The 113998-nt window shown below is 68.1% G+C and carries 102 protein-coding genes and 1 pseudogene (1 of these 103 cut by a window edge); 38 read left to right on the top strand and 65 right to left on the bottom strand.

The window, feature by feature from the left end:
- On the top strand, positions 1 to 335 hold the 3' portion of the coding sequence (locus ABZ863_RS16220; RefSeq protein WP_358535927.1) for a TetR/AcrR family transcriptional regulator. Its footprint begins 331 nt before the window's first position; the window shows 335 of its 666 coding nt (coding positions 332–666); the start codon falls outside the window, past its left edge; it ends in the stop codon at positions 333 to 335.
- Position 336: 1 nt separating this feature from the next.
- On the opposite strand, the gene ABZ863_RS16215 is transcribed toward ABZ863_RS16220, so the two are convergent.
- Complete coding sequence (locus ABZ863_RS16215) at positions 337 to 876, bottom strand: MarR family transcriptional regulator (RefSeq protein ID WP_358535925.1); 540 nt, start codon at positions 874 to 876, stop codon at positions 337 to 339.
- 154 nt (positions 877 to 1030) lie between these two features.
- On the opposite strand from ABZ863_RS16215, the gene ABZ863_RS16210 reads away from it, so the two are divergent.
- Positions 1031 to 1795: an N-acyl homoserine lactonase family protein gene (locus ABZ863_RS16210; RefSeq protein ID WP_358535923.1), complete on the top strand. Its 765-nt coding sequence runs from the start codon at positions 1031 to 1033 to the stop codon at positions 1793 to 1795.
- 13 nt (positions 1796 to 1808) lie between these two features.
- On the opposite strand, the gene ABZ863_RS16205 is transcribed toward ABZ863_RS16210, so the two are convergent.
- From ABZ863_RS16205 to ABZ863_RS16195, 3 genes are all read right to left on the bottom strand, one after another.
- Complete coding sequence (locus ABZ863_RS16205; protein ID WP_358535921.1) at positions 1809 to 2849, bottom strand: NAD(P)-dependent alcohol dehydrogenase; 1041 nt, start codon at positions 2847 to 2849, stop codon at positions 1809 to 1811.
- A gap of 76 nt (positions 2850 to 2925) precedes the next feature.
- A complete protein-coding gene (locus ABZ863_RS16200) occupies positions 2926 to 4110 on the bottom strand; it encodes a thiolase family protein (RefSeq protein ID WP_358535919.1) in 1185 nt (394 codons plus the stop codon).
- Positions 4111 to 4132: 22 nt separating this feature from the next.
- Entirely contained in the window at positions 4133 to 4882 is a 750-nt protein-coding gene (locus tag ABZ863_RS16195) for an enoyl-CoA hydratase-related protein (RefSeq protein WP_358535917.1), read from the bottom strand.
- Positions 4883 to 4987: 105 nt separating this feature from the next.
- Here ABZ863_RS16195 and ABZ863_RS16190 point away from each other — a divergent pair, with 105 nt between their 5' ends.
- The gene (locus ABZ863_RS16190; protein ID WP_358535915.1) at positions 4988 to 5839 is read left to right on the top strand and encodes an enoyl-CoA hydratase/isomerase family protein; all 852 of its coding nucleotides are present in this window, start codon (positions 4988 to 4990) and stop codon (positions 5837 to 5839) included.
- Between the two features lie 39 nt (positions 5840 to 5878).
- On the opposite strand, the gene ABZ863_RS16185 is transcribed toward ABZ863_RS16190, so the two are convergent.
- Positions 5879 to 6847: a zinc-binding dehydrogenase gene (locus ABZ863_RS16185; protein WP_358535913.1), complete on the bottom strand. Its 969-nt coding sequence runs from the start codon at positions 6845 to 6847 to the stop codon at positions 5879 to 5881.
- A 168-nt stretch (positions 6848 to 7015) separates the two neighbouring features.
- Here ABZ863_RS16185 and ABZ863_RS16180 point away from each other — a divergent pair, with 168 nt between their 5' ends.
- Genes ABZ863_RS16180 through ABZ863_RS16155 form a run of 6 tightly spaced genes read left to right on the top strand, consistent with a single transcriptional unit; the run spans position 7016 to position 13704 of the window.
- Positions 7016 to 8212: an acyl-CoA dehydrogenase family protein gene (locus tag ABZ863_RS16180; protein WP_358535911.1), complete on the top strand. Its 1197-nt coding sequence runs from the start codon at positions 7016 to 7018 to the stop codon at positions 8210 to 8212.
- Between the two features lie 3 nt (positions 8213 to 8215).
- Entirely contained in the window at positions 8216 to 8992 is a 777-nt protein-coding gene (locus ABZ863_RS16175; protein WP_358535909.1) for an enoyl-CoA hydratase-related protein, read from the top strand.
- A 5-nt stretch (positions 8993 to 8997) separates the two neighbouring features.
- Positions 8998 to 10203, top strand: coding sequence for a CoA transferase (locus ABZ863_RS16170; protein WP_358535907.1), 1206 nt, complete (start codon positions 8998 to 9000; stop codon positions 10201 to 10203).
- Entirely contained in the window at positions 10203 to 11324 is a 1122-nt protein-coding gene (locus ABZ863_RS16165) for a thiolase family protein (RefSeq protein WP_358535905.1), read from the top strand. Before ABZ863_RS16170 ends, ABZ863_RS16165 begins: the two co-directional genes overlap by 1 nt.
- 5 nt (positions 11325 to 11329) lie before the next feature.
- Entirely contained in the window at positions 11330 to 11740 is a 411-nt protein-coding gene (locus ABZ863_RS16160; RefSeq protein WP_358535903.1) for an OB-fold domain-containing protein, read from the top strand.
- Positions 11740 to 13704, top strand: a complete 1965-nt coding sequence (locus ABZ863_RS16155) for an acetoacetate--CoA ligase (RefSeq protein WP_358535901.1) — start codon at positions 11740 to 11742, stop codon at positions 13702 to 13704. Before ABZ863_RS16160 ends, ABZ863_RS16155 begins: the two co-directional genes overlap by 1 nt.
- 58 nt (positions 13705 to 13762) lie before the next feature.
- On the opposite strand, the gene ABZ863_RS16150 is transcribed toward ABZ863_RS16155, so the two are convergent.
- From ABZ863_RS16150 to ABZ863_RS16140, 3 genes are read right to left on the bottom strand one after another with little or no spacing between them, the layout of a single operon-like run.
- Positions 13763 to 14656, bottom strand: a complete 894-nt coding sequence (locus tag ABZ863_RS16150) for an NAD(P)-dependent oxidoreductase (RefSeq protein WP_358535899.1) — start codon at positions 14654 to 14656, stop codon at positions 13763 to 13765.
- Between the two features lie 29 nt (positions 14657 to 14685).
- Positions 14686 to 15471, bottom strand: coding sequence for an SDR family NAD(P)-dependent oxidoreductase (locus ABZ863_RS16145; RefSeq protein ID WP_358535897.1), 786 nt, complete (start codon positions 15469 to 15471; stop codon positions 14686 to 14688).
- A gap of 29 nt (positions 15472 to 15500) precedes the next feature.
- On the bottom strand, positions 15501 to 16847 hold the full coding sequence (locus tag ABZ863_RS16140; protein WP_358535895.1) for an MFS transporter: 1347 nt from the start codon (positions 16845 to 16847) through the stop codon (positions 15501 to 15503).
- A gap of 153 nt (positions 16848 to 17000) precedes the next feature.
- On the opposite strand from ABZ863_RS16140, the gene ABZ863_RS16135 reads away from it, so the two are divergent.
- Both ABZ863_RS16135 and ABZ863_RS16130 read left to right on the top strand, forming a co-directional pair.
- Positions 17001 to 17453, top strand: a complete 453-nt coding sequence (locus tag ABZ863_RS16135) for a cupin domain-containing protein (RefSeq protein WP_358535893.1) — start codon at positions 17001 to 17003, stop codon at positions 17451 to 17453.
- Positions 17454 to 17601: 148 nt separating this feature from the next.
- A complete protein-coding gene (locus ABZ863_RS16130) occupies positions 17602 to 18624 on the top strand; it encodes a zinc-dependent alcohol dehydrogenase family protein (protein ID WP_358535891.1) in 1023 nt (340 codons plus the stop codon).
- Positions 18625 to 18678: 54 nt separating this feature from the next.
- Here the strand turns inward: ABZ863_RS16130 and ABZ863_RS16125 are convergent, their stop codons facing one another.
- Positions 18679 to 19572 carry a helix-turn-helix transcriptional regulator gene (locus tag ABZ863_RS16125; protein ID WP_358535889.1) on the bottom strand — a complete coding sequence of 298 codons (894 nt, stop codon included), beginning with the start codon at positions 19570 to 19572 and terminating at the stop codon, positions 18679 to 18681.
- A gap of 124 nt (positions 19573 to 19696) precedes the next feature.
- Here ABZ863_RS16125 and ABZ863_RS16120 point away from each other — a divergent pair, with 124 nt between their 5' ends.
- Complete coding sequence (locus tag ABZ863_RS16120; protein WP_358535887.1) at positions 19697 to 21121, top strand: MFS transporter; 1425 nt, start codon at positions 19697 to 19699, stop codon at positions 21119 to 21121.
- 43 nt (positions 21122 to 21164) lie between these two features.
- Positions 21165 to 21758: a flavodoxin gene (locus ABZ863_RS16115; RefSeq protein WP_358535885.1), complete on the top strand. Its 594-nt coding sequence runs from the start codon at positions 21165 to 21167 to the stop codon at positions 21756 to 21758.
- 15 nt (positions 21759 to 21773) lie between these two features.
- Here ABZ863_RS16115 and ABZ863_RS16110 read toward each other — a convergent pair whose 3' ends face one another.
- Both ABZ863_RS16110 and ABZ863_RS16105 read right to left on the bottom strand, forming a co-directional pair.
- On the bottom strand, positions 21774 to 22655 hold the full coding sequence (locus tag ABZ863_RS16110; protein ID WP_358535883.1) for an aldo/keto reductase: 882 nt from the start codon (positions 22653 to 22655) through the stop codon (positions 21774 to 21776).
- Between the two features lie 67 nt (positions 22656 to 22722).
- Positions 22723 to 23463 carry a DUF4118 domain-containing protein gene (locus tag ABZ863_RS16105; RefSeq protein WP_358535881.1) on the bottom strand — a complete coding sequence of 247 codons (741 nt, stop codon included), beginning with the start codon at positions 23461 to 23463 and terminating at the stop codon, positions 22723 to 22725.
- 163 nt (positions 23464 to 23626) lie between these two features.
- Between ABZ863_RS16105 and ABZ863_RS16100 the strand changes: the two genes are divergently transcribed.
- A complete protein-coding gene (locus ABZ863_RS16100) occupies positions 23627 to 24028 on the top strand; it encodes a VOC family protein (RefSeq protein ID WP_358535879.1) in 402 nt (133 codons plus the stop codon).
- On the opposite strand, the gene ABZ863_RS16095 is transcribed toward ABZ863_RS16100, so the two are convergent.
- Positions 24025 to 25383, bottom strand: a complete 1359-nt coding sequence (locus ABZ863_RS16095) for an MFS transporter (RefSeq protein WP_358535877.1) — start codon at positions 25381 to 25383, stop codon at positions 24025 to 24027. The two genes, ABZ863_RS16100 and ABZ863_RS16095, sit on opposite strands and share 4 nt — an antisense overlap.
- A 183-nt stretch (positions 25384 to 25566) precedes the next feature.
- Between ABZ863_RS16095 and ABZ863_RS16090 the strand changes: the two genes are divergently transcribed.
- From ABZ863_RS16090 to ABZ863_RS16080, 3 genes are all read left to right on the top strand, one after another.
- The gene (locus tag ABZ863_RS16090; protein WP_358535875.1) at positions 25567 to 27486 is read left to right on the top strand and encodes a GAF domain-containing protein; all 1920 of its coding nucleotides are present in this window, start codon (positions 25567 to 25569) and stop codon (positions 27484 to 27486) included.
- A 126-nt stretch (positions 27487 to 27612) separates the two neighbouring features.
- Complete coding sequence (locus ABZ863_RS16085; protein ID WP_358535873.1) at positions 27613 to 28857, top strand: CoA transferase; 1245 nt, start codon at positions 27613 to 27615, stop codon at positions 28855 to 28857.
- Positions 28858 to 29670 carry a hypothetical protein gene (locus ABZ863_RS16080; protein WP_358535871.1) on the top strand — a complete coding sequence of 271 codons (813 nt, stop codon included), beginning with the start codon at positions 28858 to 28860 and terminating at the stop codon, positions 29668 to 29670.
- Here ABZ863_RS16080 and ABZ863_RS16075 read toward each other — a convergent pair.
- From ABZ863_RS16075 to ABZ863_RS16045, 7 genes are all read right to left on the bottom strand, one after another.
- Positions 29648 to 31165 (bottom strand): FAD-binding oxidoreductase, encoded by a 1518-nt coding sequence (locus ABZ863_RS16075; RefSeq protein ID WP_358535869.1) that lies wholly within the window; start codon positions 31163 to 31165, stop codon positions 29648 to 29650. The genes ABZ863_RS16080 and ABZ863_RS16075 overlap by 23 nt on opposite strands.
- Positions 31158 to 32582 carry an aminobutyraldehyde dehydrogenase gene (locus ABZ863_RS16070; protein WP_358535867.1) on the bottom strand — a complete coding sequence of 475 codons (1425 nt, stop codon included), beginning with the start codon at positions 32580 to 32582 and terminating at the stop codon, positions 31158 to 31160. The genes ABZ863_RS16075 and ABZ863_RS16070 overlap by 8 nt, the downstream gene beginning before the upstream one ends.
- 28 nt (positions 32583 to 32610) lie before the next feature.
- Positions 32611 to 33882 carry a cytochrome P450 gene (locus ABZ863_RS16065; protein WP_358535865.1) on the bottom strand — a complete coding sequence of 424 codons (1272 nt, stop codon included), beginning with the start codon at positions 33880 to 33882 and terminating at the stop codon, positions 32611 to 32613.
- Positions 33883 to 34054: 172 nt separating this feature from the next.
- Positions 34055 to 34684: a response regulator transcription factor gene (locus ABZ863_RS16060; RefSeq protein ID WP_358535863.1), complete on the bottom strand. Its 630-nt coding sequence runs from the start codon at positions 34682 to 34684 to the stop codon at positions 34055 to 34057.
- A complete protein-coding gene (locus ABZ863_RS16055; RefSeq protein ID WP_358535861.1) occupies positions 34681 to 35964 on the bottom strand; it encodes a sensor histidine kinase in 1284 nt (427 codons plus the stop codon). Before ABZ863_RS16055 ends, ABZ863_RS16060 begins: the two co-directional genes overlap by 4 nt.
- A 3-nt stretch (positions 35965 to 35967) precedes the next feature.
- Entirely contained in the window at positions 35968 to 36708 is a 741-nt protein-coding gene (locus tag ABZ863_RS16050; RefSeq protein ID WP_358535859.1) for an ABC transporter permease, read from the bottom strand.
- Positions 36709 to 36718: 10 nt separating this feature from the next.
- Positions 36719 to 37627 carry an ABC transporter ATP-binding protein gene (locus tag ABZ863_RS16045; protein WP_358535857.1) on the bottom strand — a complete coding sequence of 303 codons (909 nt, stop codon included), beginning with the start codon at positions 37625 to 37627 and terminating at the stop codon, positions 36719 to 36721.
- 163 nt (positions 37628 to 37790) lie between these two features.
- On the opposite strand from ABZ863_RS16045, the gene ABZ863_RS16040 reads away from it, so the two are divergent.
- Positions 37791 to 38027: a hypothetical protein gene (locus ABZ863_RS16040; RefSeq protein ID WP_358535855.1), complete on the top strand. Its 237-nt coding sequence runs from the start codon at positions 37791 to 37793 to the stop codon at positions 38025 to 38027.
- Between the two features lie 13 nt (positions 38028 to 38040).
- Here ABZ863_RS16040 and ABZ863_RS16035 read toward each other — a convergent pair whose 3' ends face one another.
- Positions 38041 to 38631: a TetR family transcriptional regulator gene (locus ABZ863_RS16035; protein WP_358535853.1), complete on the bottom strand. Its 591-nt coding sequence runs from the start codon at positions 38629 to 38631 to the stop codon at positions 38041 to 38043.
- Positions 38632 to 38721: 90 nt separating this feature from the next.
- Between ABZ863_RS16035 and ABZ863_RS16030 the strand changes: the two genes are divergently transcribed.
- Positions 38722 to 40122, top strand: a complete 1401-nt coding sequence (locus tag ABZ863_RS16030; RefSeq protein ID WP_358535851.1) for an MFS transporter — start codon at positions 38722 to 38724, stop codon at positions 40120 to 40122.
- Positions 40123 to 40234: 112 nt separating this feature from the next.
- The gene (locus ABZ863_RS16025) at positions 40235 to 41059 is read left to right on the top strand and encodes an SAM-dependent methyltransferase (protein WP_358535849.1); all 825 of its coding nucleotides are present in this window, start codon (positions 40235 to 40237) and stop codon (positions 41057 to 41059) included.
- Between the two features lie 112 nt (positions 41060 to 41171).
- Here the strand turns inward: ABZ863_RS16025 and acnA are convergent, their stop codons facing one another.
- The 9 genes from acnA to ABZ863_RS15980 are packed head-to-tail and all read right to left on the bottom strand — an operon-like array spanning position 41172 to position 52242.
- Positions 41172 to 43799, bottom strand: a complete 2628-nt coding sequence (acnA, locus tag ABZ863_RS16020; RefSeq protein WP_358535847.1) for an aconitate hydratase AcnA — start codon at positions 43797 to 43799, stop codon at positions 41172 to 41174.
- A complete protein-coding gene (locus ABZ863_RS16015; RefSeq protein WP_358535845.1) occupies positions 43796 to 44125 on the bottom strand; it encodes a putative quinol monooxygenase in 330 nt (109 codons plus the stop codon). Before ABZ863_RS16015 ends, acnA begins: the two co-directional genes overlap by 4 nt.
- On the bottom strand, positions 44113 to 45189 hold the full coding sequence (locus tag ABZ863_RS16010; protein ID WP_358535843.1) for an Ldh family oxidoreductase: 1077 nt from the start codon (positions 45187 to 45189) through the stop codon (positions 44113 to 44115). Before ABZ863_RS16010 ends, ABZ863_RS16015 begins: the two co-directional genes overlap by 13 nt.
- Positions 45186 to 45818 carry a 3-oxo-tetronate 4-phosphate decarboxylase gene (gene otnC, locus ABZ863_RS16005; RefSeq protein WP_358535841.1) on the bottom strand — a complete coding sequence of 211 codons (633 nt, stop codon included), beginning with the start codon at positions 45816 to 45818 and terminating at the stop codon, positions 45186 to 45188. Before otnC ends, ABZ863_RS16010 begins: the two co-directional genes overlap by 4 nt.
- On the bottom strand, positions 45815 to 47044 hold the full coding sequence (gene otnK / locus ABZ863_RS16000; protein WP_358535839.1) for a 3-oxo-tetronate kinase: 1230 nt from the start codon (positions 47042 to 47044) through the stop codon (positions 45815 to 45817). The genes otnC and otnK overlap by 4 nt, the downstream gene beginning before the upstream one ends.
- Positions 47041 to 48126, bottom strand: coding sequence for an isocitrate/isopropylmalate dehydrogenase family protein (locus tag ABZ863_RS15995; RefSeq protein ID WP_358535837.1), 1086 nt, complete (start codon positions 48124 to 48126; stop codon positions 47041 to 47043). The genes otnK and ABZ863_RS15995 overlap by 4 nt, the downstream gene beginning before the upstream one ends.
- A gap of 9 nt (positions 48127 to 48135) precedes the next feature.
- Entirely contained in the window at positions 48136 to 49284 is a 1149-nt protein-coding gene (locus ABZ863_RS15990; protein ID WP_358535835.1) for an ABC transporter ATP-binding protein, read from the bottom strand.
- Positions 49277 to 51034, bottom strand: coding sequence for an iron ABC transporter permease (locus tag ABZ863_RS15985; RefSeq protein ID WP_358535833.1), 1758 nt, complete (start codon positions 51032 to 51034; stop codon positions 49277 to 49279). Before ABZ863_RS15985 ends, ABZ863_RS15990 begins: the two co-directional genes overlap by 8 nt.
- Positions 51035 to 51054: 20 nt before the next feature.
- Positions 51055 to 52242, bottom strand: coding sequence for an ABC transporter substrate-binding protein (locus ABZ863_RS15980; RefSeq protein WP_358535831.1), 1188 nt, complete (start codon positions 52240 to 52242; stop codon positions 51055 to 51057).
- A gap of 166 nt (positions 52243 to 52408) precedes the next feature.
- Between ABZ863_RS15980 and ABZ863_RS15975 the strand changes: the two genes are divergently transcribed.
- The 8 genes from ABZ863_RS15975 to ABZ863_RS15940 all read left to right on the top strand — a co-directional run bounded on the left by ABZ863_RS15975 (position 52409) and on the right by ABZ863_RS15940 (position 59153).
- Positions 52409 to 53089: a GntR family transcriptional regulator gene (locus ABZ863_RS15975; RefSeq protein WP_358535829.1), complete on the top strand. Its 681-nt coding sequence runs from the start codon at positions 52409 to 52411 to the stop codon at positions 53087 to 53089.
- A 192-nt stretch (positions 53090 to 53281) separates the two neighbouring features.
- Complete coding sequence (locus tag ABZ863_RS15970) at positions 53282 to 54346, top strand: ABC transporter substrate-binding protein (protein ID WP_358535827.1); 1065 nt, start codon at positions 53282 to 53284, stop codon at positions 54344 to 54346.
- Between the two features lie 9 nt (positions 54347 to 54355).
- The gene (locus ABZ863_RS15965) at positions 54356 to 55150 is read left to right on the top strand and encodes an ABC transporter ATP-binding protein (RefSeq protein WP_358535825.1); all 795 of its coding nucleotides are present in this window, start codon (positions 54356 to 54358) and stop codon (positions 55148 to 55150) included.
- Positions 55131 to 56009, top strand: a complete 879-nt coding sequence (locus tag ABZ863_RS15960) for an ABC transporter permease (RefSeq protein WP_358535824.1) — start codon at positions 55131 to 55133, stop codon at positions 56007 to 56009. Before ABZ863_RS15965 ends, ABZ863_RS15960 begins: the two co-directional genes overlap by 20 nt.
- Positions 56010 to 56130: 121 nt before the next feature.
- Complete coding sequence (locus ABZ863_RS15955) at positions 56131 to 57237, top strand: LLM class flavin-dependent oxidoreductase (RefSeq protein ID WP_358535822.1); 1107 nt, start codon at positions 56131 to 56133, stop codon at positions 57235 to 57237.
- A complete protein-coding gene (locus tag ABZ863_RS15950) occupies positions 57234 to 58406 on the top strand; it encodes an acyl-CoA dehydrogenase family protein (RefSeq protein WP_358535820.1) in 1173 nt (390 codons plus the stop codon). Before ABZ863_RS15955 ends, ABZ863_RS15950 begins: the two co-directional genes overlap by 4 nt.
- A 61-nt stretch (positions 58407 to 58467) precedes the next feature.
- Positions 58468 to 58728 carry a CopG family transcriptional regulator gene (locus ABZ863_RS15945; protein ID WP_358535818.1) on the top strand — a complete coding sequence of 87 codons (261 nt, stop codon included), beginning with the start codon at positions 58468 to 58470 and terminating at the stop codon, positions 58726 to 58728.
- The gene (locus tag ABZ863_RS15940; RefSeq protein ID WP_358535816.1) at positions 58725 to 59153 is read left to right on the top strand and encodes a type II toxin-antitoxin system VapC family toxin; all 429 of its coding nucleotides are present in this window, start codon (positions 58725 to 58727) and stop codon (positions 59151 to 59153) included. The genes ABZ863_RS15945 and ABZ863_RS15940 overlap by 4 nt, the downstream gene beginning before the upstream one ends.
- Here the strand turns inward: ABZ863_RS15940 and ABZ863_RS15935 are convergent.
- The gene (locus tag ABZ863_RS15935; protein ID WP_358535814.1) at positions 59137 to 61446 is read right to left on the bottom strand and encodes a molybdopterin-dependent oxidoreductase; all 2310 of its coding nucleotides are present in this window, start codon (positions 61444 to 61446) and stop codon (positions 59137 to 59139) included. The genes ABZ863_RS15940 and ABZ863_RS15935 overlap by 17 nt on opposite strands.
- A gap of 185 nt (positions 61447 to 61631) precedes the next feature.
- Here ABZ863_RS15935 and ABZ863_RS15930 point away from each other — a divergent pair, with 185 nt between their 5' ends.
- Genes ABZ863_RS15930 through ABZ863_RS15915 form a run of 4 tightly spaced genes read left to right on the top strand, consistent with a single transcriptional unit; the run spans position 61632 to position 66788 of the window.
- Complete coding sequence (locus ABZ863_RS15930) at positions 61632 to 63296, top strand: ABC transporter substrate-binding protein (RefSeq protein WP_358535812.1); 1665 nt, start codon at positions 61632 to 61634, stop codon at positions 63294 to 63296.
- Positions 63293 to 64267, top strand: a complete 975-nt coding sequence (locus tag ABZ863_RS15925; protein WP_358535810.1) for an ABC transporter permease — start codon at positions 63293 to 63295, stop codon at positions 64265 to 64267. Before ABZ863_RS15930 ends, ABZ863_RS15925 begins: the two co-directional genes overlap by 4 nt.
- Entirely contained in the window at positions 64264 to 65076 is an 813-nt protein-coding gene (locus ABZ863_RS15920; RefSeq protein ID WP_358535808.1) for an ABC transporter permease, read from the top strand. Before ABZ863_RS15925 ends, ABZ863_RS15920 begins: the two co-directional genes overlap by 4 nt.
- The gene (locus ABZ863_RS15915) at positions 65055 to 66788 is read left to right on the top strand and encodes an ABC transporter ATP-binding protein (protein WP_358535806.1); all 1734 of its coding nucleotides are present in this window, start codon (positions 65055 to 65057) and stop codon (positions 66786 to 66788) included. Before ABZ863_RS15920 ends, ABZ863_RS15915 begins: the two co-directional genes overlap by 22 nt.
- Here ABZ863_RS15915 and ABZ863_RS15910 read toward each other — a convergent pair.
- Entirely contained in the window at positions 66700 to 67512 is an 813-nt protein-coding gene (locus tag ABZ863_RS15910) for a class I SAM-dependent methyltransferase (protein WP_358535804.1), read from the bottom strand. The two genes, ABZ863_RS15915 and ABZ863_RS15910, sit on opposite strands and share 89 nt — an antisense overlap.
- 151 nt (positions 67513 to 67663) lie before the next feature.
- On the opposite strand from ABZ863_RS15910, the gene ABZ863_RS15905 reads away from it, so the two are divergent.
- Complete coding sequence (locus tag ABZ863_RS15905; RefSeq protein ID WP_358535802.1) at positions 67664 to 68347, top strand: class I SAM-dependent methyltransferase; 684 nt, start codon at positions 67664 to 67666, stop codon at positions 68345 to 68347.
- On the opposite strand, the gene ABZ863_RS15900 is transcribed toward ABZ863_RS15905, so the two are convergent.
- The 4 genes from ABZ863_RS15900 to ABZ863_RS15885 all read right to left on the bottom strand — a co-directional run bounded on the left by ABZ863_RS15900 (position 68341) and on the right by ABZ863_RS15885 (position 74788).
- On the bottom strand, positions 68341 to 69123 hold the full coding sequence (locus ABZ863_RS15900; RefSeq protein ID WP_358535800.1) for an enoyl-CoA hydratase/isomerase family protein: 783 nt from the start codon (positions 69121 to 69123) through the stop codon (positions 68341 to 68343). The genes ABZ863_RS15905 and ABZ863_RS15900 overlap by 7 nt on opposite strands.
- Positions 69123 to 70319 carry a CoA transferase gene (locus ABZ863_RS15895; protein WP_358535798.1) on the bottom strand — a complete coding sequence of 399 codons (1197 nt, stop codon included), beginning with the start codon at positions 70317 to 70319 and terminating at the stop codon, positions 69123 to 69125. Before ABZ863_RS15895 ends, ABZ863_RS15900 begins: the two co-directional genes overlap by 1 nt.
- Positions 70320 to 70551: 232 nt before the next feature.
- Positions 70552 to 72702, bottom strand: coding sequence for a hydantoinase B/oxoprolinase family protein (locus tag ABZ863_RS15890; protein ID WP_358535796.1), 2151 nt, complete (start codon positions 72700 to 72702; stop codon positions 70552 to 70554).
- 28 nt (positions 72703 to 72730) lie between these two features.
- The gene (locus tag ABZ863_RS15885) at positions 72731 to 74788 is read right to left on the bottom strand and encodes a hydantoinase/oxoprolinase family protein (protein WP_358535794.1); all 2058 of its coding nucleotides are present in this window, start codon (positions 74786 to 74788) and stop codon (positions 72731 to 72733) included.
- A gap of 192 nt (positions 74789 to 74980) precedes the next feature.
- Here ABZ863_RS15885 and ABZ863_RS15880 point away from each other — a divergent pair, with 192 nt between their 5' ends.
- Positions 74981 to 76816 (top strand): helix-turn-helix domain-containing protein, encoded by a 1836-nt coding sequence (locus tag ABZ863_RS15880; RefSeq protein WP_358535792.1) that lies wholly within the window; start codon positions 74981 to 74983, stop codon positions 76814 to 76816.
- Between the two features lie 19 nt (positions 76817 to 76835).
- On the opposite strand, the gene ABZ863_RS15875 is transcribed toward ABZ863_RS15880, so the two are convergent.
- The 15 genes and pseudogenes from ABZ863_RS15875 to ABZ863_RS15805 all read right to left on the bottom strand — a co-directional run bounded on the left by ABZ863_RS15875 (position 76836) and on the right by ABZ863_RS15805 (position 94727).
- The gene (locus ABZ863_RS15875; RefSeq protein WP_358536039.1) at positions 76836 to 78194 is read right to left on the bottom strand and encodes a tryptophanase; all 1359 of its coding nucleotides are present in this window, start codon (positions 78192 to 78194) and stop codon (positions 76836 to 76838) included.
- Positions 78195 to 78225: 31 nt separating this feature from the next.
- A pseudogene (locus tag ABZ863_RS15870) lies at positions 78226 to 78599 on the bottom strand (transposase); the annotation flags it as partial.
- 27 nt (positions 78600 to 78626) lie between these two features.
- Positions 78627 to 79457 carry a CoA ester lyase gene (locus tag ABZ863_RS15865; protein WP_358535790.1) on the bottom strand — a complete coding sequence of 277 codons (831 nt, stop codon included), beginning with the start codon at positions 79455 to 79457 and terminating at the stop codon, positions 78627 to 78629.
- A gap of 98 nt (positions 79458 to 79555) precedes the next feature.
- Positions 79556 to 80362 carry a dipeptide/oligopeptide/nickel ABC transporter ATP-binding protein gene (locus ABZ863_RS15860; protein WP_358535788.1) on the bottom strand — a complete coding sequence of 269 codons (807 nt, stop codon included), beginning with the start codon at positions 80360 to 80362 and terminating at the stop codon, positions 79556 to 79558.
- A complete protein-coding gene (locus ABZ863_RS15855; protein WP_358535786.1) occupies positions 80359 to 81330 on the bottom strand; it encodes an ABC transporter ATP-binding protein in 972 nt (323 codons plus the stop codon). The genes ABZ863_RS15860 and ABZ863_RS15855 overlap by 4 nt, the downstream gene beginning before the upstream one ends.
- A complete protein-coding gene (locus ABZ863_RS15850) occupies positions 81327 to 82181 on the bottom strand; it encodes an ABC transporter permease (protein WP_358535784.1) in 855 nt (284 codons plus the stop codon). Before ABZ863_RS15850 ends, ABZ863_RS15855 begins: the two co-directional genes overlap by 4 nt.
- Positions 82178 to 83104 (bottom strand): ABC transporter permease, encoded by a 927-nt coding sequence (locus tag ABZ863_RS15845; RefSeq protein WP_358535782.1) that lies wholly within the window; start codon positions 83102 to 83104, stop codon positions 82178 to 82180. The genes ABZ863_RS15850 and ABZ863_RS15845 overlap by 4 nt, the downstream gene beginning before the upstream one ends.
- 54 nt (positions 83105 to 83158) lie before the next feature.
- Positions 83159 to 84796: an ABC transporter substrate-binding protein gene (locus ABZ863_RS15840; protein WP_358535780.1), complete on the bottom strand. Its 1638-nt coding sequence runs from the start codon at positions 84794 to 84796 to the stop codon at positions 83159 to 83161.
- Positions 84797 to 84824: 28 nt separating this feature from the next.
- Positions 84825 to 86780, bottom strand: a complete 1956-nt coding sequence (locus tag ABZ863_RS15835) for a CocE/NonD family hydrolase (RefSeq protein ID WP_358535778.1) — start codon at positions 86778 to 86780, stop codon at positions 84825 to 84827.
- A gap of 8 nt (positions 86781 to 86788) precedes the next feature.
- A complete protein-coding gene (locus tag ABZ863_RS15830; protein ID WP_358535776.1) occupies positions 86789 to 87988 on the bottom strand; it encodes a CoA transferase in 1200 nt (399 codons plus the stop codon).
- Between the two features lie 106 nt (positions 87989 to 88094).
- Positions 88095 to 88877 carry an IclR family transcriptional regulator gene (locus ABZ863_RS15825; RefSeq protein WP_358535774.1) on the bottom strand — a complete coding sequence of 261 codons (783 nt, stop codon included), beginning with the start codon at positions 88875 to 88877 and terminating at the stop codon, positions 88095 to 88097.
- 153 nt (positions 88878 to 89030) lie between these two features.
- Positions 89031 to 90251, bottom strand: a complete 1221-nt coding sequence (locus ABZ863_RS15820; protein ID WP_358535772.1) for a condensation domain-containing protein — start codon at positions 90249 to 90251, stop codon at positions 89031 to 89033.
- Positions 90252 to 90275: 24 nt separating this feature from the next.
- Positions 90276 to 91733, bottom strand: coding sequence for an MDR family MFS transporter (locus ABZ863_RS15815; protein ID WP_358535770.1), 1458 nt, complete (start codon positions 91731 to 91733; stop codon positions 90276 to 90278).
- Positions 91734 to 91937: 204 nt separating this feature from the next.
- Complete coding sequence (tsrT, locus tag ABZ863_RS15810) at positions 91938 to 93620, bottom strand: tryptophan 2-C-methyltransferase (RefSeq protein ID WP_358535768.1); 1683 nt, start codon at positions 93618 to 93620, stop codon at positions 91938 to 91940.
- A gap of 111 nt (positions 93621 to 93731) precedes the next feature.
- Complete coding sequence (locus ABZ863_RS15805) at positions 93732 to 94727, bottom strand: AraC family transcriptional regulator (RefSeq protein WP_358535766.1); 996 nt, start codon at positions 94725 to 94727, stop codon at positions 93732 to 93734.
- Between the two features lie 243 nt (positions 94728 to 94970).
- Here ABZ863_RS15805 and ABZ863_RS15800 point away from each other — a divergent pair, with 243 nt between their 5' ends.
- Entirely contained in the window at positions 94971 to 95384 is a 414-nt protein-coding gene (locus ABZ863_RS15800) for an OsmC family protein (RefSeq protein ID WP_358535764.1), read from the top strand.
- 3 nt (positions 95385 to 95387) lie between these two features.
- On the opposite strand, the gene ABZ863_RS15795 is transcribed toward ABZ863_RS15800, so the two are convergent.
- From ABZ863_RS15795 to ABZ863_RS15780, 4 genes are read right to left on the bottom strand one after another with little or no spacing between them, the layout of a single operon-like run.
- Positions 95388 to 96935 (bottom strand): DUF3239 domain-containing protein, encoded by a 1548-nt coding sequence (locus tag ABZ863_RS15795; RefSeq protein ID WP_358535762.1) that lies wholly within the window; start codon positions 96933 to 96935, stop codon positions 95388 to 95390.
- A gap of 11 nt (positions 96936 to 96946) precedes the next feature.
- Positions 96947 to 97384 (bottom strand): hypothetical protein, encoded by a 438-nt coding sequence (locus ABZ863_RS15790; protein ID WP_358535760.1) that lies wholly within the window; start codon positions 97382 to 97384, stop codon positions 96947 to 96949.
- Positions 97378 to 97521 (bottom strand): hypothetical protein, encoded by a 144-nt coding sequence (locus tag ABZ863_RS15785; RefSeq protein WP_358535759.1) that lies wholly within the window; start codon positions 97519 to 97521, stop codon positions 97378 to 97380. The genes ABZ863_RS15790 and ABZ863_RS15785 overlap by 7 nt, the downstream gene beginning before the upstream one ends.
- Before the next feature lie 9 nt (positions 97522 to 97530).
- Entirely contained in the window at positions 97531 to 98250 is a 720-nt protein-coding gene (locus ABZ863_RS15780; protein ID WP_358535757.1) for a hypothetical protein, read from the bottom strand.
- A gap of 140 nt (positions 98251 to 98390) precedes the next feature.
- Between ABZ863_RS15780 and ABZ863_RS15775 the strand changes: the two genes are divergently transcribed.
- Entirely contained in the window at positions 98391 to 101981 is a 3591-nt protein-coding gene (locus ABZ863_RS15775) for a hydantoinase B/oxoprolinase family protein (RefSeq protein ID WP_358535755.1), read from the top strand.
- Between the two features lie 51 nt (positions 101982 to 102032).
- Here the strand turns inward: ABZ863_RS15775 and ABZ863_RS15770 are convergent, their stop codons facing one another.
- The 5 genes from ABZ863_RS15770 to ABZ863_RS15750 form a co-directional block, all read right to left on the bottom strand.
- A complete protein-coding gene (locus ABZ863_RS15770) occupies positions 102033 to 102536 on the bottom strand; it encodes a gamma carbonic anhydrase family protein (RefSeq protein ID WP_358535753.1) in 504 nt (167 codons plus the stop codon).
- Positions 102537 to 102578: 42 nt separating this feature from the next.
- Positions 102579 to 102743 (bottom strand): hypothetical protein, encoded by a 165-nt coding sequence (locus ABZ863_RS15765; RefSeq protein WP_358535751.1) that lies wholly within the window; start codon positions 102741 to 102743, stop codon positions 102579 to 102581.
- 41 nt (positions 102744 to 102784) lie between these two features.
- Positions 102785 to 104059, bottom strand: a complete 1275-nt coding sequence (locus ABZ863_RS15760; RefSeq protein WP_358535749.1) for a DUF222 domain-containing protein — start codon at positions 104057 to 104059, stop codon at positions 102785 to 102787.
- 139 nt (positions 104060 to 104198) lie between these two features.
- A complete protein-coding gene (locus ABZ863_RS15755) occupies positions 104199 to 105527 on the bottom strand; it encodes an FAD-linked oxidase C-terminal domain-containing protein (RefSeq protein WP_358535747.1) in 1329 nt (442 codons plus the stop codon).
- Positions 105524 to 106231: an alpha/beta hydrolase gene (locus tag ABZ863_RS15750; RefSeq protein WP_358535745.1), complete on the bottom strand. Its 708-nt coding sequence runs from the start codon at positions 106229 to 106231 to the stop codon at positions 105524 to 105526. The genes ABZ863_RS15755 and ABZ863_RS15750 overlap by 4 nt, the downstream gene beginning before the upstream one ends.
- Before the next feature lie 138 nt (positions 106232 to 106369).
- Between ABZ863_RS15750 and ABZ863_RS15745 the strand changes: the two genes are divergently transcribed.
- Complete coding sequence (locus tag ABZ863_RS15745) at positions 106370 to 107263, top strand: LysR substrate-binding domain-containing protein (protein ID WP_358535743.1); 894 nt, start codon at positions 106370 to 106372, stop codon at positions 107261 to 107263.
- Positions 107264 to 107310: 47 nt separating this feature from the next.
- On the top strand, positions 107311 to 108144 hold the full coding sequence (locus ABZ863_RS15740) for a sulfurtransferase (RefSeq protein ID WP_358535741.1): 834 nt from the start codon (positions 107311 to 107313) through the stop codon (positions 108142 to 108144).
- 13 nt (positions 108145 to 108157) lie between these two features.
- Here the strand turns inward: ABZ863_RS15740 and ABZ863_RS15735 are convergent, their stop codons facing one another.
- The 6 genes from ABZ863_RS15735 to ABZ863_RS15710 form a co-directional block, all read right to left on the bottom strand.
- Complete coding sequence (locus ABZ863_RS15735) at positions 108158 to 109345, bottom strand: LLM class flavin-dependent oxidoreductase (RefSeq protein WP_358535739.1); 1188 nt, start codon at positions 109343 to 109345, stop codon at positions 108158 to 108160.
- On the bottom strand, positions 109342 to 110397 hold the full coding sequence (locus tag ABZ863_RS15730; protein WP_358535737.1) for a 2-dehydropantoate 2-reductase N-terminal domain-containing protein: 1056 nt from the start codon (positions 110395 to 110397) through the stop codon (positions 109342 to 109344). The genes ABZ863_RS15735 and ABZ863_RS15730 overlap by 4 nt, the downstream gene beginning before the upstream one ends.
- The gene (locus ABZ863_RS15725) at positions 110394 to 111122 is read right to left on the bottom strand and encodes a class II aldolase/adducin family protein (RefSeq protein ID WP_358535735.1); all 729 of its coding nucleotides are present in this window, start codon (positions 111120 to 111122) and stop codon (positions 110394 to 110396) included. The genes ABZ863_RS15730 and ABZ863_RS15725 overlap by 4 nt, the downstream gene beginning before the upstream one ends.
- Positions 111123 to 111133: 11 nt before the next feature.
- The gene (locus ABZ863_RS15720) at positions 111134 to 112426 is read right to left on the bottom strand and encodes an NtaA/DmoA family FMN-dependent monooxygenase (protein ID WP_358535733.1); all 1293 of its coding nucleotides are present in this window, start codon (positions 112424 to 112426) and stop codon (positions 111134 to 111136) included.
- Complete coding sequence (locus ABZ863_RS15715) at positions 112423 to 113238, bottom strand: ABC transporter ATP-binding protein (RefSeq protein ID WP_358535731.1); 816 nt, start codon at positions 113236 to 113238, stop codon at positions 112423 to 112425. The genes ABZ863_RS15720 and ABZ863_RS15715 overlap by 4 nt, the downstream gene beginning before the upstream one ends.
- A partial coding sequence (locus ABZ863_RS15710) for an iron ABC transporter permease (protein ID WP_358535729.1) occupies positions 113235 to 113998 on the bottom strand: 764 nt, incomplete at its 5' end. The genes ABZ863_RS15715 and ABZ863_RS15710, both read right to left, overlap by 4 nt.

The following is a 113998-nucleotide window of genomic DNA, read 5'->3' as shown; positions in this document are numbered from 1 at the left end:
CCGGCCCGGCGACGTTGCGTCACCACGATGCTGTCCTGGGCGTCCTGCGAGCGGGAGGTTTCTCCGTCGCGATGGCCGCGCATGCCTTCTCGGTGATCGACAGCTATCTCTACGGGTTCGTCCTTCAGGAGCTCAGCCTGCCGTTCACGAGCCGAGCGGAACTCGACGAGGTCGCAGACGGCATCCTGCGCGATGTGCCGACCGACGCCTACCCGCACCTCATGGAGCTCATGACCGACCACGCCCTGCGGCCCGACTACGCCTACGCCGACGAGTTCGAGTTCGGCCTCTCCCTGATCCTCGACGCACTTGAACCCGACGAGGTTCAGGTCTAGCTCACTCGTAGTCGTGCGCGGCGACGATGATCCGCGAGAGCAGCTGGATGAGCGTGCGTACCTCATCGGGTGAGAGGGCCTCGAAGAACTTCTGCTGCACCTCGTGCTGGGGGAGCAGGTTCGCCTCGACGAGCTCGGCTCCGTCCTGTGTGATCGTCACCGGGACGAGCCGCTTGTCGGCCTTGGTGGCGCGCTCGCGGCTGACCAGGCCGTCCCGCTCCAGTGTCGCGAGCACGCCGGACACGGCCTGGCGGGAGACGCCGGAGAGCCGGGAGACGTCCTTGGCTTCGATGGGGCCGAACGCCCAGATCATGACCAGGACCCGGAACGCTGCCGGGGTGCGCCGGTTCGCGCCGTGCACGTGGCGGATCTCGAGCTGGTCGAGCACGGTCGCGGCGCGCTTGAGGTTGGTCGCCGCGCGCAGCACCTCCTGATCGAGGTCACGCACCTGGGCCGATACGGTCTCCGCGAGCAAACCGTCCAGGTCTTTGGCCGAGATCGACGATGGTGGCTGCCGGGTATCGTGCTTCTTCGGCGCCATACGTCGATTCCTCCGTTTCGCCGACTGTGGTCCGATCCTGTCGTGACCCTAGTCGACCCGGCGCTTTTTAGTCAAGAACCGTTCTGTTCTGTCCTTGACAAAATGCGGCACGGAACTTTAGCGTTCCCGCCAAGCGACGCGGCTAGGAGGTCTCGTGACGACGCAGTGGGTCATCGACGCTGTCAAGCTCGGAGAGGCGAGGAACCTACCCGCCAGCGACTTCTACTTCCGGGATCGTTCGCAGCGGATGATGAGTATTCCCCTGACCATGTTCGTGTTGAGATCCGATTCGCGCACGGTTGTGGTGGACACCGGTGGTCCGGCGGACGAGGAGCAGATCCGGCGGCATCACGCGTTCGAGTACGAGGTGTCCGAGGCGATGCGGCCGGAGAACGCGTTGGCGCGCCTCGGCGTGAACCCCGACGACGTCGACATCGTGGTCAACACGCACCTGCACTGGGATCACTGTTCGAACAACCACCTTTTCCGCAACGCGGAGATTCTCGTCCAGCGCGCCGAACTCGGTTACGCGGTCGCGCCGTGCCCGGCCAACCGTGGCTCCTACGGCATTCACGAGGACACGGTGCCGCCGTTCGCCCAGTGCCTCGACCGGGTCCGGGCCCTCGACGGAGCGGAGGAGATCGCGCCAGGGCTCGGCATCGTGCCGCTACCCGGCCATTCGCCGGGGTCGCAGGGCGTCCGCGTCGATGCCGGCGACGGCACCTACATCATCCCCGGTGACTGCGTGGACACCTTCGAGAACTGGGACAACGGCGGGGCCGACCTGCCGCTGCCGTCGGGGCGCTTCACCGACCTGCCTGCCCTGTACTCGAGCATGACCTACCTGAAAGGCACCGGCTGGCTTCCGCTGCCGGCGCACGATCACTCCGTGGTCGACAAGGGCCGGTTCGGCTACTGAGAGCAAACCCCGGCTACAGGGTGGTGGCGTCGAGGACGAACCGGTAGCGGACGTCGCCGCGCAGAACCCGCTCGTATGCCTCGTCTATCCGGTCGCCGTCGATCACCTCGACCTCGGCCCCGATACCGTGTTCGGCGCAGAAGTCCAGCATCTCCTGCGTCTCGGTGACTCCCCCGATGAGCGAGGCCGCCATGGAGCGGCGGTTGCGCAGGAGCGTGAACGGACTGATCGTGAACGGCTTCTCCGGCACGCCGATATTGACCCAGGTGCCGTTCGCCGCGAGCAGTCCCAGGTAGCGGTCGAGGTCGAGGTTCACCGGAACCGTGCACAGGATCAGGTCGAACGACGACGCGAGGTCCGTGAACAGGCTGTCGTTCGTCGTCGCGACGTAGTCGTCGGCGCCGAGCCGCAGACCGTCGTCCCGCTTGTCGAGCGAGAGGTCGAGAACCGTGGTGTGCGCGCCGAGTGCCGAGGAGAGCTGCACCCCGATGTGCCCGAGGCCGCCGAACCCGAGGAGGGCGATCCGCTTGCCCGGCCCCGCCTGCCAGTGTCGTAGCGGCGAGTACAGCGTGATTCCCGCACACAGCAACGGAGCGGCGTTGCGCAGGGGCAGCGCGTCGGGGATACGCAGGACGAAGGTCTCATCGACCACAATGGACCGGCTGTAGCCGCCCTGGGTGATCCGGCCCGCCCGGTCGACGCCCGCCGCGGTCGGGGTGTATCCCTCGACGCAGAACTGCTGCCGGCCGGCACGGCAGTGGTCGCACCGTCCGCAGGACTCGATCATGCAACCAACCCCGGCCCGGTCGCCGACCGCGAACGCGGTGACGTCCGCTCCGACGCCCGCCACGGTCCCGGCGATCTCGTGCCCCGGCACCAGCGGAAACCGGGTTTTGCCGTAGTCGTTGTGCGCGTGGTGGATGTCGGAGTGGCAGATGCCGGCGTAGGCGATGTCGATGACCACGTCGCGGGGGCCGGGTTCGCGGCGGTCGATCGTCGCAGGCTCGAAGGGCTGGTGGGGACCGGCGGTGGCGCGTGCACGGACGGTGGGCAACGGTTCCTCCGGGATAGGGATGGGGTGGAGACCGGGGCGAGGCCGCAGCAGGGTGAGCAACCCCGCCCCGGCCGGTTCAGACGCGGCGGAACAGCGCGGCCAGTGCCTGCCCGCCGCCGATGCACATCGTGACGATCCCGAACTCCTGGTCGTGGCGGACCAGATGCCTGGCCACGCGCAGGGTGAGGTTGGCCCCTGTCGCGCCGACGGGGTGGCCGAGAGCGATCGCGCCGCCGTAGGGGTTGGTGGTGGCCGGGTCGAGCTTGGCGTCGCGGATCACCGCGACGGCCTGTGCGGCGAAGGCCTCGTTGACCTCGGCGATGGCGATGTCGCTGGGGGACAGGCCGGTCTTCTCGAAGAGCGCGTTCAGCGCCAGGACCGGCGTGTAGCCCATCAGTTCGGGCTCCATCGCGGCCGTCGTGATGGCGTCGAGTGAGACGAGCGGCTTCAGCCCGTGCTCGCGGGCGTAGGACTCGCGCGTCAGCACGAGTGCTGCCGCGCCGTCGTTGATGCCGGAGGAGTTGCCGGCGGTGACGGTGCCGTCGTCGGCGAAGGCGGGCGACAGGCCGGACAGCATCTCCATGGTGGTGTCGGGCCTCGGGTGCTCGTCCGTCTCGACGGTCCTCGGCCTGCGGCCGCCGATCTCGAAGGGCACGATCTCCTCGGTGAAAGCGGCCTTCGCTGCGTCGCTCGCGGCGCGCCGCTGGGACTCCAGCGCGAACTCGTCCTGCGCCTGCCGGGAGACGTCGTACTTGGTCGCCACGTTCTCCGCGGTGATGCCCATGTGGATGCGGCTCCACGGGTCGGTGAGCATCATCAGCGTGCCATCGTGCAGCGTGACGTCGCCGAGGCGGCGCTTCGAGCGGTCGCTGTAGTCGTAGAACGGCATCCGGGTCATGGACTCGTCGCCACCGGCGACGACGGCGTCCACACCGCCCCAGCGCAGCTCCATCGCCCCGGTCCAGATCGCCTGCAGTCCGCTGCCGCACAGCCGGTTCACGTTGACGGCCGGGGTGTTCTTCGCCAGGCCCGCCGCGAGCGCGACGCGGCGAGCGTTGAACGCATCGGGGCCTACCTGGCCGACCTGTCCCATGACGACCTCGCCGACCCGCTCGGGCGGCAGCCCGGAACGGCGAAGCGCCTCGGTGACGACCTTGCCGCCCAGTTCGTGTGCAGGGACGTCCTTGAACACGCCCTGGAACCTGCCGATCGGGGTCCGTGCGCCGTCGAGTACGACGATCTTCTCGGTGTTTCTGTCCATCGTTCTCCTTGCCATCGAACGGTTAGCGGCCGGTCCACTGTGGAGCTCGCTTGGCCAGGAACGCCGCGACGCCCTCGGCCGAGTCGGCGGATGCGCGGGCGTGGTCCTTGGCGACGGCGGTCTCGGCCCAGCGGTCCTCGTCGTCGGCGGGGTAGACGGCTTCGATGGCACGCAACGTCTCCCGGACCGCGATCGGGGCCAGTCCGGCGATGCGCTCGGCCATGGACAGGGCTTCCTCGAGCGCGCCGCCCGGCTCGGTGAGCCGGTTGACCAGGCCCAGGTCGTACGCCCGCTGGGCGGAAAGCCGTTCGCCGGTCAGCAGCAGTTCCCTGGCTACGTTCAGTGGCAGGGCCCGTGGCCCCCGGAAGAGGCCGCCGCACTCGGCGATCAGACCCAGGCCGACCTCGGGGAACGAGAACGTCGCCGTGCGCGATGCGACGATCATCGTGGTGGACAACGCGATCTCGAACCCGCCGCCCGCGGCGACCCCTTCGACCGCGGCGATCACGGGTTTGCGCAGGCGACGTCCTGCGATGCCGTACGGGCCGCCGCGTTCGGTGGGATCGCCGGCCCAGGCGCGGATGTCGGTGCCTGCGGAGAAGAAGTCCTGGCCGCCGGTGAGGACGGCGACGAGAGCCGAGTCATCGTCCTCGAACTCGTTCAGGGCCGCGTCCAGCGCTTCGGTCATCTCGCCGTCGAAGGCGTTGCGGCGCGCGGGCCGGTCGAGGATCAGGACATGGACGGCGCCCCGCCGTTCCACTCGCACCGTCATGGTGTCGCTCCTTTGCTCATCTGGCACTGTCGCGCATCGAATCCGATTACGTCAAGCCCAGGACTGTCCTATGCTTGACAAAAATTCCGACCACGAGGAGGGGCAATGGCGCACCCCGATTTCCGGACTCTACGGATCGAGACCGAGGGCAGGGTGGTGGTGGCGACCGTGTCCGTCCCACCGCTCAACATGATCACCCGTGAGCTGATCGAGGACCTCGAACGGTTCACCGAGGAGGTCGCGGCCGATCCCGGGCCGCTCATCGTCGTCCTCAGGAGTGCCGATCCGGACATCTTCATCACGCACAACGAGTTCGCGAACCTCTACGCCATGCAGCCGCCGGAGCCCCCGGCCTCCGTCGACGAGGTTCCGCTCAACGCCATGCACCGGATCTGTGAGCGCCTGCGCACGATGGACAAGATCACCATCGCGCAGGTGGAGGGTCGTGCGGCCGGTGGTGGTGCCGCGATGGTGATGGCCTGCGACCTGCGTTTCGGCGCGCTCGGCAAGGCGGTGTTCAACACGATGTCGGTACCGCTGGGTGCGGTTCCCGGTGGTGGGGCTTCCCAGTACATGCCGCGGCTGATCGGCCGTTCGCGGGCGCTGGAGCTGATCCTCGGCGGGCTGGACCTCGACGCCGGGACGGCCGAACGCTGGGGCTACCTGAACCGCGCTCTGCCGCCGGCCGAGATCAATGCCTTCGTGACGGCCACCGCCCGGCGGATCGCCGCCTGCCCCGCGGAGGCCGTGCGGCTGACCAAGGAGGTCGTCGGGCTGTCGGACGGGCCGGTGGAGCAGGGCCTGCGGGAGGAGGCGTACCGCTTCCGGCTGCTCATGGCCTCACCGGAGTCGCTGGCGAACATCGAGCGTTTTCTCGCTCTCGGGGGCGAGACCCGCGAGGGCGAGCAGCGCATCGAGCAACTACTGGGTGACGTCCTCGACCGCTCCGCCGACTGAGTGGGTGGGCCGGTGGGGTCACCGGCCCACCCACGGCGGTCACTTCGCCGTCAGCACGATCTTGCCCGCGGTGTCGCCGTTCTGCATTGCCGCGAATGCCTCCTGCGCGCGGTCCATCGGGATCTCCTGGCCGATCTGCGGCTGGATGCCGGCGGCCGCGACGAATGCGAGCAGGTCGACGAGCTCCTGCCGGGTGCCCATGGTCGAGCCCTCGACGCGGATCTGCAGGAAGAACAGCCGCTGCAGGTCCGCTCCCGGGTTGGGGCCGCTGGTGGAGCCGCAGCAGATGATGGCGCCGCCAGGGCGCACGGCACGCATGGAGTGCTTCCAGGTCGCTTCGCCGACGGACTCGAACACGGCGTCGACCTTGCCGGGGAGCCTGGCACCGGACTCGAAGGTGGCGTGGGCGCCCAGCTTCTCGGCGAGGTTGCGTTTCTCCTCGCTGCGTCCGGTCACCCACACCGTCATCCCGGCGGCCCGGCCGAGCTGGATCAGTGCGGTCGACACCCCGCCGGAAGCGCCCTGCACGAGCATCGTCTGGCCCGGCCGCAGCCCGGACTTGGTGAACAGCATGCGGTAGGCGGTCAGCCAGGCCGTGCCCAGCACCGACGCCGCGACGGGAGAGAAGCCGGCGGGCAGCGGAATCACGTTGTGTGCCGGGACGATGACCTGGTCGGCGAAGGTGCCCTGGTGCTTCTCGGTGAGCAGGGTCCGCTTCGGGTCGAGCGTCTCGTCGCCTGCCCACGCCGGGTCGCCCACGATGGGGTACACGACGACAGGGGTGCCGTCGGCGAGCGTGCCTGCCGCGTCGCTGCCCAGGATCATCGGGTACTGCTCGGGCTTCAGTCCGACGCCGCGCAGGGTCCACAGGTCGTGCATGTTGAGGCTCGCGGCCGTGGGATGCACCGACACCCACCCCTCGGGCACCTCGGGCTCGGGGCGCTCGCCGACCACGAGTGCGTCGAGCGGGGCCTCGGGATTGGGTTTGGCCGCGTAAACAGCGAACATTGAGTCTCCTCTTGCCGAACCGGGTCCGTGATTGACAAGACGAAGCGTGTCTGTCAAGGCAGGCACTGTCAAGCACTTGACAAAATACCTCGGCCGGTCCGACGATCGGTTCACGCAAGAGAGCGAGGTGCCTGGCGCCTCGCCGCACGGCGATGTGAGGAGACAGCGGTGTCCACAGCAATCACCCGATCCGACGCCGACAGTTTCGGCGCCTGGGAGCTCCCGGAACCGCTGCGCGACCTGCAGGCCACGGTCGCGTCGTTCATGGCGAACGAAGTCCGCCCCGCCGAGGAGGAGCTCGACCCCGACGCCTGGGAGCTCCCGGCGAATGTGCTGGAGCCGCTGCAGAAGCGCGCCAAGCAGGCAGGCCTGTGGTGCATCGAGTCACCTGCCGAGTACGGCGGGGCAGGGCTGAACCTGCTGTCCCAGGTCATCGTGGCCGAGCAGGCGTCGCAATGCCGGATGGGTGCCTATGTCCCGGCCGCGGGCGCGTTCGGCTGGGACCCGCCGAACGTGATCTACGACGGCACCGAGGAGCAGATCACGCGGTGGGCTGTGCCGACCGTCGAGTCCGGTTGTCACACGTTCGTCGCCATCTCCGAGCCCTCCGGGGGCGCCGACCCCGCGCGGGCCATCCGTACCCGCGCCAGGCGGGACGGCACGGACTGGGTGATCAACGGGTCGAAGACCTGGATCTCCAAGGCCGCCGAGTCGGAGTGGGGCATCGTGTTCGCCCGCACCGGGGACGAGCCGGGTGGCAGCGCGATCAGCTGCTTCATCGTCGAGGCGGATGCGCCAGGACTGACCCGCAGCAAGATCCCGGTGATCCGGTCCTGGTCACCGTGTGAGCTGACGTTCGAGGACGTGCGGGTGCCGCAGGAGAACCTGCTCGGCGAGGTCGGCCGTGGCTTCGCACTCGCGCAGCGCTGGCTGGTCAACAACCGGGTCACCTACGCCGCGGCCGTCATCGGCGTCGCACAGGCGGCGATCAACCTGGCGATCAAGCACGCGAAGAACCGGGAGTCCTTCGGCGGCAGGCTGGCCGACAAGCAGGCGATCCAGTGGATGATCGCCGACTCCGAGATCGACCTGCGTGCCGCGCGGCTGCTCACCTACCAGGCCGCGTGGAAGGCCGACCTCGGCAAGGACTTCAAGGTCGACGCCTCCATCGCGAAGGTGCACGCCACCGAGGCGGCGGGCCGGGTCGTCGACCGTGCCGTCCAGATCCTGGGCGGTCTCGGGGTCGCCAAGGAGATGCCCACCGAGCGCTGGTACCGCGAGATGCGCATCAAGCGGATCGGCGAGGGGCCGTCCGAGGTGCATCGCATGGTCATCGCCCGCGACATCATCAAGGGGAGCCGCTGAACAGTGAGCATCGACATGGAGGTCGACGCCGACGGCGTCGCGACGATCGTCATGAACCGCCCCGAGCGGCTCAACGCTATGGACCAGGCCGCCTACGAGGCGCTGTCCGAGGCCTGGATCCGGGTACGGGACGACAACGACATCCGGGTGGCCGTGGTGACGGGTGCGGGGGAGAAGTCCTTCTCCGTCGGCGCGGACATCAAGAGCTTCCTGACCACCGGTCCCCAGCCGGAGGAGTTCTTCAAGACCCAGCAGGGGCAGATTCTCAACCGGGGCCTCGAGGTCTGGAAGCCGATCATCGCCGCCGTGAACGGCTACTGCCTCGGCGGCGGGATGACCCTGCTGTTCGCCACCGACATCCGCGTCGCCGCCGAGCATGCGACGTTCGGGCTGTCCGAGGTCAAGCGCGGCATCTTCGCAGGCAACGGCGGCACCCAGCGCCTGCTGGAGAACCTGCCCAAGGCGGTCGCGATGGAGCTGATCCTCACCGGTGACCCGATCACCGCGAGCGAGGCGGAGCGCTGGGGCCTGGTGAACAAGGTCGTCCCTGCGGACAAACTGATGGACAGCGCCTACGACTACGCGGCCAGGATCGCGCGCAACGGCCCGCTCGCCGTGCAGGCGTCCAAGGAGCTGGTGGTGCGGTCGCGGGATGTCGACCTGGCCACCGGCCTGCGCATGGAGCAGGCGATGACGACCGTGCTCAAGACCAGCCGGGACTCGGCGGAAGGGCCGCGGGCCTTCACCGAGAAACGGCCACCCCGCTTCGAAGGACGGTGACGGCTGTGACGGCGGAGCAACGTGGCCCGCTGACCGGTGTCCGGGTACTGGACCTCGGCCAGATCTACGCGGGTGGCTACGCGGGTTTCCTGCTCGCGGCCGCGGGTGCGGACGTGATCAAGGTCGAGCCGCCGGGCGGGGAGAACCTGCGCCGCCGCGGCGCGGTCGGCGGCGGGGCGTACCCGTTCGCGGCGCTGAACGCGCACAAGCGGGGCGTGCGGCTGGACCTCAAAACCGAACGCGGGCGCGAGGTCTTCCGCGAGCTGGTGTCCACTTCGGACGTGGTGCTGGAGAACTTCGCGCCCGGGGTGATGGACCGCCTCGGCCTCGGGCCCGACACCCTGCGGGAGATCAACCCGCGGCTGGTCTACGGCAGCGTGTCCGGCTACGGCAAGGAGGGGCCGTACCAGAACTACCCGGCCATGGACCTCACGGTGCAGGCCATCGTCGGCGTGATGAGCACAACCGGCCACCCCGACCGCGCGCCGGTGAAGGCGGGCCCGGCGATCTGCGACTTCATGGCCGGAGTCCACCTGTACGCGGCGATCACCACGGCCCTGTACGCGCGAGGTGTCACCGGGCGCGGCGACGTCGTGGAGGTCACGATGCAGGAGGCCACCTATCCGGCACTGATGTCGAGCCTCGGCCTGCTCTACGCCGGCACCAACGACAGCGGTGTCTGGCGCACCGGCAACCGGCACTCCGGCAACGCGGAGGCCCCGTACAACGTGTACGAGGCCGCCGACGGCTACATCGCGATCCTCTGCGTGACCGACAACCACTGGCAGTCGCTGGCGGCCCTCATCGGCGGCCCCGAACTGGCCGCCGACGAGCGTTACGTCGTATTGGCAGGCCGGGTGCAACGGATGGACGAGCTCGACGCGCTGGTTACCGGATGGACGTCGTCCCGCAAGCGGACGGACGTCGTTTCGGCGCTCCAGGCCGTCCGGGTGCCGTGCGCCCCGGTCAAGGAACTGCCCGAGGTGATGGCGGACGAGAACCTGCGCAAGCGCGGAATGCTCCGGGAGATCGAGCACCCCGAGCTCGGGACCCTCACCGTCAACCACAGTCCACTGCTGTTCGGCGACGGCACACGGGCGGACCTCGCGCCCAGCCCCCGGCTGGGACAGCACACCGACGAGGTTCTCACCGAGGTGCTCGGCTACAGCCAGCCGCAACTCGACGAGCTGAGGCGAGGAGAAGTCATTTGATGCGCGGAAAAACCGTGATCGCGGGCGTCGGGCACACGACGTTCGACAAGCAGCCGGGCCGGTCCACGATCTCGATGAACATCGAGGCGTGCCGCAGCGCCCTGGACGACGCGTCGATCGAGAAGGACATGGTCGACGCGCTGTATGTGAAGTACCCGACCTCGCGGCCAGAGTCGTTCTACGGGCAGAAGCTCGCCGAAGCCATGGGTGTGGTGCCCAAGGTCGGCGGGGCGTGGGACCAGGGCGGCGCGGCGAACGCGAGCATGATCGGAATGGCCGCGATGGCCATCGAGTCCGGCCTGTGCGAGGTCGCGCTGGTGTCCTTTGCGGACAATCCGCGCTCAGGGACCCGCCAGGCATACGAGTCGGCAGGCGCGAACGGTATCTATGGCTGGTTCGGGGTACCCGCGCAGTACGCGATGGTCGCGCAGCGACACATGGCCGAGTACGGCACGACATCCGAACAGCTCGGTGCGATCGCGGTGGCCGCGCGCAAGCACGGTGCGGCCAATCCCCGTGCGCAGCTGCGGAAACCGCTCACGATCGCCGACCACCAGGAGTCCCGCTGGATCGTCGAGCCGCTGCACCGGGCCGACTGCTGCCTGGTCTCCGATGGCGGCGCGGCCGTGGTCGTGACGAGCGAGAAGCGGGCCAGGCAGCTCGGGATCGACCATGCCGTGCCGATTCTCGGCTTCGGCCAGGGCCAGAGCTCCTGGGACATCGAGCACCGCCCGGTGCTGACGCGCACCGCGGCGAAGGCGTCGGCGGAGACCGCGTTCCGGATGGCGGGGCTGTCTCCCAAGGACATCGACGTGGCGCAGCTCTACGACTGCTTCACCATCACGGTGCTGATGATGTTGGAGGACTACGGTTTCTGCGGTCCCGGCGAGGGCGGGAAGTTCGTGGAGGGCGGTGCGCTCGAAGTCGGTGGTGTGCTCCCGGCCAACACCAGCGGCGGTCTGCTGTCCGAGACCGGAATGCCCGGTATGCAGCTGGTGATCGAAGCTGTCCGGCAGGTACGTGGTGAGTCGACCTCGCAGGTCGCCGGTGCGAGCACCGCGATCGTCGGCAACCAGGGCGGCACGATGCACACCCACTCGACCCTGATTCTCGGGCGGTGAACGATATGAGCGAAAGGACCCTGACCCGGCCGGTCGCCGAGCGGACCGAGCTGGAGCAGCATTTTCACGACGAACTGGCGGGAGGAAGGCTCGTCTTCCAGCGGACCCCCGCGAACGCCTGGCTGCCGCCGCGTAGCGAGGACCCGGTGACGCTGTCCGGTGACTGGGAGTGGGCGGAGGCATCCGGGGCGGCGACCCTCGTGTCGTGGGTGACCTACCACATCGCCTACCACCCGTACTTCGAGGACAAGCTGCCCTACCAGGTCGCGATCGTCGAGCTCACGGAAGGTCCCCGGATGATCGCACCCCTCGAACTGGGCGGCCGGAGCCCGGTGCTCGACATGCCACTGCGGCTGGACATCCGGCGCGACGGTGGCGAATGGATTCCGGTGTTCGTGCCCGGGGACGGTTCCTGATGGCCCCTACATTGTGGACACCGCCGTCGGACGTCCGCACGACCACCCAGATGGGCCGCCTGGCCACACTGGCCGAGGAGCGCACGGGCCGGAGCTTCGCCGGCTACGAGGACCTCTGGCAGTGGTCGGTCGACGACCTCGACGGGTTCTGGTCGGCGGTATGGGACTTCTACGACATCCCTTGCTCCGGCTCCCGCGAGCGGGTGCTCGTCGAGCCGACGATGCCGTTCGCCCACTGGTTCCCGGACGTGCGGCTCAACTACGCCGAGGCCATGCTCCGGCTGGCCGGGCGCGCCGACGGCGACGTCGTCGTGCGCGCCAGGTCGCAGAGCCGTCCTGACTCCAGTGTGACCGTCGCCGAGCTGCGCGACCAGGTGGCGCGGGCCCGCGCCGGGCTGGTCGCGATGGGCGTCGGTAAGGGCGACCGGGTCGCCGCATACCTGCCCAACATTCCCGAAGCTCTGGTGCTCATGCTCGCCACGACGAGCCTGGGCGCCATCTGGTCGGCGTGCCCGCCGGAGTTCGGCGTGACCAATGTGCTCGACCGGTGGTCGCAGATCGCGCCATCGGTGGTGTTCGCTGTGGACGGTTACCGGTATCGCGCGCGGGACATCGACCGGCGCGACGAGGTGGCGGACATCGCGAACGCTCTCGGGCTACGCGAGCGGACGGTCGTGATCCCGTACCTGCGGCCCCGGGCCGCCGTGCAGGGGATCGCGTGGGCGGACTTCCTGCCGAAGACCGGTGAGCTGGATTTCGAACGGGTCCCGTTCGACCATCCATTGTGGATCCTGTTCTCCTCGGGCACCACCGGCCCACCCAAGCCGATCGTCCACGGCCACGGCGGCGTGACCCTCGAACTGCACAAGCTGCAGGGCATCCAGCACGACCTCAGCCCCGCCGACACCTACTTCTGGTTCACCACCACCGGCTGGGTCATGTGGAACCTGCAGGTGTCCGGGCTGCTGGTCGGCGCCGCGATCGTGCTGTTCGACGGTGATCCCGGCGGCCATGACCTGGGAGAGCTGTGGAAGCTCGCCGCCGACACCGGCGTGACCTACTTCGGGGTCAGTGCGCCGTTCATCATGCAGTGCCGCAAGGCCGGAGTCGTGCCGGGGGACTGGGGTGACCTGTCCACGATCCGCGAGGTCGGTTCCACGGGCGCCCCATTGCCGGAGGAAGGCTTCGACTGGCTCTACGAGCAGCTCGGCCCGCGGATCCGGGTGAACTCCACATCGGGCGGAACGGACCCCTGCACATCGTTCGTCGGTGGTGCGCCACTGTTGCCGGTGCGCGCCGGCGAGATCGCGGGCCGGCAGCTCGGGTGCCGGGTCGAGGCCTGGGACGAAGAAGGGCGCGCCCTGATCGGCGAGGTCGGCGAGATGGTCGTGACCGCGCCCATGCCGTCCATGCCCATCGGGTTCTGGGGTGACACGACTGGTGAGCGCTACCGGTCGGCGTACTTCGAGCAGTACCCGGGCGTGTGGCGCCACGGAGACTGGATCACGATCCATCCGGACGGGCATTGCGTGATCAACGGCCGCAGCGACGCGACGCTCAACCGTGGCGGAGTCCGGCTCGGCACGGCCGAGTTCTACCGCGTCGTGGAGGATCTCGACGGTGTTGCCGACAGCCTGGTCGTGCACCTGGACTCCCAGGACGGCGACGCGGGAGAGCTGGTCCTGTTCGTCGTCCCGGCCCGGGGCCGCACCCTCGACGATGGTCTCGAGGACGAGATCAGGACGGTGCTGCGCACCCGGCTGTCCCCGCGTCACGTGCCGGACACCGTCCATGCCGTGCCCGCCGTGCCCCGCACGTTGTCGGGTAAGAAGCTCGAGGTGCCGGTGAAGAAGATCCTCGGTGGCGCCGCTCCCGGTGACGTGGCGGATCCGGGCGCGCTGGCCGATCCGCGTTCGCTGGACACCTACGCAGAGCTGGCCCGTGCCATGTCCGGACGCCGCTGATCGCACGAGAATTCGGGCCCGGAAGCGAAAGGTGCTTCCGGGCCCGAATCGTTACCCGTTACCGCAGGGCGTCGAGGATCGTGACCACACAGTCGCGCGCGGAGCGTGGCGTGAGACCGAACTCGGACGTCAACCGGCTGTTGTCGATGAGGTAGTTGGTGCAGTCGGCCTTACCGCCGGTCTCGTGCTCGAACGAGATGTCGGCCTCGGGGACGTACTCCCGGACGAGCTCGGCGAGCTCTCCCAGACTGACGGCGGTGCCCCCGGTGTTGTATTCGGTGTGCTGCGGCTTGTCCGCGAGAGTGATCCTGGCGACGGCCTCGGCGACATCGTCCACATGGACCGGACACCGCATGGCGTCGCGATAGGGGAAGGACACCGCCTCACCGCGCGCCGGACCGGTGATGCACCGGACGTGGTCGACCGAACCGAACACCTTGTCGTGTCCGGTCACGTTGGCCGGGCGCACGGCCGTGATGCGCATGCCGTGCTTCTCCCGGTAGTCCTGTGCCTGGCGCTCGTTGAAGACCTTGTGGACGGCGTACTGGTAGTCCACACCGAACAGTTCGTCGTCCTCGGTGACCAGGCGCTGTCCGAACCGGGTCTGCTTGCCGTTGACCGCCAGCGAGCTGCCGAACACGACGTGCTCGACCTCCGCCAGCCGGGATGCCTCGAAGAAGTTGTCCATCCCGACGACGTTCAGTTGCAACGCCACGTGCGGAGCGTGGTGACTGCCCAGCATGTAGGCCAGGTTGATCGTCCGCATCGGACGGACGGACAGCATCGCGGCCATCACGTCGTCGAACCGTCGTAGATCGCAGCGGACGAATCCCGCGGTGCCGTCCGGGGGCGGGGCGATGTCCGCGTTGACGACCTCCTCACCACGGGCCCGCAACAGGTCGATGAGCCGGCGGCCGATGAACCCGCTGCCGCCGAAGATCATGGTGGTCATGCACGTACTCCTGTCGTGAACGGGACGGATCAGTCGTCGACGGCGACCGTGTAGCTCAGCGCCAGGCGTCCCCCGTCCGGGTAAATCACCTGGCCGGTGATGTAGGAGGCGTCGTCGCTGGCCAGGAAGGCGACGACGGAGGCGACCTCCGCGGGTTCGCCGAGGCGCCGCAACGGGGTCCGGGAGAGCACCTGCCTGCGCAGCTCGGTCTCCCGGCTGTAAATCTCGGCGACCGCCTCGGTGGTGATGGTGCCCGGTGCCACGGCGTTGACGCGGATGCCGTGCTCCGCGAGGGCCACCGCCATCGATCGCGTCAGCGCCGACACAGCGCCCTTCGACGCCGAGTAGGCGGCCATGCCGGGCGATCCCTGCGCGGCCGTGATCGACGACATGTTCACGATGGCACCACCGTTACCGGCGTTGATCATAGCCCTGGCCGCCGTCCTGCCGACGATGAGTCCACCTCGGACGTTCACCGCGAGGATGTCGTCGATCTCCTCGGGTGGCGCGGCGAAGAAGTCCGTAGTGCGGACCAGGGCGGCGTTGTTCACCACGACCGCCGGCGGACCGAGCTCGCCGGTGATGCGCTCGATGGTCGCCTCGACCTGTCCGGTGTCGGCGATGTCGGCCTGCAGGAAGGTGACATCCAGCCCCGCGGCCTGTAGCTCCTGCTCCACCCGCGCGCCGAGTTCGGCGTCGCGGTCGAGAGCCGCCACCCGTGCGCCCTCACGTGCCAGTCGCTCGGTCACCGCCCGGCCGATTCCCCGGCCCGCGCCGGTCACGATCGCGGCGCGGCCTTCGAAGCGTCTGTCCACTGTGGTACCAGCCTTTCCGTTCTGCGCTGTCACCGCTTGCCTGCGGTGATCTCCGCGAGGTCCTCGTCGGCCGTCTCGCGCAGCCGCGCGACACTGACCAGGCTGATCGCGCAGAGCGCCATCACGAAGAGGCTGAACACGAACGTCCCCGCCGAGGCGATGATCGGTGCCGCGATCAGTGGGGGAATGGCCCCGCCGATGATCTGCGCGACGTTGTAGCTGAAGCCGGAAGCCGTGTAGCGGTACCGCGTGCGGAACAGCTCCGACAGCACGGCGCCAACAGGCCCGAGCGCGATGCCCGCGATCAGCAGGGTGACGCAGAGGCCGAGGGTGAAGGCCGCCATCGTGCCGATGTTCATCACCGGGAACAACACCAGTGCCCACACGATGGCGATACTGCTCGCGGAGAGGAGTGTCCGTCGACGGCCGAGCCGGTCGGCCAGTACACCGCCGAGCAGGATGCCCAGTGCGTAGATGACTCCCGCGACGATCCCGGCGACCAGCACCGGCGTGCGGCCCAGTTCCAGCACCGTCGTGCCGTAGTTCGGCAGGTAGGACGCTCCAAGGTAGGAGAACGTGGGAACGGTGACCACGAGGCCGATGCCGAGCACGATCTCGCGAGGCTGGCTCCTCAGCGCTTCGGCGAAGGGCATGCGGGCGGTGCCGGACTTGGCGGCCTCGGCCTTGAACACCGGCGTCTCGTCGATCTTCAGCCGCACGTAGAGCCCGACGGCGACCAGCAGGATGCTGATCAGGAACGGGATGCGCCAGCCGTAGCTCAGGAACGCCTCGTCGCTCATGGAGGCGCTCGTGATCGCGAACACCGCAGGGGCAACGGCGAGTGCGCACCCACCGCCGAGCGGCGGGATCATCGTCCAGAACCCACGTTTGCCCTGTGGTGCGTGCTCGGCCGCGAACATGACCGCGCCTGCCCATTCGCCGCCTGCCGCGATCCCCTGCATGATGCGCAGGATCACGATCAGGATGGGCGCCCAGACGCCGATCTGGTTCGCGGTCGGCATCAGGCCGACGAGCACCGTCGCGGCACCCATCAGCACTAACGCCGTCACGAGCGTTTTCTTGCGCCCCAAGCGGTCCCCGAAATGTCCGAACAGGACACTGCCGAGCGGCCTCGCGACCAGTGCCACGCCGAGCGTGGCGAAGGAGGCCACGGTGCCGGCGGCCTGACCGAGGGCGGGAAAGAACACGTCGCTGAACACGAGCGCGGCCGCGAATCCATAGATCAGGAAGTCGTAGAACTCGATCAGTGTCCCGACGAAGCTCGCGACCGCGACCCGGCGCATCGACCGGGGGGCCGCGGTCGCCGTGCTGGGCTCCGGGTCCGTGCTGAGCGGAGGTGGTTGGTTCTGCGTCATCGGAGCTCCTTCACGGTCCGGCTTCGGTGTCGGTCGTGCTCAGGGCCCTCAGCTGGGGCCCGTCCGAGTTGTATATGGCCACCTCGCCATGATTGTCAAGTACAAGACAGACTTGTGCTTGACAAGATGATGTCACCGGGGGAGCGTGAGCCCATGACAGGAAACCGGCGAGTGATCACCGGCGTGGGGCCTGACGGCCGATCTACTGTGGTGTCCGACGGCGTCGCGATGGCAGGCACGACGCGGCTGGACGGTGCGTCGGTCGAGGAGATCTGGTGGCAGGACAGCGTTCCGGCTCACGCCGACGACCGTGGTGCCCGGGAAGGCGACGTCTCCACCGCACCGCCTCCGTCCGGCGCTGCTGTTCGTCTGTTCGTCCTGCCGCCGGACGAAGAACCCGGTGAGTGGCGCCCGAACCTGCACCGCAACGAGGCGCTCCACGTCATCACGGTGCTGTCGGGCGAGATCGCCGTATACCTCGAATCCGATGAGGTACTGCTCCGCGCCAGGGACAGCATCGTCGTCCCGGGTACCATGCACGATCTCCGTAACCCCGGTCGTGAACCGGCCACGCTGGTGTACACGGTCTTCCCGTTGTGCCAATAGAACTGGGGGGTTCTGTCAGTACCGGTCTCAGCAGGCACTGCCGGCTCCGCGACCGAGCAGGTTGACTGGAATCCGGGCCGATCGGCACGCAGGCTCTCGTGCGTACCGAGGGCACAGTCCCACTGACGAGAAGTACGGAAGAGATCTGATGCGAGCAACTCTGATGTTCGGTGCCGGCGACGTGCGCGTGGAGAACGTGCCCGATCCGGAGCTCCGGCAGCCGACCGACGCCATCGTGCGGGTCGTGCGCACCTGCATCTGTGGCAGCGACCTGCACCCTTACCACACCCAGCCCGCCTCCGCGGACGGTGTTCGCATGGGTCATGAGTTCCTCGGCGTGGTCGAGGACCTCGGCTCTGAGGTCTCCGGCCTCAAGCGCGGTGACCTCGTCGTCGCGCCGTTCGCGTTCTCGGACAACACCTGCGAGTTCTGCCGCGAGGGCCTGCACACCTCGTGCACCAGCGGCGGCTTCTTCAGCGAGGCACAGTCGGAGGCTCTCCGCGTTCCGCAGGCACAGGGCACCCTGGTGAAGCTCCCCGTCGCCGAGGACTCCGAGCTGCTGCCGTCGTTGCTGACACTGGCCGACGTCTACGGCACCGGCTACCACGCCGCGGTCAAGGCCGGCGTCAACGAGCGCACGACGGTCACCGTGATCGGTGACGGTGCGGTCGGCCTGCTCGCCGTGTTGTCCGCGAAGCAGCTCGGTGCCGAGCGGATCATCCTGATGGGGCGGCACCAGACCCGCACCGATCTGGGCCGCGAGTTCGGCGCGACCGACGTGGTCGCCGAGCGCGGCGAGGAGGGCATCGCGAAGGTACGTGAGCTCACGGGCGGGTTCGGCACGCACACCGTGCTGGAGGCCGTCGGCTATCGGGCGGCCTACGACCAGGCCGTCGGCGTGGTCCGTCCCGGCGGTGTGATCAGCCGGGTGGGCGTGCCGCAGTACGAGGAGGCGCCGGTCGGATTCGGGAGCCTGTTCGGCCCCAACATCACGCTGAACGGTGGCCCCGCTCCAGTGCGCGCCTACATCGACGCGCTGCTGCCGGACGTGCTCGATGGCAGGGTTGAGCCGGGCAAGGTGTTCGACCGCACCGTCACCTTGGACGAGGTTCCGGACGGCTACCGTGCGATGGACGACCGCGAGTCGCTCAAGGTCCTGGTCCGGCCCTGACCCGCAGCAGTAGCGAACAGCCGTCGAGCCGCACCGGCTCGGCGGCTGTTCGCGTCAGGGCTTCTCGCTGATAACCGGCGACTCCTCCGCAAGGTCCTGCGTGGCTGCCCAGCTCGCGAGCATCTTGAGCCCGTCCGCGGTGGGAGAGTCCGGCGCGGCGGTGTAGACGTTGAGTGACAGGCCCGGTTCGGACGGCAGCTCCATCGACTCGAAGTTGAGGTCGAGCTGGCCCACGACGGGGTGACGCAGGCGTTTCCGGCCGCTGCGGTGGAACTGCACGTCGTGGGAGGCCCAGCGTTGCCGGAAGAGCTCGCTTCGGGTCGACAGCTCACCGACCAGCTCGATGAGCGCGCGGTCGCAGGGATTGTGGCCTGCTTCGAGCCGGAGCATGGCCGCGGCGTCATTGGCGATACGGTCCCAGTCCACAAAGAACTCCCGCGCCGCCGGGTCGAGATAGACGAAGCGGGTCGTGTTCGCCGGCCGATGGGGGTCGGCGAGGACGGGGGCGTAGAGGGCGCGGCCGAGCCGGTTCATGGCGAGGATGTCGTGACGGCCGTTGCGGACCCACGCCGGCGCGTCGCTGATCGCGTCGAGAACCTGTTGGACAGCGGGGCGCACCGTGGTCGCCTCCGCGCGGCGGCGACCGCCCCGTCCGGGTTCGGCGGCACGGGCGAGCGCGAAGAGATGGTCGCGTTCGGCCTCGTCGAGCTGCAGGGCCCGGCCGAGTGCGTCGAGGACGGACTCCGAGGCGCCGGAGAGGTTCCCGCGCTCCATGCGGACGTAGTAGTCGACAGAGACGCCGGCGAGCATCGCGACCTCCTCCCGCCGGAGTCCCTTCACACGCCTCTTGCCGCCGTAGGAAGGCAGCCCGGCCTGTTCGGGGGTGATGCGTGCCCGCCGCGAGCTGAGGAACTCGCGGACCTCGGCGCGGTGGTCGATCTGGCCCATCACCCCAGGGTAAAAGGCTCACAAGACTGCGAGGGAGGCACTGCGGTTACCTGGAACGACCGTCACTGTTGCGGCCTCCCGGTTCGTCGTTGGCTGGAAGCAGCCGACCACGAAGAGAGACCGCATGCGATCCCCGGCCAAACCCAGCGCGATCCTCGCGATCATATTGATCAGCTACTTCATGATCCTGCTGGACAACTCGGTCATCTTCACCGGGCTGCCCAGCATCCGGACCGGCCTCGACCTTGGCCCGGCCACGCTGTCGTGGGTGCAGGACGGCTACACACTCGTCTTCGGCGGACTGCTCCTGCTCGGAGCGCGCGCCGGTGATCTCATCGGCAGGCGACGGCTGTTCGTGGCCGGGCTGGCGATCTTCGGTACCGCGTCGCTGCTGATCGGGATCGCACCGACCGGCTGGTGGGTCGTGGCCGCCAGGGCACTGCAGGGCATCGGCGCCGCTATCGTGGCTCCGACCTCGCTGTCCCTGATCACCGCTCACTTCGAGGGCGAGGCCCGCGGCAGGGCAGTGGCCTGGTACGGCGCCACCGCGGGCATCGGCGCCAGTCTCGGTCTGCTGGTCGGCGGCGCATTGGCGGACTGGGTGTCCTGGCGGGCGGCGTTCCTGGTCAACGTTCCGATCGCCGCGGTGATGATCGTGGCCGCCCGTCGCGTTCTCACCGAGACCGAGCGCCGCCGCGGCCGGTTCGACGCCGTCGGTGCCCTGTGCGCGACCCTCGGTATGGGCGCGCTCGTGTTCGCGATCATCGAATCCGCCGAGCGCGGCTGGTCCGGCCCGGTCACACTGACCGGGTTGGTGGTCGGCGTGGTCCTGCTGGCGGCGCTGGTATTCCACGAGTCGCGCGCCGGACAGCCGATCATGCCGCTGAGGCTCTTCGCCAGCCGTGAACGCAGTGGCGCCTACGCCGCGCGCCTGCTCTACATGGGCGCCATGATCGGGTTCTTCTACTTCACCACCCAGTACCTCCAGGACTCGCTCGGTTTCAGCCCGCTGGAGGCCGGTCTCGGGTTCCTGCCGATGACGGTCGTCAACTTCGCCGTGGCGATGATGATCCCGCGCCTGGGAGCCCGGCTTCCCGGCGCCGTGCTGCTGTCGGCCGGGGTCACGCTCACGCTCGCCGGGATGGCCTGGCTGAGCCGTCTGGACGCCGGCGACACGTATCTGGCCGCGGTCGCGCTGCCGATGCTGCTCATCGGCGCCGGTCAAGGGCTGGCGTTCGCCCCGCTGACCAACTCCGGGATCGCGCGGGTCGCCGCCGAGGACGCCGGAGCCGCCTCCGGGCTGGTCAACACCGCACACCAGCTGGGCATGGCGCTCGGCCTCGGCATCCTCGTCGCCATCTCTGCGCGCGCCGGCGCGGGCGCTCTCGACGGCGCCGCGCAGGTGAGCGCCGCGCTCACCGGAGCGTCCGTCCTGCTGGCGCTGGCGTTGCTGGTCGTACTGGCCGTCATCGTCCCGGCGAGGCACAAGCCCGCGCCGGTCCACACCGAACCCGTCACCGACACCCTCGCCACGGAGCCTGCTCGATGACCACCCACACCTGGACCACCGACGAGCTGCGACCGCGCTGGGGATGGTGGGCGGCGGCCGGCTGACGGGCTGCGGCACCGAGGCCGCGGAGGTGCGGCGGTCCCGTCCTGTTAGGACGCTGCTGGCGTATTTCTCCCGTGCCGGCGAGAACTACCACTACGGCGGGCGAAGGTACCTGCGGGTCGGCAACACAGAGGTGCTCGCCGGCATGATCGCCGATCGCATCGACTGCGACGTCTACCGCATCGAGGCCGCGGAACCGTACTCCGATGACTACGACGACACAGTGGAACGCAACGTGCGGGAGCAGGACGCCGACGCCCGCCCAGCTCTGGACCTCACGGCGAACCCGCTGCCTGCCGTCGACGGCTACGACGTCGTGCTGCTGGCCAGCGGCATCTGGAACGTCCGGCCGCCGATGATCATGCGAACCTTCGCCGAAGGCGTGGACTTCGCCGGGAAGACCGTCCTGCCGGTCGTCACCTATGCGGTGAGCGGGCTGGGCGGGACGCCGGAGCAGTACGAGCAGGCCTGCACTGGCGCGACCATCGGGGAGGGGCTCGCCGTGCGCGGCGAGGAGGTCCGGCAGGCGGGTGACGCCGTCTCGTCCTGGCTCCGGCGTGTGGACCTACGGTAGGGCCGCCGCCGGCGGTCAGGCCTCCGGGATCTCCATTCCGAAGGTCTCCAACGTGATCGCGTCCGGCTCCGGGCCACCCCGGACGCCTGTGTCGAGCGCGTCGATCGCGGCGAGCTCGCGGTCGGTGAGCTCGAAGTCGAACACGTCGAAGTTCTCGGCGATTCGTTTCGGGCGGACCGACTTCGGGATCGCGGAGCGCCCCCGCTGCAGGTGCCAGCGCAGCATCACCTGGGCAGGCGTTTTGCCATGGGCTTGCCCGATGCGAGCGATGGTCGCGTCATCGAGCGTGCTGCCGGTCCCGCCGTCCCGGTAGAAGGTGATGCCGCCGATCGGCGACCACGCCTGCGAGACGATGCCGTGCGCGGCGTCGGCGTCGAGCACGTCCCGCTGCAGGAAGTAGGGGTGTACCTCGATCTGGTTGACGGCGGGCACGACCGCCGTTTCCCTCAGCAGTTTTTCGAGGTGGTCGGGCATGAAGTTGCTGACCCCGATCGCCCGCACTCGCCCGTCGCCGAGCAGCTTCTCCAGCGCACGGTAGGCATCGAGCGTCAGATCGAACCTGCTGGGCAGCGCCTGGTGCAGGATGAACAGGTCGAGCTGGTCGACACCGAGCTTGCCTGCACTCTTGTCGAAGGCGTGCAGGGTCGCGTCGTAGCCGTAGTCGGTGATCCAGACCTTGGTCTCGATGAACACCTCGGACCGGTCGAGCCCACTGCTGCGGATGGCCTCGCCGACCTCGCGCTCATTCCTGTAGGCGGCCGCCGTGTCGATGTGCCGGTAGCCGGTGCGCAACGCGGTGTCGACCGCCGCGACGGTGTCCTCCGGTGGGGTCTGGAAGACGCCGAAACCCAGCGCCGGCATCTCGACCCCGTTGTTCAGTGTCAGGTTCTTACTCATACCCCCACGTTAGGAACGCCGTCCCCGCGCGGGGAGGGTCTGCCGTTACTCCTGTCCTACGGTTCTGTCACCAGCGCCCTCCACGACCGGTCGCTGCGTAAGAGCGGCCCACCAGGTCGGCGAGGGCGACCGCCACCAGACGGGCTTGGCGGGAGGGAGCCGCACCTGGAACGGGGTCGAGCAGAAACCGTCCGTAGAAGCGGCCGTCGCCGTACGCGCGCAGCTCGATGCTCCGCTGGGGTAAGGGTTCGTCGGCCTCCCATCGCCTGACGCCCGCCACGACTGATCCGTCCTGCTCCAGCCGCGGCAGGTGGCCGACCAGGCGACCGAGCTCGAATCGGCACTCGCGCAGGTTCAGCAGATCGATGAGCTGCTGCCGGACGTGGGTGACGACCTGGTTCGGCGATCCCGCCGATCGCGCCTGGTCAAGCGCGTCGTGAATTCGCTGTAGATAGTCGGCCCCGGTGATGGCGATGACCCGTTGCTTCCTGGCGTGGGCGGCCAACTGCGAAACCGCGACACCCACCACCAGCAACAGCACCGCGGTCTGCGCATCAACCGGGTCCGTGATTTCGAAGTGCAGGTACGGCGCGGCGAAGAAGAAGTCGAAGCAGGCGGCCGCCACCAGCGCTGCCAGCGCTCCGGCGACCCGGTTGCCCAACGCGGCAACCGCGACGACCACCACGACCAGCACGAGGGTGGTGGTCGTGGTCATGAGACTGGCCCGCAGCGGCAGCAGTACGGCCGACACCGCGACCGGGGCCACTACCGCGGACGCGATGGCGATCCAGTCACGGGACACGTGCACGCTGTGCCTCCCCGCGCGCTCTCGTCGTACTCCGGCAATTATCTGCCTGTCCACGACTTCCCAACCAGGCACTCGGGCTCACCGAACACTATAGTTGTCTTGACAAGCGATGTTGTCGGTGAAACCCTACGAGTACCGATCGACACAGTGGAAAGGATGACGAATGACCGAGTTGGTGCCGTTCCTCATGTTTCAGAAGGGCGAGGCTGCCGACGCCATGACCTTCTATCTCTCCGTCTTCCCCGACGGCGAGGTGCTGACGGACAAGCGTTACGGTCCGGAGGGACCGGGTGCCGAAGGTTCTGTGTGGATGGCCGAGTTCACGTTGGCAGGCCAGAAAATACGCTGCAGCGACAGCCCGGTGCCACACGACTTCGAGTTCACGCCGTCATTGTCGATCTTCGTCACGTTCGACTCTCGCGACGAACTGGAGAAGGCGTACGCGGCGTTGTTCGACGGCGGCACGGCGCTCATGCCACTGGACGACTACGGTTTCGGCCCCTTCGGCTGGGTCAATGACCGCTTCGGTGTGTCGTGGCAGCTGGGCGTGGCAATTGCGGCCTAGCTCATCGGGCCGGCGTCGATTCGCACCTCGTCGGCGGTCGTAGCCGGTTCGCTCCTGCGGTTGAGCGTCTCGGGCAGGTACGCGATCCCGACCAGACCGATCACGCTCAGCACCAGGAGGTAACCGCCGACGAGCCATGGTGTGCCACCGCTGAGCGACACCAGCCAGGTCGCCACGAGCGGTGCTGTACCGCCGACCAGCGCCGCGGGAATCTCACGCGAGATCGCGATACCGCTCCAGCGAGCGTTGGTCGGGAACAGTTCCGCGAGCAGTGCTGCCGACACCCCGATGGTCGCACCCTGGACCACGGCGAGGCCGAGGATGAGTCCCAGGCCGACGAACACCGAGTTCTCCGTGAGATAGAGCCAGAACATCGGGAACGCGAACAGGATGGCGAACACCGCGGCGCCGAGCAGCACCGGCTTGCGTCCGATGCGATCCGCGAGGAGGCCGAACAGGAGCACGGCCGGGATCGTCAGCACCTCGGCGACGATGAGGCCGACCAGTGCTGCGGTCGGATCCACGGAGAGCGTGCCCGTCGTGTACGAGATCGAGAACGTCTGCACGACGTACACCCACGGGAGGACGAAGACGAACAGCGCCATTCCCGGGATCAGTACGCGCCAATGTGCACGGACGGCTTCGACGAGCGGGGCACGACTGACGTTTCCGTCGTGCTCCGCCGCCTCGAACGCCGCGGTCTCCTTGACGCGTAGGCGGAAGTAGAGCGCGAAGGCGACGATGACCGCGCTCGCGACGAACGGGAGCCGCCAACCCCACGCGAGGAACGCCTCCGACGGCAGCGCGGCGGTCAGGATCGCGAAGGTCGCCGTCGCGAGCGCCATCCCGAGATACACGGCCGCTCCGGGGAAACCGGCGGTGAGCGCACGGTTGCGGGTGCCGGACGATTCGCTCGCCATCGTCATCGCGCCGGCGAACTCCGCCCCCGCACCGGCCCCCTGGAAGATGCGGAGCACGATCAGCATCGCGGGTGCCCAGACGCCGATGGACTCGGCCGTGGGCAACAGCCCGATGAGGGTGGTGGCGATGCCCATCATCAGCAGCGTCGCCAGGAGCGTCACCTTCCGCCCGAGGCGGTCACCGTAGTGGGCGAAGATGAGGCCACCGATCGGGCGTGCGCCGAACCCGACAGCGAAGGTGGCGAACGCGCCGAGCACGCCGCCAACGCCGCTGTCGCCGAAGAAGAGCGGCGCGAACACCAGCGCCGAGGCGAGCCCGTAGAGCGTGAAGTCGTACCACTCGATGACGGTCCCGACACTGCTGCCGATGATGGCGCTGCGCCGCTGCTGACGTGAGTCGAGACCGCTGCGGTCGATGTCGATAGGCGACGCCATGACACTCCTTCGTGTGGGGGCCGGTACAAGCGGAACGTCCGACCACGCGGCGATCAGGCTATGGTTGGGTCCCTCCGCCAACACATGTGGCACTGTCACACGTCTTCGGCGACTTCCTGAACGAATTGCACATGCTGCGGGGTTCGGCGTCGCCGGTGGCCACGCCGCGAAAGGTGACGCCAGATGCCGGATGACCCACAAGCCGCCGCCACGACGCTCGTCGGTGCGGCGTTCTCCGACGCGGAGCTCGGTCCCGCCGAGGTGACCGCCGCGCTGGAACGACTCGGCGTGTCCGGCGATGCCGGAATCCGGCTCGCCGGGCAGGTGCATCTCGCTCAGCGGGAGCATGCGCGGCTGCGCCGCCGCGAACGTGAGCTCGCGGCCCTGTTCTCCAGCGCACGCGAGCTCGCCGAACTGCGTGACGGCGCCGCCGTTCTGGAGCGTCTCGTCCACCGCGCGCACGAGATGATGGGCAGTGACGTCACCTACCTTTCGGAGCTCGATGCCCCGACCAGGGTGCTCCACGTCCGCACGACGAGCGGCACGGTGAGCCCCGAGTTCCAGCGCCTGCGCGTCCCGCCAGGGCGGGGTCTCGCGAGCGTGATCGTCGAGACACGCGCCGCGCAGTGGGTCACCCGGTACGACAGCTACCGCCGGGACCGCCATGAGCCGACCATCGACGACGCCGTCGCGGCCGAGGGGCTCGTCTCGATACTCGGCGTGCCGATGCTCACCGGCGACAAGGTACTCGGCGTGCTGTTCGTCGCGAACCGTCGCGAGCACACGTTCACGCCCGAGGAGATCGCGCTGCTGTCAGCGCTGGCCGACCACGCCTCGGTGGTGCTGCAGACGGCACAGACCCTGCGCAACCTGCAGAAATCCGAGGACGAGGCACGCCAAGCGCTGGAACGCCTCACCGAGCACCTGGCCGAACGGGACCGCGCGAACACGGTGCACCAACAGCTGGTGCAGGCCGTGCTCGCGGGCGGCGGGTTCGCCCCGGTCGCCGTGACGCTCGCGTCGGCGCTGGGCCGCGCGGTCGCGATCGTCGACGAGCAGGGTCACGTGATCGCGACCTCAGGGCACCCCCTTCCGGCGGCGATGCTCGATCTCGACGGCGCGACACGGGCAGCGATCGAGGAGAGCCGTCGCTCGGGCTACTGCATCCCGCTCGATGGTGTGGCCGGTCTGTGCGCGGTGTCCGCGATGACGGCGGGCAAGCAGTACTTCGGTGTGCTGCTGCTCGGCGACGGCGAGTTCGAGCTCAGCCCTGTCGACAACCGGACGATCGAGCGCGCGGCGCAGGTGGGTGCGCTCCTCGCGCTGCAGCAGGAGGCAGTCGCCGCGGCCCAGCATCACGTGCAGAACGAGGTGCTGGCCGACCTGCTCGAAGCCGTTCCGGAACGGCAGGCCGATGTCGCGCGGCGAGCACGGCGTCTCGGTGTCACGGTCGACGCGCTCGACAGCCTGCTGCTCTTCGCCGTGCCGGGCGAACATCGCGCCGCGGCGGCCCGCACGCTCGGCCAGCTGGTGGGGGAGCGGGCCCTCGTCGGCGAGTATCGCGGGTTCGTCGTCGTCACCCATCCCAGCGAGAAGCTTCCTCACGACGCGGAGGAGCTGCGCGGCCGGGTCGCGCGCGCCGTCTCGGCGCCCGTGCTCGCCGTGCTGCCGCCCCGCTCACCCGGGTCGCTGCCGGGCGCGTTCACCCTCGCGATGCGCACCGCGCGGCTTCTCGCCGCGCTCGGTGTCGACGACATCAGCACCTCGACCGACACCTACGTGCCCTACTCGGCCGTGCTCGACACCGACCCGCGGACACTCGAGGCGTTCCTCGACGACGCGATCGGCGCCGTGCGCCGCTACGACACCGAGCGCGGCACCGACCTGCTGGGCACACTCCGTGCGTTCGTGCACAACGGCGCGAGTCCCACGCGCACGGCGCGGGCGCTCAACTTCCACACCAACACGATCCTGCAGCGGCTGGAACGGCTCGACCGCGTGCTCGGCGGCGACTGGCGCGAGGACGAACGACTGTTCCGCATCAGCATCGCCGTCCGCCTCGACGGGTTGCGGGAGCGTCTCCAGCATGCTTCCGCTCCGTGAACCGGATGGTCCATTCACCCATGAATGCGGAGCGCCTGTGGGCAACTCCTCCATACAGCGGAGGTGGATGGGTCCGTAGGGTGAGGCCGACGCACGCCGTCATCACAACCTTGGGAGCGTCCTCGTATGACACCTGGCCCGATCGCTCATCCGCTGCTCGCCGCGACCGCGGGGTCGCTCGGCGGTGTCGTCGTGCTGGACCTGTCACGCGTGCTCGCCGGACCCTACGCCGCGCAGTTCCTGGCCGACCTCGGCGCGACCGTGATCAAGATCGAGAACCCGTCCGATCCGGACGTCGCGCGTGGCTTCCCGCCGTATCTCCGTCATGGCGACGAGGAGGTCAGCGGCTACTACGGGCAGTACAACCGCGGCAAGCTCGGTCTCGCGCTCGATCTCGCCGGCGAGGACGGCAAGCAGGTACTCAAGGACCTGGTGGCGCGTGCCGACGTGCTGGTCGAGAACTTCCGCCCCGGCACCATGGACAAGCTCGGCCTCGGCTACGAGGTGCTCGCCGAGGTCAACCCGCGCCTGGTGTACACCGCGATCTCCGGGTACGGGCAGACCGGCTCCAGGAGCAGGCGGCCCGCCTTCGACAACACCGCTCAGGCGGCGGGTGGGCTGTGGTCGATGAACGGGTACGCCGACCAGCCTCCGGTTCGAGTCGGTGTGACCATCGGGGACCTGTCCGCCACACTGTTCGGCGTCGTCGGCACGCTCGCCGCTCTCCGGCACGCCGAACGCACCGGGCAGGGGCAACTGGTGGACGTGGCGCAGGTCGACAGCATCATGGCCATGACCGAGACGGCGGTCGTCGAGTACACCGTCGACGGGAAGGTCGCGGCGCCCGCTGGGAACGAACACGCGTGGGTGCGGCCGTACCAGCTGTTCCCGTGCGCCGACGGTCAGGTGTTCTTCGGTGGCTACACCGACAAGCTGTGGCGTGCGAGCTGCGAGCTCTTCGGCACCCCGGAAGCGGCCACCGACCCCGAGATCGACACGATGCGGAAGCGCTTCGACATCGAGGTCTACGAGCGGCGGGTGCGCCCGCTCATCCTCGGCTGGTTCGCCGACCGCACACGGGCCGAGCTCGAGAAGCTCGCGGGCGACGTCATCCCGCTGACGGCGGTGAAGAACATCGGCGAGGCCGTCGATGATCCCGGCACGGCCGAGCGCGAGATGATCGTCGAGGCCGACTACGGCGAGTTCGGCACGCTGCGCATGTTCGGGCAGCCCATCAAGCTGAGCGCGACACCCGCGACCCCCGCCCGCATCGCGAACCGACTCGGTGAGCACGCGGACGCCGTGCTTGCCGGACTCGCGGGTTACGACGCACAGCGCATCGCCGGGCTGCGCGAGCGCGGGGTGATCTGAGTGACGGTCACTCGCAGGGAGACGCTCGCGACCTTTGCCGCGGCCGCCTTCCGCGGCACGTTCACGAACGCGGCCGCTGAGCCGTCACTCGGCGGTGAGCTGCCGCCGGGCTGGGAAGGCCTCTACTTCCCGTTCGACGCACCCGTCGCCGACCTGCGTCCCGACGGATCGCCCGCCCGCGACGGCGTGCTGCCCGAGTTCGACCTGCCTCGCCGCATGTACGCGGGCGAGGACACGGTCTTCCATCGGCCACTGCGTTACGGCGAGGTCGTGGAGCAGGTCGCGCGGAGAGGTGACGTCGTGGAGAAGCAGGGCCGCGGCGGGCGGCTCGTCTTCGCCGACGTCGTGCGCGAGTACCGCGTGGCCGGTGAGCTCGCGATCGAGAGCACCTGGCACGACGTGTTCCTCGAGACCACGCCGCCGTCGCGCGCCGGCGCGCCCGTACCGGCGGAAAGTCCTGATTGGACGGAAGAGGTCAGGCTGGACTCGCGCCAGCTCTTCCGTTTCTCGGCACTCACGTTCAACACCCACCGGGTGCACTTCGACCGGGACTGGGCTCGCGGTGCCGAGGGTCTTACGGATCTGCTGGTGCACGGCCCGCTCACCCGTGTGCTGCTCCTCGACGCGGCCGTCCGGCACGACCCCGGCTCACGCGTGCACGCTTTCACCTTCCGCGCGCAGGCACCCATTTTCGTCGACACGACCGTCTCGATCGGCGGACGCAGGAACGGCGACACGACCGACGTCCACGCGGTCGATGCGACCGGGAACCTGCTCGCGCGCGGACGCGTCATGTGGGGGCCGTCTCACTGAGCGGGTGCTCGCCCGCGTAGCGGTTCGCGATGACGTTCTGCGGGTCGAGGGCTTGCTTGATGGTGGTGGCACAGCGCCAGAAGCCGTCGTCGGTGCGCTCGATGAACGGGCCGGCCGAGTCCACGTCCATCCGTACCGGGTAGATCCCGATGGCTTCGAGCCGCTGCCGCAGCAGTTCCTTGTGCGCATGTGCCGCGGTCACCGCCGCCGCGTCACGGCGGTCGAAGTAGCAGGGGAACAAGCCGAACAACGCCGTCCTGCCTGCGATCTCGTAGAGCTGCGAGGTCGGCATTCCCGTCTCCTCGGCGGTCGCCCGCACCACGCTGCCGCACGAGGCGAGCCGGTCACCGGCGAACGGGATCGTCACATTGACGCACACCATGCCGGGCAGGTCGGGATCGCGATCCAGGTCGATCGTTCCCGGTGGCAGCGCCTTCCCGGCGAGGCCGGCGAATCGGCCGAGTAGCCGGTCCGAGGGGGTACCGTTCATCAGCCGCAGCCGAGCCGCGAGCAGTGGTTCCTGTTCTGCCGCGTGCGCTGGCTGGTCACCGTCGGTGTCCGCGGCCGCGATCCGTTCCACGGTCCCGTCGAAGCGCCGCCGGAGCTCTCGAACGGCTTCGGCCCGCATCGCAGGGGTTCCTCCGAGCATGATCTGCGCGTGCCAGATGGACGGATCAGTGTCGCCGAAGTACTGGATGACCGGGTCGGTACCGTCGGTGATGCGCGCGTGTCCGGTGACGACACCGTCTTCGCGAGCAAGCCACAGTTCGTCGACGACCTCCGCAAGCCGGCTCTCGGCAACGTCGACCGTCAGCTCGGTCAGTGGTGCGATCGGATGCAGCCGGAGCACGATCTTGGTGACGATGCCGAAGCCGGACTGCGCGAACAGTCCACGAAGGTCCGGTCCGAGACCGGGTGGGTAGTGGTGGACCGAGGTCTCGCCGTCGGGCAGGTGCCACAGTCCGGTTCGGACAGTGCTGCCGTTTCCCAGCACCACCTCGATGCCCAGCAGGTCATCGATCCGGGGGCCGAGGTTGCCGCAGCCCCGGTCCAGGACGTTACCGACAATGCTGGTGCCCGTACCCGCGCCGGTCACGTTCAGCTTCAGGCCGGTTCCCTGTTCCGCGAGATAGCGGGACAGCTGCCCCTGTGTCACCCCTGGTTCGATGACGGCGTACCGGAAGCGGGAGTTGACCTCCATGATGCGGTTCATGCGTCCCAGGTCGACCAGAGCGACCGGGCCCTGGCCGGGCAACGCCGAGCCGAAACCCCAGTTACGTCCGGTGCTCACCGGGTGCACCTGCACCGAGGCCGCGCGGGCGACTGTGATCAGGCTTTGCACGTCCTCGAGTGAGGACGGCCGGAGTACGGCGTGAAGTTCGCGAGGAACGAACTCCGAGATGTTCATCCCGTAGTGCGCGAGCTCGTGTGCGTCGGTGGACACCGCGGCCGCACCGAGGGCGGCGCGCCAGCCGCGAACTGCCCGCTCAGGCATGGTCGTCGCCAATGCGATGCACCACGTGTTTGATCCGGGTGTAGTTGTCCATTGAGTACGTTGACAGGTCCTTGCCGTATCCGGAGTGCTTGAAGCCGCCGTGTGGCATCTCGGACGGGTAGGCGAGATGCGTGTTGATGCGCACGGTGCCGTAGTCGAGCTGCCGGCTGAGCCGTAGTGCGCGGGCGTCGTCGCGCGTCCAGACGCCGGCGGCCAGTCCATAGTCGACACCGTTGGCGTAGCGGACGGCGTCGGCTTCGGTGTCGAACGGTTGGACGGTGATGACGGGGCCGAAGATCTCCTTCTGCGTGATCTCGTCGTCCTGGCGCACGTCGGCAACCACGGTCGGCTGGAAGAAGTAGCCGCGCTCGTGGGTCACTTCACCGCCGGTGAGCACCCGTGCGTGTGCCGGCAGCCGGTCGAGGAAACCGGACACTCGCTGGAGCTGACGGGCGTTGTTGACGGGTCCGAACAGCACCGCGGGGTCCGAGGGCGGGCCGGTGCGGCACTTCCCGGCGGCAACGGTCAGGCCGTCCACCAGCTCGTCGTAGATCGCGCGGTGAGCGAGAATCCGCGTCGCCGCTGTGCAGTCCTGCCCGGCATTGGCGAAACCCGCCTCGATGATGGTGTCCGTGGCGGCGGTGACATCGGCGTCCGGAAACACGATGACGGGTGCCTTTCCGCCCAGTTCCAGGTGCGACTGCTTGAGGTGGGTCGCCGCTGCTCTGGCGACCTCGATCCCCGTCTCGACGGAACCGGTCAGCGACACCAGGCTGGGCGTCGGATGCTCGACCATGCGACGGCCGGTGTCGTCCCCACCGCAGATGACGTTCACAACACCGGCGGGCAGGTACTCGGCCGCGAGCTGGGCGAACATGAGCGCGGTGACCGGTGTCGTCTCCGCGGGCTTGAGGACCACGGTGTTGCCCGCGGCGACAGCGGGCGCGACCTTGAGCACCGCCATCATCAGCGGGTAGTTCCACGGCGCGAGCTGCACGCACACACCGATCGGCTCGCGCCGCACATACGATGTGTGCTGCTCGAGGTACTCCCCGGCGGCCCTGCCCTCGAGTATCCGTGCGGCACCGGCGAAGAAGCGGAGCTGATCGACGACGAGGGAAACCTCGGACGCTGCCCGGTTGCCGGTGTTGCGGATCTCGGCCGTGGTGAACTCGTCGGCACGTCGTTCCAGCTCATCGGCGATCTGCAGCAGTGCCAGCTGCCGGGTGGTGGGAGTCGTCGAGCGCCAGGTCTCGAAGCCGGTCGCCGCGGCTCTCACCGCGATGTCGACTTCCGCTGCGCCGGAGATCGGCGCGTGGAGATAGGGCTGCGCTGTACAGGGGTCGATGATCTCCGAAAAGACATCACTATGTGACAGCACGAACTCGCCGTTGACGAAGTTCTTCAGAGTCTCCATGGAGATTGGGCCAATCCTCGCGTCCGTGTCACACACCGGCTGTCACGCTCAATGACTGAAATCCGTGGAATCCCAAATTGTTGTTCCAGTCGAGTTCCTGTTGGTCCACTCGCAGTTGGGGAATGCGACGATAGAGCGTGGCCAAGGCGATCCGGGTCGTGGCGCGCACCAGTGGATCCCCGAAACACAAGTGCCGGCCTGCGCCGAAGGTCAGATGCTCGTTCGGGCTCGGCCGGGTGAGGACGAGCTCGTCCGCGTGGAAGAACTTGTCGGAGTCCCGGTTGGCGGAGCCGATGTAGAGCAGGAGCGGTTGTCCCTGCCGGATATGGGCTTCACTGCCGTTCTGGCATGTATAGGTGAAGTCGTGTCGCGCGACACGGCCGACGAACTGAACCGGGTTGCAGAAACGGAGAAGTTCCTCGACGGCATCGGCTGCGGTGTTCGTGTCGACCAGCAGTTGCCGCTCGCTGTGGTCTCGCTGGTCCACTGTGTACACGCTGTTTCCGATGAGGTAGCGGATCGAGGCGGTACCTGCGAAGAGAAGCAAGGCCGACTGCGCGAGAACCTCGTCCTCGTCGAACCGGTAGCCGTGGATGTCGGTCGTCAGCATCTGGTGCATCAGACCGGCCCGCTGTTCGGACAGCGTCATGGATTCCCGTGACGAGAGGAACTGCATCAGCTCCCGGGTGCTGTTCTGCGTCCGGTAGACATGTTCCGCGGACACATGGGTGGAGCCGAAGAGGTGCCCGATGTCGTCCGTCCACCGCGTCAGATCCGCATGGGCTTCACTCGACACACCCAGCAGATCCGCGATGACGATGGCGGACAGTGGGAAGGCGAAGTCGGCCATCAGGTCGAACTCATCGTGATCGACACTGTCGAGCAACCGGTCGACCGCGCGCTGGATCAGGGTGTCGACTCGCTCGCCCCGGAACGGGGCATAGCTACGGTTGGCCTGCCGTCTGAGCCGGGTATGGCTGGTGCTGTCGTGAAAGGCCAGCCAGCGTTCGAACACGGCCAGCATGTCGCCGAAACCGGCTCGCTGGTCGGGTGGCAGGAACCGCAACGGCACTGCGGCTCGCTCATTGGACAGCCGCTCCTCGAGGATCAGTGCCCTGCAGTCCGCATAGCCGAAGAACAACCAGGTGCCGCCGAAAATGTTCTCAGAAAAGAAAACCGGTTGTTCGCGCCGCATCTTCGCGTAGAAAGGAAACGGATCGGGAATATATCCGCTCTCATTGTGTGAGAAGGTGGCCGCCGAAAAGTCTTGCAACATGCTGGATTCTTCCTTCGCTGTCATCCGGCGCGCCGATTATGTGAAGCGAGTTGATTCTAGGTATGCCTACCTGGCAAGTTGCTGACCGGTTTGCGCTTGAGGTTCGTTGCTCTTTTACGTGCGCCAGGATGCCCGTCGCGATGATCACTACTGATGCGGTGCGGATTGGCTATGGAGTAGCCGGAGGAAGCGTCCGTCAGCTTCGTGGCGTCAGGTATCCGCGGGAGAACGCGGTGGCCACGGCTGCCGCCCGGTCGTTGACGCCGAGCTTCGCGTACACGTGCAGCAGGTGCGTCTTGACCGTCGCCTCGCTGATGAACAGCAGCTTGGCCGCCTCGCGGTTCGTCGAGCCGCGGGCGATCAGCTCCAGCACCTCCAGCTCACGTTGCGACAGCGGCTCGGACGCAGGCTGCCGCATCTGCCCCATGAGCCGGGTCGCGACGGCGGGGGAGAGCACCGCCTGCCCCTGCGCGGCCGCCTCCACCGCACGGAACAGCTCCTCCCGCGGCGCGTCTTTCAGCAGGTAGCCGGTGGCGCCCGCTTCGATCGCGGGCAGCACGTCGCTGTCGGTGTCGTACGTGGTGAGTACCAGCACCCGCGCGGTCACGCCCCGCTTCGCCAGCTCCTTGATGGCGGTGACGCCGTCGGTTTTCGGCATCCGCAGATCCATGAGGATCACGTCGGGCCGGAGCTGCTCCCCGGCAGCGATGGCCTCGGCGCCGTCACCGGCCTGGCCGAGTACCTCGAAGCGCGGGTCGGCACTGAACATGCCCTGCAACCCGTCCCGCACCACCGGGTGGTCGTCGACGATCAGAACCGTTATCACCGCACACCCCCGGCCGGAATCGCCGGGAGAGAAGCCGAGATCGCGGTACCGCCACCGGGCTCCGACTCGATGTCGAGCCGGCCCGCGAGGCGCTGCACCCGCTGCCGCATGCCGGCGAGCCCGAACCCGCCGTTCGTGGAACCGTTGGCACGCTTGACGTTGGGCTCGAAACCCACCCCGTCGTCCCGCACGTCGAGCGTCACCAGGTCCTCCATGTACGACAGGGTCAGGCCCACGCGGCTGGCCTTCGCATGCTTGGCCACGTTGGCGAGCGCCTCCTGCGCGGCCCGCAGCAGCGTCACCTCGATGTCAGTATGCATCGGCCGGGGGTCGCCGGTGGTGGTCAGCACCGCGTCGATGCGGCTCATCTCCGACCAGCGCCTGGTGACCTCGCTGATCGCGTCCGGGAGCCTGGCCTCGGCGAGCACCGCCGGCTCGACCGCGTGGACGGTCCGGCGGGCCTCGGTGAGGCTGTCGCGAGCCAGGTTCATCGCGTTGGCGAGGTACCGGCGCAGTGTCGATGGCTTTTCCATCGTCTGCTCGGCTGCCTGGAGCTGGGTGAGGACGCCGGCCAGTCCCTGGGCCAGGGTGTCGTGGATCTCCCGCGCCATCCGCTGCCGCTCGTCCAGCACCCCGGCCTCGCGGGCCTGGACCAGCAGCTGGGCGTGCAAGGCGGCGTTGTCCTCCAGCGCCGCCTCCAGTTTCAGGTTGGCCTCGTGCAGCTCGGCGAGGGCCTGCTTCTGCTTGTCGTTGCGTCGGTCCGCCATCTCGGCGAAGTAGGAGAACGCCCCGGCCAGCAGCGTGACGATCACGCCGAGGAGCAACCAACCCCACCACAGGTCGTCGGCCACGATGTTGGACAAGCCGCCCAGGTACGACATCGTTGAGACCATCGCCGTGGCGGCGACGCCGGCGTACCGCCAGCGGCCCTTCAGGCACTGGAACGCCTGTGGGTAACCGACGAAAGCGAAGAAGCCGTACCAGGGCGCGAGCGCCACCAGGCCGAAGGCCAGGAGGATGACACCCGTGAAGTACAGGACCATCAGCGGGCCGTTCTGGTGCCACTCCGGGTGGAGTGTGTGGAACCAGAGCAGCCAGATCGTGGCCGCGAGCGTGAGGCCGAGCACCGCCGGATAGGCCACCGGCATCTGCCAGATCGGCTGCAGCAGCGTGATGAGGGTGCTGACCGCCAGGAGGAAATAGGGAAGGACCTCGAAAACCCTGGCCTCCCGCCGTTCCAGACGGTCGAACTCCGCACGCAGCTCGGCCTCGATGCTCATGACTCACTCCCAGCGGAAGTACCGCGCGGCCAGCCCGCCAGCCACGATCGTCCACCCCAGCATGACGGCCACGTGCAGCAGGTCCGGCCAGTGACCGGTTGCGGCGTCCTGCAATGCCTGCACGCCGGCGCCCAGCGGGGTGAAGTCGCTGATCGTCCGCAGGACGTCGTTCATCGTCTCACGGGGCGCCCACAGACCGGCGAAGAACAGGACAGGGAAGAACAGCACAGACCCGATCGCTCCAGCGCTCTTGCCGCTGGGCGCCAGCGAGGCCACAAGCAGTCCGATCGCGAACATCGCCAGCGCACTCAGCAGATACGCGACGAGATAGGCGGGCACCTGGCTCGGCAGGCTCACGTCGAACGCCAGCCGCCCGATGGCCAGCACGACCAGCATCGTGACCACGGACATGATCGTGGACATCAGCAGCTGCGCGCCGAGCATGACCGGCGGCTTGACCGGGGTGGTCCGCAAGCGTCGCAGGATGCCCTTCTCCCGGTAGGTGGCGAACTGCTGTGGCAGGCCGTTCATCGCGAACATGGCGATGGCCATCGCGACGATGATGGGTGCGTACAGGTCGATGACCCGCAGCCCGCCGAGTGTCTCGTCAGGCTCCCGGAACGCCGGGATCGCGCCGAGGATGACCAGCAGGATCGGCGGGAACGCGAGCGCGAAGAACACGCTCATCGGCTCGCGGAAGAACAGTGTGGTCTCGGTTGCGGTGAGTCGGGACAGCGCGGACATCGTGGTCTCCTCAGGCGTCGATCTTGCGGCCGGTGAGTGCGACGAACGCGTCGTCGAGTGAGGTCTGTTCGACCCGCAGGTCACCGGCGACGACCTCGTTGCGGGCGAGCTCCGTGGTCACGGCGAGCAGCAGGTTCCCGGTGCCGGTCACGATGAGCTGGCCGCCTGCCCGCTCGACGGCCGTGACCTCGGGCAGCGCCGCCAGCAGCGCGTGGTCGATGGGTGCGGACGGCCGGAAGCGGATCCGCTGCCGGTCGTCGACCGTCGCGACCAGCCCTGCCGGGGTGTCGAGTGCGACGAGCCTGCCGGAGTCGATCACGGCGAGCCGGTCGCAGAGCCGTTCCGCCTCCTCCATGAAGTGCGTGACCAGCACGATCGTGACGCCGCGGTCGCGGATGTCCTCGATGAGGTCCCACGCGTCGCGGCGGGCCTGCGGGTCGAGGCCGGTGGTGAGCTCGTCGAGCACCGCCACCTTCGGGTTGCCGACCAGCGCGAGCGCGATCGACAGCCGCTGCTTCTGCCCGCCGGACAGTCGCCGGAACTGGGTGCCCAGCTTGTCGGTGAGCCCCAGGGCGTCGATCAGCTCCCGCCAATCGACAGGGGCACGGTAGAAGGAGCTGTACAGCTCCATCGCCTCGCCGACCTTCAGCTTGTCGGGCAGCTCGCTTTCCTGGAGCTGCGCGCCGAGCAGCTGCCGCAGCTCATCGGTGTCACGTCGTGGATCGATGCCGCAGACGCGGATCGCCCCGCCGTCCGGTGTGCGCAGCCCCTCGACGCACTCGACGGTGGTGGTCTTACCTGCCCCGTTGGGACCCAGGATGCCGAAGATCTCGCCCTGCTCGACGGCGAAGCTGACCCCGTTCACCGCAGTGTGGTCGCCGTAGCGTTTGACGAGGTCGTCTACCTCGATGATTGCCATGACTCCAAGCGTGCCGTCCGGCGGGGTTCGCCGAATCGACCGCGCGGCCAGGGCTGGTGCCGAACCCGGTGGGTTCCTCGATCAACCAATCGGTTGATGCGGCGGGGTACTCACCGGACAGTGGTCTGCAGGGGTCGGCGGTGCGAGGTAGAGGTCGGCTGCCGTGGCGTGCAGCTTCGGAACACAGCTCGCGTCGCGCCTGGATGGGCCAGATGCCGCGCTGCGGGGAGAGCTTCTCGCCGCGCTGCTCTCGGGCATCGGCCTCCTGTGCAAGAAGATCGGCACGTCCGCCATGACGAACGCCGACCGCGAGACGCTCACCGCCTACGTCGACCGCATGGTGGAACCATTGCACACCCCCGCCGGTGATCGGGAGCCGGTGCCGATGTCAGACGTGTAGTGGGGGAGCGCAGTCAACGTCCAGTAGGGACGGCCACAATGGACTGTGCGGTTGCGACGATCGTGCGGGCGACGTCCTTGCTCCGCAGGCGCCCGGCGCGTAGCTCCTCGGCGGCACCGTGCACGACGTAGTGCACGACACCGACGAGCCAGTTCATCGGCAGGTCGTCGCGGAACACGCCGTCGGCCTGACCACGGCGAATCAGGTCTTCGACCCGCTGGGCCGGTGCGGCGTGGAGCTCGCGAATGCGCCCCGCGGGCAGCGTTCCCTCGGCTGCTGCCAGCAGTGCCTTGGACTCGGCGACCAGTCTCCAGCTGGATTCGAGTAACCGGGCCAGCGCGTCGCGTGCGTCCCCGGTGAGGTCGACGGCGGACAGTGTCTCCTCGCCGACGCGCAGTGCCTCGGTCAGTGCCGCTTCGACCAGCTCTGCGCGGTTACGGAAGTGACCGTAGAGCGTCATCCGTCCCACGCCGGCCGCCTTGGCGATGTCATCGATGGTCGCCTCCGGGTTGGCGGTCAGAGCTTCGCGTGCCGCGGAGACGATGCGGGCGATGTTGCGCTCGGCGTCGGAGCGCCGGCGTGCTCCGGCAGTGGGAGTAGGCATGCCTCCAGCATAACTCGTACGGGCATGTACGGGTTATGCTCGTCGTTGAAACTCGTACTCGGATGTACGACTTAACCTGGGAGGCTTCCGATGACACACGACGAGACCACCGACGCGGCCGCGCAGCACAGCGCGGCTCACCCGCGGCGCTGGCGCATTCTGGGTTTCCTCGGTGTGGCCCAGCTGATGTTGATCCTCGATGTGACGGTCGTGGCGATCGCGCTGCCGGACATCGAGACCGATCTCGGCCTGAGCCGCGCGACGCTGACCTGGACCGTCAGCGCGTACACGTTGACCTTCGGCGGACTGATGCTGCTCGGCGGGCGGATCGCCGATCTGATCGGCGCCAAGCGGGTGGTGCTCGCCGGTCTGCTGCTGTTCACCGTGGCGTCGCTGGTGACCGGTCTCGCCGGGTCCTCGGCCATGTTGCTGGGTGGCCGGGTCGCGCAGGGGGTGGGCGCGGCGCTGTTGTCACCGGCGGCGCTGTCGCTGGTCGTCACGCTGTTCGAGGGGAACGAGCGGAGCAGGGCGCTTGGGGTCTGGTCAGCGCTCGGCGGTGGTGGAGCGGCGCTCGGCGTGCTCGTGGGTGGCCTGCTGACGGCAGGCCCTGGCTGGCCGTGGGTGTTCTTCGTCAATGTGCCCGTTGGTCTGGTGATCCTCGCCGCCCTGGCCCGGATGTTGCCGCGCCAGAGCGCGGTCGTGCCCAACGCCCGGTTGGACGTGCTGGGCGCGCTGCTGGTCACCGCATCGTCCGGCGCCGTGATCTACCTGCTGGTCAACGCCGGGGACCAGGGGTGGGTCACCAGCGGCAACGCCTGGCTGCTGGTGCTGGCCGTAGCCGGTTACGCGGCATTCGTGGTGTGGCAGAAGACTGCCCGCTCACCCCTGATGGACGTGTCGCTGCTGATCCGGCGTCCGGTGGCGACCGGCACGTTCCTCATCCTCATGGCGACCGCGTTGATGATCGCCGTGTTCTTCCTCGGCACCTTCTACTTCCAGCACGCGAACGGATACGGAGCCCTGCACACCGGGTTGCTGTTCCTCCCTGTTGCGCTGGCGACGATGTTCGGCGCTCAGCTGACCGGCCGCGTACTCGGCCGCTGGGGTGCGCGCCGGCTCGCCGTCGCCGGACTGCTCGTCGCCGCGATCGGGATGGCCGTGCCCGCCCTGTGGACGTACCCCGCGGCCGTGGTGGCCGGCGTGGCCATCGCCGCCGCGGGGACCGGTGTCCTGTTCGTCGTGGCGTCGGCGACCGCGCTCGGCCAGGTGGCTCCCCACGAGAGTGGAATCGCGTCCGGCATCGTCAGCACCTTCCACGAGTTCGGTGCCTCGCTCGGAGCCGCCGTCGTCTCCAGCGTCGCGGCCGCGAGCTTCGCGGGTGCCACGCTCACCGGGTTCACCGACGGTTTCGTCGTCACCGCCGTCGCCGCGGGGGTGGCAGCACTCGTGGCCGGTTTCCTGGCACCAGGACGAGCCGCCAGGACCGCGTGATCTCCACGGAGGTAACGGGGTGACCCGAACAGGGGCGTCGCTGTTCACCCGGTGGGCATGAACCCCTACTCTATGTGCGACAAACTTCACCACGATCCTGCGAGGTCGCAGCATGACAGCGTCCGAACGTCTCCCGTCCACCGCGATCGACACCACCACGCCGAGTATCGCGCGTGCTTATGACTACGCGATCGGCGGAAAAGACAACTACGAGGTCGACCGCGAGCTGCTCAGGCAGCTCAACCAGGCCGTCCCCGAGGTCAACGTCATCGCCGTCACCAACCGTTCGTTCCTGATCAGGGCGGTCCGGTTCCTCGCGACCCAGGGCCGGATCGACCAGTACCTCGACTGCGGATCCGGCTTGCCGACAGCGGAGAACACCCACCAGGTCGCGCAGCGCCTCAACCGGGAGGCGCGAGTGGTCTACGTCGACAACGACCCGGTTGTCGTCGCGCACGGCCGCGCCTTGCTCGAGGAGAACGAGAACACGCATTTCCTCGATGCGAACATCTTCGAGCCGCAGGAGGTGCTGGAGAGCGACCTCGTCCGGGAGAAGCTCGACTTCACGCGGCCGCTCGCGCTGTTGCAGGTGGCCACACTGCACCACCACAGCGCGGACTTCGGTCTCCCGCCTGCCGAGGTCATGCGTGGCTACATCGACGCGCTCCCGTCGGGCTCGTTCGTCGCGTTCAGCCACTTCCTCGACCCGGAGAACGAGCACAGCGAAATGGCCCACCGGGTGCAGTCGATCCTCAACGCCAGCACCAGCAAGGGTTTCTTCCGCACGCGCACCGAGATCATGGAGATGCTCGACGGTCTGGACCTCATCGAGCCGGGTCTGGTGATCAACGACGAGTGGTGGCCGGACGGACCGAACCTGCAGGAACTGCCGCCCGCTGGGCACTGCATCGTGGCGGCCGTCGGCCGCAAGCCGTAGCGTCCATCATGGACACAGCTGGAGGCCCTTGCGCGAACGTTGCGCAAGGGCCTCAGGCTTTTGTGCGGGCGGGTTCAGCGGCGCCCGCGTGGGACCTGCCCGAGTTCGGGAATCAGATAGGCCGGAGCATGCGGCGCAGAACGTATTTCATGATGCCGCCGTGGCGGTAGTACTCGGCTTCGCGCATGGTATCCAGCCGCACGCGGGCACGGAACTCGATGTCGTCGGCGCGGACGGTCACGTGCTGGGGAACGCGGCCGTCGTCGAGCGCGGTGAGGCCGGTGATGGTGAACGTCTCCGCACCGGTGAGGCCGAGCGTGCCCGCCGTGTGATCGTCGGCGAACTCCAGCGGCAGCACGCCCATGCCGATGAGGTTCGAACGGTGGATACGTTCGAACGACTCGGCCAGCACCGCGCGCACACCCAGCAACGCTGGGCCTTTCGCGGCCCAGTCGCGGGAGGAACCGGTGCCGTACTCCTTGCCGGCCACCACAACGAGCGGTGTCGCGCTGTCGCGATAGGACATCGCCGCGGCGTAGATCGTGGCGACCTCGCCGGTGACGTCGCGGGTGAACCCGCCTTCGACGCCGGGCACGAGCTGGTTGCGCAGTCGGACGTTCGCGAAGGTGCCGCGCATCATGGCCTCGTGGTTGCCGCGCCGCGAGGCGTAGGTGTTGAGCTCGCGTGATCCGACGCCGCGCTCGCTGAGGTAGCGGCCCGCGGCCGACTGCGGGGTGATGGCACCCGCGGGTGAGATGTGGTCGGTGGTCACGGAGTCGCCGAGCTTGACCAGCACCCTGGCGCCGTGGACGTCGGTGACCGGCGCGGGTTCGAGGTCCATGCCGTCGAGGTAGGGCGGCCTGCGCAGGTAGGTCGACGCGTCGTCCCACGCGTAGGCCTGCGTGTCCGGCGCGTCGAGAGCGCGCCAGCGCTCGTCCCCGCCGAACACGTCGGCATAGGCGTCGGTGAACATCACCGGGTCCAGTGTGGACTCGATGATCTCGGCCACCTCGCGGGAGGACGGCCAGATGTCGCGCAGGAACACGGGTTCACCGTCCGTGCCCGCGCCCAGCGGCTCGGTGGTGAGGTCGAGGTCCATCGTCCCGGCCAGCGCGTAGGCGACGACGAGCGGTGGCGAGGCCAGGTAGTTGAGCCGCACGTCGGGGTTGATGCGGCCGTCGAAGTTGCGGTTGCCCGACAGTACGGCCGCTACCGAAAGGCCGTCGTCGTGCACCGCCGCCGACACGGCGTCGACGAGCGGGCCGGACGCGCCGATGCAGGTCATGCAGCCGTAACCGGTGAGGTGGAAGCCGAGCTGTTCGAGATACTCGACGAGCCCGGCCTTGGTGTAGTAGTCCATGACCACGCGGGAGCCGGGGGAGAGCGTGGTCTTGACCCACGGCTTGGTGCGCAGGCCGCGCGCGGCGGCGTTACGGGCCAGCAGGGCCGCGGCGACCATCACCGACGGGTTGGAGGTGTTGGTACACGACGTGATGGCGGCGATCGCGACGGCGCCGTCGGCGATCTCGTGGCGGCGCCCCTCCAGCACGATCGTGGCTCGGGCAGGCGGGTCCGCGAGCTCCGCCCGCAGCCCCGCCTTGGCCTCGGTGAGCCGCACCCGGTCCTGCGGCCGGCGCGGACCGGCCAGCGACGGGACCACAGTGGACAGATCCAGATCCACGTGCTCGGAGTAGCGCGCGGTGCTGGCCGGGTCCGCCCAGAGCCCGAGCTCCTTGGCGTAGGCCTCGACGAGCGCGACCCGCGCGGCGGGCCGTCCAGTGAACTTCAGGTAGCGCACGGTCTCGGCGTCGATCGGGAAGATCGCACACGTCGAGCCGAACTCCGGGCTCATGTTGGCGATCGTCACGCGGTCCGCGACACCGATCTGCGCCACACCGGGGCCGTGGAACTCCACGAACTTGCCCACGACCCCGTGCTGTCGCAGCAGCTGGGTGAGGGTGAGCACCAGGTCGGTGGCGGTGGCTCCCTCAGGTAGCGCACCGTGCAGGCGGACGCCGACGACGCGGGGCACGAGCATCGTCAACGACTGGCCCAGCATCGCTGCCTCGGCCTCGATACCGCCGATGCCCCAGCCCAGCACGCCGAGACCGTTGACCATCGTGGTGTGCGAGTCGGTGCCGAGGCACAGGTCGGGAAACGCCGCGCCGTCCCGTTCGATGACCACGCGCGCCAGGTACTCGACGTTCACCTGGTGCATGATGCCGGTGCCAGGGGGAACGACGGCGAAGTCGCGCAGTGCCGACTGGCCCCACTTGAGGAACCGGTAGCGTTCGTGGTTGCGCCGGTACTCCAGCTCGACATTGCGCACGGCGGCATCCGGGGTACCGAAGACGTCCGCGATGACGGAGTGATCGGCGACGAGCTCGGTCGGGATGTGCGGGTTCACCCGGGCGGGGTCGCCGCCGAGCGCGACCATCGCCTCCCGCATCGCGGCCAGGTCGGTGAGCGCGGGGACACCATTGGTGTCGTGCAGGAAGGCTCTTGCCGGGAAGAGGCTGATCTCGTGTGCGGGTTCGGCGCCGGGGTCCCACTCGGCGACCGCGCGGATCTGCTCCGCCGTCACCGTCTCGCCGTCCTCGTGCCGGAGCAGGTTCTCCAGCACGATCTTGAGGCTGTACGGCAGATCGGGTGGCGCGATGCGGTCGATCCGCCGCACAGCGTACGTGCGGTCTCCGACCGAGAGCGTGCCTCCGGTACCGAAAGTGTCCATTGTGGTCATCGCGAGCCGGTTCCCTCGGGCAGGTCGGCAGGAAAGGCGGGCGTGCAGAACGTGTTGACGTGCTCGCCTTCCTCGACGCAGTCGGCGGCGACCGCCCGCCAGGCAGCGTAGTGCGGTGCGGCCCGATGGGCGGTGTAGAACGCCTGCTCGTCGGTGTAGATCTCGTACAGGACGAACCGCAGTGGATCGTCGACGCGGCGGTGGACGTCGAAGCGCAGACAACCCGGCTCGTCACGCAGCGACGCGTGCGCATTGTCGCGGATCCCGCGCAGGAAGGTGTCCACCTTCTCCGGCTTCACCTTCAGGGACACGATCACGGTGAACACGGCGCTCCTTCGGTGTCGCCGAGTCCGAACGGGACGCCGCACGAGTCGGCGAGGCGGCGGAGGTCGTCGACGGTCTTGGCAGGCAACGCGATGCCGTCGGTGGCCGCGGCGGCCTCGGCGCGGTCCTCGAGCTCGCCGGGGTAGCAGATCTCGCTGGAGCCCTCGGCGAGCGGTACGGCCTTGGTGGTGGAGATGAGGTCGTCGAGCCTGGCCGCGAACTCGGCGGGTGGCCCGAAGGCGTCCAGTCGCAGGGCCAGCACCAGATGCCCGCAGCCGGAACGCCGGTCGGGCACGTAGGGCCCGGTGACGCCGGTGGCGTACGACGACCCGGTGAGCACGCCGGCAAGGATGTCCATCATGAACGAGATGCCGTACCCCTTGTGCCCGCCCAGCGGGAGGATGACGCCGTCGAGTGCGGTCCGCGGGTCGGTGGTCGGGGCGCCGTCGCGGTCGATGGCCCAGCCCTCGGGGATGGGCTTGCCACGTTCGAGCGCGGCGTAGATCTTGCCGCGTGCCACCGTGGTGTTGGCGATGTCGAGCACCACCGTGCCGCGACCGCCGGCCGGCACGGCGATCGACCACGGGTTGGCGCCGACGGTCTTCTCCCGCCCGCCCCACGGCGCCATCGCGGGGCTGCCGTTGGTGAAGAGGATGCCGACGTGCCCCTCGGCGGCGAGGCGACGCGTGAAGTACGCCGCCGTGCCGAAGTGGTTGCTGTTGCGGACCCCGACGACACCGGCGCCGTGTGCCGCCGCCCGCGCGGCCGCCTCGTCGCAGGCGTGCGCGGTGACGATCTGGCCGATGCCGTCCCGCCCGTCGAGCACTGCCACAGCGCCGGCGTCGACGACCGTGATGGGCTCGGTGACCGGCTGGACCACGCCGGCGCGGATGCGGTCGACGTACCAGGAGAGCCGGAGCATGCCGTGCGATGGATGCCCCCACGCGTCCGCGACGGCGAGGCTGTCACTGACGAGCCTGGCGTCGTCTTCGGGAACCCCGACGGCGGTGAGGATACGGGTGCCGAGTGCGGTGAGCTCGGCGCGGGTGACGTGTGATTCGCTCAAGACGTGAGCCCTTTCGCGTGCAGTTCCGCGACCTGGTCCTGCCCAAGCGGTCTGGTCGGCAGGTCCCGCACCAGCAGGAAGATCCGGGCGGTCTCCTCCAGTTCCTCGACGGCGTCCGTTGCAACGGCGAGGTCGCGGCCCGCGACGATGGGGCCGTGGTTGGCCAGCAGGAGCGCGTGGTGCTCGCCGGCCACCTTCTCGGCGAGCGGGCCGAGGCGCGCGTCGCCGGGGGCGTGGTACGGCAGGAGGGGGAGCGCGCCCACGCGCATCGCGTAGTACGCGGTGAGCGGCGGAAGCGCGTTCGACTCGTCGAGCCCGGCGAGGCACGACACCGCGACGGAGTAGGTGCTGTGCAGGTGCACGACGGCCGTTTCGGCCGGCCGCGCCCGGTACATCGCCAGGTGCAGGAACGCCTCCTTCGACGGTTTCCGCCCGTCCAGGTGCGTGCCCTCGAGGTCGAGTACCGACAGCTCCGCGGGGTCCAGCGCGCCGAGTGACGCGCCGGTCGGGGTGAGCAGCACGTGGTCGCCGGTACGGACGCTGATGTTGCCGGTGCGGCCGAAGGTGAGCCTGCGCGCGAACAGGGACGCGCCGAGGTCGGCGATTCGCTGCCGGAGGTCCACGGTCATGCGGTCACCGTCGCGTTCTCGGTCGCCGCGCGCACGAGCAGGTCCGGGCCGCCGAAGTTGCCGGATTTGAGCAGCAGCGCCAGCCGCGGCTCGCCGGTGCTGAAGCACCACGGGACTCCCGGGTGGGCCTCGGCGCCGACCTCGACCGCCGTCACACCGACGGCGTTGACCACGGCACCGGACGTTTCGCCGCCCGCGACGACGAGGCGCCGGTAACCCAGCCCGACCGCGGCGGCACCGACGGCCGCGAGCGTGCGCTCGAACAACTCGGCGGCGTCGGGTCCGGCGCGCAGCTCGGGCGGCGCGGACGAGTACACCAGTACAGGGCCGCCTGCGTGGTCACGCAGCCAGCGCAGTACATTGTCCCGCAAAACATCCGGGTCCCCGGCCTGGTCGAGGCGGTACGAGGGCAGCTCCGCACGGGCCCGCTCGACCTGCGCCAGCGTGGCCGCCGAGCAGCTGCCCGCGAGCACGATCGCCGGTCCGGCAGGCAACTCGGGGAGCTCCTGTGTGGACACTGGTTCGGGGACGGCCGCCTCGCCGACGGCGCGGCCCAGCCCGGCCGCGCCGGTGAGCACGGCGAGATCCGTGGTCGCCGCCGCGATGGCGGCGAGGTCGTCGTCGGTGACCGCATCCGTCACGGCGTACCGGATTTCCTTGTTCCGCAAGGTGTTCAGGTGTGCCCGCACTGCCGTGGCACCGGCGCGGACCACGTCGAGCGGCACCAGGCCGACGGCATGCCGCGTCTGCCGCCCTAGGACGCGGACCAGGTCCGCGTCGGTCATCGGCGTCAGCGGGTGGTGCCGCATCGACGACTCGGACAGCAGGCGGTCACCGACGAACAGATGTCCTTGGTACACCGTGCGGCCGTGCTCGGGGGCGGCCGGGCACACGACCGTGAGGTCGGCTCCCGCCGCGTCGAGCAAGGCGTCGGCCACGGGCCCGATGTTTCCGGCGTCGGTCGAGTCGAACGTCGAACAGTACTTGAAGAACACCCTGCCGACACCGTGCCCGGCGAGCCACCGCTGCACGCCCAGCGTCTCGTCAACGGCCGCGGCCGGCGCGACCGCGCGGGTCTTCAGCGCGACGACGACGGCGTCGCACTGCGGCAGCGCCGCGTCGTCGGCGGGGCTGCCGAAGAAGAGTACGGTTCGCAGCCCCGCTCTGCGCAATGCGGCGGCGACATCGGTGCCGCCGGTGTAGTCGTCGGCGATACAGCCGATCACTTCTCTGCTCCGGTGATCGCCGTGGCGATCGCGGTGGCGAACTCGCTGGTGCCCGCCGTTCCTCCCATATCCACAGTGGACGTCCCGGCGCGGACGGCGCTGGTGACGCCGGACTCCACCAGTTCCGCGGCGCGGCGCAGGCGGTCGTCGCCGTGACGCGCGCCGAGCCAGTCCAGCAGCATCGCGCTGGAAAGGATCATGGCGACCGGGTTGGCCAGGTTCCTGCCCGCGATGTCGGGTGCGGACCCGTGCGCTGCCTGCGCCATGGCTTGGTCATGCGAGGCGTTGATGGACGGCGCGATGCCGAGCGACCCGGCGATCTCGCCGGTGAGGTCGGAGAGGATGTCGCCGAACATGTTCTCGGTGACGATCACGTCGAAGGAGTCCGCGCGCCGCAACAGGTGCACCGTCATGGCGTCGATGTGGTAGTCGTCGACCTCCACCTCGGGGTACTGGGTGGCGACTTCCTGGCAGACGTCCCGGAACAGTCCGGTGGTCAGGCGCAGCACGTTCGCCTTATGGACGATGGTGACCTTGTTGCGGCGACGGCGCGCGAGGTCGAACGCCGTGTGCGCGATGCGCTCGACGGCGTCCCGGGTGATGATGCCGTGTGCGATGGCGACGTCCGGCGTCGGCATGATCTCGCCCGTACCGGCGAAGGTGTTCCGGTCGGCGTAGAAGCCTTGCGTGTTCTCGCGGACGATGACCAGGTCGGTGCCCGCGACGATGGCGTTGGCGCCCTCGATGGCCTTCGCCGGACGGATGTTGGCGAACAGGTCGAACCGCTTGCGGATGGTGCCGCTCGGGTTGAGCCGGGAGCGGTGCGGCTCGGGGTAGGCGGCGCTGTCGTGCGGGCCGAGCAGCCAGGCGTCCAGTTCGGACAGTGTCTTCAGCGTGACGTCGGGCACCGGAGTGCCGTGGTCGTCGATCGCCGAGCGGCCCAGAGGCAGCGGCATCCAGTCGATGGCCGGTACGCCGGCCGCCTCGATCGCCGCGTCGACCACCTGGACGGCGGCAGGCACGATCTCCGCCCCGATGCCGTCGCCTTCGAGCAGGCCGAGCCGGTAGTTCTGCTTCGTCATGGTGTCCCTTCAGGAGGTGATGGTGGCGAGTTCGGCGGCCTCGTCTGGCAGCGCGGTCTCACCGGGATAGATCAGGCACGTGGCCGGGTCGAGGAGGAGGCCGACCTCGTCGGTGGTGCCGGGTGTGTCGCTGTCGGCGTGCAGCACGAGGTCGCCGACGGCGATCTCGTGCTCGAACCGCGCACCGATGTAGGCCGTACGCAGGATGCGGCCGTGCACCACACTGTGCGGGTGGCGGGGTTGCTCGTCGTCCGCCCGCAGGATCCGGAGCTTCTCGGGCCGGACCGCGACCGTCGCCTTCGCGCCATGGGGCAGGTCCAGTCCGGACTGAACGGTGACGTTCTCGCCGTTGCAGTCCAGCTTCACCGCGAGCAGGCCCTTGGCGGGCGCGCCCTGGACCACGCCGGGCAGGAAGTTGCAGCGCCCGATGAAGCTGGCGACCTCGGGAGCGGCCGGCTTCTCGTAGATCTCGGTCGGCGTGCCGACCTGTGCCATGTTCCCCTCGCTCATCACGGCAATGCGGTCGCTCAGCGCGAGGGCCTCGTGCTGGTCATGGGTGACGTAGATCGTGGTGATGCCGGTTTCGGCCTGCAGCCGTTTGAGCCAGGCTCGCGCCTGCTCACGCAGTTTGGCGTCCAGGTTGGACAGTGGTTCGTCGAGCAGCAGCACGGAAGGGGAGTAGGCCAGTGCGCGGGCCAGCGCGACGCGCTGCTGCTGCCCGCCCGAGAGCTGGTGCGGGTAGCGGTCGCGCAGGTGCACAAGCCCCACCTTGTCGAGTGCGCTGTCGATCCGCTCCCGCTGCTGTGCCTTGCCGAGCTGGCGCAGCTTGAGCGGAAGGGCGAGGTTACCTGCCACCGTCATGTGCGGCCACAGCGCGTAGGACTGGAACACCATGCCCAGGTTGCGTCCTTCGGGTGGGATGAACGTGCCCGCCTCGGCGTCGGCGAAGACGGCGTCGCCCACCGCGACGCTCCCGCCGTCGGGCCGCTCGAGCCCGGCGACGCACGCGAGCGTGGTCGACTTGCCGCAGCCGCTGGGGCCGAGCAGAGTGAAGAACTCGCCGTCGGCGACGGTGAAGCTCACGTCGTTCAGTACCGTGGTGACCTTGTTGTCGCTGCTGAACTTCTTGACGAGATGTCGCACGGCGACCTCAGGCATGGGAGCGCCCCTTCAGTAGACGGTTGGCGATGCCGACGAAGACGGCGGTGATCGCGATCTGGAGGGTGGCGAGCGCCGCCACCGAGCCGGTGTTGCCCTGGACCCACAGTTCCAGCGCGGTCGTGCCGATGACGTTGGACTCCGCGCCGGCGAGGAAGACGGCAGGGGAGTACTCCTTGATCATCGTGACGAACACGAGGATCATCGAGCCGGCCAGCGCGGGGGTGAGCAGGCGGCCGAGCACCCTGGTGAAGGTCTTGAACCAGTCCGCGCCGCTGACCCGCGCGGCGTTGTCGAGTTCCTGCCCGAGTTGCATCACCACGGGCGCGATCGAGCCGAACGCTCCGGGCAGCGCACGGAGTCCGAACGCGATGACCAGTGCCCAGATCGTGCCCTGGATCAGCCCGCCGATCGACGCGGGCGCGTAGGCCAGCGCCCAGAAGTAGCCGATACCGACGATGATGCCCGGCATAGCCTGTGGCGCGAGCGAGAGGTACTCGACGAGCCGGCCGAACCGGAACGGCGAGCGCCTCGCCACCACCACCGCGAACATCGCGAGCAGGCTCACCAGCACGGCGCCGATGAGCGCGATCAGGATGCTGTTCCAGATGGACTGGATGTAGGCGGGATAGGTGAAGATCCGCTCGTAGTTCGCCATCGACAACGTGTCGAACGGCGACTGCAGTGGTGTGAACACCTGCGTGAACGACCGGAAGATCAGCCCGCCGATCGGGATGAGCGCGCCGACCACGAGGTAGATCGCGACGAAGGCGATGCCCGCCCAGCGCAGCCGGCCGAGGTCGAACTGGCGAGGCCGGGTGGCCTTGCCACGCACCGAGACGAACCGCTGGGCGTTGCGCAGGAGCTTGACCTGCACCCACACCAGCAGCACCGTCACGAGCAGGATGATCACCGACGCCGCGCCGAGTACGCCGTAGTCGGGGTCGATCGCCTGCAAACCGTTGGTGTAGAGGAAGGTCGAGAACACGTCGATGCCGACGGGCTGGCCGTAGAGCAGTGGCACGCTCAGTGTCTCGATCGACATGCTGGCGATGAGCACCGAGCTGTAGACGATCGGCGGGCGCAGCATCGGCAGCACCACCGAGCGCAGGATCCGCAATGGACCGGCGCCGCAGACCTGGGCCGCGCTCTCCAGTGACGCGTCGCTCTGCCGCAATGCGTTGCTGCAGAAGACGAACGCGATCGGGGCGAGCGCGACGGCCTCGGTGATGGCCATGCCGGGGATCGAGTAGAGGTTCCACGGAACCGTGCCGACGAGGTCGCGCACCCACACGCTCACGAAGCCCGCGGGACCGTACATCGTGATCCAGCCGAAGCCCAGGATGAGCGACGAGATGAAGAACGGCCACTGCATGCCGCCCGCGGCGAGCCTGCCCAGCGGCAGCCGCGTCCGCACGACCAGCACCGCCATCGGCACGGCGATCAGCTGCGCCAGCACGGTGGTCAGGCCGGCGAAGAGCACCGTGTTGAGCGCGACCTGGCCGAAGTTCGCTTCGGTGAACAGCCGGACGTAGGTGTCGAGTGTGAAGACCCCACCCGCCTCGTACAGCGGGCGGTCCAGAAAGGACTGGTACAGCGTCGGCACGACCGGCGCGAGCACGAGCAGGGCCACGACGCCGAGCACGGCGTACTGGATCCACGTGCCCCGGCCGGCACCGGCGATGGTCCGGTAGCGAGGGGGCTTCAGCTCGTCCCGCTGCGGCGGCGGGGAGGTGACGGTTGCGGTCATGATGTGCGGCGATCTCCTCGTCAGCGGTTCAGCAGCCCGTTCCAGCGGTCGACGAACTTCGTGACCTCCGCCTCCGGGACCGCCTCGTAGCGGGCGAAGATCACGTTGTCCTCACCGACCTCCTTGACCAGGTCGGCGTAGGTGCGGCTGCCTTCCGCGGTGGCGACGCCGTCGCGGAACGACGTCAGGCCGCCCTTGGCGATGGCTGCCTGCCCGTCGGCGGAGAGCAGGAAGTCGACGAACAGCTTGGCGGTGTTCGGGTGCGGGGCCTGCGCGGCGATGCCGGCGGCGCGGGGCAGTACGACCGTGCCGTCGTCGAGGAACGTCGTCACGAAAAGACCACCGCTGCGGTCCTCGACCGGGAAGGCAGGTGCGCCCGAGATGAAGAAGCCTGCCACGTACTCGCCGGAGGTGATCTTCTCGATCTGCGTTCCCGACGACGTCTCCGGCCGCGCCAGCGGCAGCAGCGTTTCGAGCGCGCGCCAGGCGGCCTCGGGGTCCTTCTGCCCGTACACGTAGTCGTAGGAGACGGTGAAGCCGAACGCGCCGCCCACGTCCCGGATCATGATCTTGTCGCGGAAGGTGTCGGGGTGCTGCTCGGCGATCCGCGCGAGGCTCGTCAGGCCAGTGGGGCGCTGGTCCTCGGGCAGCAGCGCGGTGTTGTACGAGATCGTCATCGGGTCCAGCGACATCGCGTACACGCTGGGCAGCACCTGCGCGAAGTCGGGCACGTGGGTCAGCTCGGGCGAGCGGTAGTCGGCCAGCACACCGGGGCGCTCTGCAAACCCGGCCCATGCCTGTGCCGCGTTGGAGACGATGAGGTCGGCGGGGGAGCCGTTGGTCGCCTGCTCGCTGAGCACGCGCTGGAACACCTCGTCGCTGTCGAGGTTGCTCGCGTTGATCTTGGTGACCCACGGGAACTTCGCCTGGAAGGCCTCGAACACCGGGGCCCAGTTCTCCTGGTCGGTGTTGGAGTAGATGGTGAGGGCGCCACCCTCGGTCTTCGAGCCTTCGACGATCGAGTTATAACCTGCCGGATAGTAGTCCGGTAGCGCGCCGGCCTCCTCGCCGGCGCCGGCGGCGCCGGTCTTCGGCCCGCAGCCCGCCACCGCGGCGACGGAAACGGCGGTGGCAACGATGCCGGTCAGACGTAGGAAACCACGACGGGAACGGCTGGCGGAGAACGACGGCTTCGTCGTTGTGGTCATCGAACTCTCCTCGGACTGAGGGGCAGCTCTGCCTCCTCTGGGGTGTGCGCCACATCCTGAAGGTTATAACCTCGGAAAGTCAAGAGCGGTTCTCGGTCGGACATGCCAGCCCTGAGATGGGTTTCCCGGTTTTGCTAGGCTATAGCCGTTGAGAGGAGTTGGGGGTATGGCGGAACCTGCCTCGGCCTTGGTGACGAAGAGCGAGCTCGCGTACAACCGGGTGCGGGAGAAGATCCTGTCCGGCGAGTTCCTTCCCGGGTCGGTGATCAACCAGGCGACGCTGGCTCGCACGATCGGGATCAGCACCACGCCCCTGCGTGAGGCGCTGCGCAGGCTCAAAGCCGAAGGCCTCGTCGAGCTCGATGCCCACCGCGACGCCCGCGTCGCCGGGCTGAGGGCCGAGGAGGCGCGCGACCTCTACGAGGTGCGCCGGTCGCTCGACCCACTCGCCGCGGCGCTCGCCGCGCAGCGCAGGACGAAGGCGGACATCGCCGAGATCCGCGAGGCGGCGCAGGGCCTCGCGGCGCTGCCGAGCAACCCGGAATACGGCCAGTTGCTGCACCACCGCGGGTTCCATGCCGCGATCTACCGTGCCTCGCACAACGACCTTCTCATCGAGACCCTCGAAAGCCTGTGGGACAAGGCCGACCGCTATCGCAGGCTCGCACTCGAGGTGGAGCGCGGGCCCGAGGAGCGCGCCAGGAAGGACAAGGAGCACGAGGTGCTACTGGAGAGCGTGATCGTGGGGGACAGCGACACGGCTGAAGCCGTGATGCGCGAGCACATCGACACCAGCCTCGGCGCGAAAGCCGCGTGGCGGCTGCTGAAACCGCACGCCGGATCGTGACTTTCCCAGCTGGTTTTTGTTTCTTTCAAAAAGAATCTAAATAGTCGCTGGTCGGCTGGTTTCTTTTGAAATCATTGCCGGCTAACCTTTTCTGCGCACGGTGTCAAGGCGTGTCCCACCAATCGGATGACGTTGGAATGCAGTGAAAACAAATGCGAAGCTGCCGCTGAACCCTCCCGAAAGGCATGAGAAGTGAGCGTTTCGCGTAAGTACCGTTTCGCATCCGCTGCAGTCGCGGTGCTGTCCACCGCCGCGGTGCTGGCCGGCTGCTCCCGCGCCGAAGAGAACACCGGGGCGCCCGCGGCGGATCAGGGGCCCGCCGCGGAGGTGCGGCTCGGCTATTTTCCCAACGTGACCCACGCTCCGGCGATCATCGGAGTGGAGAACAGGTACTTCGCCGACGAACTGGGCTCGACCACACTCACCACGCAGACCTTCAACTCCGGCACGGAGGAGGTCAATGCGCTACTGGGCGGCTCACTCGACATCGCGTTCATCGGTTCCGGCCCGGCGATCAACGCCTTCACCAAGTCGGAGGGCACGATCCAGCTCATCGGCGGCGCCGTGTCCAGCGGTGCGCAGCTCGTCGTGAAGCCTGAGATCACGTCGAAAGAACAGCTCAGCGGCAAGACGATTGCCACCCCCTCGCTGGGCAACACCCAGGACGTGGCGCTCAAGAAATGGCTGCACAACGAGAACCTGACGGGCTCGGTCAACGTGGCCAATATGGACAATCCGCAGACCTTCGACGCCTTCCGCGGCGGCGAGGTCGATGGTGGCTGGCTGCCGGAGCCGTGGTCGTCCCGGCTCGTCCAGGACGCCGGAGCGCATGTGCTCCTGGACGAGAAGGACCTGTGGCCGGACGGCAAGTTCCCCACCACCGTGATCATTGTCCGTACCGCGTTCCTGCAGGAGCACCCGGAGACCGTCAAGGCGGTGCTCAACGGTTCACTGAAGGCGACGGACTGGGCCGCCGCGAACCCGGCGGAAGCCAAGACCGCGGTGAACACCGGGATCAAGAACCTGACCGGTAGCGAGCTCGGCGGCCCGGTGCTGGATCGAGCGTTCGCCAACATCCAGTTGTCGCCCGACCCCAACAGCTCCACGTTCCCGCAGCTGGCACAGGACTCGGTGACCGCGGGCGTGGTGGGCTCCGCCGACGACCTCAAGGGATTCATCGACCTGCGCCCGCTCAACGAGCTGCTGGCCGAGCAGGGCAAGCCGGCCGTTGACGCCGGCGGGCTCCAGAAGAACTAGAGGCGACCGATGAGCGTGACACTTGCGCAAACCACGCGGCACTCCACCGACGTTGCCGTGCAACTGACCGGGGTCGCGAAGGTCTTCGGCCACGGCAGGCATGCCGTCACCGCACTGGAGGACATGGATCTCACGGTCACGCCGGGGGAGTTCGTGTGCGTCCTCGGCGCGTCCGGCTGCGGGAAGTCGACCCTGCTGAACCTGGTGGCGGGCCTGGACGAGCCCACAACCGGCACCGTCGCCCGCAACACGTCGCGCCCCGCGGTCATGTTCCAGGACGCCGCGCTGATGCCGTGGTTGACGGCGGCACGTAACGTCGAGCTTCCGTTGCGGTTCGCCGGGTTTCCGCGCGCCGAACGTCGCGCGAAGGTCGCCGAGCTGCTCGACCTGGTCCGCCTCGGCGGGCAGGGTGATAAACGGCCGCACGAGCTCTCCGGTGGGATGCGCCAGCGCGTCGCGCTGGCCAGGGCGCTGGCGGCCACGCACAGGGCCGGCGCCGAGCAGCAGCCGTCGCTGTTGCTGATGGACGAACCGTTCGCCGCGCTCGACGCGATCACCCGCGATGTCATGCAGAACGAGCTGTTGCGGATCTACCGCAGCCTGAACTCCGCAGTACTGTTCGTCACCCACGACGTGCGCGAGGCGGTCCGCCTCGGCAGGCGCATCGTCCTGCTGTCCTCGCGTCCGGGCCGGGTCGTGCGCGAATGGTCGGCGCCCGAGGACGATGGCCAGGCCGGGCTCACCGAGGAGATCACCGCACGGCTGCGGGAGGTGATCAGCACACATGCCCGCCAATCCGACTGAGACCGACCTCGCCGAGGTCGAGGCCGGCCTCGACGCGCTCGACACGCCTGCCACGACCCAGCGAGCGCCACTGTGGCGACGGGTGCTGCGCACCCTGTTGCCACCGCTGGTCGCACTCACACTGCTCATCGTGGTCTGGCAGGCGTTGTGGGCCAGCGCGTTATGGCCGGAGTTCAAGCTGCCAGCGCCGCTTGCCGTGTGGGACGAGTTGCGGACCAGCGCCGCCAGCGGCGAAGTGTTCGGGATCGCCTGGACGTCCGTGCATCGGGCCGTCCTCGGGTTCCTGGCCGGAGTCGCGATCGGTACCCCGCTCGGCATGCTGGTGGCGCGGATCCGTGTCGTGCGCGCGGCTATCGGCCCGGTGCTGATGGGCCTGCAGAGCCTGCCGTCGGTGGCCTGGGTACCCGCCGCGATCCTGTGGTTCGGGATCAACGACTCAGCCGTCTACTTCGTGGTGCTGCTGGGTTCCGTTCCCTCGATCGCCAACGGGCTCGTCGCCGGGCTCGACCAGGTGCCGCCGATCCTGCCGCGAGTGGGGCAGGTCATGGGGGCGGGCGCGTTCGCCTCCGCGCGGCACATCCTGCTGCCTGCCGCACTGCCCGGCTACCTCGCTGGGCTGAAGCAGGGGTGGGCGTTCTCCTGGCGCTCGCTCATGGCAGCCGAGCTCATCGCGACCTCCCCGCAACTGGGCATCGGCCTCGGCGCGTATCTCAGCCACGGGCAGAACTTCAACGACATGCCGAAGGTGCTCGCGGCGATCTTCCTCATCCTGCTCGTCGGCGTCGGCATCGACCTGCTGGTCTTCCGGCCGCTCGAACGGGCGGTGCTGCGCGCCCGTGGCCTGACCGCGTCCCTGTAGGTCCCTGGGTGCTTTTCGATGCATTGTTTCGGGCTATCGGTTTGGTTCGCGCTTTCCCATTGGACCCACTGCCGGGCGCGCTCGTAGCGTTCGTATCCGGGTGCTCTGGGAGGAGAAAAGGATGACGGTCGAGTTCATCAGCGCGATCAATGTCAACCCCAGCAACGAGTTGAACCGTCTCGGCCGCACGGAGGTCGACGTCGCGTTCTTCCGCCGCTACGTCAACGCGCTGGAGGATGCCGAGTTCGACTACACGCTCGTTCCCTACTCGTCCGGCTTTCACGACCAGTTCGCGATCGCCAACCAGATCGTCGCGCGCAGCGAGCGGGTGGCGCCGATCGTGGCGCTGCGCCCCAACAGCGTCTACCCGACCGTGGCCGCCAAGGCGCTCGCCACCCTCGACCAGTTCGGCGGCGGCCGGGCTGTCGTGCACTTCATCGCCGGTGGCAGCGACGCCGAACAGGCGCGCGAGGGCGACTACGTGACCAAGGAGCAGCGCTACGCGCGTACAGCGGAGTACATCGACATCATCCGTAAGGTCTGGACGAGCACCGAGCCGTTCAGCCACGAGGGCGAGTTCTACAGGTTCGACGACTTCCTCAGCACCGTCCGGCCCACCAACGGCACGATCCCGGTCTCGGTCGGCGGCTCCTCACCACAGGCCTACCAGGTCGGTGGCTCACGCGGTGACATCTTCGGACTGTGGGGAGAGCCGCTTGCCGACACCCGGCAGCAGATCGGCGCCGTCAATGCCGAAGCCGCGAAAGCCGGCCGCGCCGACCGCCCGCGCATCTGGGTGACCTTCCGGCCGATCATCGCTCCCACCGAGGAACTGGCCTGGGAGAAGGCGAAGCGCACGCTGGCGGTGCTCCGCGACACCGCGGGCCACAACCCTTCCCGGCGACACCACGGCGGGGCGGGCGTGACACCACCGAACGTGGGATCGCAGCGGCTGCTGGAGATCGCCGCACGACAGGATGTCCACGATCGTGCACTGTGGACACCGACCGCGACCGCCACGGGTGCGGGCGGGGCATCGACAGCGCTGGTCGGCACCCCGGAGACCGTCGCCGCAGCGATCCTCGACTACGTCGACCTCGGGGCGTCACTGGTGTCGATCCGCGGCTACGACAACCTCAACGACCTCATCGACTACGGCCGCTACATCCTGCCGCTGGTCCGCCAGGAGCTCGCTCACCGCGAGGCCACCGCGGAGAACACGGCATGACCCGCTTTCCCGCCCCGGACCTCTCCGCCGAGGCGCTCGCGGCGGTCACAGCCGAGATCGCGTCCCACGCCGCAGAGTACGACCGGACCGGCGAGTTCCCGGCCAAGGGGATCGACGCCGCCCACCGGGCGGGCCTGCTCACCGCCACCGTCGGTACCGAGTACGGCGGGCCGGGGCTGGGACCGCGGGATACCGTGCGGGTGCTGACCGCGCTCGGCGAGGGCGACCCCTCCGTGGCGCTGATCGCGGCGAACACGATGCAGGCACACGCGGCTCAGGCGGTGCGGCCGCACTGGCCCGCGTCGTACTACGACGACGTGCTGCGCCGTTCGCTGACCGGTCCCGCTCCCGTCAACGCGATCCGCGCCGAACCGGAGCTGGGTGCGCCGGCACGCGGTGGCCTTCCGGCGACGACCGCCACCCGGACCTCGGCGGGCTGGTTGCTGAGTGGCCGCAAGGCATACGCCACCGGGGGAGCCGGTCTTGCGTACCACCTCGTGTGGGCGGTCGCCGACGAGCCGGACGGTGACCGCGACGCTCCACGGGTAGGGCACGTGATCGTTCCCGCCGAACTGCCGGGGATCAGCTGGGTGGAGACCTGGGACCATCTCGGGCTGCGTGCCTCGAACACCCACGACGTCGTCTACGACCAGGTGGAGCTCCCGGCGGAGGCGTTCGTGGAGATCCCGCGTGGCGACGACGGCGTCTACCGGGATCCTGCCGCGATGGCGACCGGGCTCGGCAGCTTCGGCCATCCCGCGCTCTACGTCGGGGTGGCGCGCGCCGCCAGGCAGGCGTTCGCCGACATCGCCAGGACCCGCGTCCCCAGCGCGCTCGGCAAGCCGATCGCCCAGACGGAGCGGATCCAGAGCGTCGCCGGCGAGATCGACCTGTACATCGTGCAGGCGGAGACGCTCCTGCACGGCACGATCCTGCGGGTCGAGGCGGGCGACACCACGCTGCTGTCCGAGCTCTCGGTGATCAAGGCGGCGATCGCCCGGTCCGTGATCGCGGCGGTGCAGACGGCGGTCGCCGCGCTGGGCAACCTCGCCCTGACCCGCCACCACCCGCTGGAGCGACACCTGCGCGACGTGCTGTGCGTCCGCGTCCACCCGCCCCAGGAGGACACCGCTCTCGTGGCCGCCGGCCGGCGCCTGCTCGGCGAGTAGGCACCGCAGGGCACGGTCAGGCATCTTGACGCTCGCATTTGTAGGCATCAAGATGTCTGGTATGCGGACCACCTTGACTCTCGATGATGATGTTGCCCAGTTGGTGGAGGACGCGGTCCATCGCGAACGGCGCTCGATGAAGCAGATCGTCAACGACGCGCTGCGGGAGGCCCTGGCGCCCCACGTGCCGCGGCAAGACCCCTATCACCTGACGCCGCACGAGTCAGCCGTCCGGCCGGGGTTCGACCTGGCCGGCTTCAACCGGCTGGCCGACCAGCTGGAGGACGAAGCCATAATCCACAAAGCGAAGCACGCCTCGTGATCGTTCCCGACGTCAACCTATTGCTGTATGCCGTCGTCTCCGGCTTTCCCCAGCACGGCCGCGCGCATGCATGGTGGGAGAAGACCATCAACGGCGGCACACGGGTTGGCCTGACCCAGCCTGCGCTTTTCGGCTTTCTGCGAATCGCCACGAACGCGCGCATCCTGCAGACACCGCTGGCTGTCGACGACGCCATCGATTACGTGCACGACTGGCTCGCCCAACCCAACGTCGATCTCCTGGCGCCCGGGCCTAAACACCTCCACATCGCCCTCGGCCTCCTGCAGGACATTGGCACCGCTGGAAACCTCACCACCGACGTCCAGCTGGCCGCCTATGCCATCGAGCACCAAGGCGAGATGCATTCCAATGACACCGACTTCGCGAGGTTCCCCAACCTGAAATGGATCAACCCGCTTCGGTGACCAGCTTCGGTGGCTGGTAGGCGCGAACAGGTGGTAGGGGACCGTCGTAGGCGGTGACGGCGACGAGCACGTGCGCGCCGCTCGTGGCCTGCGTCAGGGTCGAGGTGCCGACGTCCCTGGTGAGCACGTTGACGTTGCCGTTGACGCAGTCGGCGATCTCCGGGGCGGACGGGTCGTACCAGGCGCCGGTATGCATTTGCGCCACCCCGGGTAGCAGCGCGTCGCTGATCACGACGCCCGCCAGCAGGCTTCCCTGCGCGCTGCGCACGAGCGCAACGTCGCCGTCGCGCAGGCCGCGGGCGGCGGCGTCGGCGGGGTTCAAGCTGATCGGCTCCCGGCCCGCCACCTTCGTCGACTGACTGGCGGCACCCATGTCGAGCTGACTGTGCAGCCGGTGCGACGGCTGGTTGCACAACAGCTGCAGGTCGAACTCCCGCGCCAGCGGCGATCCCCACCACTGGGTGGGCTCGCGCCATTTGGCATGTCCGGCGATGTCGTGGAGGCCGAACCCTGCCAGCGTCCGCGAGAACAGCTCGATGCGCCCGCTCGGTGTCTGCAAGGGGTGCGCTGCCGGGTCGGTGCGGAACGCCGAGAACGCGGTGTCCCGGTACGGTTCCTGCGGCAGCGGCACACCGCCGTCGCGCCAGAACTCGGCGAACGGCGGCGCGGGCGGCGATCCGGGCGCGGCCCGCCACTGCTCATAGATCCGCTCCAGCCACTGACCGGAGTCCAGTCCCTCGGCGAAGTCGGCGCCGAGCCGCTCAGCGAGCCTGCTGAAGATCCAGAGTTCCTCGCGCGCCTGCCCGTAGGGAGCGCTCGCCCGGCGCACGGCCCGCAGCCGGCTGTCACCGAAGCCCGCGGCCACGTCGTCGCGCTCGAGCGTGCTCGCGACGGGGAGCACCACGTCGGCATGCTTGGCGGTCGCCGTCCAGTGGGTCTCGTGCACCACGAAGGTGTCCAGCGTCGCCAGCGCGCGGCGGAGCCGGCGCAGATCCTGGTGGTGGTGGAACGGGTTGCCCCCGGCCCAGTACGCGAGCTTGATCTCCGGGAGCCGTAGTCTGCGGCCGTTGTAGGGCAGCTCGGTCCCGGGCTGGAGCAGCAGGTCGCTGATCCGGGCGCAGGGGATGAAGTCGGCGATCGGGTTGACGCCCTGAGGGAAGGTCGGCAGCGTGACACCGGCGACGCCCAGCCCGTAGTCGCCCATCGACCCGAAGCCGTGCGCGAACCCGCCACCCGGCAGCCCGAGCTGGCCGAGGAAGGCAGCCAGGGTGAGCGCGGCGAAGATCGCCTGCTCGCCGCGTTCGCCGCGCTGCACCGAGTACACGACGTTGACCAGGGTCCGGCCGGCGGCCATCTCGTGGGCCAGCTCGCGAATCCGGCCTGCCGGCGTCCGGGAGATCCGCTCGGCCCACTCCGGGGTCTTCGGCACCCCGTCGACCTCACCCAGCACGTAGCGGCGCACCTCCTCGGCGCCCACGGTGTGGGTCGCGAGGAACTTCTCGTCGGCGAGGCCGTCCACGACCAGCACCTGGATGAGCGCCAGCAGGACAGCGGTGTCGGTCCCCGGCAGCACACCCACCCACTCGGCGCCCAGGTCGGCGAACGCGTCGTCGCGCCGCGCCGTCAGTGCCACGATCCGGGTGGAACGGCCGGCGGCGCGAGCGAGGCCGGACCCGACATGGCGAGCGTGGCCGCCGGGGACGACCCAGGTGTTGGAGCGGCGGATGCCGCCGAAGCTGACCACCAGGTCGGTGTGCTCGGCGATATCGGGCCAGGAGACCGGTTTCGTCCGCACGTCCATGGCGGCCTGCGCGCCGATGAGGTGGGGCAGCAAGACCAAACTCGCACCGCGGCTGTAATCGTTGACCGAGCGGGTGTAGCCGCCGATCCGGTTGAGGAACCGATGGAGCTGGCTCTGGGCGTGGTGCAGCCGTCCCGCGCTGCCCCAGCCGTAGGAGCCACCGAAGATCGACGCGTTGCCGTGATCCGTCCGGACCCGGTCCAGCTCGCGGGCCAGCAGGTCGAGCGCGGTGTCCCAGCCGACCTCGACGTACTCCTCGGCGGGATCGCCCCGGCGAGGGTCCGGCCGCGGGCCGCCCTCCAGCCAGCGACGGCGGATGCTGGGCCGGGCCACCCTGGACGCGTGCCGGTGGCCGCCTGCGACGTTGCCGATGGCAGGCGCGGCGTCGGGGTCGTCCTGATAGGGATGGGCCGCGACCACGTTCTTGCCGTCCTCGGACACCTCCACGAGATAGGTTCCCCAGTGCGCGCTCGTCTCCATCATCCGGCCCATGGCCGCCAATGGTAGACGGCCTTTCGTATCGCCCCGTCAATAAGACTCGTCAATGGAATCCGATCCCGAACTCCTTGTGGACCCAGGAAATGGGCCGGATCTAGAGTTCGGTGACCGTCCTTTTGGGACCGGGCCCACCCCCGACAGCCGTGCCCGGATCGGCCCAGCCGAGGAGAGAGACTCTGATGACGACGTCCCGCGCAGCGCATCGCGCCCGACCAGCCAGGCGTGCACTCCGCACGATCGCCGCCCTCGCGACGACCGTCGCGCTAGCCGCCGGCTGCTCCTCCGGCGGCACGGAGCCGAGCGCAGGATCGGGCGGGCCTCGCCAGGGCGGCGACATCACCTTCCTGATCGACTCGCTCGGCGACACCTGGATTCCCAACAACAGCGCCATCTCGAGCTTCCAGGGCCATATCTGGGGCCACCTCACCGACAAACTGGTCTACGTCGACGAGAACGGCGAGGCCAGCCCGTGGATCGCGGAGAGCTGGGAGAGCAACGACACGGCGACCGAGTTCACCCTCCACCTCAGACAGGGCGTCACGTTCTCCGACGGCATCCCACTGGATGCCGAGGCCGTCGTGACGAACCTCGACATCTGGTCGAAGGGCGACCCCGATCGCGGGATCAACCCGATCGGCCTCTTCCCGAAGAACTACGACCGTGCCGAGGCCGTGGACCCCACCACCGTCAAGGTCCATTTCAGCGCGCCCACACTGGGTTTCATCCCGACCCTCGGCTACCACGGCTCGATCCTGATCTCGCCGGCCACCATCGCGCTGCCCGCCGACGAGCAGGCGGATCTGACCAACGACATCGGCAGCGGCCCGTTCGTCGTCGAGTCCTGGAAGGAGGGCGACCATGTCACCCTCCGCAAGCGCGCGGACTACGACTGGGGACCCGAGGCACTCGGCCACACCGGCGCGGCCCACCTCGACTCGATCACGTACAAGCTCGTCGCCGAGCAGTCGCTGCGCGTCGCATCAGTACAGTCCGGCCAGGCGGATGTGGCCTACAACCCCTCGCCGCAGGAGCTCGAATCCCTCAAGGCCGCCGGTTTCGTTACCGCCGTGCCCCGCTATCTGGGCTTCGTCAACGGCTACACGATCAACACCGCCGTCGCGCCCTTCGACGACATCCGGGTGCGCCAGGCACTGCAGCACGGCATCGACCGGGACGAGATCCTCTCGACGGTGTACACATCGGACTGGTTGCCTGCGGAGTCGTTGATCCAGAGCAACGTGCCCGGTGTCGCCGACCACAGCGGCACGTTCGCCTTCGACGCCGCCGAGGCCGGGCGTCTGCTCGACGAGGCAGGCTGGGTGAAGGGCGCGGGTGGAGTCCGTACCAAGGACGGCACTCCGCTGCAGCTGACGCTCTACCCGAACCCGTACCTGGCCACCTCGAAGGCCGTCGATGAGCTTGTCGCGCAGCAGCTCACCAAGCTGGGTTTCCAGGTGAACATTCAGGCATTCGACGTCGTCACCTACGGCGAGCGCGTCGAGATCGGCAGTGGGGCCGTCCCTGCCTACGAGATCACCCGCAGCTTCATCGACGCCGGCACCGTCGCCGGCATACTCACCAGCGCCGACAACGGTGAGGACTGGTTCAACCTCGGGGAGAGCGACCAGAAGCTCAACGAACTCCGGGACACGGTCGCCGGCGCGGCGAGCGAGGACGCCCGGGCTCCCGCCCTCGACGAGCTGCAAGGGTACGTGCTGGAGCAGGGCTACTTCGTCCCGCTGACACAGATCGTGCAACGCATTTACGTGCAGTCGCCGAGGCTGCACGACGTGACCTACAACGGCATCGCCTACGCCAACTACTACACGGCGTGGGTCGAGTGAGCCGCGCCTACCTGGGGTACGCGCTGCGACGCCTGCTGCAGGCGGCCGTCGTCGTGCTCCTGGCGTACGTCTTCACGTTCGTGGTGATCAGCGTGCTGCCCGGTGACCCGGTGACCAACACCCTGCGCAACCCGCAGAACGGGTTCACCGAGGAGGAGATCCAGCGGATCGTCGCCTACTACGGTCTGGACCAGCCCATCCACGTGCAGCTGTGGGCGTCGCTGTCGAACTTCCTGCAGGGCGACCTCGGGGTCTCGCTGCGGTCGAACCTTCCGGTGAGCCGGCTCATCGCCGAGGTCGTGCCATCGACGCTCATTCTCGCGTCGTCGGCACTGGCGGTGGCGCTGATCCTGGCGTTCACGATCGCCTACGGCAGTCAGTACCTCCCGAAGCGATTCGGACGGGGCGTGCTGCGCGCGTTCCCCTCGCTGTTCCTCTCGGTGCCGAACTTCGTGATCGGTCTCGTGCTGATCCATGTGTTCGCGTTCCAGCTCGGGCTGTTCCGGGTGATCGACGCGGGCAGCTTCTGGGCGACCTTCTTCGCCGCCATCGCCCTCGGTATCCCGGTTTCCGCTCAGCTGGCGGAAGTCCTCATCGCCAACCTCGACCACGAGTCCCGTCAGGAGTACGCCGACCTCGCCCGTTCACGGGGGCTGGGTCAGATCCGCCTCTTCACCCGGCACCTGGTCAAACCCTCGTCGTTGCCGGTCGTGACCGTCATCGCGCTCACCGTCGGCGAGCTGCTCGGCGGGGCGCTCATCACCGAGACGATCTTCGGCCGTACCGGCATCGGCAGCCTCGTGCAGCGCTCGGTGACCACCCAGGACCTGCCGGTGCTGCAGGCCGTCGTCTCGCTCGCCGCCGTCGTGTTCGTCGTCGTGAACCTCCTCGCAGACCTCATCTACCCGCTGCTGGACCCGCGAGTGCGGGTCGTCGGCACGCCGGCGCAAGCACAGGCAGGGGTGTCATGACCGTTTCGACGCGGCTCCCGCTCCGAGTGCCCCCCACGGTCGCGGTCTCCTTCGCGATCCTCGCGGTGGTCCTGGCCTGGTCGATCGCGCCGGGCGTGTTCACCAGCCACGACCCGGTCAACGGCGTGCCGGCCGAGAAGTTCCTCGGGCCGGGCGCCGAGCACTGGTTCGGCACCGATCATCTGGGCCGGGACCTTTTCGCCCGCGTGGTCCACGGCACGTCGTCCTCGGTGACGAGCGCGCTGATCGCGGTGGTCATCGGCGTCGTCGCCGGCGGGCTGATCGGGCTGCTCGCCGGATTCCTCGGTGGCTGGCTCGACGTCGTCCTCGCCCGGCTGGTCGATGTGCTCCTGGCCATCCCGAGCTTCCTGCTCGCCGTGGTCATCGTCAGCGCGCTCGGGTTCGAGACGGTCAATGCCGCCATCGCCACCGGTGTGTCGGCGGTGGCCGTGTTCGCCAGGGTCATGCGTTCCGAGGTCATCAAGACCCGGCAGGCGGTCTTCGTGGAGGCCTCGTTCGTCCAAGGTGGATCACGGCTGCACATCCTGCTCCGCCATGTGCTGCCGAACGCGTCGCGCTCGGTGCTGACGCTGGCGGTGCTGCAGTTCGGCCTGTCGATCCTGGTGATCGCCGGTCTCGCGTTCCTCGGCTACGGCGACCCGCCACCCGCGTCGGACTGGGGACTGCTCATCTCCTCGGGCAAGGACTATCTGCTCGCTCCGTGGCTGGTCTACGCGCCGGCACTCGTCACGATCGCCACCGTCCTCTCTGTGAACAGGATCAGCCGATGGCTCCGCAAGACCGACTGACGGCCACACTCAACCGCGCCGAACCAGCGGCCGGCACGACCGCGTTGCTGCGGGTCGACAGGCTTTCGGTCGCCTACGGCGACAACCGGGTCGTCTCCGACGTCAGCTTCGAACTGGGCCGGGGCCGCAGCCTTGCCCTCATCGGCGAGTCAGGCTCGGGCAAATCGACCATCGCCCGGTCGGTGCTGCGGCTGCTGCCGCCGGGGATCGCCCGCGCAACCGGGCGGGTGGAGTTCGACACGCAGGACATCCTGTCGCAGCCCGAGCGGCGGTTCCGGCCGCTACGCGGCCGGGCCATCGGGTTCGTGCCCCAGGATCCCGGTAGCTCACTCAACCCGGTGCGGACCATTGGGGCACAAGCGAAAGAAGCCGCCGCGCTGCTCGACGAGCCGAGCGCGGTCACACGCAAAGAGCTCATCCTGGAGACGTTCGCCCAGGTTGGACTCGACGATCCACTTCGGATCTACGAGTCCTATCCGCACCAGCTCTCCGGTGGCATGCTCCAGCGTGTCCTCATTGGACTAGCCGTCCTGCCGCGACCGCGGCTCATCGTCGCCGACGAGCCCACCTCAGCACTCGACGTCACCATCCAGAAACGGATCCTCGACCTGCTCTCGCAGCTGCAGCGCTCCCTGGACATCAGCCTGCTGCTGATCACCCACGACCTCGCGATCGCGGCGGAACGAGCAGACTCGCTCGTCGTCCTCAAGGACGGAGTCGTGCAGGAGGCCGGCAGCACCGCGACCGTGTTCGCCTCGCCGGCGTCCACGTACGCCCGCAAGCTCCATGCCGATGTGCCCGCGCTCAACCCGGGCCGCTACCAGGAACTCCAGCGCCGCCTCGACGAGACCGGTGCCACCCCGAAGATCGAGGCCCGCCGCGTCACCAAGTCCTTCACCGTCGACGGCGCCCGGCTGACGGCCGTCGACGACGTGTCGTTCACTGTGCGGGCCGGAACCACCCACGCGCTGGTCGGCGAGTCCGGCTCGGGCAAGACCACGACGATCCGCCTGCTGCTGGGCCTCGAACAGGCGGACGAGGGCGAGATCCTGGTGGCCGGTGAACAGGTTCACGGTCGCTCACCTGCCTCGCTTCGGTCGGCTCGCCGCCACCTCCAGCTCGTCTACCAGAACCCCTTCACCTCGCTCGACCCCACCTGGAAGGTCGAGAGTCTGGTGCGGGAGCCGCTGGACCGGTACAAGATCGGTGACCGGAGGGAGCGAACCGATCGCGTGCGTGAGGCGCTCGATTCCGTGGGCCTCGGCGAACACCTGCTCGCCCGCAAACCGTCCGCGTTGTCCGGTGGCCAGCGGCAGCGGGTGGCGATCGCGAGATCACTGGTGCTGCGGCCGGACGTGATCGTGCTCGACGAGCCGACGTCGGCACTCGACGTCAGTGTCCAGGCCGACATCGTCGAGGTGCTGCTGTCGCTGCAGGCCGAGCTCGGGCTGACCTATGTCTTCGTCTCCCACGATCTGGCGCTGATCCGCCAGCTCGCGCACAGCGTCTCGGTCATGCACCGGGGACGGATCGTGGAGGACGGGCCCGTCGGGGGCATCTTCGACGATCCGCAGGAGCAGTACACCCAGACCCTCCTGGAGTCGATCCCCGCCGCGCTCGGTGTCAGAAGCGGTAGCGCACGATGCGCGCCATCCTCGCCAGGGGCGGGACGAACTTCAGTGCCCGCAGCTGGAACCGGGGGAGTGGCTTGAGCCTGGCCAGTACGTCCGGCGCCGCCCAATGCGCGGCGTCCACAGAGGACACGAGGGTGAGCCCGTAACGCTCCAGCTCGCGTGGGTCGTCGACGCCCCAGTGCAGTGTCGCGCCGGCCCTGCGCACGACGACGTTGATCTTCTGCGCCTTGATGGCGAGCCTGCTGAACAGGTCGCAGATCAGCTCGCCCGACGGGAACTTCGCGACCAGCCGGCGCACGAGTTCCGTGCCCTCGTCCGGTTTCAGGTACATGGTGAGGCCTTCGGCGACGATCAGTGCCGGCCGGTCGGAGGGCACCTGGTCGAGCCAGGCGAAGTCGGTGACCGACGTGCCCAGGTCGGTGTGGTTGTCCGCCGGCGGGAAGAGCTTGCGGCGTAGCTCGACGACCTCGGGATAGTCGATGTCGTACCAGTGCACGGTCGGCGGCGGGGCGAGCCGCTGGAAGCGGGTGTCCATGCCGCAGCCGAGGTGCAGCACGATCGCGTCCGGGTGCGCGCGGAGGAACTCGGCGGCCCACTCGTCGATCGGTATCGCCCGCAGGACAACGGAGGCGGCGGAGTCACGAGTGATGCCGAGCCTGGCGAAGTCGTAGTCGATCCGCTTGACGGCCTCGTCGGCGGCGTGGTCGCCGAGCACCGGGTCGTCGAGACGGCTGTCCAGTGCGCGACCGTAGAGCGTGGCCAGCATGGTGGCCTTCTCTTCGGTGAACTGCACCTTCTCCATCGCATCCCCCGTACGTTTCACAATGTTGTGAACACCGTAACGCTTCGTGCCGGAGTCCGGCGCCGTTCGTACGGTTCGTACCATCGAATCGTCCCACTCGAACCGCAGATCGGCACAGGATTGCAGCTCAAACAGGAGTCAGAATTGCGGCATGACCGAAAGAACGTCTCAGTCGCGCGCCGAACGGGAGTACCTCCCGGGCATGGGCAAGCACTACCTGTTGCCGCTCTACGACGTGGTGCAGCGCGTGTTCGGGCTGCACCCGATCCACCAGGAGATGATCACGCTCGCCGGGCTGCGGGACGGACACCGGGTGCTCGACGTCGGTTGCGGCACGGGGAACCTGCTGCGGTCGACCGGCAAGCGGTACCCCAAGGTCGAGCTCGTCGGGCTGGACCCGGACCCGAAGGCGCTGGCCCGCGCCGGGCGCAAGGCCCGGCGGGCCGGCGTCACCGTCCGGCTGGACCGCGGGTTCGCCGAGGAACTGCCCTATCCCGACGGCTCGTTCGACCGGGTGTTCTCCAGTCTCATGTTGCACCATCTGGACACCGCGTCGAAGGACGCACTGCTCGCCGAGGTGCGCCGGGTGCTTCGCCCGGACGGCCTGCTGGTCCTGGCCGACGCGACGGTCGATGAGCACGGACACCGAACCGGCTCCGGGCGAATGCGCGAACAGCTGCGCGACAACGTCGGCGACGCCGTCGCACAGCGGATCACGACAGCCGGTTTCGCTGTGGAGCCCACTCGCACCAGGGCACTGCGCATGGTTGGGAGGATCGGCATCGAACTGGCCCGGCCAGAGTCGTCCGGGGACTCACCCAGTACGTGCTACTGATGCCGACGGGACGGGAAGTCGGGCACACGGCCCTTCGCGAATGCTCCGAGACCCTCGCGGGCATCAGCTGAGGTGAAGGCCTTGTGCCCGTACAGGGCTTCGCTGTGGAAGGCCTGGTGCTGCGGGAGGTCGCCGAGACGCAGGACAGCCTCCTTGATCGTCGCGAGCGCGGTGCCGCTTTTGCGCACCAGCCGGTGGGCTCGGTCGAGCGCGGTTTCGAGCAGCCGCGGCGCCGCCACGACAGTGTTGAGCAGGCCGTAGCGCAATGCCTGTGCCGCCGGGATCCGCTCGCCTTCGAGCATCAGCTCCATCGCCCACACGTACGGGATCTGCCGGGTGAGCCGGGTGAGCGTGCCACCGGCCGGCACGACGCCGACACCGCTCTCGGGCAGACCGAACTCTGCGGTGTCGGCGGCGATCCGGATGTCGGTGGACAGCATGATCTCGAACCCGCCGCCGAGGCAGAGGCCGTTGATCGCCGCTATCACCGGTTTGAACAGCGCAGTGTGCTTCTGGTGCGCGCCATCCCATTCGGAAATGTCGAAACGCCCCTCTGCCAGCGCCGGGATGGACTCGGTGAGGTCCGCGCCGACACAGAAGGCCCGGTCTCCGCTGCCGGTGAGGATCGCGACGGCGATCGAGTCGTCGTCGCGAACCTCGGCGAAGGCCTCGCCGAGTTCTTCGTACATCGCGAGGGTGAGGGCGTTGAGCTTGTCCGGCCGGTCGAACCGGATGATCGCGACCGCGCCGTCGCGATCGAGGGTGATACCGCCCATCAGATGACGCCCTTCTCCCGCAGCCCGGCGATGCGCTGCTCGTCGAGGTCGGTGAGTGCCCGCAGGACCGTGTCGGAGTGTTCGCCCACCCTCGGCGCCAGACCACGCGGTTGGGTGGGCGTGCTCCCGAGCTTGATGGGCGAGCCGAACATGCGCAGTTCCCCGAACTCGGGGTACTCGACGTCGACGATCATGTCGCGCGCGGTGATCTGCGGGTCCTCGACGACCTCGCCGATGTTCTTCACCGCGCTGAGTGGCACGGCGTCGCCGACGATCTCTTCCAGCTCGGTCTTCGTCTTGTCCTCGAACCACTTGTGCAGCAACGGCCGGACACGTCGTTCGTAGACCTCGGGTTCGAACCGCTTGGCCATGGTGTCGATCTCGGGGTCGTCGGCCAGTTCGGGTTCTCCGAACAGGTGGCAGGACAGGCGCCAGAACTTGTCGGTGTAGCCGCCGAAGAACACGAACCCGTCCTTGCACGGGTAGAGCTCATAGGGCTTGACGAAGGGATGTTCGTTGCCCAACGGACCCGGAACCTTGCCGTCGACGGTGTAGGACACGACAGCGTTCTCGGTCAGGCTGAGCACGGAGTCCTGTTGCGACACATCGACCAGCTGGCCCTGTCCGGTCTTCTCCGCGTGCCGGAGCGCGGCAAGCGTGCCGATGACGGCATAGAACGTCGCGGAAAAGTCGCCGATGATGGTGCCGACGCGCGCGGGTGGCCGGTCGGGGAACCCGTTCATCGACCACAGGCCACCCGTGGCCTGCGCGCTGTTGTCGTAGGCGGGCCGGCGCCGGTACGGGCCGGTCTGCCCGTAACCGGAGATCGCCGTGTACACCAGGCGCGAGTTCTCCGCGCGCAGCACCTCGTAGCCGACACCGAGCTTGTCCATCGTGCCGGGCCGGAAGTTCTCGACCAGGACGTCGGCGCGCCGCACCAGCCTCCTGAGCACGTCCTTTCCGTCCTCAGTGGACAGATCGAGGGTCAGCCCGAACTTGTTGCGGTTGAACTGCGCGAAGAACCCGCTGAACTCCTCGCCGGAGCCGGCTTCGAGCTTGGGCGGGAAGTCCCGGGCATAGTCCGGGTCCTTCGGGTTCTCGATCTTGATCACGGTCGCACCGAGATCCGCGAGCAGCATCGAGCAGAACGGGCCCGCCACGACACGGGTGATGTCGAGGACCACGATGCCGCGCAAGGCGCCTTCGGAGAGGCCACCGGGCAACGTCCCCGCGAGTGCGCCGCAGTCCGCCTCCCCGGAATTGAATGTGTTGGTTGCGTTGGGGACGGACGGTTCTGTTTGGTCACGTACTTGTGGCTGGTTTTCGTCACGTTCCCCTGAGGTGCGGTTGGGTAGTCCGCGGCCCGATCTCGATCCCGAGGTTGACGCAGAGAGTGTCATGTTCGCCTCCGATCCGTAGGTGGTCGCCTCAGTTCGCGGCCGCGTCGACACGGACACGGGCTTCCAGGAGGGTGCCGCAGACGGGACTGTAGAACTCGTCGATCAGCACCCGGCGGCCTTCGGCGCGTGGGCGCACTCGGACTCCGTGCTCGGCTAGCCGGTCGGCGGCGACGTGGGTGACCTTTCGCGCCGAGTCGTGCCAGTCGTCACCGGTACCGAGGCGGGCGCCGCTGGCGGGCACGTACCAGCCGTCGGCGTCGCGGCGTGGAGCGGAGGACCCGGCAGGGGATGTCGGCGGGACCTCCCCGGCGGGGCTCCCGCCCAGGCGTTCGCGGCGTAGCGCGGCGCGCGCACGACGCGTGGCCTCCTTGTCGGCGATGCCGTCGGTGAGGGCGACGCCGTAGGTGCGCTCCGCGGTCTCGGCGGTGACGTAGCCGTCGCGAACGTCGGCGGCAACGAGCTGCGGCTCCCGCAGCAGCGGGTCTCCGTAGCCGCCACCGCCGGCGATCCACTGCACCAGCACGTCCCCGGAACGGATCGCGACGGACTGCTGGTTGATGGCGAGCAGCTCCTTCTCCGCCGCGCCCAGCGTGTCCCGGGTGGGGACCCGGCCCTGGGCCAGCAGCCGGGCGACATCGGTCCGGCGCCAGACCTCGTGGCCGCTGCCGCCGCCGGGCAGGCCACCGCCGAAGCCGTCGGCGACCACTTGGGCGCTCGGGGCGAACACCGTCTGCGTGACTTCCCGGGCGCCGTGCAGTGTCCACGCGAAACGCAGTCCGAGCCCGCCACGGTGGGCACCATGCCCAGCGCTGTCGGTGTTGAGCTGCTTCCACAGGTAGAGCACCGGATAGAGCATCTCGTTCATTTCGACGTCGGGCAACATGTTGTTGACCTGCGTCATCATCCCGGCGCAGTCGAGACCATCGAGGTCCGGCTGGGCCCCGGCACCCATGCCACCACCGTCCATGTTGAACAGTACAAAGTACTCGCCGTTGTCGGCGGTGCCCGCGGAGATCCCACCGGTCCACGAGTCGCCCCACACACCCTGGGTGCGGTTGCGGACCGTGTCGTCGTCGCTGCCGCGGCACGCGTCGTTCATCAGCTTGGTGACGACGCGGCTCACCCGCGCCCCGGTGGTGAGGTGCCCGTTGCTGATCGGCGCCGGAGGCCGGGGGTTCACGATCGATCCGGGCTCGGCGACGATGTCGAACGCGGTCATGACGCCCTCGTTGAACGGAACGTCCCAGGCGAGGATCGGCACGATCGCGGTCGCAACGCTGCCGACCAGCGCGCCGTAGCTGCAGTTGACGAACCCGTCGGTCTGCTCGCTGGAGCCGGTGAAGTCGAAGGTGATCTGGGTGTCGCGTTTGGTCATCGTGCAAGCGACGCGGTACAACTCGTCGACGTGCCCGTTGTGCTCAGTCCACTCCTCGGCGGTGTAGGTACCGTCGGGGATCCGGGCGATCCGGTCGCGCACAACCTGCTCGGCCAGTTCGAACGACAGCTTCGTGTAGCCGCGGAACTTATCGAGGCCGAACTCCTCGACCGTGTTCACTAGACGTCGAATCCCGGTGTTGTTGCTCGCGACCAGACTGCGCACGTCGTTCCAGAACAACGCAGGCACGCGGACGTTGTTGAGCAGGAGCCGGCGCACCCACTCCACGGGCTCGCCCTTGTCGAAGATCTTCACCCCGGGTGGCAGCCGCAGCGCCTCGGCGTAGCAGTCGTGGGCGCCGGGCGCGAACCCGCCGGGGGTCATGCCGCCGACGTCGACCAGGTGCGCCTGGGACTGCGCCCAGCCGATCAGCTCGTCGCCGTGGAAGATCGGCGAGATCACGTTGGTGTCAGGCGGGTGGCTCGCACCGGCGGTGTGCGGGTCGTTGCAGATGAACGCGTCGCCAGGCGCGAGCGGCTCGCCCTCGATCACCTTCACCAGGTTCTGCACGGCGACGCTGCCGGACCCGATGTGGAACTGAACGTAGTCGGAGTAGGCGTAGATGCGGCCGGTCGGGTCGAACAGCGCGGTGTTGAAGTCGCCGGCTTCGGTGATCACCGGGGAGCCGGAGGAACGGATCATCGCGATGCCCATTTCCTCCACAATGGAGTCCAGGCGCATGCGGATCACCTCGAGGGTGACCGGGTCGAACCCGTCGGGCAGCGTGTGCGGGGTGCTGGTCATGGTTTTCCTAACGTTGGCGGGACGCGGGTCAGCGGTCGGCGAGGCGCAGCAGGAAGTCGCCGCTGCCGGTCAGCTCGACGGTGGCGCCGGTGGGCACGTACACCGTTGTGTCGGGCTCCTCCAGCAGGCACGGCCCGCTCGCGCGGCCGAGCGCACCGAACCCGCGGTGCACATCGATGTCGGCGCGCTCGCCGGTCAGAGGCTCGATCACGTGACGGCGGGTGAGCTCGTGGCGTTCCTCGCCGGCACCGGCAACGTGCTCCACGGTCTGCACGTCGCTGCGGCCGATGGCGCGAACCCGGGAGTTGACCAGCAGGATCTCGGCCTCGGTCCACGCGGTACCCGCGCCGAACTCCTCTTCGTAGTCGGCGAGGAACTGGGCCCGCAGGGCCTCCTTGTCCGCCTCGCCGAACGTGCCCGCGGGCAGCCGGGTGGTCACCTCGAAGATCTGGCCCACGAACTTCATGTCCGCCTCGCGGTGCAGTTCGCGCCGGTCCTCGGGGATCCCTTCGGCGTCGAACCACGCTTGTGCGCGCTCCTCAAGGGCGGCGAACTCCTTGTCCAGCGCGGCAGCGGGCTGGGCAGGCGTCCACGGGCTCGTCTGCACGGCGGAGAACACCGAGTCCGCGTGCATGAGGCCGTGCGCGGAGAACACCGCGGCGTTGCGCGGGATCACGACCTCGCGGACCCCGGCCTCGGTGGCGATACTCGCGGCGAACAGCCCGCAGGCGCCGCCGAAACCGATAAGGGTGAACTCGCGCGGGTCGTGGCCGCGGTTGACGGTGATCTTGCGCAGTGCGTTCGACATCTGCGACGACGCCAGCCGGTACACGCCCTCGGCCGCCGCGTCCTCGGTGATGCCCAGCGGCTCGGCCACGTGCTTGCGCAGCGCGGCCCGCGCCTGATCCTCGTACAGGGGGACCGTGCCGCCCAGATAGTAGTCCGGGTTGATGAGCCCGAGCACCAGTGCGGCGTCGGTGACCGCCGGCCGGGTGCCGCCCTTGCCGTAGCACGCCGGGCCAGGAGTGGAACCCGCGCTGTGCGGGCCGACGCGCAGCAGGTTGCGTCCGTCGACCCAGGCGAGGCTGCCGCCGCCGGCGCCGATGGTCTCGATGTCGACCGCTGTCAGGCTCGTGGGCAAGCCACCGATCTCGGCGCGGGGCAGCAGCCGGAACTCGTCGTCGATGATCGCGGCCGCGTCGAGGCTTGTGCCGCCCATGTCCGCGGTCAGCACCCGTCGGCGGCCGAGTTGCCTGCCCAGCAGCCGGGCACCCGTGACGCCGCCGACCGGACCGGAGTTGAACATCGAGATGGGGGCCCTGCCGGTTTCCTCCACCGAGAGGAACCCGCCGTGTACCTGCATGATCTGTACCCGAGCTCGCAGCCCCCTGCTCCGCAGCTCGTCGGCGAGGTGGTCGAAGTGTGACGCCACGATGGGCTTGACGGCGGCGTCCAGTGCTGTGGTGACCATGCGTTCGTACTCGCGGTAGACCGGCGTCAACTCGCTGGAGAGCGTGTACGGGAGGTCCGGGTGGTGCTTGTCGAGGTACTCGCCGATCGCGTGTTCGTGGCCGGGATTGCGGAACGACCACAGCAGGCAGACCGCGATCGCCTCGGCACCCGTCGCCAGCACCGCGTCCACCGCGGCGGCGATCGCGCTGCCGGTGAGGGGGACGAGCACCTCGCCGTGCGCGTCGACCCGCTCGGCGACCTCGACGATACGGCGGCGCTCCACGATGTCGGGCGGCGCGGACATCTTGTGGGGGTCGCGCTCGTCGGTCCGGGCCGAGCGGGCGATGCGGAGGGTGTCGCGGAAGCCCTGGGTGGTCAGCAGCCCGACGGCGGCGTACTTCTGCTCGTCCACGGCGTTGGTGACGATGGTGTTGCCCAGGACGAACCGATCCACCGCGGCGAAGAACTCCGCCTCGGTCATTCCCGCCCGCTCCTGCAGCACGCCCAGCGCGCCGAGGATCCCGGTGGTCACGTCCCTGGTGGAGAACGCCTTGCCCCGGATTGCTCTGCCGTCGAGGATCGCCACGGCGTCGGTGAACGTGCCACCGACGTCGATGCCCACGTGAAGCGTCATGCTCGCTGTCTCCTTTGACTGCGTCGGTGCCGATCGTGCGGGCTGACGGGATGGTAAGCACGAAAGATCCGTGACGGCTCCGTCTCACCCGCGGTGTGGACGCTACGAGCACTGATCCATTCGGACTATGTAACGTCGGTACAGGATCTCCGAGGTTTCGCAGGGCCGTCAGCACAGGGAAGTGAGGTGGCCGTGGCCGACACTATCCCCGTCGAGGTCGTCATCAGCCTGCTGCGCGCGGCGTCGGCCGAGCAGGAGGTCGACGTGGACGGCCTGATCGAGGAGGCGGACCTGCCCGAGCGGGACACCACGCGGGTCGGCTACGAGCTGCGGCGCCTGCGCGCGACCTCGGACCGCTGGCGGCGCCGAGGCCAGGAGCTCGCGGCGCTGTTCTCGTCCGCGCGTGAACTCGCGCAGCTTCGCAATGTGGACGAGCTGCTCGGCCGGCTCGTCGAACGCGCGCACGACCTGGTGGGTACTGACGTCACCTACCTGTCCGAGTTCGACGCGAACAGCCGGGAGCTGCGGGTGCGCACCACGCTCGGCACGGTCGCACCGTCGTTTCCCGGCCTGCGGGTGCCTCCCGGCATGGGCTTGGCGAGCCAGGTGGTCGAAGGCCGGCGGCCCTGCTGGACGTCCAAGTACGCCACGATGACCCAGGCGCCGCACGATTCGGGCATCGATGCCGCCGTTGCCGCGGAAGGCCTCGTGTCCTTACTCGGCGTCCCACTGCTTGCCGGTGACGAGGTGATCGGTGTGCTGTTCGCCGCGAACCGTGTCGAGCACGCCTTCTCCCCGGACGAGATCTCTTTGCTCTCGGCTTTCGCCGACCACGCCGCCATCGTGTTGCAGACAGCCCGCCTGCTCGCGCGCACTCAGGAGTCGGCGGACGAGACCCGCCGTGCATATGGTGAGCTCGCACGGCACGTCGAGGCGATGGAACGGGCCAGCGAGGTGCACAGCGACCTCACGAGCCTCGTGCTCCAAGGCGGTGAGGCACCGGACGTCGCGACCGCGCTCGGGCGTGCTCTGCGGTGTCGTGTCGAGCTCCTCGACACCGACCGCCTCGACCACGCCCTCGCCGACGCGGTGGACCGCAGCCGCCGAAGTGGACGGTGCGCATCCGCGGGCGAGGGCACCTACGCGGTTGCCGTCCTCGCCGGGCACACCCTGCTGGGCGCGCTGCTGCTGAAGGAGGGCGAGCTCGAGTTCGGCCCCGTCGAGCTGCGCACCGCCGAACGTGCCGCCCAGATCACCGCGCTGCTCAAGCTCAAACAGCACGCCATGATCGAGGCCGAGCAGCGCGTACGGGGCGACCTGCTGGCCGACCTGCTCGCCGACGACCCCGACCGCCGCGCCGACATCGCCGCCCGCGCTCGCGCACGGGGTATCCGGCTCGACGAGCTCCGGTCCGCGGTCGTGGTCTCGGTCCCGGCCGACCGGCGCCGCGAGGCCGTCCGTGCCCTGCGCAGGAGCGGCGGTCCCGTCGGCGAACACGCCGACCAGGTCGTGGCGCTCACCTCCGATCCCGACCCGGGCGCGGCGAGCGCGCTGATCCACACGACCGTCAGCCGCGCTGTCCGGGTGGCCGTGCTGGCTGTCGGCGCGAGCTTCGCCGACGCCACCGGCGACCTGCGTGCACAGGTCGAGGCAGCCTCGGCGTGCGCCCGGATCCTGCCGTCGCTCGGGCTGAGCGACAAGGCCGTCACCGCCGACGAGTACCTCCCCTACACTGCTCTGTTCGGCCCGGGGGAAGCGCGCGTAATGACGTATGTGCGGTGCGTCCTCGGGCCCGTGCTGGACTGGGACGCCGAACATGCGGGCACGCTGCTGCCCACCCTCGCCGCCTACTTGGACAACCGGATGAGCCCGGTCGCGACCGCTCGCGTGCTCCACCTGCACAAGAACACCGTCCACCAACGTCTGGAGCGCGCGGCGGAACTGCTCGGAGAGGACTGGCAGGAGCCGGACCGGCTCTTCCGGATCGCCGTCGCGGTGCGCCTCGTGCAGCTGACGACAAGCCGATGACGTGTTCGGCGCTTCCACGTCAATCTCCTTCGTGCGGTTGGAGGACAGCGGTGAAGTGGCGCAAGGCGTCGGGTTGCTCGACGATGCGGTAGCCCGTGACGGCTGCCGACGCCGCGGCCACACTCGCCGCGGTCTCAACGACGTACTCGAGGTGGCTTGCGGTGTAGACACGCCGCGGCAGCGCGAACCGCACCAGTTCGCGGGGCGCTGGGATATCAGGGCCACCCGCTGGGTCGCGCCGGCCGAAGACGAGGGTGCCGAGCTCGGATACCCGGATCGCTCCGGCCAGGTACAGCGCGTTGGCGAATGCGGTGGCCGGCAGCTCGTGGGGCGGAATGTGTGGCATGAGCTCAGCGGCATCGACGTAGACCGCATGACAGCCGGTGGGTTGCACGACGGGGAGCCCTGCTTTGCCCAGTTGCCTGCCGAACCACTCGGCGGTCTCGGCGCGGTAGCGCAGGTAGGCGGGCTCCGTCACCTCGGTTAGCCCCTGGGCGAGAGCGTCGAGGTCGCGGCCGGCGAGGCCACCATAGGTCGGGTACCCCTCGACTTCGATCAACTGTGCTCGGCAGCGCTGCGCGAGCTCCCTGTCTCGGAGAGCGATCAGGCCGCCTATGTTGGCCATCCCATCCTTCTTCAGGCTCGCCCAGCACCCGTCCGCGAGCGCGAACATGGCTTGGGCGACCTGGCGGGGCGTCTTCGTGGCGTATTCCGGGTCCCGGGCCGTGATCAGGTAGGCGTTCTCGGCAAAGCGGGAGGCGTCCAGCAACAGCGGTATGCCATGGGCATCGCACAGGCGCCTCGCGCCCTGGATCGAGGAGAGCGAGACCGGTTGGCCACCGGCTGCGTTGTTGGTGACCGTGAGCACCATGCACCGCACCCGGTGACCTGTCGGGTCGGCCAACAGTGCCTCAGCCGCGTCCAGATCGATGTCCCCGCCGAATCCCAGCCGAATCCTGTCATCGGCCAGGAGGTCGACAGCAGTCGCGCCGGCGGCCTCGACGCTGGCGCGGGTGGTGTCGAAATGAGTGTTGCTCACCGAGACGGCCCCAGGCCCGAGCACGTTCCCGAGCAGAATGCGCTCGGCCGCACGCCCCTGATGAACAGGGATCACCTCGCTGTACCCGGTCAGGTCCTGAACCACCTCCGCGAAACGGGTGAACGAACGCGCTCCGGCATACGACTCGTCGCCAAGCATGAGCGCCGACCATTGCGCCGCCGACATGGCAGCCGTGCCGGAATCGGTCAGCAGATCGATGGTGATGACCTCGGCCGGTACCCGGAACAGGTTGTAACCAGCTGTGGACAACGCCGCCTCGCGTTCCGCACGAGCCGGAAACGGGATGGGCTCGACCGCCTTGATGCGAAACGGTTCCATGAAGGCGGGCACAGCGAGATCCTCCAGTTCTCAATGGGTTGTCACCGGCGCTGCCTACTTGCCGGACCTGCCGGATGCTTCGCTCAGGATCGTGCGGTACCAATCGATCAGGCACTTGCAGTCCCATTCGTCGCAGGCTATTCCGTCGAGCCGTTCCCAGAGGCCGGCCTCGGTCCATTCGCAGAATCGCCGGTGCGCCGTGGGAACGGTGACACCGAACGATGGCGAAAGGTGTCGCCACGCACATCCACTGGTCAGCACGAAGACGATCGCGGTGAACACCGCGCGATCGTCCACTCGGGACCGCCCGCCACCCTGCGGCCGAGACCTGGCTTGCGGGAGAAGCGGTTCAACCATATCCCACAGCTCGTCCGGCACCAACCGTCGCGACAACTCGTCAACCACAGCCCACAACCTCGTGCGATGCGACTGTCAATGCACTGGCGTCACCGCGGGGAGTTTGGACAGAATCCGGCGGGCGCGTTCGATCACTGGAGTACCGACGACCTGACCGTCGAGGAGTGTCACCGATCCGTTGTGCTGTTCCGCTGCCACGATGACCTCTCGTGCCCAGCGGAGCTGGTCCGCGCTGGGCGAGAAAGCTGCGTTCACCGTGGGGACCTGGCGCGGGTGCAGGCACAGTTTCCCAGTGAAGCCAAGGGAAACGGCGTGTTCGGCATCGGCGGCGAGCGTTCGCTGGTCGGTGACGGCCACGGTTACGCCGTCGATGGGAGCGGGGAGCCCGCACGCAGCCGATGCCAGGACGATCTCCGAACGCGCGGAAACGTGCGCGGCTCGGTCGGCCGGATCGATGCCCAGTTCACGGGCCAGGTCGGCGTTGCCGAACACAGCGCGCAGAATCCCTGGCGCGCCACAGATGTCTCGTGCTCCCAGAATCCCGGCGGACGTTTCGAGCAGCGGCATGACCTGTGAGCCGGGGAGCTCGGCCAGTAGTCGCTCGACCTGCTCCGGCCTGGTGACCTTGGGCAACATGACGACGCCGGGCGACTCCCGAAGCGCGGCGATATCCGATTCGTACCACGGTGAATCGGTCCCGTTCACCCGAACCACGCCACTGTGGCCCTCGGCGAACCAGCGCCGGACGTTCGCGCGTGCGATGTCCTTGAGGTCCGGTCCAACTGCGTCTTCGAGGTCCAGCACGATACCATCAGCTCCGCTGGCGACGGCTTTTGCGAATCGCTCAGGCCGGTGGCCGGGCACGAAGAGCAGGCTCCGGGCATTGGAAAGGGTGTCAGTGGGCATGTACCTGACACTATTTAGTCAGCGGCGGGGCTTGGGGCCGTTGTGCGACAGGGCAGGTCCGGTTCGCGTCACGCCCTCACGGTCGTCCTGAAACGACGTCAGACCATCTCCATCGGTGTGACCGGAGGCTGGGCGAGCTCGCTGTCACGTGAGGTCTGTACGAGATCGGCGACGTAGCCGTCGAGAGGTTCGGCCGGTTGCAGAAGCTGGTCGACATCGCCGTGGAACAGAACCCGTCCCTGCCGCAGCACCAGGATGTCATCGGCGAGCACTTTGGCAACCGCGAGGTCGTGTGTGACGAGGACCATGGCGAACTGATGTTTCTCCTGCAGCGTCAGAAGCAGGTTGATGATCTGGGCCTGCACTGACACATCGAGTGCCGAGGTGGGCTCGTCGCACAGCAGTACCTCCGGGGACGACGCCAATGCACGCGCGATGACGACGCGCTGAAGCTGACCTCCCGAGAAGGCCAGGGGCCGGTCGGTGGCTCGCGAGGGGTTGATGCCGACCAGTGACAGCAACTCGCTCACCCGTGCATGTCGTTGCGCACGAGGGAGTCCACGAAGTGGCTCGGCAACACTGGATCTCACGCTACGCATGGGATCGAGGGCGTCGACCGGGTTCTGGAAGACCATTTGCACAGGGCTTGTCCGCCCCGGCCGGAGTGCGAGTGGTCGTCCGTTGATCAGTACGGCGCCGGCGGACGGCTTCTCCAAACCGGCGACACAGCGGACGAGAGTCGACTTCCCGGCGCCGCTTTCGCCGACGATGGCCGTGGTGCGGCCGCGTGCCACGGTGAAGGATACCTCGCAGAGTGCTGGCCGGGTCGTCCGGCCTCGCCCGGTGAACGTCTTGGAGACACCGGCCACTTCGATGGCCGGTGTCGTGGTAGCGGGGTCTGTCATGAGCGCACCTCCTGCCGGGCGAAATGACACGCGACTCCACGCTCGGCACCGGCCACGAAGGTGGGTCGTTCGAGTGAGCACCGGTCACGGGCTTCGGGGCAGCGTGGGTGGAAATAGCATCCCGATGGCCAATGCCCGGGCAAGGGCGGCTCTCCACCCACCGTCGGCAGAGCCGTTCGCCGTGGGCCGTCCAGGCGTAACGAGCACGAGATCAACGTTGCGGTGTAGGGATGGGCGGCGACGTGGAGCAGCTCGCTGGTCGGCCCGTACTCGACCAGGTGCCCTGCGTACAGCACGGCGATGGCGTCGCAGAATCGGCTGACGAGTCCGAGGTCGTGGGAGATCAGGACGATCGCCGTCCCGTCGTCGCGTGCGACGGACTGCACCAGCTTGAGTGCCTCGACGCGTAGGTTCGCATCCAGCGCAGAGGTCGGCTCGTCGACGACGAGGACTTTCGGTGCCGGCATCAAGGTCAGTGCCAGCGCCACCCGCTGGCTCATACCGCCCGACAGCTGGTGCGGGTAGAGCCGGAAGATCGATTCCGCGTCGCCGAGCCCGAGGTGGCGGCACAGTTTCGCCGCACGTGCGAGTGCTTCGGCCTTCGTCATCAGCCCGTTGTGCACGACTGATTCGATGAGCTGCGGACCGATCCGTTTGATCGGGTCGAAGGCTCCCATGGGGTTCTGGAGCATCAGCCCGGCCGTACGTCCGAGGTACTTGGCGAGCAGTTCGGGTTGTGCCAGGGAGATCCACTCTCCGTCGCCGAACCTGACACGGCCTGTCGCGCGGAGTCCGCGAGGTTGCAGGCCGAGGATCGCGCGCGCGGTCATCGTCTTCCCTGCGCCCGTCTCGCCAAGCAGGCCGAGGAGTTCTCCTTCTCGGACGGTGAGGTCGACTCCTGAGACGATTTCGATTCCCGCGGCCGTTGTCACAGTGAGATTCTCGACCCGGAGTGCCTCCGCGTTCATGACATTTCTCCCGAGTCGAGTCGGAAACGGTCCCGCAGACCGTCGCCGATGAGATTGGTCGCCACCACCAGAAGAACGATGATCACGCCGGGGAAGGTGGCGATCCACCAGGCACTGGTGAGCTGGTCCCTTCCCTGCGAGATCAGGTAACCGAGGCTGACCGTCGGTGGTTCCAGCCCGAGCCCCAGAAAAGACAGCGCCGACTCGGAGAGTATGACGAATCCGATGTGGAGGGAGGCGTAGACGATGATGGGCGTGGCGCACGCGGGAACGAGATGGCCGAACAGGATCCCGAGCCGCCGCGTACCCGCGAGGCGCGCGGCCGCGACGTAACCGCTCTCCCGTTCGACGAGTACCCGTGCCCGGACCAGTCGCGCGTAGGGTACCCAGCTGACCGACGCCAGCAGGATGATCACCGCGCCGATACTGCGGTCGATCACCATGGACGCGGCCAGAAAGATCAGCAGCGGTGGCACAGCGAGTTGAAGGTCGACCAACCTCATCAGGACAGAGTCGGCCCAACCTCCTGTGTAGCCCGCGAAAGCCCCGATCAGAACCCCCACCAGCGCGCTGATCAAGACGACCGCGAGCCCGATGGACAGTGATGTGGTGATTCCGCGCGCGCACCAGATCAGCACATCCCGGCCGAGGAGATCAGTGCCGAACAGATGTCCGCCGGAGAATGGGGGAAGGTTCCCATTGGACAGGTTCTGGGTGTTCGGATCGGGCAGGAACAGGCGAGCGAACAACGAGCAGACGATCAGGCCGCCGAGCAGCCACGCACCTGCGCGCAGTGAAGCACTGCCTGCCTTCTTCGATGTCCGGAACAGCTTGAGTGCAATGGTTGTCATGACACACCTACCCGAACGCGTGGATCGCTGGCCATGACGATCAGATCCGCGGCAAGGTTGAGCAGCACGTAGAACGCGGCCACGACGATGATGACTGCTTGGACGACGGCGAAGTCGCGTGCCTGTACCGACGAGATGGTGAGGTTACCTATTCCGGGCCAGGAGAATATGGTTTCGATGATCAAACTGCCGCCGATGAGGTGGCCGAGTTGCAATGCGATGAAAGTGGCACTGGGGCCCGTGGTGTTCGGCAGCGCGTGCCGGTAGACAATGAGACGTTCACTCAACCCCCGCGCCCGCATGGCTTCCACGAAGTCACCAGAGAGAACGTCCAGTAGCTGGCCGCGAAAAATTCGGAACAACGTCGGGACCAGCGGCAGCGCCAGCGCTGCCGCTGGTAACACCAGTGAGGACGGGCTGTAGAAGCCGAAGCTGGGGAACAGTGCCAGCTGCACCGAGAAGATCAGAATGAGCATGAGTGCAAGCCAGAACTCAGGCATTCCTTGCAGCACGCCGATCGTTCGGCGAAGCAGCCGGTCCAGGCGGTGTTCGCGGTGTCGTGCGCTGAAGGTGGCCAGCGAGATGGCTATCAGCACCGCAACGACAAGCGCCAGTAGCACCAGGACCAGCGTGTTCGGCAGCGCGTTGAGCACCAGGGCGAGCGCGCTGTCGTCTGTTCGGTACGACGTCCCGAAGTTTCCAGTCGCGACGCCCTGGAGATAGTCGAGGAATCGCGGCAGCAGCGGGCGATCGTATCCGAGTTCGGCATTGAGTGCCGCTCTCTGTTCCTCGGTGAGGTAAGGCCCGCCAAGGACGTCGGCCGGCTTGCCGATGACGTTGGTCAACACGAAGCTGATCGCCACCGCACCGAAGAGGACGATGACTCCTTGGAGAAGTCGGCTCAGCAGGTAACGTCGAACCATGTGATCACTTCCTTGTGGCGTCCGGCGCGCCTGGCGGGATTTCGACGCCGATACTCAGCCGGCAAGGTAGACCGAGCCGTAACTGGGTAGCAGGCCATCCTGCGGTGGGACGAATCCCTGGACGGTGTTCCTGTGCGCGTGCAGAGCCACCTCGGTGTAGAGGGTGACCATTGGTGCGAGTTCCGCCACCCGTTGTTCGACGTCGGCGAACAGTTGCAGACGCTCCGGCCCGTTGGCGGTGTTGAGTACTTGCTTTCCGAGATCGGCCAGACGGGGATCCTCGAGCTGGTTCTCGCGTTCGAGGCACTGGAGTGCGATACAGTGCGCCGCGCTGCCGGTAATGAACGTCCGGCCGCCGAGCATGGCGTGCCATGGCCTTGGGTTACCTCCCGGGCTGGTGTGCACCTTGCCCAGTTCACCGCCGGCTTTCGACACGACGGTCAGGTCTATGCCGACTTCTTTGACCATTCCGGAAATCGCCTGGGCGAGCTGCTCACCAGGTCCGCCGACGTCGGGTGAGTATGCCAGGTTGATGGAGATTGGTGTGGGAAGACCACTTTCGGCGATCAGCTGCCTTGCACGATCGGGGTCATACGGGTAGGTGGTGGCGGGCTCGTGGTAGCCGTAGAGCCCAGGCACCACCCAGCTGTCGTTCGATTCTCCGCCGACATCGCGAAGAATGCTCTTGATCAAGGCCTGGCGATCGATCGCGTAGGACAAGGCTTCGCGCAGTTTGAGGTTGTCCATCGGCGGTGTCTTGGTGTACAGGAAGATCTTGCTGGTGGTCCAGGAGTTGTTCTGGGTGACCACGATGTTCTGGTCGCCGCGGAGGCCGAGCGAGTTCGTCGGGGTCACCTTGAGGACGAGGTCCACACTGCCCGAGCGCAACGCCGATATGCGACCGTCGGGGTCGGGGATGATGAGGAACTCGAGCCGTTCGAGATAGGGTCCGCTACCCGTGCGCCAGTAGTTCTGGTTCGCCTCCAGAACGACGCTTTGCGCTGTCCGGTAGCTGACGAAGCGGAAGGGGCCGGTGCCGGCCGGGCTCCTCTTGATACTGGTCGCGCCGGCGCGGATGAGTTTCGGTGAGATGATTTTCTGGACCGACACGTTCCTTGCCATGTCGGGAAACGGCGTAGGCGTGGTGATACGCAGCACGGTCGGATCGGAATCGTCGTAGGTGGCGCCGTCGGGAAGGAAGTATCCGTAGGCCCCGCGACTGGCTTTGGCGTAGTCGAACGAAGCCTTGACCGCAGAGGAGGTCAGCGGTTCACCGTCGTGAAATGTCACGCCCTGCCTCAGGCGGAAGATCCATTCCCGGGCATCAGGTGATGATTCGAAGTGCTCGGCGAGCAGGGGTTCGAGTTCGTTGGTGTCACCACGATACTGGACAAGTCCTTCGTACACGTTGTGCATCAGGATGCCGACATCGGCAATGTTCGTGGCGACGGTGGGATCCAGTGTCTGGGGCTCGGCGTTGTTGGCGACTCGCAGTACGCCGGTTGGCCTTGCCGGGGGTGTGCTGCTGGGACGTGATGCGGGTGTGCTTCCCAGTGAGCACCCGGTCAGCGCGGGCAGGCCGATGGTCATCCCCAGTCCGGCGGCAGCGCCGAGGCGCAATGCCCCGCGGCGGCTGATGTCTGCGTAGATTTCGGCAGATTGGGGCGTGCGGGGGAGGGTATACGTTGGCATGACGACTCCATTGTCGACGGTGAAGGTCCTAGACACTGACAGGGAATTCTGGTTTGGGATGTGCTGCGTCAGCAACGTTGCAGGAGTTCTCCAGGGTGGCTTCCCAGACCTTCGAGAACAGAGGAAGGTCATCGGTACGAAGTTCGCCGCGCACCCACAGGTCGGTCTGGGTGCAGTGCACCGTGACGTGTGCGGTGACAGTGGCACCGGTGGTCAACCGTGCGACCGCATGATGCGTGGCACTGATCGTGGACGCCTCGGGCGTGCCAGATCGTACGGTGGAACGATACTCCGTCCTTGTTTCCAGCTGATGTCCGTCGCCTGTGGTGATCGTCGGGCCGGCCCGTTCGATCGCGATCTCAATCTGGTCACACAACGGATTTCGGCTGATCGTCCATTGTGTATCGGCTGCTGAAGCGTGGGCCGTGGTGGTCGCCACGACCGGAAGGTCTGTCTCGGTACCAGCCTCGGCGGGGACTGTTGGTACGAACAGGTCGATGGTGTCGAGACGTATGGTGGGTGCGCTGGGCAGGGGGACCAGCCGGGGAAAGTCGGAGTCACTGATCACCGCGCGCAGTCGGTGTCCACGGGCGACGCGGTGAGCAGCCGCGGCCAGCGTGACCTGGTATGTCCCGTTCGGATGTTCCGGGCAGAGCACGCCGGAGGTAATGAAGCGGGACCGGCCGTGTTCGTCCACATCGGTGAGACGCACCACCAGCCGGGGTACCGGGCCGGCTGCGCTTGTTGTTGTCACGACGACTTCCGGCCGTCCACAGATGATCAGTTCGTCGGTGAGCGGCTCGCTGGTGACCGAGAGCGCGCGCATGTCGTCGTCGTGCTGGTCGAGTGGCAGGCCAAGGGAACCGAGTGCGATTCCGCGGAGCCCACTGAGGACGCCCGTCGTCGGATCCGGCCGGTATTCGGCGGGCCGTGTGCCGGTGTGCGGTTCTCCTGTGCCCTCTTCCGTCAGGGCCGCGCCGCCGGTGCTGGTCAGTATCAGTTCCCGTTTCGCGGGTGGCCAGGATTCGAAGGACCGCCACCCGGGGTCGGCGCCCTGGAGATACACGGTGACCGGTGGTTCGTCGGTCACTCCGTTGTCGGCTCCGCGAAGCCAGCGATCCCACCACCGCAATGCGATGGGGAGGAAATCGGTCGGCTCGAACGGCGAGTCCTGTGGCAGGGTGTGTCCCCATGGGCCGATCAGCAGCTTCTTGGGGGCCTGGATGCGTTCGTAGGCGCGTGGGACCGCGTCGGGATAGACGTCTTGCCATCCGCCGACGCAGAGTGTGGGCACGGTGATCGCCTCGGCATCGATCACCCGGTCTCGCCACGCGGGGTCGCCAGGCGCGAGCTGGGCCAGCTCGAGTATGAACGGTTCGATGTCGTGTAGCCGGTGCCTCCAGCGTCGCTGCTCGGCGACGGAGGTGGTGTTGAGTAACGGAGGCAGCAACTGCTGGAGGAGTTGCGAACCACCCCAGAGGGCCAGTCGCACCAGATCGCCGCGCGCTCCTTCAGGGTGCATGATGTCACGTTCGACGTCGAGCGCATTCATCATCGGGATGATTGCCTTCAACGGGGTGGGGCGGCGGGCTGCGGCGCTCATCGACGTGAAGCCGCCATGGGAGATGCCCCACATGCCCACGTTGCCGTCACACCAGGGTTGCGTGGCGGCCCACTCGATCACCGCGACTGCGTCGTCGGTTTCACCGGGACCCCACGGCGAGTGAGGGACTCCGTCCGACGAGCCGATGCCCTGATGATCGACGAGTACACACGCGTACCCCTGTGAGGCGAACCAGCGCAACGAAGGCACATAACCCGAGCCGAAGTCCTTGCGGTACGGCACTATCGTCACCAGGGTGGGCGCGGCGGCTTCTCCCGCGGGCAGGTAGATGTCGGCGGACAATGTCGTTGCGCGGTCACCTGTCGGGATGCGCACGTCCTGCCGGACTTCGATCGCGGGCTCGGAATCTCGAATGTCCATTGCTCCTCCTAGGCACACCGGATCGCGCCGGTATCGCTGAGCCGCTGGATCTCGTCCGGGGGATAGCCGAGTTCGGTGAGCACCGCGACGGTGTCGGCGCCGACCGTGCTCGGCCCGGTGCGGCGCACCGTGCCCGGCCGTTGCGGGATGCGGGGAATGACGCCCTGCATCTGGACGCTGCCCAGGTCCTCGTCCTCGACCGCGATGATGCTGTCTCGTTCCCGGTAGTGGGCATCGTTGACGATGTCCATTGCGTTGTAGATCGGTGCGATTGCCACATCCGCTTCGCGGAGGACGCTGATCACGTCGTCCCTGGTGCGGATGGCGATCCAGGAAGCGATCAGGTCGTCGAGTTCCGTGCGGTGGGCCAGGCGGGCTTCATTGGTGGCGAAGCGCGGATCGTTGATGGCTTCCGGATGCCCGATGATCGTGAGCAGCCGGGCAGTGATGGACTGCGCGGCGCCGGAGAGAGCGACCCAATGCCCGTCTTTGGTTCGGTAGGTGTTGCGCGGCACTGTCTGGGGCACGGAGTTGCCCATGCGCTGTTGCACGATGCCGAGTTGGTCGTACTCCACGATGTGGCTGCCGACGATCCACATCAGCGGCTCGTACAGTGCGGTGTCGATGCGCACGCCGCTGCCGCTGCTTTCACGCGCCCACAAAGCGGCCGCGATGGCGAAAGCCGTTGTCATGCCTGCGATTCCGTCGGCCAGCCCGAAGGGCGGCAGCATCGGAGGGCCGTCGGGCTCACCGGTCACGGTGGCGAAGCCGCTCAACGACTCAGCGAGGGTGCCGAAACCGGGGAAGTCACGGTAGGGGCCGGTTTGGCCGAAGCCGCTCACCTCGGCCATGATCAGGCGCGGATTCAGCTCATGCAGCGTTTCCCAGCCGAGACCCCAGTTGTCCAGCCGCCCCGGCCGGAAGTTGGAGATCAGCACGTCGGCGTCGGAGGCGAGCCGGCGCAGGGTCGCCTGGGCCTCGGGCCTGTGCAGGTCGAGTGCGATGTGGCGCTTGTTGCGGCTGACGACCTTCCACCACAGAGGATGTCCATCCTTGCGCGGGCCCCAGTTCCTCAGGTCGTCGCCACGCGGATGCTCGACTTTGACCACCGTCGCTCCATGGTCGCCGAGCAGCGTCGCGGCGAATGGGCCTGCGAACAACGTCGACAGGTCGATGACGGTGCAACCGTCCAACAACCCAGGCGGCATGAGTGATCCCTTCGGGAGCTGGTGTGAGAACAGGAGCCGGGTCGGATGCTGCGTTCCGGCCAATGAACTGGTCGTTGCGGCGTTACCCCGAAAAGCGGCGAGTGTCTCATATGGTCGCGCCTTGGCGCGATTGGGCATAGCCGCGCCGCCATTGGTGATACCGGGCCCTGGCGGCTCCCAGGGTGTCCGACAAAGCCTGTCCTGCCGACAGCAGCTCTGGTAGAGCGGCTTCTCGCCGATCCGGGTGCCATCGTTGCATTGGACCGGCGACGGTCAGCGAGCCGAACACACCGTCCACATCGAACACCGGCACCGATATGGCGCCCACGCCGGCAATGTGGTCGCCGTCCGTCGAGATGAATCCTGTTCGGACGACAGAATCCAGCTCACGACGAAGAAGCGCCGCCGTGGCGGCGTCGAGCTCCCCGAGCAGGGCGTCCCGATGTGCTGGGTCGACGAAGGCCAGGATCGCCTTCCCCGACGGGCCGATCGGCAGCCGGAAGGACTCGCCGATGGGCAGGACCCGCCGGATCACCTCCTGGCTTTCCAGGCCTGCGACGCACACCCGGCTGTCGCCGATTCGCCGATGGAAACTCACCGTCTCGCCGGTCTCGTCGCGCAGTTTTGTCAGCAATGGCAACAAGATCGACTGCAATCCGTTGCTGACCACCGCCGTCGCGCCCAGCTTTGCCAGAGTCGGCCCGATGCCGAACAACCGTGTCCGGTCGTCGCGGACCAGCCACCCGTGTTGAACCAGCAGTGCCAGTAGCCGTGAGCAAGTCGACTTGTCCAGTCCCAACCGGCTGGCGACCGACATTGCGCTGACCGCCTCTCGCCTGGCAGCCACATGCTCTAGCACGACCAGGACCTTCTCTGCCGCCTGACTCATCCTCGAGTCCTCTCATCTGTCGAGAGACAATCTCGCTCTTGGAGACTGGCAGCAGGTTAAGTCGGGATTAACGCCAATGGCAAGCCCCTGTCTCCGATTTGAGACAGGGGCCGCCGGGCGAGACGCAGGGCTTCGCCGCAGGAGGTTGTTCGGTCACACAGGCGGGCAGCAGCGTGCCAGCTGCTGACCGACACCGTCGGTGATCGTCTGAACCTCCTCCGTCGTGAACACGGTGGACGGATAGAGGTACCGGATACTCAGCCGCCGGGCGTAGGTGTAGATGCTGTAGATGGGGAAGGCTGTCGAGATCGCATCGGTGGGCATCAGGAAGTCGACGATCTGCAGTCCGGGCAGTTGCGGAAGATCGGGATGCAGTATCCCGTTGTTGCTGACCTGGACGAGTGCGAGGCGCCGTTCCAGCGAGCTCGAAGCCGATTTGGCGGACAGTGTCGGGAGGTCGACGGAGAGTGGTACCTGTCGCCGCGAGATCGCGTCGTGCACCTGTGCCTTGACCTCGGCACCGACGGTAACCGGATGGCAGTTGGGTGCGACAGCGACATCGGCTATGTGAATGCCGAGGAAGATGGTTGTCTCTGTCGTGCCAACGGGCGGCACGACCCTCTGCCGCAAGTTCACGGGAGACAGGCACAGGATCTGTGCCAGCCCGTCGGCGGACGCGCCGTGGTTACGGTGGGCCGCCAGGATCGACCCGCTGACCAGTGCGTGTACTGATGTCCGGGTCACCCGCGCGAAGGCCAGCAGCCGCGCGGTCTCGGCCGCGGTGAACCGGAGATAGCCCTGAACCGGACGAACTCGCCTGAACTGAGGCGGTCCCGCTTGCCGCGAGTTCACAGGGGCCGCGACATCCACAGCAGAATTGCCGCCCCAACGTTCCTGCAGCAGTTTCGAGGGCGGGCAGGGAAGCGATCCGATCTGCTCGACCTTCACCGAAATACCACGTGCCAGGTCGTGATACATCCGCAGCAACTCGTCGAACATCGCTCGAAAGCTGTGGCCGTCCATGACCGCGTGGTCTACTCGCAATGCGATATATCCCCGGTCTCCGGCGCGGACGAGAATGAGGTGAGCGACCGCGCGGCCGGCGTCCCACGGCCCTAGCACCTCCTGCAGCAGTGTTTGCTCGTCACCGTCGACGATTCTGAACTCTGGACGATGCTCCGGCGGTACCTGAAGTAGGTGCCGTCCCTTGTCGGGTGTGATGCGAGCTCTCAGCACCGGGTGACGAGCGGAGATCAACTCGAACGCTCGGGAAAGTACCTCCTCGTCGACCACGCCGACATACTCCGCCGCATGTGCCGGAGCGGCATTCAGGTGCCGCGCCTCGATGTCGTCGAGATAGCGCTGCAACGTCACGATGTACTCCATGTCGATTGTGGATCAGCTGCTCTGCTTTTCACGGGGACTGGTGTCTGTTGCGGGTCTTCTTCGCGAAAGTCTGGGCAACAGCATCGCCGGCACTGCAACAAGCAGGGTCAGGACGACAACTGCCCAGAACGCGCCGGCAAATGCGGGAATCGTGCTCGTTCGAACAAGGTTCTGTGCCAGAATCATCGCAAACACTGCTGAGCCGAAAGAGCTACCGAGCTGACGAAGGATCATGGTGGCGCCAGCGGCGCGACCCAATGTGTCCGCGGGTAGCGACAGATAACTCGCTGCGGTTGTGGGTGTCATGATGAAGCCAATACCAAGGCCCCGGACGAACAGCGCAGCCGCAAGGAGAGCGAGCGGGCTGTCGTTGGTTGCCTGCGTGAACACAAAAGTGCCAACAGCTGCAAGGAGAAGACCCGGAACAACAACGACGCGTGCTCCCAGCCGGTCGGTGAGTCTACCCGCGATCAGCATGGACATCGCGACACCGAGCCCTTGTGGCACCAGCAACAGCCCGGCGTCGAATGCTCCCGTGCCGCGCACCATCTGGTAATAGAGTGGCAGCAGCAACAAAGCGCCATACAGTACGGCACTGATGAGGAACAGAATCACGGAAGCGACAGCGAATTCCCGGTTTGTGAACAGCCGGACGTCAATCAGGGCCGCGCTCCCGCGCCGCAGGCTGTGGTAGACAAATGCTCCAAGAAGCACGATACCGGCGATTGCAGGCAGGTAAGCAGCTTCGTTCGTAACGCCGCTGTCGGCGCTGGCCTGGGACAGTCCGAACGTCAGCCCGGCAATCCCCAATGACGCGAGCAGGAAACCGAGCAGGTCGAGCGACGCCGCCGGGCGAGTTTCCCGGTCTGGAAGGAGCTTGGCTCCGGCGGCGAGAGCCGCGAGCCCCACCGGAAGATTGATGTAGAAGATCCAGTGCCAGCTCGCGGCCTGAACCAGCACACCGCCGATGACGGGTCCCAGAACCGGCCCGAGGATCGTGATCACGCCGAGAAGACTCATTGCCCGGCCCAGCCGGCGAGGTCCCGCGGCTTCAGCGAGAATTGTCTGCGCCAGCGGCACGATCATCCCGCCACCGGCTCCCTGCAATATCCGGAACCCGATGAGGCTGCCGACGGACCAGGAAAGCCCGCACAAGGCGGAACCGAACACGAAGGTGCTCACCGCGAACATCCACAGCCGCTTTGTTCCGAATCGATCGATCGCCCATCCCGTGATCGGCACGACCACAGCCATCGTCAACAGGTACGCGGTGATTACCCACTGTGTGGCATAAAGCGATGCATTCATGTCCCGGCGGATCGCATCAAAGGCCACATTCACTGCTGTCGCGTCCAGCATCGTCATGACTGCACCGAGCATGACAACACCGGCGAGTGTCCAGATGTGCCGGTCGAGCCGGTCCGGATCTGCGCCGGGGGAGAGAGTGGCCGAAGCGCTCCGTTCGGTCACCGCAGATCCCCGGAAAGGTTTCCGGCGGTAATGTCGTCCATTGTTTCCCCTGAAAACCTCGAGCGGTGGCAACGTGAACGATCCAGTTGACACGATGCTTCGCGATTGCTGGTGCTATTCTTCTGCAAAGAGGACCAGGGCGTGGGGCCGGAAAGCGACACAGCTTGTACGATGCGCGACAGTCCTGATCGACAACCGGAGTTATTAAGCAGGCGATGCCGTGCGAACACGCATGATCTGCTGACGGTTGGGCCAGTGGGACCAGAATGCCCCCTTGTAGCCCAGTTTCACGAGCTGTAGCAAGAAGGGATTGTCGGCGTAGTTGTTGTCGTCTTCGGTGAGGCCGGGCAAAGTCGGCAGCATTACACGATGGTGCTCACTGGCCGGTACCAGCTCCCGTAGTAGGTTCAGGCTGTTGACCCATCGTCCGTTCGGGGATTCGATGGTGTGACGCTCTTCGGGAAGATCGGGCGAGAAGTAGTACACCGGGCGAATGCGTCCCTGGTCGTCGAAAAGGAACTGGCGTTCATACTGTAGTGCGGTAGCGCAACTTTCCAGTGGGATCAGAACGATCGGCTCGAGTGCGGTGTTGGACTGCAAGCCCGGAACAGTAAATCTTCCCGCGCAGTCCTCGGCCAGTTGTTTTCCGAGGGGCGAGTATGGGAACACTCGGATTCCCAGGGTGTAGCCGACCACGGCCACGTCCCACCGGAGTGAACGCTCAACGCACTCGCGCAGCGTTTGCTCGGTTTCGCCGGGCATTCCCAGCAGTACCTCCGTCATGACCGGTATCTCGTAGGTGCGCGCCAGCGAGCAGAGCAGGTCGACGTCATCGCCGTTGTAGAACCGTGAACCGCCAGCGGTGATCTTCCACCCGTTGAGCAGGTCCTCACGAACATGGTCGGGCGCCACGTTGATCCCGGCGCACCCCGCGTCTGCAAGGAGCGCCATCAGCTCTTCGTCAAACGGCGCTGGTTGACTGTAGATCCACAATCGGAGGCGGTGTAAAGGCGATGTGTCGTCGGCGTGCTTGCGGCGGATCACCTCTTCCAGCACGGCCTTGCTGTGGGTGATCAGTAGGTTGAATTCGCTGTCGGTCGTATGCAGGTCGTACACGCCCTGGCGGTTCAGCTGTTCCATCTCGTCGACAACTGCGTGTACCTCTCGCCGGGTGAACTGCATGCCCTTGGCGTCGGGCTCGACGCAATGCGTACAGGCGAACGGGCACCCGTTCTTGGTGAGAATGTTCCCCAGCCCGCCGCGTTGGTAGTAGGCGAGGTTGTCGACGCGTCTCGCCACTCCCGAGTGCCGACGGTACGCTGTGGAGGGTTGCGCGGGCCGGATATTCGCTGCGACAGCGTCTCGGGTGCGTGGTCGACGCGGCTGCGGCGGCACGCGATGGACGCGGCCGCCCCCAGAGTTGATGATCAGTTCAGGAATGGCGTGTGGGTTTCCGCCGGAGAGAATAGTATCGGCGAGCGACACAATGGGGCGCTCGCCGGGGCCCTTGACGCCGAAAGGGATGTCGAAGTAGTCAACCAACGCGAAAGGCATCGACGAGAACCCAACCCCGCCGGCCACTATCGGTGCAGTAATCAGGTCCTTGATCTGGTTGATGATGTCCCGATGGCTGTTGATGAATACACGTTGCTCTTGTGGGTAGATCGTGTCCGTGTTCCGGATCGTAATGCCGATCAGTACCGGGTCACGGCCGGTGAAGTACTCCTGTAGCGCAGTTCGCCAGTCGTCGCGGCGGAAGGACAGATCCACCACGTCGACGTCGAACCCGTTGTCCTCCAGTGAGGTGGTGAGTATGTCGAGCGCATAGGGTGTGATCGGGGGATGGACCAGGTTGGGGTTGACCAGTGTCACCAGTCCCTTACCCATTGCGGCACCTCATTTCTGCTTTGAAGCAGCTTCACAGTAGAAACGTAGCGCGAGGAACTGGGCCGCTGCGCGACATCTTTTAGTCGGTTTCCGACTGCCTGGTCGGCAAGATCATTTTCGCAGTGTTTCGGATGGAAACTCGCCGTGGCGCTGGCGGTAGTCGGCGGCGAAGCGGGCACGGTTGATGAACCCGAGGTAGTGCGCAATCTTGCCCACGGTCGTGATTTCGGAGCTGGCCGCGAAGAGCATTTCGCGCGCCCGATCCAGTCGCACACCCTTGAGATAGGCCATAGGACTGAGTCGCGTGTCCCGTTTGAACGTTCGTTCGAGGGTGCGCGCACTCACTCCCTGTTCTCGAGCGAGGCTGACCAGCGTGTGGGCCCATTCGGGGTGCGCGTGCATCAATTCGATCGTTCTGCGAACAACACGCGAGGATGTGACAGGCTGATCCTGGAGCAGAAGGTCGCGGTAGTTGTTGTTGGTCGCGAGCAACAGGCGTGTCATCAGACTCTGTTCGGTGCTTTTGATCAGATTTTCATCAGCCTTGTTGTGTCTGTGCGACGAGCGAAAAGTGGTGTTGTCCCGTTCGAGTCTGCGGCTGAGCAGCTCGACCTCTTCGCTGAAAGATCTGCCCTGCCCTGTCGTGACGTCCAGCCCGAGATGGAAACGCAGCGGCCAGGGCAACGAATGTCCCAGCAAATCGCGCAGATGGGCGTCGAGTGCGGGTCTCTCTACCCGCACCACTCGCTGGGCGCAGTCGGACGACCATCGCATCGTCAACCATTCCGTTGGATTCGGCACTGTGGCCAGGCCAGGCCTGCTGTGGACCTCGTTATCGCCGCAGCGAATGATACTGGAACCGGAGAATGGGATCATCACGACATAAAAATGGTCCAGTTCGCCGGGGGTGACGTGGACGTCGCCGCCGTAGCTGATGTCATTTATTGCGATGTCCTGTAAACGGCGGGACCAGAGTCGGGCATCGAGGCAGGCATCGGGCCCGATGAGGGAGAGCTCGTGTGGGCACAAGGATTGTGCGACTTTCTCCCGGGCTAGATCAAGATCGGTCCAGTGGAACTCGTCACCATGTTCGAAGAATCTTCGCATGACGCAACCTCTCGAACACTCGAATGTCGGTTCGATTGAATTGGTTTCTCTCGGAACGCGAGGTTGCGCCCTTGCATCCCCCATGTCAGTCAGCGTAGTCAGTTCATATCTTCGAGCTACGTCCAAACGGGTGAAAGATCGCAATTGACAAATAGCAATTTGCAAAACTGCGATTTCAGGCTCAGTTGACCGGAGACGCACGTTGGCGGACTCGCTCTGTGCTACCCGGGTACGGTCGGCGGCATGACGACAGCACAGCGGTCCGTGCGGATCGAGCGGGTCGAGGCGGGACGGTACCTCGTGCACAACGAACGCGGCGGCACGATCTCCATTGGCGGCGACGACTTCAGCCCCGTCGAACTCCTGTTGGCCGCGATCGGCGGCTGCACCGCCATCGATACCGATGTGGCTACCAGCCGCCGCACCGAGCCGACCTCGTTCACGGTGACGGTGAGCGGTGACAAGGTCTCCGACCGACAGACCGGCAACCGCATGGAGAACCTCACGGTGTCGTTCTCCGTGCGGTTTCCGGAGGGCGAGCAGGGCGACGCGGCCCGCGCGATGCTCCCGCGAACCGTCGCGCTGTCACACGACAAGCTCTGCACAGTGAGCCGGACTGTGGAGTTCGGCACGCCCGTCCGGCCCGTGATCGAGTAGCCCCTAGGCCGGGCTGGCCGGCTCCCGGAGCTGGCCGGGAAGCTCGGCGTGGCCCAGCAGGACGAGCCGGCTCGGCGCAGCCGACACCAACCGGTGCCGGGGGAGGTTGCGCGCGAGGAATTCCCATTCGATCTCCGGGATCGCCGCGATGCCGCTGCGCAGCACGTTCTGGTCGGGCGTGCCCCACGCCAGCGGAACCGGATTGAGCTCGTCCCAGTAGCCGACCCGGGACTGCGCCTGCCTGCGGTGGATGCTGAACGAGCACGTCACCGGAACCCGCTCGCCGACCACAGGACGATGTCCGGGGAGCGCGCGCACGTCCCTGGTCACGAGTGCGTAGCGGATCGGGGCGCCCGGGAGCCTGGTCATCTCGGCGAGCACCATGACCGTCGCACCGTCCGGCCGGACATCGGCGATCATGGCCGGGTTGAGCAGGCCCCGGCCGAAGAAGGTCGCCGCGTCGCCGACCATGTTCGGGCTGCGCAGCCAGAGCCACAACCCGGCGAGCCCGATGCCGGCCAGTCCCAGCACGCAGGCGAGCACGATCGACCAGACCGTGCCGATGGTTGCGAGCCACGCGGCGCCTCCGAGCGCGAGCAGCCCGAGCAGTGCCGGAGCCAGCATGAACCGCCGGTCGCTCCGGTGCAGCTCGTTGTACTGCTTCGCGTGCTCGCGATCGACCTCGAAGTAGAGGTGCCTGCTCGCCACGCCGCCCCTGCGCACCGGGCCGACGCCGACGAACGCGTTGCCGTCCGCAGGAGGCGGCGCCGGCCGCGTCGCGGCCTCCGGGACGTTCATCTCCCGCGCCACCGGGTGAGCGTTGCCGGCCGGGTCCCAGATCACCGGGTCGCCGAAGCGCGACGCCGGGAACCGCAGTGCGGGCGGCAGGCTGGCGGGGTTGATGTGCACGATCTTGCCGCTGGCCCCCGTGATCTTCGCTGCGCGCGGCACCAGGGACGCCAGCAGCTCCCACTCCGCCGGCTCGATCAGGGCTTCGAGCCGGCGCGTGTCCGCGTCGGCGCTCGCCCACGACACCGGCGCCGCCCGGAACCGGGTCTGCCGGTCCGGCTCGGAGGAGTCGAAGCCGTATCCGATGCACGCGATCCGCTGCCCACGCTGCCAGCGAACGCGCTTACCCGGCGAGAATTCGAGAGCGGCGACGGCGAACGACGGCGGCACGGCATGTGTGCGTGACAGGTCCGCCAGCGCCAGCATGGTGACCTTGTCGTCCGCGACACCGACGACGATACCGGGCAGCACCGGGCCTCCGGCTGCCGCGAACGGCTCCCTCGCCTCGCCGCGGCCGGCGACGAGCGACAGCACGACGAACACGACCCCGAGGAAGGCCAGCACGCCGAGCGCGATGCCCCACCACGCGCCCGCGGTGAGGGCCCACGCGCCGAGCCCCGCCAGCACCAGGCCGATGACCATCGCCAGCCTCACCCCGGCCAGCCAGTCCTGGTAGACGCCCGACGCCTGCTTCATCCAGCGTTCGTCGACGGCCCAGCGTTGGTAACGGCGCGGGTCACTCGGTGGCAACGGAGCTATCACGGGGCCAGATCTTAGGCAGTGGACTGGTCCACACTGTTCCCGTACCCGGGCGGGAGCACCGTAGTCGGCCGTACCCAGCGACGTAACGCGTCGATCGTGCTCTCCGGTGAGGTGTTGAAGCAGAACCTGATCCCGGGCTGCGTCTCGGTGAGAACGTTGACGAGCCGTTCGAAGAGCAGGGTGTGTTCGGCCGCCATACGCACCCCTGCGCCGATCATGGCGACCTGGAACGTCGCCGGCTCGTAGGCGCGCACCATCGCCTCGGCCTCATCGGGCGCGGCGGGCAGCTGACAGGTCACGATGTCGAACCCGGCTTCCCGCAGGGTCGCCTCGCCCGCCTCGATGCGCGCGGTCAGCGTCGCCTCGTCCAGACCGGGATAGCGGCTGTAGTCGACCGCGCTGGGATGCAGACCGATCGACAGGACGGTGCTGCCCGTTCCGGCTACCACGGCACCTCCCCGGCACGGTCGAAGAAGTTACTCATAGTCGCGAACGATCCCATCCCGCCGGAGACCGTCACGATCCGGGGCCGGTCCGCGGCCTCGGCGCTCGACCTGCTGCGCGTCACCGGTACCGAACGGTTCACGCACTGAGGTCACGACTTCTGCCTCGTGGGAGCCCCTGCCACCCGGTCCATCGCCTGCTGCCAGCGGCCGCGCCGGTCCGCAGGGAAACGCGCCCGCGCCCGTTCGAGCTTCCGGGAACCGGGCGGGTAGCGCCGTCGTGCCCAGGCCGAGCGTGGTTTCGCGAGGCGTACTGCGGCGATCATGGCGACGAAGGACACCACGAGCCCGATCACCCCCGAGCTGATCTTGCCCTTGAGGATCGCCACCAGCGAGAAGCCCAGGTTCAGGGCGACGGTCGCCGCGAACGCGACCCGGCCTTCCCCCGCCGTGTCGTCGAACGGGCGGGCGCCCAGCACCAGCAGCAAGCCGAGCAGTGAGGCGATCAGCACGGCGTCGACGGACTTGCGGCCCTCCTCGGTCCAGTAGACGTCATCCAGGTGCAGCCACAGCGCGAACTCGTCCAGCGTCAGCGCCGCGCCCGCGCCGAACGCCGCCGCGAGCACCTGCAGCCACGGTGTTCCCGGCCGGTAGACGAACTCGACAAGACCCGCACCGAGCAGGAGAAAGATGCCGTACACGTGGTGGTGCACATGCACGCCACCGACCGAGGTGTCGCGGAACGGTCCCTTTCCGGAACGGATCAGCCGCACGATCGCCCTGGTCACCCCGAACGTGACGACGAACGCGGCGAACAGCCACAGCACCGCGCCGCTTGCCAGGTCGAACCTGAGGGTCACCTGCGTGTCCACACCGCTCCCCGTGTGCTCTGGGGTTCTCGAGCGTGTCGCGGGGCGAAGTCCGGCGAATAGAGCCGAAAGGCCCGCGAGCTGGACACTCGCTGTGCGCCGCCGACTCCGGGATACTTCGTGGGGGCAGGAGGGAGCCTCGCGTGGTGGGCACCTGGCAGTTCTGGGTCGACCGTGGTGGCACGTTCACCGACATCGTCGCGCGGCGTCCCGACGGGGAACTCGTGACGCACAAACTGCTGTCCGAGAACCCCGCCCGGTACCGCGACGCCGCCGTGGCGGGCATGCGCAGACTGCTCGGCATCGCGCAGGACGAACCGATCCCTGCCGATCGCGTCGACGCCGTCCGGATGGGCACGACGGTGGCGACCAACGCCCTGCTCGAACGTAACGGCGAGCGCACCGTTCTGATCATCACGAAAGGCTTCGGTGACGCGCTGCGGATCGCCTACCAGAACCGCCCGCGCATCTTCGATCGGCACATCGTGCTGCCGGAGATGCTGTACGAGCGCGTGATCGAGGTCGACGAGCGGATCACCGCCGAAGGAACCGTGCTGCGCCAACCCGATCTGGAGCATCTGGCGACCGAGTTGCGGCTGGCGTACGACGACGGTATCCGCGCCGTGGCGGTGGTGTGCCTGCACAGTCACCTCCATCCCGCCCACGAGCTCGAGATCGGAAAGCTGGCCGAGCAGCTCGGTTTCCCGCAGATCTCACTGTCGGCCGAGGTCAGCCCGCTGATGAAGCTGGTCCCGCGCGGGGACACCACCGTCGTCGACGCCTACCTCTCGCCCGTGCTACGTCGCTACGTCGAACAGGTCGCCGAGCAGATGTCCGGCGTGCGGCTGATGTTCATGCAGTCCAACGGCGGGCTCGCCGAGGCGCGCCACTTCCGCGGTAAGGACGCGATCCTGTCCGGCCCGGCAGGAGGAATCGTCGGCATGGTGCGCATGTCGGCGCTGGCGGGCTTCGACCACGTGATCGGATTCGATATGGGCGGTACGTCCACCGACGTGTCGCACTACGCGGGCGAGTTCGAGCGGGTGTTCACCACGGCCGTGGCCGGTGTGCGCCTGCGGGCGCCGATGCTCGACATCCACACGGTCGCGGCCGGGGGCGGGTCCATCCTGCACTTCGACGGCAGCCGGTACCGGGTCGGCCCGGACTCGGCAGGTGCGGTGCCGGGTCCGGCCTGCTATCGGGGCGGCGGCCCGTTGACCGTCACCGACGCCAACGTGATGCTGGGGCGCATCCAGCCTGCCCACTTTCCGTCGGTGTTCGGTGTGGGCGGGGACCAGCCGCTGGATCGGGAGCTGGTGCGGCGACGGTTCACGGAACTGGCCGAGGACATCCGTGTGCGCACCGGGGACGATCGCGCACCCGAGCAGGTCGCCGAAGGCTATCTGCGGATCGCGGTGGCGAACATGGCCAACGCGGTCAAGAAGATATCCGTCCAAAAGGGACATGACGTCACCGGGTACGTGCTCACCACCTTCGGTGGAGCCGGGGGACAGCACGCATGCGCGGTCGCCGACTCCCTCGGCATCCGCACGGTGCTCGTCCCCCCGCTGGCCGGGGTGCTCTCCGCATTGGGTATCGGGCTGGCCGACACCACCGCGATGCGGGCGCAGTCGGTGGTGACCACGCTCGAACCGGCGAGCATGGAACGGTTGGCCGAGGTGGCCGAGGCCCTCGACGATGCGGCCCGGGCCGAGCTGCTCGACGAAGGCATCCCGGCGGACCGGATTCGCGTCACCCGGCGCGCGCAGCTGCGTTACGACGGAACGGACACCGTCGTCGGCGTGCAGCTGGCAGCGTTCGAGGACATGGTGGCCGATTTCGAAGCCGGCTACCGCACGACGTACTCGTTTCTCATGGACCGGCCGTTGATCGTCGAGGCCGTCACGGTCGAGGCCACGGGGCTCACCGCGCAGCCGGACCTGTCCCGGCTCGCCGAGCCGGCCACCACCGGCGCCGAACCGGTCGACCACGTGCGCCTCTACACCGGAGGGTCGTGGCGCATGGCGCCCCTGCACCAGCGGGAACGCATGCGGCCCGGGGACACCGTGGCAGGCCCGGCGATCATCGCCGAGGCCAACGCCACCACAGTCGTGGACAGCGGGTGGCGGGCCATGCTGACACGGGACGGGCATCTGCTCGCCGAGCGTGTCGTCGCTCCCGGCGAGGGCGACGCCGGTACGGCGGCCGACCCGGTGCTGCTGGAGATCTTCAACAACCTGTTCATGTCGATTGCCGAGCAGATGGGCACCCGGCTGGAAGCGACGTCGCAGTCGGTGAACATCCGGGAGCGACTGGACTTCTCGTGCGCGCTGTTCGACCCGGATGGCAACCTGGTCGCCAACGCACCACACATTCCCGTGCATCTCGGCTCGATGGGCAGGAGCGTCAAGGAGGTCATCCGCCGCCGCGTGGGCCGGATGGAGCGCGGCGATGTCTACGCCGTCAACGATCCCTACCACGGGGGCACGCACCTTCCCGACATCACCGTCGTCACGCCGGTGTTCGACCAGGCGGGCAGCGACATCCTGTTCTATGTGGCCTCCCGCGGCCACCACGCCGAGATCGGCGGCATCACGCCCGGCTCGATGCCGGCCACCAGCCGGGAGATCCACGAGGAGGGCGTGCTGTTCGACAACTGGCTGCTCGTCGAGGACAGCCGGTTCCGCGAGCACGAGACCCGGCGCCTGCTCACCGAGGCGCGTTACCCCTCCCGCAACCCCGACACCAACCTCGCAGACCTGCGCGCGCAGGTCGCGGCCAACGCCAAAGGCGTCGACGAGGTCACCAGGATGATCGACCACTTCGGACTCGACGTCGTCCAGGCCTACATGCGGCATGTGCAGGACAACGCAGAGGAAGCCGTCCGCCGCGTCATCGGCACCCTCACCGATGGTGCCTGCCGCTACGAGATGGACTCCGGCGCGATCATCAACGTCGCGATCACCGTCGACCACCTCGCCCGCCGCGCGACCATCGACTTCACCGGCACCTCGCCCCAGCTGGACACCAACTTCAACGCGCCATCGTCGGTCGCCACCGCCGCGGTGCTCTACGTGTTCCGGACCCTGGTCGCCGACGACATCCCGCTCAACGACGGTTGCCTGCGCCCGTTGGCCGTCGTCATCCCGGAGGGCAGCATGCTCGCGCCCGTGTATCCGGCCGCCGTGGTCGCGGGCAATGTCGAGACCTCACAGGCCATCGTCGGCACCCTGTTCGCCGCCCTCGGTGTCCAGGCGGAGGGGAGCGGCACGATGAACAACGTCACCTTCGGCAACGACCGCCACCAGTACTACGAGACCCTCGGCTCCGGCTCAGGGGCTGGGAACGGGTTCGACGGCGTTTCCGTTGTGCAGACCCATATGACCAACTCCAGGCTCACCGATCCCGAAGTGCTCGAATGGCGTTTCCCTGTGCTGGTCGAGGAGTTCGGCATCCGGCACGGCAGCGGCGGAACCGGCCGGTGGCGCGGCGGCGACGGCGCCAGGCGCCGCATCCGGTTCCGGGAGCCCATGACCGCGAGCACGCTGTCCGGGCACCGGCGCGTCCCGCCCTATGGTCTCGCCGGCGGCGCACCTGGAGCCCTCGGCCACAACCGCATCCACCATCCCGATGGCAGCACCACCGAGCTCGCCGGCTCCGACTCCGCGGAGCTGCACCCCGGCGACATCCTGGAGATCGACACTCCCGGCGGCGGCGGATACGGCCGGCTCTGACGATCGGACCTGGCAGTCCGTGGCGTAGAGGCGCTGGATCGGCCGCGAGGGTCAGCGCGCGTGGCGAGGGTGCAGAGCGCGGTAATCGGCGGCGTTGCGGCGGGTGCTGGCCTGCTCGTCGCTGGTGAGCTCGCGGCGGACCTTCGCGGGGACCCCGGCGACGAGCGATCCCGGCGGGATCTTCGTGCCCTCCAGGATGACGGCGCCGGCCGCGACGAGTGAGCCGCGGCCGATGACAGCACCGTTGAGCACGATGGCGCCCATGCCGATGAGGGCGTCGTCCTCGACGGTGCAGCCGTGCAGTACCGCGCGGTGGCCAACGCTGACGCCCTCACCGATGGTGACCGGGAAGCCGGGATCGGCGTGGACGATCGTGCCGTCCTGGATGTTGCTGCCGGACCCGACGGTGATGCTGTCGACGTCGGCGCGGAGTACGGCGGTGTACCAGACGCTGGCTTCGGCGTGGATGGTGACTGCGCCGGCGAGCACCGCGTCCGGCGCGATCCACGCCGTGTGATGCACGTCGGGGGTGGAGCCGTCGATGGTTCGGATCATGGCCTTCCTCCGGTCACGTTCAGCTGGGCAGGATCGCGGCGGTCAAGCGAGCAGGGGCCCGCCGGCGACCACGATGCCGCAGTATGCCAGCAGCTGCAGTTGGAAGCGTTGCTCGTCGTTCACCTGGGCCTGGCGTGACTGCTCGATCCGCACGACGATCGCCGAAAGACCGTGCCCACATTCAGGCTCGCCAGCCGTCAACGACATCACCACCCACAACACCGAGACTGCTGCCGACAGCCGGTCTGTTATGACGCAAGCGCCACGGGATCTCGCGAGGTGGCGTGCTCCGGTTCCGGCCAGGCGTGGAAAGTGTTGCGGCGGGGTTCTTGTTCGGGGTCGATGTGTGGTGGTGGGATGTACCAGGGGATTCCGTTGATCATGCGGATTTCCCAGTTGCTGTGGTGCACCACCCGGTGGTGATGCTGGCAGACCAGGGTGAGATTGTCCAAAGTGGTCGGTCCACCGTTACTCCAGTGGACGATGTGGTGGGCCTGCGACCACTTGGCCTTACGATCACAGCCCGGAAAACTACAGCCCTTGTCCCGGTGGATCAGTGCCCGGCGGAGACTCCGGGGAACTGTGCGGGTCGTCCGCCCGACATCCAGGACCTCGCTGGCGGTACCGAACACCATGGGAGCGGCTTTCGCGTCGCAGGCCATCCGCCGGATCTGCCCGGCCGACAGCGCGAGGTGACCGTCCACGAGGCCCTGGCCGATCCCGGTGGTGAGCTGGTCCAGTGTGGCCGACACCAGCAGGGTGACCGGTTCTCCCGCTTCGGTGGGGGTGTCGGGGCATCGGGCGGCGAGGGCGAGGATGTCGGCGAAGGCGTCGCCGTAGCGTTCGTCCCGGCTGCGGAGGTCCGGTCCATCATCGCTGGACCGGGGAGCGGTTAACGGGGACAGGAGGTTGGCCAGCAGCGCGCCGGTTTCTTTGTCCAGCCCGAATGTTCCGGTGACGCCGTTGGCGGTTTCCCGGAAGTCCAGCCACCGTTTCGGCCGTATCAGGGTGTCATCTTTGGGCTCGGCGCCATCAGGGTCCAGGCGTTCCCGGATCTCCCGACCCAGCCTGGCGATGATCCGGGGTTCGCTTACCGTGGCCGCCTCGCAGAGAATCTTCTCCGCTGCGGCCCGGTCGTCGTCGGTAGTGTCAAGAGGTAGCTGGTAGATCGCCTTGTGGATCGCTTCCACGTGCTCAGGTCCGATCTTGCCGCTCTGCAAGGTGTCTGCGACGACAGGCAAGTCCGCCGCCACCGGCGCACCTGACGGTGTGACCGAGGGCAGCAACGCGCGGGCGTGGGCAACCATGCGCCGCGCATCAATCGGGTTGAGGTTGAACATCTCCCGTATCAACGCCCCGACACCGGAACAGTTCAGTTCGGCAGGCAGCCCACGCGCCTCGATCTCCGCGATGAACGCCAACTCCCGGGCATAGGACTCCCGACGGCCCTGCTCCAACCCCCGCAGGCCGTCCAGAAGTTCCTTATCCCCCAACGACATCGGGGAGATCACGCTCTCACGCACAAACACAGCCTACCACAAGACTCGAACATGTGTTCGACAAGTGGCGACAGCTGCGGCGGAGGTTTCAAGATGACGAGTCCTGTTCGGACCGCCTTGCGGACGCGGGTTTATCGACTCGACAAGGGGCCCACCTCGCGGCTCAGAAACCCTTTCCCGGGTTGAGAATCGCGCGCGGATCGAATGCCTGCTTGACCGCTCGGTACAACTCGAGGACATCCGCACCCACCTCGCGCGCAAGCCACTCACGTTTGAGGAGACCGACGCCGTGCTCGCCGGTGACCGTCCCGCCGAGCTCGAGAGCCAGCGCGAAGATCTCCTCCGCCGCCGCGGTCACCGATGCCGGTGGTTCGGCCGATTCGCGGTCGTAGGTGATGATCGGGTGGAGGTTGCCGTCGCCGGCATGCGCGAAGGTGTAGATGCCGACGCCGTGGTCCTGTGCGATCCCTTCAATCCGCACCACGGCGTCGGCCAGTCGCGACCGCGGTACGCAGATGTCCTCGATGACGGCCTTCCCCTCGGCCTCGATCGACGGCAGCGCGAGGCGCCGTGCCGCGAGCAGGGATTCGGCCGTCGCCGGATCTCCGGCCGTCCGCACCCACACCGCCGCCGGGGTGAACGCCGCCTCGACTGCCTCGATCTGCGCCGCGCTGCCCGGGCCATCGACCTGGGCGATCACCAGCGCCCCACCGTCGTGACTCAGCGTGCCGCCCTGGACGCGGTCGATCACCCCGAGGGTTGCGGCGTCCAACAGTTCCAGCAGGCTCGGTCGCACGCGGCGGCGCGTCAGCTCGACACATGCGTCGGCGGCGGCCCGCACCGTCGGGAACATCGCGGCGAGCGTGGCCACCCGTTCGGGCCGCGGCAGGAGCCGCAGCGTCGCACCGATCACGACGCCGAGTGTGCCCTCGGAGCCGACCAGCAACGACGTAAGATCCAGGCCGGCCACACCTTTCGCAGTGCGGCGGCCGGTGCGGATTCGCCGTCCGTCGGCGAGAACCACGTCCAGTCCGAGCACGGCGTCGCGGGTCACGCCGTACTTGACGCAGTGCATGCCGCCCGCGTTCGTCGCGATGTTGCCGCCGATCGTGGAGATCTCCGCACTGGCGGGGTCGGGGGTGTACAACAGCCCGTACGCGGCCGCCGCATGGTCGAGGTCGGCGGTGACGACCCCGGCCTGCACCTCGGCGATCTGGTCGACGGGGTCGATGCGCTCGATCGCGTTGAGAGCGCTGAGGTCGAGCACGATGCCGCCCACCGGCACCGCGCCGCCCGCAAGACCGGTACCGGCGCCACGAGGCACGACCGGCACGCCGCGCGCGTGCGCCCACCGGAGAACGTCCTGGACCTCCTCGGTGGACTGGGCGATGACGATGGCGTCCGGCTCGCCGGTGGCTCCGGAGCGGTCGGCGCGGCGCGGGGCGAGCAGCTCCGGCGCCGTGACGGCCCGGGCAGGGAGATCACGGGTCACCGGGCGTCGGCGGTCCGCACGATTGGCGGCAGGACGGAGTCGAGCCGAAGGCTCTCCAGGAACAACACGATCGTCGCCGCCACCGAGCGGTGGCTGACGTCGTTGAGCACGTCGTGCCGGGCACCGACGACGAGCGCGACACGCGCGGTCGGGCTGGTGTGGAACGGGGCGAAGGCGTCCTCGCTCGCGGTCAGCGGATCCGCGCTGCCGTGCAGCACGAGCGTCGGGACGGCGGGCGGCCGTACCGGACTGAGATCGGTGCCGTTCCCGAGCGCCCCTCGCTCGAACCCGGCGTCATCCGTGAGCACGCGGCGGTGCGCCGGACACGCGGTGCGGGCGTCGAGCTCGGCCTCCCACGAGTCGATCCGGTGCGCGGAGGGCGACGGCAGACCAGCGAGCACCACAGCGTCCACGCCAGCGTGCTCGTGGGCGAGGTGCGCGGCGAGCACGGCGCCGGAGTCGCTGCCGACGAGGACACGGGGCGCCGGGAGGGAGTCGTCGCCGAGTAACTCCTCGACGCGAGCGCGGGCGGCCGTCTCGACGATCCGGACACGGTAGGCGTCCGCGGCGAGCCTGCGGCCGAACCGCGCGTACGACGCGGCCGTCTCGCCACGTCCGGTGAGCACGATCAGTGTGCCGCGCGGGGCGATCCCGTCGGGCTCGTTCCACGCGTCCCGCGTGGTGACGGCGGTGAGAACACTCATGCCATCAGCATGTGCGGTGGCGACGCCGACCGTCCAACATGGATCGATGATGGTAATCCATGGTGGTTCGTGATCGGTCGGTGAACCACATCGTGAGACGTGCCGAACCCGTGCCGTGGTCTGCCTAGGGTTTTCGTCATGGCTACGTCGTTGGAACTCGACCACCTGCGCACACTGGTCGCGATCGCCGAGTGCGGCGGGTTCAGCAAGGCCGCCGCCGCATTGCACATCAGTCAGCCCGCGCTGAGCCAGCACGTGCGGCTGCTCGAACGCGGGCTCAAGCGCAAGTTGTTCGTCAAGGACGGCCGTGGCATGCGGTTCACGCCGGAGGGCGAGCGGGTGCTCAGCGAAGCACGGCAGATTCTTGCTGTCCACGACGAGGCTCTCGCGCGGCTGCGGGTGCGGCCCGAGCAGACGATCGTCGTGGGTTCGAGCGAACACAGCGCAGAACAACTGTTGCCCGAGCTGATCCGGGCGCTCAATGCGGCGTTTCCCGGCGCGCAGACCCGCTTCGAGATCGGCCGCTCGACACAACTGGCCGACTCGGTCGCCAAGGGTGTGGTCGACTTCGCCGTGATCCTGGCCTCGCGCGGGAACGAGGGCGGGCGCGAGATCGGCCGGTTCCCGTTGTCGTGGTGGGCTTCCCCGGACTGGCAACCACCAGCGGAGCGGGACAGCGTCCCGCTCGTGGCATTCGAGGAGCCGTGTGCGCTGCGGGAGCGGGCGCTGGCGGCTTTGAGTACCGAGGGTTACCGCGTCACGGTGGCCGGGCAGTCGACGACGCTCGAAGGAGTGCTGGCCGGTGTGCGGGCCGGGCTGGGTGTCGCGCTGCTGCCGAGCATCGGCGGCGCCCCGGCGGGGCTCGTGGCGCGGGACGAGCTCCCCGCCGTGGGGACCGCCGGGGTGAACCTGCTGGCGCGCCAGGGCCTCGACCCGGAGGTGGAACTGACCGCGCTCGAAGCGGGCGAGGCGTTCCTCGCCGCCGCGGGCACCGGTCGCCGAGTGATCGGCGGCGATGAAGTTCCCCGATGACGAATCCGGATTGGACCGCGGGTTGTCCCGTTGCCTACGGTGCAGACATGACCGTTCTCATCGAGGCCACCGAACTGGCTCGCCGCATCGACCGTGGCGAGGAGATCGTCCTGCTCGACGTCCGGTGGAAGCTCGGTGATCCGCACGGCCGCGACCACTACCGTGCCGGTCACCTGCCCGGCGCCGTCTTCGTCGACCTCGACACGGAACTGGCCGCGCACGGCGCGCCGACAGACGGTCGGCACCCGCTGCCCGAGCCCGAGGCGCTGCAGGCCGCCGCACGCCGCTGGGGCCTGCGCGCCGGCGGTACCGTCGTCGCCTACGACGCCGATGGAGGGCTCGCGGCCGCGCGCGCCTGGTGGTTGCTGCGCTGGGCAGGTCTTGCCGACGTTGTGCTGCTCGACGGTGGGCTCCCCGCGTGGGCGGCGGCGGGGTTCGGCCTCGAGACCGGCGAGGTCACCCCTGAGCCGGGTGACGTCGCGCTCGGGTCCGGCCTGCTCCCGACGCTCGACGTCGGCGATGTTCTCGCCGCGGGCCGGTCGGGCGTGCTGCTCGACGCGAGGGCAGCGGAGCGCTACCGCGGGGAGGTCGAGCCGGTTGATCCGCACGCCGGGCACATTCCCGGTGCGGTGAGTGCCCCGACCGGCGAGAACCTCGCCGCGGACGGCCGTTTCCTGCCCGCCGAGGTGCTCCGCCGCCGGTTCGCCGAGCTGGGCGTCACCGACGACGTTCCGGTCGCCGTCTACTGCGGCTCGGGGGTCACCGCGGCACATCAGATCGCCGCCCTTCGGATCGCCGGCTTCGACGCCACGCTGTATCCCGGCTCGTGGTCGCAGTGGAGCAACCACGAGGACCTGCCGCGCGCCACCGGCGCCAGCTGACCGGTCCCCGTGGTCAGGCGAGCGCACCGCGGTGGGTGGCCTGCAGCGAACCGCGCTGCCCGGTGCTGGCACGGTGTGTCAGCTCGGAACGCACCAGCGGCAGGACGTACCGGCCGTAGTCGATGAGGTCGTTGAGGTTGTCGTAGCCACGGATCGACACCAGTGACGCGCCCAGGTCGATGTAGTCGAGGATCGCGGCGGCGACGGTCTCCGGGCTGCCCACGAGTGCGGTCGCGGCACCCTGCCCATTCGTCGCACTCGCCGTTCGCGTCCACAGTGCACGGTCATAGATCTCCTGGCGTCCGGCGAACTCCAGCGCACGCTGGGAGCCGACGTTCTGCGGACGTTCCCCCGGACCGGCCAGGCCCTTACGGAAGTACGAGCCCTCCCGGTAGGTGATCCCGATCCGCTCGACGTAGCCGCGGGCCTTCTCCCAGGCGAGCTCGTCGGTCGGTGCGATGATCGGGCGGAACGTCACCCAGAACCGGGGGACGCTCGTGCGGCCCGCGTCGGCGGCGATCCGGGTGACGCGCGCGATCTGCGTGGTGATGGCGTCCAGCGGTTCGCCCCAGAAGCTGAAGATGTCGGCCTGGCGTCCGCCGATCTCGAACGCCGGATCGGACTGGCCACCGATCGAGATCGGCAGGGGAGCGCCGGTGTAGGTCGCAAGCCCCGGGCCGAAGTCGTCGAAGGTGTAGAACTCGCCGTGGTGACTGAACGGCTCGCGTTCGGTCCAGGCACGCCGCAGGAGGTCCAGGTACTCGGCCGTGCGTGCGTATCTCCGGTCCTTCGGCAGGTAGTCGCCTTGCCGTGCCTGTTCGGCGTCGTTGCCGCCGGAGATGAGGTGGACCACCGCACGTCCTTCGGTGAGCTGGTCCAGCGTCGCCAGCTGCTGGGCGGCGACCAGGGGGAAGACCGTGTTCGGGCGCAGCGCGACAATGGGCTTGAGCCGTTCGGTGAGCTGCCCGACCGCGGCGGCCAGGATGAACGAGTCCGCAGCCGACGATCCGTAGGGCAGCAGCGTGTAGTCGAAGCCCGCGTCCTCGAGCGCCCGGACGTACCGGCGGAAGTACGGCACGTCCACGGTGCGCGATCGGGTGGGCACGAGCTCGGTCGCGGGATTCGGGTGGATCTGGCTGATGAACTCGACCCGCGGCGATGCGGTGGCCGGGATCGCGGTGCCGAGGTCTGTGGTTGTCATGTGGAGGCTCCTTCGTGGGTTGGTGCGGGGGAAGCGAGCTGAGCGGCGAGTGCGGCGACCTCGTCGACGGTCCGCGTGCCTGGCGGCTCGCCGGCCGCGGCGGAGCGGGCGAGCACGCGCTGCACTGCCGCGTTGAACGGCGCGGCCAGGCCGGCGCGCCGCGCCTGCAGCACGATCTCGCCGTTGAGGTAGTCCACCTCGCTGCTCGTGCCTCGGACGAAGCTCTGCCAGGTCGACTGCCGGCCCGGCCGGTGGCCGTTGCCGGGGTCGACGGCAGCCAACTCCGGGTCGAAGCGACGCTCAGTGCTGGGATCGGCGAAGGTGTAGCCGGCGCCGGTGAGCACCGTGCGTGCTTCGGCGACCAGGTGCGCGCCCAGCGCTGCGAGGTCATCGGCGTTCCCGGCGAGTACCTCGATTGCGTTCGTGACGTTGTGCAGCAGTTTCCAGGACTTCCAGCGTTCGATGTCGTCGACCGCCTGAGTCAGCCACCCCGCGGCGTCGAGGTCGGCGGCGAGCTCGTGCGTGAGGCGGTATGCGGCGTCACCGGCCTGGGCCGCGGGCCAGGGGCCGAGCAGGAGCTGGCCGAGGCGCGGCGCGTTCGTCACCTGGACCTCGCCGGGCACGAGATGCCGCGCGGCCACCAGCGTCGTGGCGCCGATGACCGTGCGGAGGTAGCGGCTCGCGAGCTGCTCGCTCACCAGTCCGTTCTGCGGGGTGACGACGGGAAGGTCGGCGACGGTACCGCCGCCGGAAGCCAGCGGCCGCCAGAACCACTGCTCGAGCGTGGGGACGACGTGCTGGGCCTTGGTCGCGAGGACGAGCACGTCGCCGCCGCGTGGTGCCACGTCGTCCGGCCCTGAGGCGACGGGAAGGCGGACCGTGCGTTGTTCAGCGGGACGGGCGAACCGCACGCCGCCGGCGGCGATCGTCTCGTAGGCCGTGCCGCGCGCGACGAGGACGACCTCGTGGCCCGCGTCGTGCAGGCTGACCGCGAGAGCAGTCCCCACCGCGCCTGCGCCGATCACCACATAGCGCTGTGCCTGGTTGTTCATGACAGACCCTCTGCCTCGCGCAGCGTGAAGTACGGTTCGAAATGCGCGCGGGCGACCTGCGGTGTCAGTGTCCAACGCTTCACGATCTCCGGGGCGAGCACCGGGCGGCCCTCGACGCCCAGTAGCGCCAGATTGGCCTGCGCGGCCCGTTCGGCGGCGATCAGGTAGAACGCCGCCGCCCCGACGGATTCGCCGAGCGTGACGAATCCGTGTCCCTGCTGCAGGATCACCCGGCGGCCGGCCACCGCGTGCTCGACGGGCAGCGAACCTCCGTCGATGCCGAACAGGTGGGTGGTCAGGCCCTGCAGCTCGGTGACGAGTGCGCTGTCGGTCGTGACGGCGTCGAGCGGGCGACCGAGGTTGGACCAGACGAAGCCGTGCCGTGTGTGCAGGTGCACGACCACCTCGGCCGCGGGTACCTGCCGGTGCAGCGCGAGGTTGCCGGCGAAACCGTTGATGCCGTGGGGCGAGGAGCCGGGCACGATCTCGCCGTCGCCGTCGACCAGAACGAGATCGGCTGGGGTGACGGCGCCGAGAGAGACCCCGAAGGGGTTGACCCAGTAGTGCCCGGGGAACTCGGGTGCGCGCCCCGAGACGTGGCCGTTGAAGCCGAACTCGTAACCGAGTCGCTCGAAGGTTCGCAGCGCAGCGGCCAGCTCCCAGCGGACATCGCGGTCGCGCACGGCGGGCAGGGATGGTGCGGTGACGGAAGCGGTGGACGTCATCGTTGCTCCATTCAGGACAGGGTGAGGCCGAGATTGCCGCGCAATGTCGGATGTTCGTAGTCGGTCCGGACGAGCCCGCGCCGCCGCAGTTCGGGGACGAGATGCTCGGTCAGCGCTTCGAGGCCGTTGGGATAGTCCTGGAAGAAACCCAGGAAGTTGAAGCCGTCGGCGGTGCCGCCCTCGAACCGCTCCTGAAGCAGATCGGCGATGCGTTCCACCGACCCGATCGGGAACCAGTGGCCCGCGGCGCTCGCGTGGTAGAGCACGACGTCCCGAACTGTGCGCAGCTGACCGGTGCGGATGAGGTGCAGCAGCACGCCGTAGCGGGAACGCCGGCCCTCGACCGTCTCCTCGGCGGGCAGGCGTTCCACCGGTACAGGGGCATCGGGGTCGAGACCGGCGAAGTCGACGCCGCCGAACTGCTGCGCGAGTGACGCGCGGCTGGCCGTGAAGTCGAAGTGTTCGTGCGAGTCGCTCCAGATGCGGTGAGCCTCCTCGTCGGTCGATCCGATGACCGGGGCGACGCCGGGCAGGATCTTGACCGACTCCGGCCGCCGGCCAGCCGCGACCGCTCGCTGTTTGAGGTCGGCGTACAGGGCCCGCGACGGTTCCAACTCGGTGAGCCCCGTGGTGAAGACGAGGTCGGCGTAGCCTGCGCCGAGCGTCTTGCCCGCCTCGGACGAGCCGGCCTGTGCGATGATCGGGCGGCCCTGCGGGCTGCGGGGGACGTTGAGCGGTCCGCGCACCTGAAACCGCTCGCTGTTCCAGTCGACGCGGTGCACGCGTGCCGGGTCCACGAAGAGGTTCCGGTCATGGTCGGCGACGATCGCGCCGGGGTCCCAGCTCTCCCACAGCGCCGTGACGAGCTGGACGTACTCGGTCGCGATCGCGTACCGCTCGTCGTGGGGCGGCAGTGCGATGCCGAAGTTCTCGCCGCCCCAGGCCGAGGTCACCAGGTTCCAACCCGCACGTCCGCCGGAGATCTGGTCAAGGGAGGCGATCTGCCTGGCGAGGTTGAACGGCTCGGTGAACGACGTCGAGACCGAGCCGATCAGTCCGATGTGGTCGGTCACGGCGGCGAGCGCGCTGAGCAGCGTCACCGGTTCGAGTCCCGGCTGCGGTGACCGCTCGCTCGTCGCTACGGTATCGGCGAGGAAGAGGGTGTCGAATTTCGCGGCCTCGGCCTTGCGGGCCAGGTCCGCGTAGAACGCGAGATCGGCGACCTCCTTCGCGCGGCTCCACGGTTGCCGCCAGGTGCGCGGAACGCCGCCCAAAAGCAGGCCGAGTGCTAAACGACGTGTCACGAAGCCATCTCCCGCAGCCGTGGATCGTGGGGTGCCGGTCGTGTATCGGCGATGGGGTGGACCTCCACAAAGCCCCGGTAAGTCGACAGTTCCACCTCGAGCCCGTAGACCCGCTCGATCAGCTCGCTGTCATAGACCTCGGACGGCTCCCCGGCGGCGAGCACGTTTCCGTGGTGGAGGAAGACGACCCGGTCGCAGAAGCGCGCCGCCTGGTTCAGGTCGTGCATCGCGATCACGGCGGCGACCCCGTTGCCGGTCGCGACCGCTCGGGCGAGGTTGAGGGTCTGCCACTGGTAGCGCAGGTCCAGTGCCGATGTCGGCTCGTCGAGCAGCAGGATGGTCGGGTCCTGGGCGATCGCCCGTGCGATGAGCACGCGCTGCGCCTGGCCACCGGACAGCTCGGTGACGGTGCGGCCGGTGAGCTCCCCGAGGCCGAGCAGCTCGATCGCCTGGTCGACGTGGTACCAGTCCTCGGCGCGTGGTTTCGTGCCGAAGTAGGGGGTACGCCCGAGCAACACCGCCTCACGGACGTCGAGGGAGAAGGTGAGTCTGATCGCCTGTGGAACGTATGCCACGAGTTTGGCCAGCTCGCGCCGTGGCAGCGTGCCGAGATCGGTCGTCTCGTTCCAGCGCATGGTGCCGTGCGCGGGGCGGTTGATGCCGGCCACGGTCTTGATGAGCGTCGACTTGCCCGAGCCGTTCTGGCCGAGGAGGCCGACGATTTCGCCGGGACGGACGTCCAGGTCGACCGAGTTCAGCACCGTGCGATGACGGCCGTAGCCGACCTCGAGGTCACGGATCTGGAGACTCATGCGAGTGCCTTTCGCCGGGACAGGATGAGGTAGATGAAGATCGGCGCGCCGATGATGGCGTCGATGATCCCGACGGGGATCACCGCGGGGTTGAGCACGAGCCGTCCCACCGAGTCCGCAACGACGAGCAGCAGCGCGCCGGTGACGGCGGAGAACGGGATGAGAAACCGGTGGTTCGGGCCGATGATGAGGCGAGCGATGTGCGGTCCGACGAGCCCGACGAATCCGATGATCCCGGTGAAGCTGATGGTGACGGCGGTGAGTACTGCCGCAACCGCGATCACCTGCAGGCGCACGCGGGTGACGGGCACGCCGAGGGTTTTCGCCGCGTCGTCGCCGGCGAAGGCGATGGCGTTGAGGGCGCCGCTGCGCAGCTGAAGGTATGGGTAGGTCAGCGCGAGCAGGATCGCCAGGATGTAGACCTGGTACCAGACCGAGCCGTTCACCGACCCCCACGTCCAGCGGACGATCGAGGCGAGCACCTCGTCATCGGCGAAGTACTGCAGGCCGGCGGTGAGCGCGCTGAACAGCTGGGTGAGGGCGATGCCGAGCAGGATCAGCGTGGTCGACTCCAGCCGCTTGGCCGACGCGAGCGTGAGGACGACGATGGTGTTGAGGATCGCGGCCACCAGGGCGCCGACGATGAGTGTGACGCCGGAGCTCGTCGCCGAGGCGCCGAAGACGATGATCGACACGGACGCGCCGAATGCGGCGGCTGGCGCGATGCCGAGCGTGTACGGGCTGACGAGCGGATTGCGCA

The sequence above is a fragment of the Saccharomonospora sp. NPDC046836 genome (assembly GCF_040645195.1).
GTDB lineage: Bacteria > Actinomycetota > Actinomycetes > Mycobacteriales > Pseudonocardiaceae > Prauserella_A.
Note: the sequence above shows the minus strand (reverse complement) of the source record. Positions and strands in the feature narration are given on the sequence as shown.

What these genes read in the sequence shown, in the direction of transcription:
- ABZ863_RS16095 (WP_358535877.1), bottom strand. Translation starts at nt 25,383, where the DNA reads ATGGCGTCGCCTATCGACATCGACCGCAGCGGTCTCGACTCACGTCAG.
- ABZ863_RS15985 (WP_358535833.1), bottom strand. Translation starts at nt 51,034, where the DNA reads ATGACCGCAACCGTCACCTCCCCGCCGCCGCAGCGGGACGAGCTGAAG.
- ABZ863_RS16215 (WP_358535925.1), bottom strand. Translation starts at nt 876, where the DNA reads ATGGCGCCGAAGAAGCACGATACCCGGCAGCCACCATCGTCGATCTCG.
- ABZ863_RS15745 (WP_358535743.1), top strand. Translation starts at nt 106,370, where the DNA reads ATGGCTACGTCGTTGGAACTCGACCACCTGCGCACACTGGTCGCGATC.
- ABZ863_RS16100 (WP_358535879.1), top strand. Translation starts at nt 23,627, where the DNA reads ATGACCGAGTTGGTGCCGTTCCTCATGTTTCAGAAGGGCGAGGCTGCC.
- ABZ863_RS15855 (WP_358535786.1), bottom strand. Translation starts at nt 81,330, where the DNA reads ATGAACGCGGAGGCACTCCGGGTCGAGAATCTCACTGTGACAACGGCC.
- ABZ863_RS15890 (WP_358535796.1), bottom strand. Translation starts at nt 72,702, where the DNA reads ATGACCAGCACCCCGCACACGCTGCCCGACGGGTTCGACCCGGTCACC.
- ABZ863_RS15960 (WP_358535824.1), top strand. Translation starts at nt 55,131, where the DNA reads ATGCCCGCCAATCCGACTGAGACCGACCTCGCCGAGGTCGAGGCCGGC.
- ABZ863_RS16200 (WP_358535919.1), bottom strand. Translation starts at nt 4,110, where the DNA reads ATGGACAGAAACACCGAGAAGATCGTCGTACTCGACGGCGCACGGACC.
- ABZ863_RS15860 (WP_358535788.1), bottom strand. Translation starts at nt 80,362, where the DNA reads ATGACAGACCCCGCTACCACGACACCGGCCATCGAAGTGGCCGGTGTC.
- ABZ863_RS16140 (WP_358535895.1), bottom strand. Translation starts at nt 16,847, where the DNA reads ATGACGCAGAACCAACCACCTCCGCTCAGCACGGACCCGGAGCCCAGC.
- ABZ863_RS15750 (WP_358535745.1), bottom strand. Translation starts at nt 106,231, where the DNA reads ATGAGTGTTCTCACCGCCGTCACCACGCGGGACGCGTGGAACGAGCCC.
- ABZ863_RS15945 (WP_358535818.1), top strand. Translation starts at nt 58,468, where the DNA reads ATGCGGACCACCTTGACTCTCGATGATGATGTTGCCCAGTTGGTGGAG.
- ABZ863_RS15935 (WP_358535814.1), bottom strand. Translation starts at nt 61,446, where the DNA reads ATGGGCCGGATGATGGAGACGAGCGCGCACTGGGGAACCTATCTCGTG.
- ABZ863_RS15740 (WP_358535741.1), top strand. Translation starts at nt 107,311, where the DNA reads ATGACCGTTCTCATCGAGGCCACCGAACTGGCTCGCCGCATCGACCGT.
- ABZ863_RS16115 (WP_358535885.1), top strand. Translation starts at nt 21,165, where the DNA reads ATGGTGGGCGGCGGCCGGCTGACGGGCTGCGGCACCGAGGCCGCGGAG.
- ABZ863_RS16030 (WP_358535851.1), top strand. Translation starts at nt 38,722, where the DNA reads ATGACACACGACGAGACCACCGACGCGGCCGCGCAGCACAGCGCGGCT.
- ABZ863_RS15950 (WP_358535820.1), top strand. Translation starts at nt 57,234, where the DNA reads ATGACCCGCTTTCCCGCCCCGGACCTCTCCGCCGAGGCGCTCGCGGCG.
- ABZ863_RS16025 (WP_358535849.1), top strand. Translation starts at nt 40,235, where the DNA reads ATGACAGCGTCCGAACGTCTCCCGTCCACCGCGATCGACACCACCACG.
- ABZ863_RS15875 (WP_358536039.1), bottom strand. Translation starts at nt 78,194, where the DNA reads ATGGAACCGTTTCGCATCAAGGCGGTCGAGCCCATCCCGTTTCCGGCT.
- ABZ863_RS16190 (WP_358535915.1), top strand. Translation starts at nt 4,988, where the DNA reads ATGGCGCACCCCGATTTCCGGACTCTACGGATCGAGACCGAGGGCAGG.
- ABZ863_RS16090 (WP_358535875.1), top strand. Translation starts at nt 25,567, where the DNA reads ATGCCGGATGACCCACAAGCCGCCGCCACGACGCTCGTCGGTGCGGCG.
- ABZ863_RS15835 (WP_358535778.1), bottom strand. Translation starts at nt 86,780, where the DNA reads ATGGACATTCGAGATTCCGAGCCCGCGATCGAAGTCCGGCAGGACGTG.
- ABZ863_RS15805 (WP_358535766.1), bottom strand. Translation starts at nt 94,727, where the DNA reads ATGCGAAGATTCTTCGAACATGGTGACGAGTTCCACTGGACCGATCTT.
- ABZ863_RS15735 (WP_358535739.1), bottom strand. Translation starts at nt 109,345, where the DNA reads ATGACAACCACAGACCTCGGCACCGCGATCCCGGCCACCGCATCGCCG.
- ABZ863_RS16165 (WP_358535905.1), top strand. Translation starts at nt 10,203, where the DNA reads ATGCGCGGAAAAACCGTGATCGCGGGCGTCGGGCACACGACGTTCGAC.
- ABZ863_RS16065 (WP_358535865.1), bottom strand. Translation starts at nt 33,882, where the DNA reads ATGACAGCGAAGGAAGAATCCAGCATGTTGCAAGACTTTTCGGCGGCC.
- ABZ863_RS16070 (WP_358535867.1), bottom strand. Translation starts at nt 32,582, where the DNA reads ATGGAGACTCTGAAGAACTTCGTCAACGGCGAGTTCGTGCTGTCACAT.
- ABZ863_RS15800 (WP_358535764.1), top strand. Translation starts at nt 94,971, where the DNA reads ATGACGACAGCACAGCGGTCCGTGCGGATCGAGCGGGTCGAGGCGGGA.
- ABZ863_RS16185 (WP_358535913.1), bottom strand. Translation starts at nt 6,847, where the DNA reads ATGTTCGCTGTTTACGCGGCCAAACCCAATCCCGAGGCCCCGCTCGAC.
- ABZ863_RS15910 (WP_358535804.1), bottom strand. Translation starts at nt 67,512, where the DNA reads ATGGAGAAGGTGCAGTTCACCGAAGAGAAGGCCACCATGCTGGCCACG.
- ABZ863_RS16045 (WP_358535857.1), bottom strand. Translation starts at nt 37,627, where the DNA reads ATGGCAATCATCGAGGTAGACGACCTCGTCAAACGCTACGGCGACCAC.
- ABZ863_RS16160 (WP_358535903.1), top strand. Translation starts at nt 11,330, where the DNA reads ATGAGCGAAAGGACCCTGACCCGGCCGGTCGCCGAGCGGACCGAGCTG.
- ABZ863_RS16085 (WP_358535873.1), top strand. Translation starts at nt 27,613, where the DNA reads ATGACACCTGGCCCGATCGCTCATCCGCTGCTCGCCGCGACCGCGGGG.
- ABZ863_RS15955 (WP_358535822.1), top strand. Translation starts at nt 56,131, where the DNA reads ATGACGGTCGAGTTCATCAGCGCGATCAATGTCAACCCCAGCAACGAG.
- ABZ863_RS16110 (WP_358535883.1), bottom strand. Translation starts at nt 22,655, where the DNA reads ATGAGTAAGAACCTGACACTGAACAACGGGGTCGAGATGCCGGCGCTG.
- ABZ863_RS15850 (WP_358535784.1), bottom strand. Translation starts at nt 82,181, where the DNA reads ATGACAACCATTGCACTCAAGCTGTTCCGGACATCGAAGAAGGCAGGC.
- ABZ863_RS16035 (WP_358535853.1), bottom strand. Translation starts at nt 38,631, where the DNA reads ATGCCTACTCCCACTGCCGGAGCACGCCGGCGCTCCGACGCCGAGCGC.
- ABZ863_RS15980 (WP_358535831.1), bottom strand. Translation starts at nt 52,242, where the DNA reads ATGACCACAACGACGAAGCCGTCGTTCTCCGCCAGCCGTTCCCGTCGT.
- ABZ863_RS15990 (WP_358535835.1), bottom strand. Translation starts at nt 49,284, where the DNA reads ATGCCTGAGGTCGCCGTGCGACATCTCGTCAAGAAGTTCAGCAGCGAC.
- ABZ863_RS16125 (WP_358535889.1), bottom strand. Translation starts at nt 19,572, where the DNA reads ATGGGCCAGATCGACCACCGCGCCGAGGTCCGCGAGTTCCTCAGCTCG.
- acnA (WP_358535847.1), bottom strand. Translation starts at nt 43,799, where the DNA reads ATGACCACAATGGACACTTTCGGTACCGGAGGCACGCTCTCGGTCGGA.
- ABZ863_RS15975 (WP_358535829.1), top strand. Translation starts at nt 52,409, where the DNA reads ATGGCGGAACCTGCCTCGGCCTTGGTGACGAAGAGCGAGCTCGCGTAC.
- ABZ863_RS15885 (WP_358535794.1), bottom strand. Translation starts at nt 74,788, where the DNA reads ATGACGCTTCACGTGGGCATCGACGTCGGTGGCACGTTCACCGACGCC.
- ABZ863_RS16120 (WP_358535887.1), top strand. Translation starts at nt 19,697, where the DNA reads ATGCGATCCCCGGCCAAACCCAGCGCGATCCTCGCGATCATATTGATC.
- ABZ863_RS15930 (WP_358535812.1), top strand. Translation starts at nt 61,632, where the DNA reads ATGACGACGTCCCGCGCAGCGCATCGCGCCCGACCAGCCAGGCGTGCA.
- ABZ863_RS16195 (WP_358535917.1), bottom strand. Translation starts at nt 4,882, where the DNA reads ATGACGGTGCGAGTGGAACGGCGGGGCGCCGTCCATGTCCTGATCCTC.
- ABZ863_RS15770 (WP_358535753.1), bottom strand. Translation starts at nt 102,536, where the DNA reads ATGATCCGAACCATCGACGGCTCCACCCCCGACGTGCATCACACGGCG.
- ABZ863_RS16130 (WP_358535891.1), top strand. Translation starts at nt 17,602, where the DNA reads ATGCGAGCAACTCTGATGTTCGGTGCCGGCGACGTGCGCGTGGAGAAC.
- ABZ863_RS16150 (WP_358535899.1), bottom strand. Translation starts at nt 14,656, where the DNA reads ATGACCACCATGATCTTCGGCGGCAGCGGGTTCATCGGCCGCCGGCTC.
- otnC (WP_358535841.1), bottom strand. Translation starts at nt 45,818, where the DNA reads ATGACCGTGGACCTCCGGCAGCGAATCGCCGACCTCGGCGCGTCCCTG.
- ABZ863_RS15915 (WP_358535806.1), top strand. Translation starts at nt 65,055, where the DNA reads ATGGCTCCGCAAGACCGACTGACGGCCACACTCAACCGCGCCGAACCA.
- ABZ863_RS16075 (WP_358535869.1), bottom strand. Translation starts at nt 31,165, where the DNA reads ATGCCTGAGCGGGCAGTTCGCGGCTGGCGCGCCGCCCTCGGTGCGGCC.
- ABZ863_RS15715 (WP_358535731.1), bottom strand. Translation starts at nt 113,238, where the DNA reads ATGAGTCTCCAGATCCGTGACCTCGAGGTCGGCTACGGCCGTCATCGC.
- ABZ863_RS16050 (WP_358535859.1), bottom strand. Translation starts at nt 36,708, where the DNA reads ATGTCCGCGCTGTCCCGACTCACCGCAACCGAGACCACACTGTTCTTC.
- ABZ863_RS15830 (WP_358535776.1), bottom strand. Translation starts at nt 87,988, where the DNA reads ATGCCGCCTGGGTTGTTGGACGGTTGCACCGTCATCGACCTGTCGACG.
- ABZ863_RS16135 (WP_358535893.1), top strand. Translation starts at nt 17,001, where the DNA reads ATGACAGGAAACCGGCGAGTGATCACCGGCGTGGGGCCTGACGGCCGA.
- ABZ863_RS15825 (WP_358535774.1), bottom strand. Translation starts at nt 88,877, where the DNA reads ATGAGTCAGGCGGCAGAGAAGGTCCTGGTCGTGCTAGAGCATGTGGCT.
- ABZ863_RS15845 (WP_358535782.1), bottom strand. Translation starts at nt 83,104, where the DNA reads ATGGTTCGACGTTACCTGCTGAGCCGACTTCTCCAAGGAGTCATCGTC.
- ABZ863_RS15905 (WP_358535802.1), top strand. Translation starts at nt 67,664, where the DNA reads ATGACCGAAAGAACGTCTCAGTCGCGCGCCGAACGGGAGTACCTCCCG.
- ABZ863_RS15900 (WP_358535800.1), bottom strand. Translation starts at nt 69,123, where the DNA reads ATGGGCGGTATCACCCTCGATCGCGACGGCGCGGTCGCGATCATCCGG.
- ABZ863_RS15840 (WP_358535780.1), bottom strand. Translation starts at nt 84,796, where the DNA reads ATGCCAACGTATACCCTCCCCCGCACGCCCCAATCTGCCGAAATCTAC.
- ABZ863_RS15865 (WP_358535790.1), bottom strand. Translation starts at nt 79,457, where the DNA reads ATGCCCACTGACACCCTTTCCAATGCCCGGAGCCTGCTCTTCGTGCCC.
- tsrT (WP_358535768.1), bottom strand. Translation starts at nt 93,620, where the DNA reads ATGGGTAAGGGACTGGTGACACTGGTCAACCCCAACCTGGTCCATCCC.
- ABZ863_RS15920 (WP_358535808.1), top strand. Translation starts at nt 64,264, where the DNA reads ATGACCGTTTCGACGCGGCTCCCGCTCCGAGTGCCCCCCACGGTCGCG.
- ABZ863_RS16055 (WP_358535861.1), bottom strand. Translation starts at nt 35,964, where the DNA reads ATGAGCATCGAGGCCGAGCTGCGTGCGGAGTTCGACCGTCTGGAACGG.
- ABZ863_RS15965 (WP_358535825.1), top strand. Translation starts at nt 54,356, where the DNA reads ATGAGCGTGACACTTGCGCAAACCACGCGGCACTCCACCGACGTTGCC.
- ABZ863_RS15995 (WP_358535837.1), bottom strand. Translation starts at nt 48,126, where the DNA reads ATGACGAAGCAGAACTACCGGCTCGGCCTGCTCGAAGGCGACGGCATC.
- ABZ863_RS15730 (WP_358535737.1), bottom strand. Translation starts at nt 110,397, where the DNA reads ATGAACAACCAGGCACAGCGCTATGTGGTGATCGGCGCAGGCGCGGTG.
- ABZ863_RS15765 (WP_358535751.1), bottom strand. Translation starts at nt 102,743, where the DNA reads ATGTCGTTGACGGCTGGCGAGCCTGAATGTGGGCACGGTCTTTCGGCG.
- ABZ863_RS16155 (WP_358535901.1), top strand. Translation starts at nt 11,740, where the DNA reads ATGGCCCCTACATTGTGGACACCGCCGTCGGACGTCCGCACGACCACC.
- ABZ863_RS15725 (WP_358535735.1), bottom strand. Translation starts at nt 111,122, where the DNA reads ATGACGTCCACCGCTTCCGTCACCGCACCATCCCTGCCCGCCGTGCGC.